Here is a 110,369-nt window from a genome sequence, read left to right as displayed (position 1 = left end):
AAGGCGACGCACCGGTGGGACCGTTCGGCGTTATGGGGGGGTACATGCAGCCCCAAGGCCATGTGCAGATGGTCATGAATCTGGTTGATTTTGGTCTCAACCCCCAAGCCGCGCTGGACGCTCCGCGGTGGCAATGGCTGGGGGAAATGAAGGTCGGCATCGAACAGGGGGCATCTCGGGACCTGGCGGCTTCGCTGGCACGGCGCGGACACCAGATTCAGGTTGATTGCGACCTGATCAACTATGGCCGAGGGCAGATCATCATCCGTGACCCGGACACTGGTGTACTGTGCGGCGGCACCGAGCCGCGAGCCGATTCCCATATTGCCGTGTGGTAGCGGGCCGCTGAAAACAAGAAAAGAGACCTCGGTCTCTTTTCTTGTTTCTGTGGCAGGGGGCGCAGTCAGGGTTTGTCCGCGACCGGGTTCGCCGTCCTCAGCTCGGGAGCAGTTTGCGGGTCCGATCGGACAATCACACTGATAATGGTCAGTGCTGCAATCACCAACCCCGGTGAAGTCGCCAGTAACACCCCAGTGGTGCCGGCCCCGGCCGCCAGAATCTGCCCCGCGGCCAGGGGACCTGCCACCGACCCCAGACGACCGATGGCTACCGCTGCGCCGACGCCGGTGGCACGCACCGAAGTCGGGTACGAAGGTGGTGCCAGGGCGTAAAGCACCAACTGCGCGGCCATCACAAACAACCCTGCGCAAAACCCGGCGATGGCCATGGGGACGATGCCCACCGACAGACCGACCCCGGTCAGCGCTGCCAGCAATCCGGCGTATACGGACAGCACCACCTTGACGCCGTTACAGCGATCCAGCAGCACCCCGCCAAGTAATGAGCCGAGGGCGCCGCCGATGTTGAACAGCATCTGCACCAGGCCAGCTTCGGCTTTGCTGAACCCTTGTTCCAGCAGCAGTGATGGCAGCCAGTTGAGCAACATGTACATCACAGTCAGGGTGAAGAAGTAGCTGAGCCACAACGCCAGGGTGACGCGAGCCCGGTCTTCGCCGAATAACGCCTGGACGGTTGAAGCGCGGGCCACGGTGACGGTGCCTTGTTGCTGGCGAAAGGCGCTTGACTCGGGCAGCAGCAGGATCATCAGCGGCACCACCAGCAAGGGCGCGAGCCCGCCGATGATGAAGGTCGTCTGCCAATGCTCGGTGAAGAGCATCGCGACCAACGCCGCCAATGCGCCGCCCAACGGCACGCCGGCATACATGATGCTGATCGCGGTACCGCGACGCTGCTCACCCACGGCCTCGGCACACAGGGCGATCAGGTTGGGCAGGGCGGCGCCCAGGCCCAGACCCGTCATGAAGCGCGCCAGTAGCAGGCCGGAGAAACTGCTGACGTAGGCGGTGCTGAGGGAGAACACGCCGAACAGCAGCACCGCTGCGATGAGGATTTTCTTGCGGCCGATTCGATCGGCAATCCAGCCGCCGAAAAAGGCGCCCGGCAGTAAACCGACAATTCCGGCACTGAACACCCAGCCCATCATTTTCGGGTCCAGGGCAAAGGTCTGGCGCAAGCCCGCAGCGGCAGTGCCGGCAGCTTGCAGATCGAAACCTTCGATCAGTGCAACGATAAAACACAGGGCTATGGTCAGCGTCGTACGACGTGATGGGGTGTCCATGGCGAACCTCATTATTGTTTTTGTTGGTGTGCTGACGGATGAACGCGAGCCTGTTCTCGCGAGGCGATGACAGGGCTGAAATAAGATTAACAAATATAACTAAAAAATGAATACCAAAGATTTTTCGCTAAAAAACACCATTAAAGTCAATTAAATCAAGTATATGGCGTGGCGATAGAGAGTTGCTCACAAAATAGATAATTATATTAATGTTCGTTTATCGGTCACTCGCGATTGACGCCACGCCAGGCTGTTTCCATTCTCTGGCTGCAGATCTCCGGGATAACCCCAACAATCCCGTTCAAAAAACAACAACAATAAGTGGACATCGAACATGCCAAACCTTCCTTGGGACGCCCTTGTGGCGGATTCAACCTTACCTGTTCGCGCACGCCACCTGGCCTTGCTGGGCCTGAGTTTGATTGCGCCATCGGCGCTGGCTGACGGTTTTATCGATGACAGTCATGGCACCTTGACCTTGCGCAATTACTACTTGGATCGAGACTACAAGGATGACGGGGCGAAAACCGCGGCACGGGAATGGGCTCAGGGTTTCATCATGAACGTGGAGTCGGGCTTTACCCCGGGGAGTGTCGGCTTCGGCCTGGATGCTCGGGGGTTGATGGGGGTCAAGCTGGATTCGTCGCCGGACCGTAGCGGCACCGAGTTGCTGCCGGTGTCCAGCAGCGACAAGCATGCGGCGGACGAGTATTCGCGCCTGGCCATGACTGCCAAGATGCGTGTTGCCCAGACCACGGTGAAAACCGGCGACGTGTCGATCTTCCTGCCATTCGCTTTCGCCAGCCCGTCGCGGCTGCTGCCGCAGACTTTTCGCGGCACCACGCTCAGCTCAAAGGACATCGACGGACTGATCTTCAACACCGGCTACATCGATCGCATCAACAAACGTGATTCCACCGACTACCAGCCAATGAGCATCGCTTCGCCAAACCGACGTTTCAACGGCGCGGCCACTTCATCGCACATGGCCTATGTCGGCGGCGATTACCAGGTGAACAAGGACCTCAGCCTGCGCGCTTATCACGCCGAAGTGGCGGACCTGTATCAGCAGAACACCTTGGCGTTGCTGCACACGCTGCAGGTGGGCGAGGGCACACTGACCAGCGACCTGCGCAGTTTTTTCAGCGATGAAGACGGCAGCGCCAAGGCCGGCAAAGTGGACAACCGCAACCTCTCGGCGCTGTTCGGCTATCGCTTTGGCGGCCATCGTCTGAGCGTCGGCTATATGCATGCCAGTGGCGACACAGCGACACCCTATGTCTCGGGCACCGAGTTGATGGGCATGAGCGAGCTGACCATGAGCTCGGACTTCCTCAATGCCAAGGAGCGGACCTGGCAAGCGATGTACGATTATGACTTCGCCGCCGCCGGGGTGCCTGGCCTGAAGAGCCGGCTGCGTTATGTGCGCGGTGACCATATCGAACTGGCGGCGTTGAATGCCGACGACCGCAAGGAGCGGGAGTTCCAGATGGAGCTGGGGTATGTGATCCAGAGTGGCCCGCTGAAGAATGTCGGGCTGATGGCGCGCAAGTCGATCTATCGCAATGACTTCCCCGCCGGCGCAGCGTTTCGCGATGAAAACCAGACCCGCTTTCTGGTGCTCTACACCTTGCCGATCTGGTAAGCCGTTTCACCTGTAATGACGCCGGCCGCTCCCCAGGAGCGTGCCGGCGCTTGCGTTTCAGGCTTGATAGACTTTTTTCAGCAACCTGAGCAGTACTTCGCGTTCCTGGCTGTCGAGAGCGGACGTGGCATCCATGTCGCTCTCGGCGGCGATCAGTTTCAACTCCTTGAGCAGCGTCTCGCCGGTTTTGCTGAGGAATATTCCATAAGAGCGTTTGTCCGGTTTGCAGCGTACCCGTACCGCCAGTGCCCGCTCTTCCAGCTTGTTCAGCAACGGCACCACTTGGGGTGGCTCTATGGCCAGGGCCTTGGCGAGGTCGGACTGCATCAGCCCGGGGTTCTGCTCGATGATCGCCAGGGCAGAGAACTGCGCGGGCCGCAAGTCGTGGGCAGACAGTCGGCTGATCAAATTCTGGAACAGTTTCAGCTGGGCTCGGCGCATGGCGTAACCGATTAGCTCGTCCAATGCGGAGTCCATGGGCGCCTGAATTTCGACGTCGTCGGCGAGGGCATCGGGGGCAGCGACATTTTTTGACGACTTGGCCATTGCGGGAAAATCCCTCGGGTTTCAGGTTAATAAAGATATCTAGTTTGACGAGGTTGGCCAGGAATAGCTACGGCAGGGAGCTAAAGCATTGACCTTTTGCAGGGTTAGAAGGTGAAAAATATTTGGTTAATTCAATTAATAGTTAATTGACATAACTAGTTTGTCGGTTTAGTTTTTACCCATCGTCAAGCCAAGAACAAGAGAGCATCACCATGAGCAATTACGAAGGTCGCTGGACAACCGTCAAAGTGGAAATCGAGGAAGGCATCGCGTGGGTCATCCTCAACCGCCCGGAAAAACGCAACGCCATGAGCCCGACCCTGAACCGCGAGATGATCGACGTTCTGGAAACCCTCGAGCAGGACCCGGACGCGGGCGTACTTGTGCTGACCGGTGCGGGCGAAGCCTGGACCGCCGGCATGGACCTCAAGGAATACTTCCGTGAAGTGGACGCCGGCCCGGAAATCCTTCAGGAAAAAATTCGCCGCGAAGCCTCTCAGTGGCAATGGAAACTACTGCGCATGTACGCCAAGCCGACCATCGCCATGGTCAACGGCTGGTGTTTTGGCGGTGGTTTCAGCCCATTGGTCGCCTGCGACCTGGCGATCTGCGCCGACGAGGCAACCTTCGGCCTGTCAGAGATCAACTGGGGCATTCCGCCGGGCAATCTGGTGAGCAAGGCCATGGCGGACACCGTGGGCCATCGCCAGTCGCTTTACTACATCATGACCGGCAAGACCTTTGGCGGTCAGAAAGCTGCCGAGATGGGCCTGGTCAACGAGAGTGTGCCGCTGGCGCAACTGCGTGAGGTGACCGTCGACCTGGCGCGCAATCTGTTGGAGAAAAACCCGGTGGTGTTGCGTGCGGCCAAACATGGTTTCAAACGCTGCCGCGAGCTGACCTGGGAGCAGAACGAGGACTACCTGTACGCCAAGCTCGACCAGTCGCGACTGCTCGACACCGAAGGCGGCCGCGAGCAGGGCATGAAGCAATTCCTCGATGACAAAAGCATCAAGCCCGGCCTGCAGACGTATAAACGCTGAAACACGCAGCGCACAGCGGGTGCATCCTGCTGTTCGCTGCCGCGTCCTGGCCCTGTTGTCACACCGCTTGAACGAATTCCCGATAAAGACAATAAAGAGGAATCACCATGTTGGACGTGCCCCTGCTGATCGGCGGCAAGTCGTGCCCAGCCCGTGACGGGCGAACTTTCGAGCGCCGCAACCCGGTGACGGGCGAGGTCGTGTCGCGAGTGGCCGCCGCTACCTTGGAAGATGCCGATGCGGCGGTCGCCGCGGCCAAGGCTGCGTTTCCTGCCTGGGCCGCACTGGCGCCCAATGAACGCCGCACGCGCTTGCTCGCCGCTGCCGAACAATTGCAGGCGCGCAGCGCGGAATTTATCGCCGCCGCCGGTGAAACCGGCGCCATGGCGAACTGGTATGGCTTCAACGTGCACCTGGCGGCCGGCATGCTGCGCGAGGCGGCATCGATGACCACGCAAATCAACGGCGAAGTGATTCCCTCCGACGTCCCAGGCAATTTCGCCATGGCCCTGCGCCAACCCTGTGGCGTGGTATTGGGAATCGCACCGTGGAACGCGCCGGTTATTCTCGCCACCCGTGCGATTGCCATGCCCCTGGCCTGCGGCAATACCGTGGTGCTCAAGGCCTCCGAACTGAGCCCGGCGGTGCATCGGTTGATCGGCCAGGTGTTGCAGGATGCCGGTCTGGGCGATGGGGTGGTCAATGTCATCAGCAATGCCCCGGCAGATGCCGCGGCCATCGTCGAGCGGCTGATCGCCAATCCGGCGGTGCGTCGAGTCAACTTTACCGGCTCAACCCATGTCGGGCGTATCGTCGGCGAACTGTCGGCGCGACACCTCAAGCCGGCACTGCTGGAGCTGGGTGGCAAGGCGCCGTTCCTGGTGCTGGACGACGCGGACCTTGACGCGGCGGTCGAGGCTGCAGCCTTCGGCGCCTACTTCAACCAGGGACAGATTTGCATGTCCACTGAGCGCCTGATCGTCGATGCCAGGGTCGCGGATGTGTTTGTCAGCAAGCTGGCGAGCAAGATCGCCACCTTGCGCGCCGGCGACCCGAGCGCTGTCGACTCGGTACTGGGTTCCCTGGTCGATGCCGCAGCTGGCGAGCGCATCCGGGGGTTGATCGACGATGCCCTCGACAAGGGCGCACGCCTGGTTGCCGGTGGTCAGATCGAGCGCAGCATCATGCAGCCGACCTTGCTTGATGGGGTGACCCCCGAGATGCGCCTGTACCGCGAGGAGTCCTTCGGTCCGGTGGCGGTGCTGCTGCGTGGCGAGGGCGACGAGGAGTTACTGCGCCTGGCCAACGATTCCGAATTCGGTCTGTCGGCGGCGATCTTCAGTCGTGATACCGGGCGCGCCCTGGCCCTGGCCCAGAGGGTCGAGTCAGGCATCTGCCATATCAACGGGCCGACCGTGCACGATGAGGCGCAGATGCCCTTCGGCGGGGTCAAGTCCAGCGGCTACGGCAGTTTCGGCGGCAAAGCGGCGATCGAACATTTCACTCAATTGCGCTGGGTCACTTTGCAGAACGGGCCGCGGCACTACCCCATCTGATCGTTCGTTGCGTTTCTCGGGCTGCTGTCTCGTGCGAGCAGCCGCTTGCGAATGTAAACAAGGCATAACAATAACAAGGATGCAGCCAGACGCTGCCATGCTTGCACCGAACCGCTTGAGGGCTGGTCGGTGCTGGCATGCCTTGATGGAGGATAACGACGTGAGTTCCGAATTCAGACCGCAGCCCCAATCCGGCGTTGCTCAAACGCGTTACCGCCACGTGTCCATCGGCCATTCCGCAGTGGAGGTCAGTGAGCGTCACGGCAACTTGCACATGCGCTCGCTGGAACCGCTGGCGCCGCTGCCCATGCGCCTGCTCGACCGATTGGTGCATTGGGCACAGGTGCGCCCGCAGCAGACCTTTATCGCTGCCCGCGAACAAGGCGGCGATTGGCGCCGGGTCAGTTATGCCCAGATGCTCGACAGCGTTCGTGCCATCGCCCAGAGCCTGCTCGGCTACGGGCTTTCGGCCGAGCGACCGCTGGCGATCCTCTCGGGCAACGACATCGAACATTTGCAGATCGCCTTGGGCGCGATGTATGCGGGGATTCCTTATTGCCCGGTTTCTCCGGCCTATTCGTTACTGTCTCAGGATTTCGCCAAGCTGCGGCATGTCTGCGATCTGCTGCGGCCGGGGTTGATATTTGTCAGCGACGCGGCCGCCTACCAGCGGGCGATCGATGTGGTGTTGCCCGCCGAGACTCCATTGGTTGCTGTGCTCGGACAAGTGCCAGGGCGTCGCCAGGTGACTTTCGCCAGCCTGCTCGAACGCCCTGGCGGTGCAGAGGCCGATGTCGCTTTCAACGCCACGGGCCCGGACAGCATCGCCAAATTCCTGTTCACCTCGGGCTCGACCAAATTGCCCAAGGCGGTCATCACCACCCAACGCATGCTCTGCGCCAACCAGCAAATGCTGTTGCAGACCTTTCCAGTGTTTGGCGAGGAGCCGCCGGTACTGGTGGACTGGCTACCGTGGAACCATACGTTCGGCGGCAGTCACAACGTTGGCATCGTGCTTTACAACGGAGGCACCTTTTACCTGGATGACGGCAAGCCCACGGCTCAGGGCTTCGCTGAAACCCTGCGCAATCTGAAGGAAGTTTCGCCGACCGCTTACCTGACTGTTCCCAAGGGCTGGGAGGAACTGGTCTCGGCGCTGGAAAACGATGGCGAGTTGCGTGAACGTTTTTTTGCCCAAATGAAGCTGTTCTTTTTCGCCGCAGCCGGTCTCTCGCAGAGTGTCTGGGATCGGCTCGACCGGGTCGCAGAGCAACACTGTGGCGAACGCATCCGCATGATGGCCGGGCTCGGCATGACCGAAGCGTCTCCCTCTTGCACCTTCACCACCGGGCCGCTGTCCATGGCCGGTTACATCGGCCTGCCGGCGCCGGGTTGCGAGGTCCTGCTGGTGCCGGTGGATGGCAAGCTGGAAGGACGTTTCCGTGGGCCGCACATCATGCCCGGCTACTGGCGCGCACCGCAGCAGACTGCCGAAGTCTTCGACGATGAGGGCTTCTACTGTTCCGGTGATGCCATCAAATTGGCCGACCCGAGCGATCCGCAACTCGGCCTGATGTTCGATGGTCGTCTCGCCGAAGACTTCAAGTTGTCCTCCGGGGTGTTCGTCAGTGTCGGCCCGCTGCGCAATCGAGCGGTACTGGAGGGCTCGCCCTATGTGCAGGACCTCGTTGTCACGGCGCCGGATCGCGAGTGCCTGGGCGCACTGGTTTTTCCCCGCCTGTACGAGTGCCGTCGGCTCTCGGGGTTGACCAAGGCTGCCAGCGATGCCGAAGTTCTGGCCAGCGCGCCGGTTCGGGCGTGGTTCGCCGACTGGCTGCAACGCCTCAATCGCGAAGCCAGCGGCAACGCCAGTCGCCTGGAGTGGATCGCGGTGCTCGACGAGGCCGCGTCTATCGATCGCGGTGAAATCACTGACAAGGGCTCGATCAACCAGCGGGCGGTCTTGCAGTGGCGTGCAGCCAAGGTCGAAGCGCTGTATCGCGGCGAAGACCTCTCGATCCTGCGCGCCGGTCCACGGTCGTGAACTACGCAGGGCAGTATTCGGCCTTCACCGATGTGGCGATTCTCGGGGCCGTGCGCACGCCCTGGATTGACGTTGGCGGTGCGCTGGCTCAGGTGTCGCCCATCGATCTGGGCATCAAGGTCGGTCGTGAAGTGCTGGCCCGTGCCGGGTTCGATCCGCGAGCGGTCGACAGTGTGCTGGCGGGCTCCATGGCCCAGGCCAGCTTCGACGCCTACTTGCTGCCACGCCACATCGGTCTTTACAGCGGTGTGCCGCAACAGGTGCCGGCGCTGGCGGTGCAGCGCATCTGCGCCACCGGTTTCGAGCTGCTGCGCCAGGCCGGTGAGCAACTTCGCGACGGCGTGGAACTGGCGCTGTGCGTGGGCGCCGAATCCATGTCGCGCAACCCGATTGCTGCCTACACCCATCGGGACGGATTTCGTCTCGGTGCGTCGGTGGATTTCAAGGATTTCCTCTGGGAGGCGCTGTACGACCCGGCACCGGGACTGGACATGATCGCCACGGCGGAAAACCTTGCCCGGCGTCATGGCCTGAGTCGCGAAACGGTGGATACCTATGCCCTCAATAGCCACGAGCAAGCGTTGCAAGCGCAGGCTTCTGACTGGTTCGCCGATGAAATCGTCGCAGTGCGCAACGAGTCATTCGAGCTGGACGGCTATCAGCCTCGGGGCATTACGCTGCCGCGTCGGGTAGACGCAGTCACCCTCGACAGCCACATTCGGCCCACTGATTTACTCGCATTGGCGACGTTGCGGGCGATTCATGCGGGGGGCGTGCAAACCGCTGGTAACAGCTGTGCGGTGGTGGACGGTGCGGCGGCGGTGCTGGTCGGTCGCGCATCGGCGGGTACGCGACCGGCACTGGCAAACCTGCTGGCGACGGCGGTGGTCGGCGTGGCGCCGGAGTTCATGGGGATCGGCCCGGCTCCGGCAATCCAGCTGCTGCTGCAACGCAGCGGGTTGGTCCTGGATGATATCGCCCTGTTTGAAATCAACGAGGCACAGGGGGCGCAGGTGCTGGCAGTGGCCCAGGCGCTGGAGCTGGACACCAACAAGCTCAACCGCCGTGGCGGCTCAATTGCCCTTGGTCATCCGTTAGCCGCCACCGGCCTGCGTCTGGTGATGACCCTGGCCCGGCAGTTGCGCGAGCAGAATCTGCGCTACGGAATCGCCGCTGCCTGTGTCGGTGGCGGACAGGGCATGGCCGTGCTGATCGAGAACCCCCAGTACCGCGTCTGAGCCCTATCACCGCTTTGAACAGCGCCGGGCTAATATTGACCGGCCACAGACCCTTGCAACTTTCGACGCTATGAGGCTTTCCATGTGGCACTACCAGGCGCCGCTGCGCGACATGCAATTCATTTTCGAACACTGGCTGCAGGCACCCCGTGCATGGGGTCAAATGTCCGCCTTCGAAGCCCTGGACTTACCACTGGCGATTCAGGTTCTGGAAGAAGCCGGACGTTTCAGTACAGGTATTCTGGCGCCGCTCAACAGCAACGGTGATCGCCAGGGTTGCCGTTTCGAAGAGGGCCGGGTCAGTACCCCGGACGGTTTTGTCGAGGCTTACCGGGCATTCGCCGAAGGCGGTTGGCCGGCGCTGGCCTGTGATGAAGCGTTCGGCGGTCAGGGGTTGCCGCAACTGCTCGATGCTGCACTGCAGGAAATGCTTTATGCCAGCAACCACGGCTGGGCCATGTACACCGGCATCGCCCATGGCGCCTATCTGTGCCTCAAGGCCCATGCACCGCAGTGGATCAAAGACCGTTATCTGCCGCAGATCGTCAGTGGTGAAGCACTGCCTACGATGTGCCTGACCGAGCCTCAGGCTGGTAGCGACATCGGCCTGCTGCGCTGCCGCGCCGAGCCGCTGAGTGACGGCAGCTATCGCCTGAGTGGCAACAAGATCTTCATTTCCGGAGGCGAACACGACCTGACCGAAGACATCCTGCATCTGGTGCTGGCTCGATTGCCCGGGGCGCCGGCAGGCAGTCGTGGTATTTCGCTGTTTCTGGTGCCCAAACGCCTGGATGACGCTCAAGGCAATTCCGTGCGCTGCGACGGTATCGAACACAAGATGGGCATCAAGGGCAGCGCCACCTGCTCGCTGACGTTCGACGGTGCTCAAGGCTGGCTGATTGGCGAAGCCAATCGTGGTTTGGCGGCGATGTTCGTGATGATGAATTCGGCGCGACTGCATGTCGGCCTGCAGGGCTTGGGACACGCCGAAGCCGCTTGGCAGAATGCCCACGCCTACGCGTTGGAGCGCAAGCAAATGCGTGCACCCAATCGACCGGCCGGCATTGGCGCCGAGGCGGCCGACCCCATCCACTATCATCCGGCGATGCGTCGCGCTTTGCTTGAATTACGGGCCTACGCCGAGGGCATGCGCGCCGTCGGTTATTGGGCGGCGCACTTGCTCGATCAGGCCGAGCATGACCCAGACCTGGCGACTCGACAGCGAGCCTTGCAACTGGCGGAGCTGTTGACGCCGGTGATCAAGGCTTTCTTCACCGAGCAGGGTTTTCGTCTGGCCAGCAATGCCTTGCAGGTGTTCGGCGGTTATGGCTACGTCGCCGAGTTCGCCATTGAGCAGACCCTGCGCGACAGCCGGATCGCAATGATTTACGAGGGCAGTAACGAGATTCAGGCCAATGACCTGCTATTGCGCAAAGTATTGGGCGATGAAGGCCGCGCCTTCGGCCAGTTGCTGGCGGTGATGCGCGAAGAAGTCCGGGAAGCCGGTGAGACAGCTGGTTGCGCCAGCTTTTGCGCTGAGCTGGCGCTGCTCTGCGACAAGCTCGAGGGCGTGCAAGCAGAAGTTCGTGACCGGGCAGCCGAGGAGGGTGAGTACCCCTATCGCGCCGCCGGAGATTTTCTGCGCCTGTGTGGTGTGGCCCTGTTGGCTTTTGCCTGGGCCCGGGCGGCGCGTGTCTCTCGGTTACTGGTCGACAGTGATCCACTGCGCGCCAGCAAACTGGAAACCGCGAGCTTCTTTTTTGCGTATTTGCTGCCGGAGGCCGATTACCGGATCGCTGCCATTCGTGCAGCCAGGGCGCCGCTAGCGTTTCTGGAGTGAGTTTGGGTATGTGCCAATGCCGGTAGTGCCCGCTGTGCGAGTTGATCTCCAGCTTGTGCAAGGCTTGCGTTACTATGGCCGCCCACGTTTTCTGGAAGTTGCCTGGATGAGTAAGCCCGGTCAGTTGGTGCTGGTAGCGCTGCGCAAGATGATCGCCTCGGGCGAGCTGGTTGCTGGCGAACGACTGATGGAAATCCCCACGGCAGAGCTGTTCGGGGTGTCCCGGATGCCGGTGCGTATGGCGTTTCGAACCCTCGAACAGGAAGGGTTGCTGGTGCGTTTTGGCGGTCGAGGGTTTCAGGTGCGCTCGGTCAGTGCCGATGACATCGCTGGTGCCGTCGAGGTGCGCGGAGTGCTCGAAGGCCTGGCGGCGCGTCAGACCGCCGAGCGCGGGCTTTCGGCGGAGGGGCGCGCGATCCTGGAACTATGCCTGCTGCAAGGTGACGAGTTGTTCGACAAGGGCTATGTCACAGAAGACGATCTGGAGGTCTACCATGACCTCAACATGCGTTTCCATCAGGTGATCGTCGACGGCAGCCACAACCCGGCCATCGCCGATGCGCTGGCGCGCAATGACCACCTGCCGTTTGCTTCGGTGACCGCGTTGGCGGTGGATCGTAACGACATGGTCCGCGAGTATCGGCGTTTCAACTTCGCCCACATGCAACATCATTCCGTCTTCGATGCCTTGATCAATCGCCAGGGTGCCCGCGCCGAAGCGATCATGCGCGAACACGCCAACGCTACCCTGCGCTATGCCGAGATATTTGGTTCTGCGACAGCCAATGAGCGGATGAAGGTCATTCACCGCTCTGAGTGAGGCTCGGCCTTTTCAGAGGTCCAGCACCAGCAGCGGTGATTTCGAACGCGAGCAGCACGGAGTGAACTGATCATTAAGTGCCTGCTCATTTTCGGTGAGGAACAGGTCGCGGTGATCCGGCACGCCCTCCAGTACCCTGGTCAGGCACGTGCCGCAAATGCCTTGTTCGCAGGACATGGCGATATCGATGCCATGGCTTTCCAGTACTTGAACCACGGTCTTGTCGGCCGGGATTTCGAAGACCTGGCCGGTGCTGCCAACCTTGACCGAAAAGCTCCCGTCGTTGCTGGTATCGGCTGGCGTGGCGGCAAAGTATTCGCGGTGCAGCGAGTCTTCCTGCCAGCCTTGAGCCTTGGCGCTGTCCAGCACGTGCTGCATAAAACCGCCCGGCCCGCAAACATACAGATGAACGTTCTCTCCTGGCTGGGCCAATACCCTGGCGGCGTTCAGCGCTGTTTCGGGTTGTTCATCGAAATGCAGAAATACCCGGTCGGCGAAAGACGAGTTCCTGATTCGTTCGACAAAGGCTGCACGCTCGCTTGAGCGTGCGCAGTAATGCATCTCGAAGTCCGCGTCGCTGTGTGCAAGACGTTCAGCCATGCACAGAATCGGTGTGATACCGATGCCGCCGGCAAACAACAGGCTGCGCCTGGCCTGGTGTGCCAGCGGGAACAGATTGCGTGGCTCGCTGATGCGCAGGCGATCTCCAGTGTTGATCTGTTCGTGCAGGCATTGCGAGCCGCCGCGCGAGTCTGGATCCTTGAGCACACCGATGAGGTAACGGTGGCGCTCTTCGGGGTGATTGCACAGGGAGTATTGACGGATGAGTCCGCCGGGCAGGTGCACGTCAATGTGCGCGCCGGCACTGAAACCGGGCAGTGCGTTGTCATTGACGCAGGCCAATTCATAGCTGCAGATGTCCTGAGCTTCGTTTTTGCGCGATACCACCACTACATCGATCATGCTTCATCCTCGGAGCGTTGCCACCGCAGTGGTCACTTCTGGTTATTTTGAACGTGTGCTGCGCAAGGGACGGGCACGACATGGCGTGCCCTGGCCAGCCTATTGAGCGGTGGCGATCAATTGCGGTTCGGGGGCTCGCTCGCTGGCGATGATGCGTTCCAGGACACGGCGCGACTGCACGCCGCCCGCATCGATATTGAGCTTCAGCACATTGCGTTGGGGGTGGTCCAGCAGGTTTTGCTGCTGGCGTTCGAGCATCTCCAGGTCTTCGCTGAAAATCTTCCCCTGACCCTCGCGAATGGTCGCGGTGAGTGCTTCATCCTGAGGATTGAAGTTGCGCGCCATGCCCCAGAAGTACCAGATGGAGGTCTCGGTTTCCGGGGTGATGAAGTCAACCACGATGCTGGATGCCTTGAACTCGGGGGCGGCGTGGTAGCCGCCATTGCCGGCATGGGCGACACCCACTTCGATCAGTACGTGACTGGGTGGCGAGAAGCGGCAGATTTGCCAGCGGTCCACTGGCACATCGTCGGCCAGATTATTGCCGCGCAAGGCCATGCGCCAGAACGGCGGCGCCATGATGTTTTCCATGTGGCGTGCGGTGACCACTTCGTCGCCCTCGACCGTCGTGGTCGGGGCGGCCTCATCGATTTCTTTCTGGCCGATGCTGGACGCATGTACGTAGGTTTCGTGCGTCAGATCCATGAGGTTGTCGATCATCAGGCGATAGTCGCAGCCGATGTGGAACAGACCGCCGCCGTATGCCCATTGATCGCTCACGGCCCACTCCAGGTGGTGGATCAGTGTCGGGTCGGCCTTGTCCTGTTCACCAGGCCAGACCCAGATAAAACCGTAACGTTCGACCACCGCGAAAGTCTTGTTGCAAGGGAAGCCGCGTACCCGTTGCCCTGGCATTTCGACAGTTTTGCCGTCGCAACCCATGACCAGACCGTGATAGCCGCACACGAGGTTGCCGTTTTCGACATAGCCCAATGAGAGCGGCGCGCCGCGGTGCGGGCAAAAGTCCTCAACTGCTGCAACCTGGTTTTCCTGGCTGCGATAGAAAACGATTTTTTCGCCGCAGATCTGCCGCCCGAGGGGGCCTTGTGCAATTTCATCGGGGGTGCAGGCGACGTACCACGTGTTTTTTGGGTACATGAATATTCTCCAGGTCAGCGCTTGTTTTTGTTTTGATGGATCCATTAGGCGATAAGCGGATGTCGCAAGTCAACCGTGTCCTGCTGCCGTTTATGCTTATAATTAAGCATAAGGAGGTATGCCTTACTCAAGTCGAGTATGTTTTAGACATGCGTAATGGATCCATTGAAAAATATTTATGTACAAAAAACCGCCAGTGGCGGTTTTTTTGGGGGTGATAAACGTGAATGGCTTTGCGCTTCAGGATGCCCGCTCTGCCGACGCCTGTTGGTACTTCTTCAGCCGATAGGCGAACTGCGCACGACTCAATCCCAGCAGTCGTGCGGCCGCAGCCAGATTGCCTTCGCTCTGTTGCAACGCTTCGTCGATCAAGCGCGACTCCAGTCCTTCAATGGAGAATCCTTGCTCCAGCCGGGTCAAGGTTTCCAGCAAGGCCGGGCGAGGCTGTGCGCTGGCGGGGCTCTGGTCGATGGCCGCGAGGCTACCCTTGTCGTCCAGAGAGTACAGCTCCTGTGGTACTGGCTCGTTGCGAAACAGGTGGACCAGATCGATGGCTTGACCATCCTCGCTGGCGATCAGACCGCGCTCTACCAGGTTCTGCAGTTCCCGCACGTTGCCGGGGAAGTCGTAGCGTAGCAATGCTTTGAGCGCGCGCATGGTCAGCCCGGCGGGTTTGCGCGCGTAGTCCTGGCAGAAGCGCCGCAGGAACGCGTTGACCAGTAACGGGATATCGTCGCGTCGTTCACGCAGTGGCGGCAGGGTGATGGGGAAGACGTTCAAGCGGTAGAACAGGTCCTCACGAAAGTCTCCAGCCGCTACCGCTTTGCGCAGGTCAACGTTGGTTGCCGCCACCACCCGTACATCGACCTTGATTGGCTGACCACCACCGATTCGTTCGATCTCGCGCTCCTGCAATGCCCGCAGCAGCTTGCCCTGACCGGGCAGGCTGAGGCTGGCGATTTCATCGAGAAACAGGGTGCCGCCATGAGCCCGTTCGAAGCGCCCGGGGCGCGAATGGGTGGCACCGGTGTAGGCGCCGCGCTCGACGCCGAACAGCTCCGCCTCGATCAGATTGTCCGGGATCGCGGCACAGTTGAGGGCCACGAAGGGTGCTTGATGGCGCGGGCTGTACTGATGCAGCTGGCGGGCAAATAGCTCCTTGCCGACCCCGGACTCACCGCTGAACAGTACCGTAGCGGGGGTCGGCGCCACGCGCTGCAACGCGAGGGTGGCGGCATTGAAGGCGGCGCTGGCTCCGATAGGTTTTGGACCGCCAGGCATTTCACTGTCGTCATCGGGGGCGGGTGCTGGTGCTGGATGCTGCCTGGGAGCGACGCTTGATGGCGAGGCGGTGAGATAACTCAGGTCTTGTTCGACATCGCCCCATTGTTCGGCGGTCTTGCCGACCACTCGGCAGGTCTCGTGGCCCATGCCCCGGCATTCGGTTTCACGGAAGATCACCAGGCGGCCGAACAGCCCGCTGACATAACCGATGGCATAGCCCAGTTCGGTCCAGCACACCGGGTCCTGGCCGATCCCGTAAGCGGCGATATGTTCGTCGGCCTCGCAGGAGTGATGCCAGAGGAACTCACCTTCGTAGAAGCCGGAGTCGGCGTCGAACTTGAAGTGCAGGGGTTCGACCTTGGTCATGCCCTCGAGGGTGTGCAGGCGAGTGCCGGCGGAGAAAATCGCCGCGGCATCGGCGTCCGGCCAACGCTCGCGGATCAGCCGTGCATCGCGTGCGCCTGACAGGTAGCCGGTGCGGGTAAACAGACCCCGGGTCTGTTCCAGACCCTGGCGGTCGATGATCTCGCGCCGAAGTGCGCCGAAGGATGAACTGTGCAACAGCAGCATGCGCTGATCGTTGAGCCAGATGCGTCCGTCGACAGGGGAAAAGAACAGGCATTCGGTCAACTCGGCCACGGTCGGTGAGTTGCCCTCGGCTAGCTGGGTACTGTCCCCGCGGGGCGAGAAATGCTCCTCCCGCATCGCGAGACCGGGAAACAGCAAGTGGGGGTTGTTCATTGTTATGCCCCTGAGCGCAATGACTGATCTAAATGAGCAACTTCAAAAATAGTTATTAAACATAACTTTATCATTTGAACAAGTGGCCCGGTGCTGGCGGAGTGTCGAGACCCTCGCCTGATCTTTGAGTGCTCATCTTGAGCCCACAGGCCAGAGCCTTCGCCATCTAAATAAGGGTGGCACGCAGGAAATCGGCACAGCCCTTGCTCTAGTGCTTTCACGACGCAGACGACTTCACCGCTTCAGCAAGGCGTCGTCGGGCGATGACAAACACAAGAGCCGGGAGGCCGAAATGTCGGTAAGTGAACCCTCTGATTTTCTGCGGGACGAGGTGTGGTGTGAACGCGTTTTCAATGGCGACTGGATACGCCCGTTAGGCGGAACCAATAGCGTACGCGAGCCAGCCACCGGCGAGGTGCTGACTGTCACCGGCCTGGCCGATGCGGCGGACATCGCGTTTGCCAGTCTCAACGCTGCCCGTGTCCAGCCGGCCTGGGCGGCATTGCGGCCGCGCGAGCGGGCGGAGATCTTTCGCAAAGCCGCAGCACTGGCCCAGCAACACTTTGCCGAGCTGGCGCTGTACATCGCTCGGGAAAGCGGCGGCAGTCTGTTCAAGGGTGAACATGAGGTCCGTGAGGCGATCGTCTTGCTGCATCAGGCGGCCGGTCTGCTGTCGCAACCCCATGGCCTGGTTCTTCCGAGCGAGGCGGGGCGCTTGTCCTATGCACGCCGGTTGCCCCATGGCGTGGTCGGGGTGATTTCTCCGTTCAACTTTCCTCTGGTGCTGTCCCTGCGCTCGGTGGCGCCCGCACTAGCGGCCGGCAACGCTGTGGTGCTCAAGCCTGATCCGCAGACCCCGGTCAGTGGTGGCTTCATCATTGCCCGGTTGTTCGAGGCAGCCGGTCTGCCCAAAGGTTTGCTGCAGGTTTTGCCGGGTGCAGCGGTGGCCGGTGAGGCGCTGTGCCGCGACCCGCATGTGCGGATGATCGCGTTCACCGGCTCTACCGCGGCGGGACGCAAGGTCGCGGAGGTGGCTGGGCGTCATCTGAAGAAAGTGGCCCTGGAGTTGGGCGGCAAGAACTCGCTGATCGTGCTCGAAGACGCCGATCTCGACCTGGCGGCCAGCAATGCCGCTTGGGGTGCCTGGCTGCACCAGGGGCAAATCTGCATGGCCACCGGACGTATCCTGGCCCATGAGTCGATCGCTGAAGAGCTGGTCCGCAGACTGGCAGAGAAAGCACGGACGATCACGGTCGGCAATGCCGCTCGCGGCGAGGCGGTACTGGGGCCTTTGATCAGCAAACGACAGTTGCAACGTGTGCATGAAATCGTCACGGACAGTTTAAGTGCCGGGGCAACACTGGAAGCCGGCGGCGAGTTTGAACAGCTCTTCTATCAACCTACGGTTCTTTCAGGCGTGCGCCCGGGCATGCGTGCGTTCGACGAGGAGATCTTCGGTCCGGTGGCCACGGTGGTGAGTTTTGCCAGTGACGAGGAGGCCATCGAGTTGGCCAATCGCACCGAGTATGGCTTGTCCGCGGCGATCATCTCGCCTTCGGTCGGGCGTGCCATGGCGATGGGTGAGCAACTCAATTGCGGTCTTCTGCACATCAACGATCAGACGGTGGCCGACGAATGCGTCAATCCATTCGGTGGGCGTGGCAGTTCGGGAAATGCCGGCAGCGTTGGTGGCCCGGCCGACTGGGACGAATACACCCAATGGCAATGGGTGACGGTCAAGGACACCGCGCCGCGCTACCCATTCTGACGGGAGCCGGCCTAAGCGAGTGGTTGGCCAACCGGGTGAATACACAAAAACAATAAGAGGACACAACATGAAACTCGACAACAAGATTGTACTGGTGACCGGGGTCTCCTCGGGTATCGGCGCCGCCACTGCAAGCCTGCTGCGCGGCCACGGTGCCCAAGTGATTGGCGTGGATCTGAAGGCCCCGCACATGACCCTGGACGGCTTTGTCCAGGGCGATCTGAGCAGTGCCGAGAGCATCGACCGGCTGTTGCCGCAGTTACCGGCACGGATCGATAGCCTGTGCAATATCGCCGGGGTCCCGGGCACCGCGAATCCGCAACTGCTGGCGCAGGTCAATTACCTGGGGTTGCGCCACCTGAGCAGCGTGCTACTGCCGCGCATCACGGCTGGCGGCAGCATCGTCAATATCGCCTCGATCCTCGGTGCCGAATGGCCGCAGCGCCTGGACCTGCACAAGGCGCTGGCGAGCATCGAAGATTTTGCCGCCGCGCAAGCCTGGCTGGCCGAACACCCGGTACCGGACGAGACCTGCTACCAGTATTTCAAGGAAGCCTTGATCGTCTGGAACTACGTGCAGGCCCAGCCCTGGTTTCTCGAGCATTCGGTGCGCATGAACAGCGTGGCGCCAGGCCCGGTTTTCACGCCCATCCTCGGCGACTTCGTGAGCATGCTCGGTGAGGCCCGGACCCAGGCTGATGCCCATCGCATGAAACGCCCCGGTTATGCCGACGAGGTGGCGGCGGTGATCGCGTTCCTGTGTGCCGACGAGTCGCGCTGGATCAACGGCGTCAACCTGGCAGTCGATGGCGGATTGGCCTCCACCTACATCTGAAACGGACACCCGTAGACAGCGGCGCAAGCCGCTACCCGAGCGTGTTGGCTGGCGCCATGCGTGCAAAGCCATGCAAAAAATAAAAATAATGAGGAGCGTCCATGGACAACGTTAAACGTTGCTTTCGTTTCAAGCATTGCGCCCTGTTTCTGGCGTTATGCAGCACAGGTGTGATGGTCGGAAGGGTCGAGGCCATGCAAATGGACCTCGGTGATTCCGACTGGAAACTGCGTTGGGACAACACCATCAAATACAGCCAGGCCTGGCGTCTACAGGGTCAGGACAGCCGTTTGGTCAACGCGCCGACCGCCAACGGCCTGTATCCCTCGATCCAGAGTCAGGGCGATAAAAATTTCAGTAGCGGTCTGGTCTCCAACCGTCTGGACCTGTTTTCCGAAATGGACCTCAGTCGGCAAAACTACGGGCTGCGTGTGAGTGGCGCGGCCTGGTACGACGATATCTACAACAAGGACACCGACAGCCGCGAGCAAACGCATTTCCTCAGTGAGACCCGTAAGCTCCATGGCCGCGACGGCGAAATCCTCGACGCCTTTGTGTTCCTGCGCGGTGACCTCGGTGAAGACTCCCAGGGCGTGGTGCGTCTGGGGCGGCACAGCCTGATCTACGGTGAAAGCCTGTTCTACGGCGGCAACGGGATTGCCAATGCCCAGGGCCCGACCGACGTGGTCAAGTTGCTTAGCGTGCCGGGGACCCAGTTCAAGGAGATCCTGCGTCCGGTCAATCAGATCTCCGGGCAGTTGCAGATCAATCCGCAGTTGTCGGTGGGCGCCTACTACCAGTTCGAGTGGGAGCGTTCCAATCTGCCCGGTGCCGGCAGCTACCTGAGCGATGCCGATGCCATCGGCTACGGCAGCGGTTCGCTGCGCGAGGTGTTTGGCAACGACACCGTGAATGGCGGCGATCTGAAACCGAAGAACTCGGGGCAGGGCGGTATGCAGATTCGTTTCAAACCGACCGGGACCGAACTGGAACTGGGTTTTTACGCCGCGCAGTATCACGACAAAACCCCGATTGGGCTGTACGCCTACCTTGACGGCGCCGCGGCGGCGGCCACCGGGTTGCCGATCCTGAGTTCTTATCGTCAGGTCTACGCCGAAGATATCAAGACTGCCGGCGTCAGCTTTTCCACTGCCTATGGCCCGTTCAACTTCGCCGGTGAAACCTCTGTGCGCTGGAATGCGCCGCTGGTGAGTAATCTGCAAGTGGTGACACCGGGCACGGATGCAGATGGCGGCGACAACTCGCTGTTTGCTCGGGGCAAAACCGCGCACGCCAACCTGTCGGCGATTTACCTGTTATCACCGACGGCTTTCTGGGACGGCGGCTCGGCACTGGCCGAACTGGCCTGGAACCGAACCCTGAGCGTCACCGAGAACGCCGCGGCGCTGGATTCCAACACGACCCGCGATGCGACGGCATTGCGCGTGTTGGTGGAGCCGGCGTACTTCCAGATTGTCGACGGGATCGACCTGACCGTGCCGATCGGCATGGGCGTGGTGCTCGATGGGCGCTCTTCGGCCGTTAACAAATCGGGCTTCGGCAATACCCATTCCGGCGACTGGAGTGTCGGGCTCAAGGCCACTTATCTACAGCGCTGGGATGTTGGCCTCAACTACGTGAACTTCTTCGGTGCGCCGAAAGCCGGGCTGCGCGAGGACGGGAATTTCAGCTACGGGCAGTCGCTGGCCGACCGCGACTTCGTCTCGCTCTACGTGAAAACCTCATTCTAATAAGGTGGATTCGCCATGCAGAACAAAGCATTTCTCAACACGTGCGTCCTCACCCTGGCCCTTGCCGGCATGAGCCTGACACAGGCAGCGGTGTCGCCCGAACAGGCGGCCCGTTTGAAGTCCGAACTGACACCCCTTGGCGGCGAGCGCGCCGGCAACGCCGATGGCAGCATCCCGGCCTGGGATGGCGGCTACACCAAGGTTGCGCCGGGTTACAAGGCGGGCGACAAACGTCCCGATCCATTCGCCGGTGAGAAACCGCTGTACTCGATCAAGGCCTCGAACATGGAGCAGTACGCCAGCGAGCTGGCCGAAGGTACCAAGGTTCTGTTGAAGAAATACCCGGACTACCGGCTGGACGTTTACCCCACCCATCGCTCGGCAGCAGCCCCGCAATGGGTCTATGACAACACCGCCAAGAATGCCCTCCGCGCCACGCTGGACGTTGAGACCGAGAAAGTCGCCAGCGCCTACGGCGGCATCCCGTTCCCGATTCCGGACAACGGCGCGCAAGTCCTGTGGAACTATCGGCTGTCCTGGCAGGGCGGCGATACCATCAGCTCGCCTTTCGACACTTGGCTGATGACGGCGGGCGGCAAGAAAGTCCAGGCGACCCGTGCCCAGTACACCTACCAGTTTCCCTACTACGTCGAAAACGGCAGCCCGGAGAATTTTTCCGGCAAATACCTGATTGGCAAACTGTTGACCGAACTGCCGTCGTCGAAGGCCGGCGAAGGCCTGATGACCCATTGGGACCTGGACCCGGCCAACCGTGCGGCCTGGCAGTACCTGGTTGGCCAGCGTCGTGTGCGCCGGGCGCCGAACATCGCCTACGACACCCCGGACTTCGTCACCTCCGGGGTCGGTCTGTTCGACGAAGCGTTCATGCTGTTCGGACCGACCGATCGCTACGACCTCAAGTTGATGGGCAAGAAAGAACTGATCGTCGCCTACAACAACAACCGCGCCGGTCTTGCCAAGAGCGACGATTTGGTCAAACAGAACTTCCTCAATCCCGATCTGGTGCGCTGGGAGAAACATCGGGTCTGGGTGGTCGAGGCCACGCTTAAATCCGGCAAGCGCCATGTGGTGCCGCGCCGGACCTACTACGTCGACGAGGACTCCTGGCAGATCCTGATGGCCGACGGTTATGACGCGCAGGGCAAACTGGGGCGCCAGATGTATTCGCTGACGCTGTTGGCACCGGACCTGCCGGCGCTCACTGCACAGGTCATGTGGGGCAGTTACAACCTCGACACCGGCGCCTACTTCCTCAACTCCTCGAGCAATGATCTGGCGGTTCAGTACCAGAAAGTCGCGAAGCCTTCGGCCTCCTACTTCACGCCGGATGCCATGGCCAACGAAAACATGCGTTGAACCCTGGGTGGCCGTGGCGGGCGAAAAGCTCGTCACGGTCGCGAGCGATTTTCCAAGCGGGATAAAGACATGAACGTTGAAAAATGCTTTGCGAGTTTCGGCCGGCGATGGGGGGCCTTCGCCCTGACGTTGTGTCTGTTGGCGAGCACGTCCATTGCTGCGCAGGCCGCGACGTTCGCGGTGCTGCAGCAGCCGGCATTGCCGACCGCCAAGGTCCAGCGCTCGGTAATGCTCGGGTTGGCCCGGGCCGGGGAGCGCTTGGTGGCGGTCGGAGAGCGGGGCATCGTGCTGCTCTCGGACGATTCGGGAAATACCTGGCGCCAGGCCAGCGTACCGGTCAGCGTCAGCCTGACAGCGGTGCAATTCGTCGACGCGGAGCAGGGTTGGGCAGTGGGTCATCTAGGTGTCGTACTGCACAGCGAGGACGGCGGTGAAACCTGGCACAAACAGCTAGACGGTGAAAGTGCCGCCAGGCTGGCGCTGCAGGATGCGCAGCGCAATGCCGATCAACCGGGCGGTGCCAGCAACCTGGAACAGGCGCGGCATTTACTGAGCGACGGACCGGACAAGCCGTTTCTCGACCTGTACTTCAGTGACCGGTTACATGGCTACATCGTGGGTGCCTACAACCAGATCTACCGCACTGACGATGGCGGGCAAAACTGGCGACCGTGGATGCAGCATGTGGACAATCCACAGGGCCTGAACCTGTATGGCATTCGTGCGTCGGGCAATGACCTGCTGCTGGTGGGGGAGCGCGGTTTACTGTTGCGTTCGACCGATGCCGGGCATTCGTTCCAGGCCTTGAAATCACCTTATGAAGGCAGCTTTTTCGGTCTGCTCGGCACCCGTGGCGGTGCCTTGATTGCCTATGGCCTGCGCGGCAACGCCTGGTGGTCAGATGACCGTGGCGACAGCTGGCGGCGCCTCGACACCGGCGTCGAGTCAACGCTGGCGACAGCCATCGAACTGCGCGACGGCAGTCTGCTGATGGTCAGCCAGAGCGGTGAACTCTTGTTCAGCCACGACCAGGGTCGCAGCTTCAACAAACGTCAGAGCCGCAGCGGCGCAACGGTCGCCGCCGTGCAACAGGCGGTGGACGGCAGTTTGGCTAGCGTCGGTTTGAGCGGCGTGGCCGCTGACCAGGATCCGCGGGCATCCGGCCAACCTTGAAACTTCACGGTGCAGCGCTATCGGGCCGAGGCCCGTGCAACAGGAGTCAGACTTGAAAGACGACAAAACCCAAACCGTGATCGGCCGCCTGGAAGACTTTGACCAGGCGTCGGGCAATTTCGCCGAGCGGGCGATCTTCAACCATCGACCGCTGGTAATCCTGCTGTGTCTGCTGGTGACCCTGCTGCTTGGCTGGCAAGCCACGGGCATCGGCATCAACGCCAGTTATGAGAAGACCATTCCTACCGGTCACCCCTATGTCGCCAACTTCCTGGAAAATCGCAGCGAGCTCAGCGGCCTGGGCAACTCGCTGCGCATCGCCGTGGAGGTCAAGCAGGGCAGCATCTTCACCAAGGACTACCTCGACACCCTGGCCAGGCTCAACGACGAGCTCTATCTGCTGCCGGGCGTCGATCGGCCATATATGAAGTCGTTATGGACCCCGACCACGCGCTGGACCGCAGTGACAGAGGAGGGCCTGGATGGCGGTACGGTGATCCCCGACGACTACGATGGTTCTGCCGCCAGTATCGAACAGGTGCGAACCAACGTCGCCCGCTCCGGCGAGGTCGGTCAATTGGTGGCCGGCAACTTCAAGTCCAGCGTGATCTTCGTGCCCCTGCTGGAAATCAGTCCGCAGACTGGCAAAGCCCTGGACTACGGCGAGTTTTCCCGGCAACTGGAAACCCTGCGGGACAAATACCAGACCGATGATGTGCAGATTCACATCACCGGTTTCACCAAGATCGTTGGTGATCTGATCGAGGGGTTGACCCAGGTACTGCTGTTTTTCGTGGTGGCGGTACTGGTGACCGTGGTGGTGCTCTATGGCTACACCCGTTGCGCGCGCAGTACCCTGGTGGTGGTGACGTGCTCGCTGGTGGCGGTGCTCTGGCAGCTCGGTCTGCTCGCCATCCTCGGTTATGAGCTGGACCCTTATTCGGCGCTGGTGCCGTTTCTGGTGTTCGCCATCGGCATGAGTCATGGCGCGCAAAAGATGAACGGAATCATGCAGGACGTCGGTCGCGGCACCCATCGGGTGGTGGCCGCGCGTTATACCTTTCGCCGATTGTTTGCCGCCGGCATGACCGCGTTGCTCTGCGATGCGGTGGGCTTCGCGGTGTTGCTGCTGATCAATATTCGGGTGATTCAGGACCTGGCGATCACCGCCAGCCTCGGCGTGGCGGTGCTGATCTTCACCAACCTGATTCTGCTGCCGATCCTGCTCAGCTACATCGGTGTCAGCCCGGCAGCGGCACAACGCAGCCTGAGTTCGGAAACCGCCGAGCTGCAGGCGCAGATCAAGCATCCGTTGTGGCGTTTTCTCGATCTGTTCACCCAGCGGCGCTGGGCCATTGGCGCCATGCTGGGCGGCCTGCTGCTGGCCGCGTTCGGTTTTGCCGTGAGCCTGCACCTGAAAATTGGCGATCTTGATCCCGGCGCACCGGAGCTGCGCGCTGACTCGCGCTACAACCGCGACGCGCTGTTCATGACCCGCAATTACGCCGCCAGCTCGGATATTTTCGTGGTCATGATCAAAACTCCGGAGGATCAGTGCACGCGCTACGCCAGCCTGTCTGCGGTGGATGCGCTGGCCTGGCAGCTGGAGCAACTACCGGGTGTGGAGTCGACCACTTCCATGGCGGCGCTGAGCAAGATCGCCACGGTGGGTTACAACGAAGGTAACTTCAGATGGTATGAGCTGATCCCCAATGACGGCGCGTTGGGTGCTGTGCAGACCCGAGCGCCGCGAGAGCTCTTCAATCAGGGCTGCTCGATGCTGTCGCTGTACGTTTACCTGGCCGATCACAAGGCCGATACCCTGAACCGGGTAGTGGAGGCCAGCGAGAAATTTATCGCTGAGCATCAGGTGCCAGAGGTCAAGTTCATGTTGGCCGCCGGCAGTGCCGGGATCGAAGCCGCGACCAACATCGTGGTGAAAAAATCCATGAACGAGATGCTGTTCTGGGTTTACGGTGCGGTCAGCCTGTTATGCCTGCTGACCTTCCGCAGTTGGCGCGCCACCCTCTGCGCAATGCTGCCGCTGATGCTCACCTCGATTCTTTGCGAGGCGCTGATGGTAAGTCTGGGCATGGGCGTGAAAGTCGCGACACTGCCGGTGATCGCACTCGGCGTGGGCATCGGCGTTGACTACGCGCTCTACGTGTTGAGCGTGATCCTGGCTCGAATGCGTGCCGGCGATACCCTGGCCCAAGCGTATTACCAGTCGCTGCTGTTCACCGGCAAAGTGGTCTTGCTGACCGGCATGACACTGGCGGTCGCGGTGTCGACCTGGGCTTTATCACCGATCAAGTTCCAGGCCGACATGGGCATCCTGCTGGCCTTCATGTTCCTGGTGAACATGCTCGGCGCCTTGATCCTGTTGCCGGCACTGGCCTGGCTGCTGCTGCCGCAGAAGGTCTTCGCAAAAAAGCCTGAAACGAGTCTGCTTGCACAGTTAGTCAAGGAGAGCTGAAGGGCTCGGCAAGGAGGTACACCGCGACAACGCCCCGGGTAAATCCAGGATATCGCCAATGGCATTCTGGTGGCGCATGCCATTGAGAGACCCGGCATCCGGTCTACTTTTTCGCTCACTATGCTCAGGGAGCGCAGAAACAGTCGCCTGGCGTTGAGTTGGGAAAAAATTCTGTTGGAAACTTTAGAAGAGCTTGTGACGGTTGGAGCCTGGAAGGAGGCCACTCTTTGGCTTGGTAGAGAGGGCGCGTGAGAGAGCATCACGTGAGCATCGCAGCGAAAATTCAGTGGATGGCGCACCGCTCGTTTCGCCCATTCTCCGAATGACGTGATGAGTTGTTCATGTGCGCTAATGGGAATTAGTTTTAATTGCGAATGGTTTTGTATAGCATGCGCGGGTCTTTATTGGCGTTTTTACCCTGTGCATTGGCCTATTCGTAAAGGTTTTCCTCTCCATGCGTCGAACCCTGTTTTCCATTTGTGTACTGCAAGCGTTGTCGTCTTCCTCATGGGCTGAACAAACGGATGTAGCCCCCTCAACGCTTGAGCTGGACGCAACCGATGTTGTCGGTACCGCGAATTACGAAAGGGCGGACGGGCCGGTTCAGGGTTATCGGGCAACGCGCTCGGCCAGCGCCACGCGTACCGACACGTCGATCCATGAAACCCCGCAATCGATCAGTGTGGTCTCGAAGGATGCGGTCGAGGATCTCGGAGCGACCCGTTTGCAGGAAGCACTGGACTACGCCGGGGGCGTGGGGCGGGCGAACAATTTCGGTGGGCAGGGCCTGACCACGTTTACCGTTCGTGGCTTCACCACTGGCGAGTTTTACCGCAACGGTTTTCCGATCAACCGCGGCTACCCGAACATGCCGGATGCCAACGCTATCGAGCGACTCGAAGTGCTGCGCGGCCCGGCAACCATGCTCTACGGTCGGGGTGACCCTGGCGGGACGTTCAACGTGGTTTCCAAGCAGCCGCTACCCGAGCGCACCGTCACCTTGGGCAGTCAATTGAACGATCAGGGCATGAAGCGCGGCACGCTGGACGCTTCCGGCCCGCTCGACGAAGAAGGCCGCCTGGCTTATCGACTGAACGTAGTGGGCGAGGGCGGCGACACCTTCCGCGATCACGTCGAAACCGAGCGCTACGGAATCACTCCTGTGCTGACGTGGCAGGCAACCGAAGCGACCAAGCTCATTTTCGAAGGCGATTTCATGCGCAACAACGCGCCTCTGGATCGTGGCGTTACGCGTTACGCCAAACAGATTGGCACCGCCTCCCGCGACAGCTTTTTCGGCGAAAAAGACGTTGGCAAATTGCACAACGACAACAACATGGCGCAATTGCGTTTCGAGCACATGCTCAATGACGACTGGACGCTGGGCGGCGGCTTCCAGTGGCTTGATGGTTCGCTCAAGGGCAACGCAGTCGAGGCCAACGGTATTGCCGATGACGGCCGCACCTTGGGGCGCAATTTCAACTATCGAAAACTGGAGTGGACCGACAAGGACACCCAACTCAATTTGACCGGCCATTTCGATACCGCTGGTTTGCAGCACACTTTGCTCACCGGTATCGAGTACGAAGATTACGACTACAAGTCGATCATTCAACGCTCCAGCGTTGCTGTCGGCGCGTACCCGATCGATATCTTCGATCCGGTGTACGGCCAGCCGCGTCCGGCGCTGACTCGCACGCCGACTCATGACAAGGAAAACCTCAAGACGTATGCCGCGTTCGTGCAGGATCAGGTGGCACTGACCGACAAACTGAAAGTGCTGGCAGGGGCGCGTTTCGAACGTTTCGAACATGACTACGAAACCTACGTGCCGGGCGGCAAGAGCTGGCAGGCCAGTGACAACGCGGTGACCCCGCGCATTGGCGTGACCTACGATTTGACCGAGACATTAGCGGTCTACGCCGACACCGCGCGATCGTTCAAGCCCAACACCGGGGCAAGCCGTCTCGGCGGTGGGTTTGCGCCTGAGAAGGGCAAGTCTTACGAAATGGGTATCAAGTGGGAAGCACTGGATGAGCAGTTGAGTGTCGACGCGGCGATCTATCAGATCGAGAAGCGTAACGTTTTGACCACCGATCCCGTTGATTCGACCTTCAGCGTTGCTGCCGGTGAAGTGCGCAGCCGCGGTTTCGACGTCAACGTCGCCGGTAACATCACTCCCGAATGGCGCGTGATCGGCGGCTACGCCTATGTCGATGCAGTGGTGACCAAAGATAACGTGCTGCGCTCTGGCACGCGCCTGCTGAACATCCCGAAAAACAGCTTCAGTCTGCTCAATATGTATGAGTTCCAGGACGGTACCCTCAAGGGGCTCGGCGTGGGCACCGGACTCAAGTACGTCGACGAGCGCGCTGGGCAAACCGCCAACACTGCGTTTTCGATGGACAGCTACACCGTCGTTGACTTGCTCAGCTTCTACAAGATCAATGACAAGGTGCGGCTCAATCTCGACGTGAAAAACCTGTTTGATCGCGATTACGAAGAAGGTGCGTTCGGCAACGTATACGCCTATCCGGGTGCGCCACGAACCGTGCAAGTCGGTATTTCCTACACCTTGTAGCGCGTCTTTGTGGCGCACGCTGAGCTTGCTCGATGAAGCTGGAAGCGAGGCGAAGTTTGCCAGCGCTGGTGGTCCTGCAAAGGCGGCATTTGCAGGCCTCAGTTATTTTCAATCAGCAGGCGAGAGGGGGGTGTAAATTGCCAGATAAATGCGGAAACGATCTGTGGGTGGCATGTCAATAAAGCTGACGCCCGGAAACGACAAAGCCCTGAATAATCAGGGCTTTTTCGTCTAAAGATGGCGGAGGCGATGTCTTTTCTTTTGATGTTCATTGATGTTCTGTTTGGTGTGTAAGACAAATTCAAAAACAGTCAGTTATGAAGATTTTTGTCTTTTGTGTTCCGTGTACTGTCCGCAGCGAATCAACGTCTCCCGGTCCGAGTGCTCACATCCACCCACACGGCCAACACTAGAATGCTGCCTTTGACGATCATCTGCCAGTAACTGTCGACGTCGAGCATGGACATGCCGTTGTCCAGGCTGGTGATGACCAGCGCGCCGAGGAGGGCGCCGTAGACCGTACCGGAGCCGCCGCGCATGGAGGTGCCGCCGATGAAGCAGGCGGCGATGGCGTCGAGTTCGCCCATGCTGCCGGCCGAGGGCGAACCAGCGGCCAGGCGTGCGGTGTTTACCACGCCGGCGAGGGCGCACATGACGCCCATGATCCCGAAAATCCAGAGCTTCACGGCTTGCACATTGATACCGGACAGGCGTGTCGCTTCCATGTTGCTGCCCACGGAATAGACGCGTCGGCCGAACACTGTCTGGCTGGTCACGTAGCTGAACCCGCCCAGTAGAACCAGCAGAAGCAGGACCGGCACGGGAATGCCGTCGTAGCTGTTGAGGGTCTGGACGAAGCCGGCCAGCACCGCGCCGATCAACAGCACGCGGACTACGTCACGCACCAGTGAGTGTGCCGCCAGGCCGTGAAGGGCGCGATTGCGCCGTTGTTTCCAGGTCAGGAATAACGTCAGTGCAAACAGCAGAACGCCCAGCCCCGTGCCGATCGAGTGCGGCAAATAACCCTGGCCGATATAGACGAGCTCCGGCGATACCGGGGCGATAGTCGTGCCGCCGGTAATCCCCAGCAAAATGCCCCTAAAAGCCAGCATGCCCCCCAGCCCGACGATGAAAGACGGAATGCGAAGGTAGGCGGCCATATAGCCGTTGGCGAGGCCGATCAACAGTCCGCACAGGGCGACAAGGCTCAGGTTCGCCAGCAACGGTATGTGGTAGATCACGTCGAGAATAGCCGCGACGCCACCGAGCAGGCCCAGCAATGAGCCGACTGATAAATCGATCTCGCCGCTGATGATGACCAGCACCATACCGCAGGCGAGAATCCCGGTAATGGACATCTGGCGCAGCAGATTGGAGAGGTTGCGCGGTGTCAGGAATCCGCCCTCGGTCTGCCAGCTGAAGAACAGCCAGATGAACGCCACGGCAAACACCAGTGCGAGCATCTTGTAGCGGGTGAAGAGTTGTTTGACCTGATTCATTTACGCGGATTTCCGATCATTATTGTTATTGCCAGCAGGCTGGCTGAGTGCGGCGGCGAGCAACTGTTCCTGAGTGAGTCCGTGGTTGATGAGGTCGCCACGCAACTGGCCTTCGCCGATCACCAGTACGCGGTCGGAAACGCCTAGCACTTCGGCCAGCTCCGACGACACCATGATGATCGATACACCTTCGGCCGCCAGCGCTCCCATCAGCTTGTAGATCTCGTATTTGGCGCCGACATCCACACCTCGGGTGGGCTCATCGAGAATCAGCACCCGGGGTTTGGTCAGCAGCATCTTCGCCAAGACGGCTTTTTGTTGATTGCCGCCGGACAGACTGGTAATCGGCAGGAACGGGCTCGCGGTCTTGAGGTGCAGGCGCGAAATTTCCCGATCGATGCTGCCTAGTTCGGCTTCGGCATCGATGCGGGTCAGTTTCGAGTAACTGTCCAGCACGGCCAGGGTGATGTTCTGGCCGACGCCCAGGTCTGGAATGATGCCCTGGCGCTTGCGGTCCTCGGGCACCAGGCACAGGCCGGCACGGATTGACTTGAGCGGCGTGCGGGTGTCGATGAGTTGGCCTTCCAGCCAGACTTCGCCTTCGTGGCGGCCGGGGTAGGCGCCGAACAGCGCTGTCACCAGTTCGGTGCGGCCTGCACCGACCAGTCCGGCGATGCCGAGAATTTCCCCGCGCTTGAGGCTGAACGAAATATCGTCGACCCGTTTGCGCCTGGGGTTGTCGACGTCGTAGCAGGTGATGTGGCGAGCCTCGAAAATCACCTCGCCAATGTCGTGTGGCTCGGTGGGGTAGAGGTTGCTCATTTCCCGTCCGACCATCTGGGTGATGATCTGTGGAATATCCATGTCCGCCATGGCGGTCGTGGCGATGTGTTTGCCGTCGCGGATCACCGAAATGGTGTCGCACACGGCGGCCACTTCATCGAGCTTGTGGGAGATGTAGACACAGGCAACACCCTTGGCTTTGAGTTCGCGGATGATGTCCAGCAACACCTCGATTTCCGAACGGGTCAGGGCCGATGAAGGCTCGTCGAGGATCAACAGGCGGGCGTGCTTGTTCAGTGCCTTGGCGATTTCCACCAGTTGCTGATAGCCGCCGCCGTACTGCGAAACTGGCAGCGATACGTTCATGTCCGGCACTTTCAGTTCACGCATCAGGGCTTCGGCGCGGTGGATCATCGCCGGATAATTCATCCGCCCACCGGGCAGCGTCAGTTCATGGCCCATGAAAATGTTCTCGGCCACCGACAGGTCGGGAACCAGCGTCAGTTCCTGGTGAATGATGACGATACCGGCGGCTTCCGTTTCGCTGATCGATTGCGCCTTCAGGGGTTGACCGTCCCAGAGGATTTCACCGTCCCAGGTGCCATGGGGGTAGACCGCGGAAAGGATCTTCATCAGCGTGGATTTGCCTGCGCCGTTCTCGCCGCACAACCCGACGCACTCACCCGGCTTGACCTTGATGTCGATGCCATTGAGCGCTTTGACACCGCCGAAAGTTTTGACGATACCGTTCATTTGCAGCAGATAGTCGGACATGGCAGAGACTCATAAGCGGCAGATACGAGGCCGGTCCCGCAGGAGCAAGTTCGCTCCTGCAGGTGGCATTACGGGGCGACGATCACTGCCCGGCAATCTGCGCCTTGGTGTAAAACCCGTCTTGTTCCAGCAAGTCGATGTTGTCCTTGGTCAACGGAGTCGGAGTGAGCAGGATGGTGTCGACTTTTTTGCTGCCATTGTCGTACTGCGAGCTGTAGGCGGGTTTCTCGTTACGCGCCAGTTGCACCGAGAGCTTGGCGGCTTCGGAGGCGATGAGTTTGAGCGGTTTGTACACGGTCATGGTTTGCGTGCCGGCGATCACTCGCTTGACAGCTGCGAGGTCTGCGTCCTGCCCGGAAATCGGCACCTTGCCGGCCAGTTGCTGAGAGGCCAGTGCCTGGATGGCGCCGCCTGCCGTGGCGTCGTTGGAGGCGACGATACCGTCGATTTTGTTGTCGTTGCGGGTCAAGGCGTTTTCAACAATGCTCAGCGCTTCGGTAGGGTTCCATTCCTTTACCCATTGTTGGCCGACGATCTTGATATCGCCCTTGTCGATGGCCGGTTGCAGCACTTTCATCTGACCTTCACGCAGGACTTTTGCGTTGTTGTCAGTGGGCGCACCACCGAGCAGAAAGTAATTACCCTTGGGCGCTGCGTGCAGCACGCCGCTGGCCTGCATCTCGCCGACCTTCTCGTTATCGAAGGAAATGTAGGCGTCGATATCCGCGTTGAGTATCAGGCGGTCATAGGACACGACCTTGATGCCGGCTTTCTTCGCTTCGGCCACCGCATTGGTCAGCACCGTGGCGTTGAACGGCACGATGACGATGACATCGACGCCACGGGAAATGAGGTTTTCGATTTGCGAAATCTGCTTTTGCTCGTTGGCATCGGCAGACTGAACGAAGACCTTGGCGTCCATTTTCTCCGCCGCCGCAACGAAGTAATCGCGGTCACGCGACCAGCGTTCCAGCCGCAGATCATCAATGGAGAAGCCGATTTTCGGGTGGGCAGCATCGGCCATTACCGGTAGCGACAGCAGCGCCAGGGCGCTGGCCAATAGCGCGCGTTTTACATTCTTCATGGTGGTGCGTCCTTTTATTTTTGTTTGAAAGACACTGCCTGACGATGAGTCTCGGGCTGGTAGAACTGTAGAGAATCGGTAGACGCAGCGAACACAGATTTGTCGTGCGAATGTCACAGCGTTGTTGCGCCCGCAGACTCCGTTGGCGATCAGCGATAGATGAACCGGTTGACGACGTTTTCGAGCATTTCCTGCCTGCCGCTGACGGCCTGCGGATTCAGTTCGTTGGCGAAGGCATATTCGGCCAATGACTGGAGATTGAACTCACCCGTCAAAACCGCCTGCCCGAACGGCTGCTGCCAGCCGGCGTAGCGTTGATCTTTGAGCTGCTGAAGCTGATCGTTCTGCACCATGGCGGCTGCGCGTTCCAGGGACAGGGCCAGGACGTCCATGGCGCCGACGTGACCATGGAACAGATCGATCTCATCGAGGCTCTGGCGGCGAACCTTGGAGTCGAAGTTGTACCCGCCATTCTTGAACCCGCCGGCCTTGAGAATTTCATAGGTGGCCAGGGTCATTTCTTCGACGCTGTTGGGGAATTGATCGGTGTCCCAGCCGTTTTGCGGATCACCGCGGTTGGCATCGATGCTGCCGAAAATACCCAGCGAGACGGCTGTTGCAATCTCGTGATGAAAGCTATGACCGGCCAGGGTCGCGTGGTTCGCTTCGATGTTGACCTTGATTTCCTTTTCCAGGCCGAACTGCTGGAGAAAGCCAAACACCGTGGCGCTGTCATAATCGTATTGGTGCTTGGTCGGCTCTTGCGGCTTGGGTTCGATCAGCAGGTCGCCTTTGAAACCGATCTTGTGCTTGTGCTCGACCACCATGCGCATGAAGCGACCCAGTTGTTCGCGTTCACGTTTCAAGTCGGTATTGAGCAGGGTTTCGTAGCCTTCGCGACCGCCCCACAACACGTAGTTGGAGCCTTTCAGGCGTTGGGTCGCGTTCATGGCGCTGAACACCTGGGCAGCGGCGAAGGCAAACACTTCGGGGTCCGGGTTGCTGGCGGCGCCGGCGGCAAAGCGCGGATTGCTGAAGCAGTTGGCGGTGCCCCACAGCAGTTTGATCCCGCTTTCTTCCTGGTGTCGCTCCAGGTAATCAATCATGCGCGCAAAGTGGTTGCGATACTCCTTCAGCGAATTGCCCTCCGGGGCGACATCCGTGTCGTGGAAGCAGTAATAGTCGATGCCCAATTTGGAGAAGAACTCGAACGCGGCGTCGGCCTTGCCAATGGCAAGCTCCATCGGGTCGCCGGCGTGTTGCCACGGGCGCTTGAACGTTCCTGCGCCGAACACATCGGAACCCGGCCAGACGAAGGTGTGCCAATAGCAGGCGGCCATGCGCAGGTGTTCGCGCATGGGTTTGCCGAGGATGATTTTGTCGGCGTCGTAATGACGGAAGGCGAGGGGAGTATCGCTGGCAGGGCCTTCGTAGCGAATCTTGTCGACTTCGGGGAAGTACGGCATTGGCAATGTCCTTGTTGTTCTTGGCGGTGTCTCGATACTAGCAACGGCCCCATGCCTGCTGATTATGAAAATCACCAACGCGGGGTGCGATTTTGCGTATTGAGATTCATCGTCTGCGCGCCTAGTCTGTGCAAACCGCCTCCGTGAGAAGGGGCCCCGGAACAAGCATAAAAACAATGAAAACAGTACCGCCTGTTCACCGCATCGCACTGTTGTTCAACGGGAGCAAGATCTATGACCGGGGCATCATCAGCGGTATCGGCAACTACCTGAGCAGCACCCGCGCGTCCTGGGACCTGTTCCTGGAAGAGGATTTTCTCTGCCGGTTGAAAGGGATCGAGCGCTGGCAAGGTGACGGGATCATTGCCGACTTCGACGATCCGCTGATTGGCGAAGCGCTGGCCGACATCAAGTTGCCGGTGGTGGCAGTGGGTGGTTCCTATCAGGATGAGCGCGCCTATCCGAAAGGAATTCCTTACGTCGCCACCGACAATAACGCACTGATCACCCTGGCTTACGAACACTTGATCGAGGCAGGGCTGCAGCGTTTTGCCTGCTTCAGCCTGCCTGAAGCGCAGGCCAATCGTTGGGCCCAGGAACGGGAAAAATCCTTTCGACGACTGATGCAACGTGACGGCTTGCACGCTGAGGTCTATCGCGGCATGGGCACCAGCGCACCGCTCTGGGACAGCGCGGTCGAACAACTGATCGCCTGGCTGCAAAGCTTGCCCAAGCCCATCGGTATCATCGCCGTCAGTGACGCCCGCGCCCGGCAGTTGCTGCAAGCCTGCTTGACCGCCGGGATCGCCGTACCCGAGCAGGTGGCATTGATCGGTATCGACAACGACCCCCTGACACGCAGCCTGACCCGGGTCCCCCTGAGTTCTGTTATCCAGGGCACCGAAACCATGGGCCGCACCGCCGCGCAGTTACTTCACCAGATGCTGCACGGCATGCCGTCCACGGGCACGCACATCCTGATTCCGCCTGATGCGATCAACGTGCAGGTGTCGAGTTTGCACCAACCTTTGGGCAACCCCTACGTCATGCAAGCGCTGCTGTTTATCCGCCAATATGCCTGCCAGGGCATCAAGACGGCGCAGGTAGCGGCGTATGTCGGCGTGTCGCGCTCATCGCTGGAGTCGCACTTTCGCACCGTGCGAGGCTGCAGCGTGCACGACGAGATTCTGCGTTTCAAATTGGCGGCGGCCACCAGCGGGCTGGAAAATACTGACACCGCGATTGCGGACGTTGCCCGCAGTTGCGGCTTCAAATCCGCACAATATCTGCACACGGTGTTCCGTCGCGAGTTTGGATGTACGCCTCGTGAATATCAGCAGGGTGCCAGGTAGTCGGTCAAATGCGGTCGTTCTGACGTTCCTGGGAAAACCGACAAGGAGAAAGGGTCAATGGACTTCGTAATCGATTTGATAGCTCATCGCATGGGCGTTTTTGTGCTGGGCTTGCTCAGTGGCGGCCGTTTCAAGGGAGACAGTGGTTTTGCCTGGGGCTGGGCAGTTGTCGTCGGGGGGCTGATTCTGCTTTCTCCATTCGCAGCTTTCATAGCCTTGCTCATCTATACCAGTGGCATTAAATGATTGCGGGAGATTGCGGAGGGCGTTGCGGAAATAGCCGAAAAGATGCGGAAACGTCCACGGAGCGGGCGACCCCAATGCACAAACCCCAGAAACGAAAAAGCCCTGACTAATCAGGGCTCTAACGTATTCAAGATGGCGGAGGCGATGGGATTCGAACTCATGGACCTGTTACAGTCGACGGTTTTCAAGACCGATATTCAAAGCCCCTGAAATCGGGGCTTGTAGCTCTTTTTCGTTACATTACTTTTATTTTGCGGCACCTCTGGAGACCGCATTCTACAAGGGCCCAAGTTTGAGTATTGTAACGCTTTCGCCGCCTATTTTGACGGCTTTGCGATGGCCCCAATCCGGCGATAAACTCGCTCGGTGATATCGCCTTTGGTGTGACCCAGAAGTAAGCTCGCCTCACCGACGTCGAGGATTTCAGAAGCGGCTTTGGGCCTGATATCACGGAACTGGAATCCGCCGATCTTCGTCGCCAGCAACTCGTCGCCAATCTCGATCGCGGCCAATTTTGCTTTTTCGCGCGCGACGTCCCAACGCTTTCTCAGCATTGTCGCTGTCATCCGCTTTCCGTGCCTGCTGACTATCAGATAGTTAGAGACGTGTTGAGTGTTGCGTGCAGAGATTTCGGCGATCAGTCGGCCAAGACTGTTTGCTTCAGCTCCGGCGGTCATCTGAATACGAAGCTTCTTGTGCGTTTTGTTCTGCTGCACCCCCAAGTAGTCCCCCTCGATGTCGTCCTTTCGCATGACCAGTACGTCTGCCGGCCGTTGCCCGGTGAGGTAAGCCAGGTCCATCGCGTCTTTCAGCTCTTGAGCTGCCTTTGTGTAAACCGCATCCCAAACCACATCATTCGCGTAATAGTCCCGCGGCGTTTCCTTGTTTTTGCGCACGCCCTGGCAGGGGTTTTCTTTGGTTGTCAGCCCCCATTCCCTTGCGATATTGAATACGTGGGAGAGGGTGGCGATCTCGCGATTCGCCCGAACCTTTGCCGTACGTGCATCCCGGTACCCGGCGATCGTGGCCGGGGTAATCGAGTCGATGGGCGCGCTGTCGAACATCGGCCGAAGCTGCTTGATCTCCGCCAGATTATCTCTCTGGGTGCGCGCCGCTTTCTTGGAGACGATGTCGCGGATGTATCTGTCGAAAATCCCCTTCATCGTGCGCAGGTCGAGCGGTTTTTCCTTGGCTTCGAGCTCTGCCCATTTGATCCTGGCTTGGTCCAAGTCTTTGCCCAGTGGGATCGCCTTGCCGGTCATGTCTAGGTAGTAATAGGCGATCCAGTCCTTTCCGCTTTTCCGTGGCCGCGTCCATTGATACATCCGGGGCGGCAAGTTTCGTGTTTCGGCCTTGCGGGGTCGCATATCAGTTCACTCGCGAGTAGTCGGGCGTCCATGTCGGCGCCGCCGGTAGTGGGTTGGCGTCAGCGATGGTTGGCGAAATAATGCCCAGCTTCATGCGGGCGTACATCCGACCAACGAGCGGGCGCTTCCCGCGGCTTTCGATAAACACCCATTGGCGATCCACCAACCAGCGCCGCTGGTAGGCCCTGGCCTTGTAGCCCGTGAGTTCCGCAAGTTCTTCGTCTGAAAGAATTTCTGTTTCCATGATAATGCTCCATGCCTTAAGTGACGGCCGAAGGGAGATGAGTGATTGCAGGGGGACGAAGTGGCGCTATGGGCCGCATTTTCTGCTTAAATTGGCGATGTAATTCTTGCTGACGCGTTCAAGCTGATCTGAGCCGGAAGGGACTTAAACCATGAGATATATGATTGCTTTGCTGAGCTTGTTCGCGGGTGATCTAGCATGGGCTGCTGACTGCAATTGTCAGCAGGTTGTGGGTAGCTGTTTGGGGTCGATTGAATTTGTGAAGTCGTATGGTTCGAAGCCCAGTTTCGGCGCTGACCTCATAGTTCATAGCTCCGAGAAGGTTTGCTCGAAAGTAGAGTTTTTTGTTAATAGCACTCCTTACCAGACCATTCTTGCGAATAAGAACAGCGATTCTGAAAGCGTCTTCGGTACCAGTCCAATAACCTCCAAAAACGTTACTTTCCAGTCTTGCAAAGTCTGCTCCTCCACTGCGGGTGCCTCCAGTGGGCAATCAAGCGGAAGGGGGGCCGCCGAAGCGTCGAGTTATGACCTGACCGGACGATGGAAAAGCAATCAGGTATGCAGTTATGGCTCGGGAACCAGTGAGTTTGACGTGATACATGACAAAACGACAGGTCGCATCACTGGAAAGCTTTCAAACGCCACGATTGACTCGGGTTCTATCCAGGGGAATATTGTTCATATCTCGGCATCCAACTGGCTAGGCAACCGAGTCACGATGGATGGACATGTAACAGGACCAAACACTTTGTCCGGAACCTACACGCAAACTAAAGCGTCCGGTACTTGTACTTGGGACGCTACAAAGCTTTGATAAAGCCTAATTATTCTCTTTCCCGCTATAGCGGCTGACTTTGAAGGGGGAGGGAGTGGCAAGTCGCCTTGATGGCGAAAGCCGGTCAAAGAGTCTAAAAACGCTACTTTCAGCCTGCGACGAATCCTAGGAGGAGCCGTGTCACACCTGATGGATGTACCGCTTGCCCATCACTATCGTGGCAAAGATGTTTTCGTGAAGTTCGATTGGCAAAAGCCGAACGATGAAGCCCCTACAGCCGCACATGTGATCGCGCAATGCGAGGTTGAGGTGCTCGGGAAAGTTGCTGTAGATCTCGATGGATCTTGGGATGATTTCCAGCAGGCTATCGCTGATGCGGTCAAAGCTGCTGAGATTGGATCAATCGGGAGCCAGACAAATTGCGATACGGAAAGTGAGTCAACCTGAACAGTTTATATAGACAATTAAACTGCAGCGGGAAGCCGGCTTTAATTCGGCCGGCTTTTCAAGGTTTCATTCTTTGCTATAAATCTCTTTCTTGAAATAGTTTCCGCTTTTTTTAACTTCAGATTCCACCCAGTCAGTAGAATAAGAGTTATTAGATTTTGAGCTCTCGACCAAAAAGCTTTCGAAGCTCATGTTTACGGAAATTACTTTTTCAGTTTTATTTTCTGTGTCTTTAGTCTCGGAGGTTATCGAGTGAAGGTACTCTTTAAGGTTCATTGCGCTTCCCTCCTGTAGGTGCTTCAATTGCTGCAACATTGCGTTCGATATATATTGATAAAAGCTTTGCTGCCGTTAATGCAAAAAATTTGTCTCGTTCCCAGTCAAACTGGCCTACATGACTACTGGTGAATACTAGCACGCCTAGCGGTTTTTTTCCATTATGAGCATTGCATGAGTCGCTAATTGGTATCGACAGGAATGATCGATATTTCAATTTATCTGCAGGTTCATCGGTTTTAGAATTGGCAAGTTCCGAACTTTGCAAGATGTCGTGACAAATCTTCGCTTCTTGCTGAACGAAAGCTAAGCCAACATGTCCAGCTCCCGGCTTCCAGCGGCGGTTGGAAGTCGTGAGCCTATCATCGTGTTTTCTCCATGCGATAAATAAGTCATCGCTGGTAGGGTCGTATAGATAAAGTGCCATATTGTACATGCTGTCGCCGTTGTAACCGAACAGCTGAGTGCGATGCTTGGCTATATTCCAAAGCATTGCTTGTAATCCCTTTTCCCAATTGCGCCAACGACTTTTTAGTAAGTCGTTATTTGGCTGGGCGTTTAGCTCTTCAATGCGCGACTCAAGCTCAAGTGTCATAAGGTATATAACACTTTGCTGGGTTACGGATGCTTCATATAAAAGTTCGGCTTTTGGTATGATTTCTTTTTCATACTCTTCATTTTTTTCTATTATTTCATCTACCGCTATCGAAATTGATCTTCTGTTTGCGGCGGTGAACATCGTCCAAGCGAATTTCAGATGAATTAATCCCGCAATTGTATATAAAGTTATTTCTGTTTTGCTGAGTGATGTCTCGGTAAAGAGCTTGCTTGCTAATAACCCGATAATTAAAGGTGCGAGTAACGTCATCCAAGTGTTTGCGCAGTAGATTGAGAATGACGTCAGTCGGCCTTCAATTATTTTGTTTTGCAAGTTGTGATGTTTGACTTCCATTTCTAGGGCTCGCGATTGTAGTAGGTGCCTATATGCTCCATAAATCTATAAGCGTCAAGTCACGTGGGAGGTTTCAAGAATGTTATGAGCCTCCTACCGATCCATTGGACTACCGGAATCGCTTTGCTGTTACCGATAGCCTTGCGTCGAGGGCCGTCAGGGCACTTGCTGGCAGGCATGCCGCGCCATGGGATCTGAGTGAAATTATCAGGCAAACCTTGACATCGCTCCCATTCGATTACGCTGGTCCGACGAATGCCATTGAGTTCCAGTATATAAGCCTCTCGGTCATCGAGAGAGCCGCCTCCTTGTGCCGTGAGAGTAGGATGAAGTGTCGACTTCTCTTCCCGTCCCGGCGGCCGATCCCTACGAGCGCCTTCTCGCTCAAAAAGTACCTCGGTGGGATCGAATCCGTCTCGAGCACTTGCGACAACGAACACACGGCGGCGTCGTTGGGCCAGGCCGAAATATTGGGCGTCCAGGACCCGCCACGCGATTGTTCTTTTGGGTCCATACACACAACCAGCGTTCGGCCATTTCTTCCCTGAAGGCTGCAATTCGCAGTCTTCCCCAGCAAGCGCGCCAAGAAAGCATCCGAAGGCGTTCCCTTTGTCACTGAGGACGCCGGGGACGTTTTCCCAGACGACAACGCAAGCGGGCTTTCGCTGGCCGGCGCGAACATAGTCAACTGCATCTGCAATCTCCACGTATTTGATGGTGAGGGCGCCGCGAGGGTCGACAAGGCCTTGGCGCATGCCGGCCACGCTGAACGCCTGGCACGGTGTTCCGCCTACGAGGACGTCAGGCGCAGCGATCTTGCCGGCCAGCACCTTAGCGCCAAGTTTGGTCATGTCGCCGAGGTTCGGCGTGTTGGGGTAGTGGTGGGCCAGCACCGCGCTGGGGAAGGCTTCGATCTCGGCGAACCAGGTGGCGCGCATGCCCAGCGGATGCCAGGCCATCGTCGCGGCCTCGATGCCGCTGCACACGCTTCCATAAGTGATGGGCATGATGATTACTCGTCGGTATATTAGTGGGATTCAGATCAGGGAATAGATAACTTGAAAATTTTCCACTACACCGACGCAAGTGCAGTTAAGTCAATTCTTGAAAATGAAAAAATGTGGTTGACAGATGTACGCTTTCTGAATGATTCAGAAGAGATGCACAATGGAATATCTATGCTTGTTGAGTATATGAAGCATCGAGTAGCGAACTTTCCACGTCCGCACGAATTTTTTGAAGATGCCGCCAACTATGTTGAGAATGGGTTAGTTGGAAAGGCTGGCTACGGAATAGATAACCGGCCCGTTTTCATAGGTTCATTTAGTCGAGCTGGTAATCTTTTGAGCCAGTGGAGGGCTTATGGTTCTTATGCGATTGAGGTCGATGCTGATTGGTTGCCGCAGGAGCTTTTTGATTGCGTATATGATCACGACGAAAAATTGATTCAGGCATCTAACACCGCATTGTTAGGCCTGATAACAATTTCAAAGGCTATGGAGATCAATTCAGGTTTTTTGGATCAGGAAGGGTATGAGGCATTTTCTGATATTGTTGGATTGGTGGCGACATTTAAGCATGAAAGTTTTTCGGAAGAACGAGAGATAAGAGTTATCCTCGGGCATGACATAGACCCTGAGATCGAAGATGGCCTGAAAGTCAAATTTCGAGTGCGCGGGAATATCCTCATTCCTTATGTTGAAGCGTCTCTACCCTTTGAAAGTATTAGAGCGATACACATCGGGCCAATGCGCGACCAAGAATTAGCCTATCTTTCTATGAAGGCTCTGGTTGAGAAGATGCACCTTGAACGACCATTAACTTTTCAAAACCGTAACCATAAAATTGATGTTGTGAAATCCGCAATTCCATACCGAGCTCCTTGATGTCTATCAAGGCAAATTTCTGCCTCGCCGGCTGGCGTGATTCGTTGAAGTGGGGTGATTGGCGTGCATAGCGGTTAGGCGATGGCCGAAAGCGCGAGTTGGTCGTCGCCGGCGCGCGCAATACCTGCGTGCAGGTCGACATTTCGGCCCGCCAGCATGCCCGCGATCTGGGCGTTCATGTCGAGTTCGGTCTCGCGTGCTTTACGGGCTTTTCCCACGCCATTGTTGGCAAGGTATTCGTCGATAAGCGCCTTGTCTTGGGCTTCCACGGCCACAATGTCGCGGCCGTCGCTATGCGCTGCAGGCGCGTCTTCTTCGCCTCTTGGCACTAACGCTTGGAGCTTCCCGTAAACTTCACCAACCCACGCAATGGCGAAGTGGTCGGCGGCTGTGTCCGCGGAGTAGGAGCTGCGATGCTTGCCTGATCGAACACCGGCGGCGTATTCCTTTCGGGCCAATTTCAACTTGGTGAGCAGAGCCTCAAAGGCGTAGAGGGCAATGTGCTGGGCCGGCGTAACGCCGACGAATGCGGCGCGCTCAACGATCCGATCTTTGACTTTGCACCACTGGCGGTTTCGCAATGACGTGCATCCGAACACCTGTGCCACTGCCGCGCTTAAATTTCGCTCCCAGGCTGGCAGGCGATCGAGTCGGAAGAATTGGGATTCAACTTCACCTACGTCACTGAGCTTCACATCCATCTCAGTAAGCCGGTACTCACGCATCAACGCCTGCGCCTGGCGAAGAGCTGTGGCCGCTTCGTTCTCGTTCGAGCTCTGCGCCAGTGCCAAGCAGTGCTTGATTTTGCGGATCGCTCGCTCGAGTTTCTTTTCGTCGATCTGTTGTGCGGACATAGGGGATCCTCGCCGGTATAGTTCCGGGATCTACAGGGGAGTGGGTTATGAGTTGGGAAAGCGTTTCCATCTGGATCGAACATCACCCCGGACTGGCGTCCTGGGTACAGGCGATAGGTGCCATCGCAGCTCTTGGCATCGCTATATGGATACCCAACCGGCAACGCTTTGCTGATCGCAGGGAGGCACAGAGAAAGGAAAAAACTCTGCTACTTGTGTTTTTGGTGGACTGCGAATTCGTAATCACCATCACGCAAGGAAACTCCGCTACATCAGACGTTCGAAAGAGGCTAGTTCGTGAGTTGATTGCACGCGTTCGACTGGTGATTGAGACCGATACAAACCCAGACAGAGCAGCGGATTGTCTAAGGTTGAAATATGACCTTGAGGGAATTCTTTGGGATTTGGAGCAGTACGAGCCAGAAACCGACTCGTATTTAGCTTTGACGAATATGGCATTAGAAAAAGTTTTAAAGATAAAACAAACGCACTGCGTTGGTATTCAATCACTGAAGTGACACAACCACTTGCGGTGGGGTATTTGTGTTCCGCCCGGCATGGAGCCGGATCAAGGAGTAGATCGTGAAGCGAGTAATGCTGGTCTTGTTTGGGCTGCTGCCCTTGGCGGTATCTGCGCAAACGCTGGAGGAACAGTACCCAGCGCCATGGGTCAAGGCTGACAATCCCAGTATCACGCGAGTTCTTTCTGAGGCAGACGTAGATGGCTGCGGGAAGTACCGATACAGGGTCAGCAGCGGTAGCAGGTCAGAGTTTTTGGTTTACTGCACACGAGGCGGTCGGGTGACCCAAGCGTTTATGGTTTGGCCGAACATCCACAAATTAATGGGTCCCTATCCGCCCGATCCATCGCTTCCATGAGTCAGGCGGCTGCACGCTTGAGCTGTTCAGTGAGCTGAGTAGGAAGGCCACGCAGTGTCAGTGTGCCGCCAGCTTCATCGAACTCGATCTTCGACCCGAGCAGGTGCTGTTCGAAGCTGATCGACAGCCCCTCGGCCCGGCCAGTGAAGCGACGGAATTTCGTCAGGGTCTTTTTGTCGGCCGGAATGGTTTCGGAAAGGCCGTAATCTTTATCGCGAATGAAGTCGGCGAACTGTTTCGGCTGGTCCTCGTCGATCAGCTCTGACAGCTCGTCGAGCGTGATTGGCTCGCCGCGCTTGGCTTGGGCCATGGAGTAGCTGACAAGGGTCTGAGTCTTCTCGCGGGCCGACTCTTCACCCATATCCTCGCTCTCAACGAAATCGCTGAACGCTTTGAGCAGGGTTCGGGTTTCGCCCGGGCCGTCGACGCCTTCTTGGCAGCCGATGAAATCACGGAAGTAGTCGTTTGCCTTCCGGCCATTCTTGCCCTTGATGAACGAAATGTACTGGCGCGAAGCGGGGTTGCTCTTCCACTCATTGAGGTTGATCCGCGCGGCCAGATGGAGGTGATCCAGGTCAAGGCGCCGCACCGGCATCAGTGTCAGCCCGTCAGTCATGATCACCGCTTTGGTTTCTTGCACCAGGGCAATGGTCAGGTATTCGGTCAGACCTTGCTGGTAGTGGCAGAACAGCGCGTTGCCACCTACTGACAGATTGGATTCTTCCATCAGTCTGGTCAGGTGCTCGACGGCGTTGCCGCTGAAACTCACGAAATCATCGGCGCCGGCCAGGTACTTATCGATCCAGCCGCTGAGAGGGAAAGCACCCGATTCGGCATGAAAGAAACCCCAGGCTTTGCCGGTCTTCGCGTTGTAGCTTTCGTTGAGCTGGCTCATCAGATCGTCGCGAGCTTGGCTGTCGATCAGCTCAGCGTTGCCGTAATGCAGAATGGCTGGGGTACCGTCGGGCTTCTTGTCGATCTTGTGGATGATGCTGTGGAGAACAGGCATTGCGGTTACCTCGGGTAGGCGCCGCCCTCCGTGACCGGTGGTGGCAATTTGGTTTGGGTTGGGTTATTACAGATCCTCAATCTGCGCTGAGGCTATGCATGAACCGCTCTTTGAAAAAGTTACTCAAAAGGCTTTACGCCGAGAACTCAATGACATGCTCGGAGGCGCTGAATCTTTTAGATAATCGTTTTGGAGATCATCGCGATTTCTATCCGCTCGCTGCTCTGGTGGAGGCAGACTATCTTGGATGTACTGGCGGACTGCCCGCAGTCGGCGAACCTTTTCGACGAACATATATGGCGCATACGTTCCAATGCTATAGGCAGGGTCGAGGTCTACAGAGGTACAAGAACATCACAGTCATTGAGAAGGAAGAGGGGGAAGAGGCCTACTTTTACATTGGCCCCAAGACCATTGAGCTATTTGAAACTCGTAGATCTGACTCTAAGAAATTGTGGGCATCCGCCGGATTGAGTTTTTTTGCAGCTGTAGTCGTTTCCGTCATTGCCTATTGGTTGCGCAATGGTTCCTGAATTTCATCGCCCGGATCGCGCTTCAGCTCGGCCAAACTCTGATTGTGAAATTCCCGCGCCACGCTTTCGCTAATCACGATTTCGTGGCGCGGCTTCAATGCTTTTCTGGCCGCTTCAGCCCCGAGCGAGTGCACATAGCGCAGACAGCCCTCAATCACCGAGGCCTGCTCAGTGTCCTCGTTCCAGGCCATAAGCTCTTCCAGCTTCTGCCGAGTGCCAAGCCGACAGCGGTGCCGCAATTCCTTCTCGTCGAACTCGATCCGCTTCAACGCGGCCTTCGTCGATCGCTCTTGCCCAGTCTTGGCCATGGCCTGCCTCTTCAATTCCGTGGGCCGGTATATCCAGCCATGTCTGTCGTCGGCGCTGGCGCACCTGGTTGCTGAGCCGCTTCATGAGGTGAACTTGAATCCGTTTTCGCGGGCGATGAGTCGGGCGCGCTTGGCTTCCATGCCGCAATCTTTCGCGGCCTTGGCGACCGGTGTGCCTGCCTCGGCCAGTTCCTTCAGCCGGGGTGCGATCTTGTCCCGCTCGGCGCGCAGCTTGTTGCCGTGGGTGGTGGTGCCAAAAGCCGGAGCATCGGCACTGACGCCGCGGGCGATCTGCTGCACCGTCTTGCCGGCGCCGAAGAACTGTTCCAGCTTCTGGTTCAGGTCCTCGATGATCGAGTCTCGCGGGTTGGGCATTGGCACGCCGATCACTGCGCACCTCCCGGCAGCCGGTTGGCCTTCGCCTCGAACTGCATGGCGAGTTCGTGAGCAGCTTTGTAGTCCTGGCGGAAGGCGCGAGTCTTGCCAGTGGTGAGGTCGACAACTTGGAACATGCCGACGCTTTCGCCTGCGACCTGGAAGCGGACGGGCTTGGGTGGAGCGGGCCTATCAGTGCGGCCGAAGAACGCGATGCGCGCGGCGTTGGTTTGTTGCAGCAGCACACCGAGTTCGTCGATGCGCTCTTGAAATGATGGATGCATGGCTGATCCCTCGGTGTGTGGTTGCGTTTATTCGTCAGCACTCGGCCGTCCTGCTGGTTGCCGTTGGGCGCAGGGGAGAGTGCTGACGGATAAAGGCAGGCGTAAAAAAGCCCGATCGGAACCGGGCTTTTGTTTGCGTCACTCGTCCAAAGTGGGCGATGTCAGACGTGGGTGATGGAAAGGTCACTGATGATGCACACCGAGCCGTCTTCCGGGTCGGTGGTTTCGGAGTAATCGATCTGGTTGTACACGCCGCCGTGGAAGGCGAGGGTCTTCGTGTCCCAGGTGTTGTCGAGCCGCATGATTGCGGATGTCGATTTGGCGCCGTTGCAGCTTGCTGATACGGAAACAGCGCCGCTCGAATTCGCGTGGATGTTGATCTTGAAAAGTGCGCCGAGTGGCACGTTTTCCAGTACGGTCGTGTTGACCGGATCGTCCTGAAGGTAGCTCGACCTGAAGCCCATGGTGATCTTGCCCTTGTTCCAGAACACCTTTACCGGAGGTCGCTCCGAGCCCTGTACATGAATCTGGCCGATCACCACCTTCTGCAGAGAGTTGACCTTGGTCAGCCGCATTTCTTGGCGGCTCCAATGGTCTGCAGCACTCGAAAATAGCCAGTAGCCAGGCTCTTTCCATTCGCAGCGAGTTCGATGGGTGCTCTTGCTGGATGCGCCCAGGGTAGGCGCCGTCATCTGCAGCGATCTGTCAGGAAGCATCGAGATAACGTCAGGGCATTCGATCAACGCGCGCCAGCCGATCAAGTCCAGAGAGATTGGGTTGGTAGCGGAAATTGGAAGCGGGGTGGCGATCGTGAAGTTGCTGATGTCTACAGTCATTGTCGATTCCTTATTTCATTTGATGTCACCTTTGCTCTGTTGAGCATTTCGTTCGATGTAGGCCTACATCCCGCTGCACCCTGTCGCCAAGGTGCAGAAGTGATGCTGTCCGTTTCTCTCGCTGCACGTCCGCCGGAGTCCTCTCTCTGCCCGCTGCCGCTACTGGCGTCACTTCGGGTGGCTGTGCAACTTTGCGTGCTCTCATTGGGGAGCCCGGCCAGTTCCAGAGCTGGCATGGGGATCGAAATTTGTGTTTCGCGCTGTTCCCGTTGCCGGGGATCGATCCACGAAGATTCCTGACTGTTAAAGAGCGGCGCGGCTTTCGCTGCTGGGCCGGTACGTCTGCTTGGCTTGAGCAGAATTTAAGCAAGCTGAAATTATTATGTCAAGCATGCTGAAAAATAAATTCAGAATGCTGAAATCAATAGGCGATAAAAAGCCCGCTCAGAGGCGGGCTCATTTCACGCTTCACAATACTGTCGCCACCCGATCCTGACGGCACCTCCCTCCAGGGACTCGACCGACACGCCGGCAGTTTCGCTGATCTCGTCAATCAGTCGCTGCCAGTCCTCAACGGTTTCGTGCTCAAGTCTGGATACTGTCACTGCCTGAATCTTTTGCACGCCAGGTGCAGCGATGAGCGCTTGCAGGCGGCGGCCGGCCATCTCGTAGGATGTCGAGGTTTGAGTCGTAGGAATAGAGGAGGGAAGCATGCGGTTTTCCTTACCGTAACTGTATATACGTACAGTATTTATGTGCGCTATTTTTGGCAAGGAGCGCGGAGTACATTTGTGCTTTTTTGATCGAAAGAAATAAAAAAAGCCCGCTTAGTGGCGGGCTCTGTCTTCTGCTAAAGCATCAATCTTCGCGGGTTATGATTTTGTGTCTGCGTAGATACTCGTCGTAGGAAAGGCTTTTATCAGCGGCTAGCTCGTTCAATTGCTGCTCCTTCGTGCCGTTTGACGCAGCAGGCGCGGAGGGTGCTACCAAAGTCTGTGCCGCTGCAGACGCCATTGACGGCACGCTTTCTAGACTAGTATTCGCATTTTCCGGGAGCGTATACATTGCTCCGGTGATCGGATCAACTACAAGCATCCCGATAAGGCCGCCGAAGAGGATGTTCCCCCAGTACCAACCATCAATCCCCGAATTGAGTACTGCAGAGTTCTCGGTGTAGCCGTCTTTTTGATACGAGATCTTGTAGGTCTCTCCGTCGAAGTATCCTGCACCAGCCTTAAGCATTACATGGTCAGGGGTAATGCCGGATCGGACGACTGAGCCATCTTCATTGGTAATCTGGTACGAAGCGCCGCTAGGCGAGGAGGTGATTGCCACCGGGTATGTCGAGTCGCTGACGATACTTGAACATCCGCCAATACCCACAAGGGCTGCAATCAAAAGAGGGCGAGTTAGTGAAACTAGGTGCATTTTCGAGCTTCCTGCTGAAGGTACTTTGAGTGCTACAGATCTATGGCTGAGTTCTTTTGATGATTTCGTAGCGACGCTTGTACTCGTCATAGCTCAGCGTCTTGTCGGCAGCCAATTCATCAAGAAGTCGGTTAGTACGATTGCTAGTGGATGCAGTCTCTGGTCGCGCGGACAAAGCGGCAATGAACGACGGGTCACTGAAAAGCGTTTTAATCCCGCTCGCGAGGGCTCTATCGAGCGCTAATTTTGCATTATTTCCAGTGGCGAGCTGCGTGTTTGGCTCTGTTCCCTGCGACACGATTTCCCGCGAGAATAGCGTCTTGCCTGACGCCCCAAGTACCTTGACCGACATACCGAAGTCCGCCACAGCATCACCTGAGAAGAATCCGAGTTTGTGATCGTTATAGAGCCGATTCACTACAGCTGAGATTTTCACATCCGCTGGTGATTGTCCGGATTTAAAGCCGCGAGCGCTGATTTCCTGGGTTAATGCCCGGCGAACGGTGGCAGCAACCTCCTCGTTTGCAAGAATTGGCGCAGTTTCCATGCCATACCCGTTTTTCTTACTGCTCACCTTGCTCTTATCTGGCCGACTATCGTTGACATCAACGGCCACCGATACCGTTTCAGCGCCATCGATTTTGCTAATGCCGGGTTGAGGAATGTAGCTGACATCAATCGTCTCTGTGGTAAACGCACAGCCATGAAGAGCTCCGATGATTATCATGGAGGCTAACTTTGCTACTAGTCGCATGCAGAAAATCCGTTTCAGTAAATGGGGGGGGGCGGGGCGATTCTACATTGCCATCATGCAGCCGGGTAAATCGAGTTCAACAAAAAAACCGCTCATCGGCGGGCTATGGATTCAATTCAGGAAAGGACAGATGCGAAAAGCCCGGCACTTGGCCGGGCTCTTTATGCACACTGCCAAATCCCTTTGGCTGAGCGCATTGCGCTTGGTCGGTGCGACGAAGGCGTGACGGGTGCAGAAACGGAAAGCCCTGGGCTGGGCTCCGCTACTCTAAGTCGCTTGATAGTGTCCAGCCGGCTACGTATAAAACATGAGATGAGGGTGATTTCTCGGGCGATTGTGTGTGGTTATCGATCTTGACCTCTTCGCACCGGGTTCGTTGGGGTGGAGGGAGAATACTTTTCACCCCTAAGCCTATTTTTGAAGTTGAGTTTCTCTTTCGTGCAGTCTCTTGGGGAGAGTCAGAGAATGATGCTTTTCCTTCAGATAGACCGCGACGATTTGCTTTGCGGCGCTTTTTTTTGGACAGGGCAATCGATACGAAGGTCTCACCCTCGACAATGATTTTCTGATAGTAGCTGATGTGCGCAATAAGCCTTTTTGCCAAGACTTCAAAGCCAACGCCCTGTTTCACTTCCCTCATCACCTTGTACAGCTGGCAGATATGCTGCCACTCCTTGCTGTCAACATGCGCAGGCCTGTGAAGGCCCAAGGCACTAAGAAATACAGGAAGTTTCTTAGGTAGCGCCATTCGCTGTAAATCTGCTGGGGTTGGCAATGCCATGAATCTTCTCCTTGATATCCAAAATCCTGCGAATTGGACTTTTCGTGAGAGCAGTATCTACGAACCTCCCTACAAGGACTTCATCAAGGACGAAGCCCTGAGTCATGCAAGGCAGGAGCTTGGGCTGTATAAAAAACGCAAAAAGATTGAAGCGCTAGGGTATGAGTACAACGAGGAGGCATTGGCTGCCGGTGAGTATGATGAGCTACTGATTGAGGAGTGACGAAACGGCCAGGTCGGAAGGCTTGGCCTGCATTCCCGCCTTCACCTCGTCAGCTTAAGCAGTCAGCTTGCCGTAGCAATTCTCAGCGCTACCGCAACCTCAAGCAGCTTATTCGCCTGGTTCGAGACAGCCGTCGCCAAGACATCATTTCCATCGTCTTTGAGCATTGCTGCCAAATCGAGCAGTTTCCCAATCTCGATCTCAACGACGCGAACAGATTCGGTTATCTGGTATTGAAGTGAGTGCGCCATGCCATAAGCCCTCGTTCCAGATCCAAGACGGTCTTCAATGAAGAACCCTGCGACTTTCGCCAATCCTGATCCGGTCCAGAGCACGGTTTAGAGCATCCAAGGCATCGAGCAGGGCTTTCGCCTCGGCCTCTCGACCATCCCCCCAAAGGCGCTCAGCCATTTTATTCAAGGCTTGGATGGATCTCTCGATGTCCGCAGCGGATGCTGGAGTGCTTTCTGCCGGCCGCTTCTTCGGCATTGTCAGAACTTCTGTAGAGCCCGCACGACGACACCCACGATCCGGCAGCGCTCGTCAAACGGTTCAATTGGGTACCCGGGGTTGAGCGGCTTTAGGAACAGTCTCCCGCCATCGCTGACGAGTTTTTTGAATGTCGCCTCATTGCTCTCTGGCAGTTTGGCGATCACAAGCTTGCCAGGTGCGGCCTCAGCTTCGGTGTCTACCAGGATCAGGGTGCCTTCGGTAATACTCTGCCCGGCAGACGAGGTCATCGAGTCGCCTTTGACCTCCAGCCAGAACGCCGCGCCTTTTGAGTCGTATTCGGAAAACTCGTAGCGATCCGAAAAGCCAGCTGGGTATGGCTCCACTGCTTCAGCCCAAGCGCCGGCGGCGACCCAACTGATTACCGGGTAGCGGAAGGATTCAACCTGATGACGGGCATTGCCGACGTTCGATTCAGCCACCTCACGCTCGCCTCCCTCACCGATGGCAAGCCACTCAGCTCGGAACCCCGTTGCTTTCGCCAGCGCATAAAGGTTCTCAGGTCGAAGGCTTTTGCTTTCCCCTGAAATCCATTGAGTGACGGCCGAATTCGCGACGCCACAAAGCGTAGCTATTTCGCCCTTCTTTTTCCCGCTGAGCTGTATAGCTCGGGCAATACGTTCGTGTCTTTCCATGGACTCAATATTAAGTTAACTGAATTTAAGCATGCAGTAGGATTAAATCGTCATTGACGCCTTAAATTAAGCATGCTGAAATTACGCAAGGCTCGAATGAGGATGCGCAATGAACACGCATGAAGTCGCCGAATTCTTCGGCAGCAAGACAAAGCTGGCATTGGCTCTGGGTATTCGCCCAAGTGCCGTGACCATGTGGGGGGAGACAATTCCTGAATCTAGGCAGTACCAGATTCAGGTTCTTTCCAAGGGCAAATTCAAGGCTGTGAAGAAAGACCAGGCCGCCTAAGCGACATTCCTGCCCACCGATCCATTGAAGCCAGATTAAAAGAGAGCAGTCCTCATGGAAACGTCCAGTCCAAGACACAGCGCGCAGACCCGTGACCAAGTGCTGGTTGCACACGCTGCCAATCAGATCGCTCGCACCAGCTTGAGTCAGGACGATTTCGCTCAAGCGCTCAGCCGTGAGCTGTACCTGTCCTGCCGAGACAAAGCTACAGCCAAAGATGTACCGGACTTCGGCGCACTGACTGAGCTCAACGATGTCTGCGAGTTCGTGAAGGCGACCGGGCGCTGGTTGAAGAGGGTGCAGCGCTGGCTGTCGGGTGATCAGGACATGCCGTCGTGGCTGGAAGAGGCCTGGGTTAATGCCCTTGAGCCCGAGTTTCGAGATCACTGCATCAATGAGTTGGCGAGCCGTCATGGCTTGATCGGTGCGCGCCATATGGCGACCGAACAATGCGCGAACAAAAGCTTTGGGGCATTGATCCGCGCCCTGGGCGATGTGATCGACACGGGTAGCGAAGTGTTCGACGACCAAGTGATGTGCGAGGAGGACATGCCGCATCTGCCGGCGTTCGCAAAACAATGCAGGCAGGTTGAAGCGCGGGCAGGGGAGTTGGGGCGCAAGGCTGAGGAACTGATTGAGCGGTCTCGTCCGGCACTGAAGTCAATCGCCTGAATTCCAGGCACAAAAAAGCCGGGCTGCAACCCGGCTCTTTCAACAACCTGTAAAACACAGTGGGGCCATTATGAACACGATCGTCGCTCCAAGCAATACGGTCACCATGTCGAGTCGGGAGATCGCCGATCTCACCGGCAAGCACCATCATCACGTCGTCCGCGACATCAAACGAAATCTTGCTGAGCTGAATATCGATGCATCCACTTTTGGATGCATCTACCGGGACGAGCGTAACCGCTCCCAAACCGAGTATTTCCTTGGTCATGATCTCGTCATGACCCTGCTCACCGGTTACAGCACGCCGCTTCGCCATCGTGTCGTGACACGTTTGAGCGAACTCGAAAACGTGTCGCGACACGTCGTCTCGATCCCGCAATCCCTTCCGGAGGCCCTCCGACTTGCCGCCGATCTGGCAGACAAGAATGGCGAGCTGCAGCGCCTGATTTCAGTTCAGGCCCCGAAAGTCGCGGCCATCAATAGGCTCGCTGCCGCCGGTGGTGCGATCTGCATCACCGACGCAGCCAAGCAGCTTGGTATGGCCCCAGCGCGCCTGTTCGCCTGGTTGGAACAGCACCGCTGGATCTTCCGGCGCCACGGGTGCAAGCGCTGGGTTGCCTATCAACCGCGCATCACGAGCGGGCATATGACTCACAAGGTCACCGCCTTGAAGCCTGACCCGGAAACTGGGATTGAGCGCGCGGCATTCGATCCAATGGTTACCCCGAAAGGCCTCACACGTCTCGCTGAACTTCTGCAGGAGGCCGCGTAATGGCCGGCGACTGGATAAAATTCGAACTCACCACCCTGGACAAGCCCGAGGTCTGCCAGATCGCCGACTTGGCTGATATCGACCCGGACGCTGTCGTCGGCAAGCTGATGCGTGTATGGGGCTGGTTCGACCAGCAAACCGAAAACGGTAACGCTCCGAGCGTTAGTAAAAAGTTACTGGATCGTCTCGTCGGCGTTATCGGTTTCTGCGAGCACATGAAGTCGGTCGCTTGGATGATCGAACTCGATGGTGTGATCAGCCTTCCGCACTTCGACCGACACAATGGGAAGACCGCTAAAAACAGGCTTCTCACGGCAAAGCGCGTTGCAAATCACAAGGCGAGTAACGGTAAAAGTAACGCTGCTAACGTTAGCGGTGCGTTACCTAAAGAAGATGTAGAGAAGAATAAAGAACCTCTCTCTGCGCGCGGTCCTGTCGATCCTCGCATGCCCATCGAAATGACCCTCGACTGGGTGCCGGATGAAACGCTGCTGGAAACCTACGCATTTCACCGCGGGCTGGCGCTCGACCTGTTCACCGAAGAAGTCCGGGTTGCGTTCACCGCTCACTACGAGCCTCAGCACCAGGTCAACACCCAGGCTGAATGGGTGGGGATGCTGGTCAAGTGGGTAAACAGCGACAAAGTCCGGGCTGCCGCTTCGAACGTCGCCCAGTTCAGGCAGAGACAGGCGCCTGCATCCGACTACGACGATGACGACACCGGCTGGCAGAACGGGGTGAAACCATGAAGACCGTCTCCGTCATTGCTCAGGGCCTGTGGGCCAGCGCTCAATCCGGTGAGTTCATCGCCGCCGATGCCTCGCCCGTCGAGAGTGAGACCAACAGCACGCTGGTGGTTGCTATCAACGAGTTGTTCAAAGAGCTGCGTTCGATCCGTTCCGCGTGGCGCCAGGCTTGGCCGGACCAAGAAACCTACCGCGCGTCCAAGCGGCAATGGTTTCAGGCTGTCCTCGAGGAAGGTATTTGCACCCAAGTTCAGATCAATTTCGGAATGGCTCAGGTCCGCAAACAGCCCGGCGACTTCATTCCCAGCCCTGGGCAATTCATCGAGTGGTGTAAGCCGACCCCTGAAATGTTGGGTTTGCCGCCGCTCGCCGCCGCGCACCGGGAGGCATGCCGCAACGCACATCCCGGCATGGCAGGGCAGGGCAAGTGGTCCCACGACGCGGTTTGGCACACAGCCAAGGAGTGCGGCTTCGAGAGCCTGAACAAACTCGATACGGCGCTGAGCCTCAAGCTGTTCGACCGAAATTACACCATCACCATCCGCCGCTTGCTGGCTGGGTTGCCGCTCCAGTCGATGCCCAAGGCGCTGCCTGCACGGGCAGAGGCGAAGGTGACGCCTGAAGTTGGCCAGGATGCTTTGGCTCAACTGCGCGCCAAGCTGGGAGGTGCCCGTGCCTAATCCACGCCTTGCGCCAACCGATCCTGCTGATTACCGCTTCGCCGTGCACTGCTGTGGCTACAAGTGGGAGCTCTCCGACAAGCCCGACCGCGCCGTCGCGCTGTTCGAGCACTCATCGGCTGCTCTGAAATTCGGCCAGGCCATGTGGCCGTCCACCTACGAAGTAATCGACGTCATCACCGGGGATCGGATATGCGCGTGACCTCCAAGAAGCTCCGCGCCTCGGCCAACGGCCAGGACTGCACTGTCCGCTCACCAGGTACTTGCAACTTCAATTCGTCCACGACTGTTCTCGCGCATCTGCCGTGCGGCCAGAAGGGCATGGGCATGAAGGGCTTCGACACTGTCGCTGTTTACGCGTGCAGCGCCTGTCACGACGTCATCGACGGCCGCGCCGCCGGCGACATCGATTGGCAAGACATGCCGCGCGCTATCGCCGAAACACATGAGGCCCTGATCCGGGCCGGAATCCTCACCGTGAAGGGGGCTGCATGATCGACCCAAGAACCTTGCTCATCCTGATGGTCCTCGCCACCTGGGCGCTTTATGAATTTTGCCGTCGCCTCAATGATCGGTACCGCAAGACGCGGGGTGATCGCCGATGAAGCCGTTTTCCCCCAGACCGGTACGTGCAAAACGCATCGACCGCGAAGGCCTGGAGCAGGCCGCGTTGATCACCGAGTTGCGAATTCGCATGCCCGAGGTCGCAGAGCTGATCTACCACGTCCCAAACGGTGGCCATCGGCTGAAGAAAGTCGCGGCCGAGTTGAAAGGTCAGGGCGTCGTCGCCGGTGTTCCCGATCTGGTGCTGACCATGGCGCGCGGCGGGTACTTCGGTCTGTACATCGAGTTCAAGGCGACACCGCCCAATGCCGCTGCAGTCTCTGACAGTCAGCACAAGTGGATTCGTAAGTTGAATGACCAGGGCTATCTCGCAGTGGTGTGCCGTGGGCACTTCGATGCGATGGAGCAGATCCGCGCCTACCTGCGACTTGCACCGACCGTGGTGGCCGCATGAGCCAAACGCTGCTCACTTCATTCACCGATTCCGAGATTCGGCGTCAGGCCGGCAATGCCAATATCCGCGACATGCGCGATGCGCGGTACCCGGGCGTGTACTTCCGGTTTCACCAGAACCGGGACCGCGGGACGTGGCACCTGGTGGTGGGCAAGAAGTGGGAAAAGATCGCTGGTTTCCCCGAGCTGCCGGTAAAAGGCCTGATCAATGCTCTGCCGAAGATCCGCGAGCGCCTGGCTGCCGACCCGAAAGCTTCGGCCGCAGCCGGCACTTTGCAGACGGTTGGCCAGTTGCTGGACTGGTTTATGGTGCGTCAATCGACCGAGCGGAGCCTGTCGGCGAAACGCCGCGCCACCAACACCTCGATTATCACCTGTCATCTCAAGCCGCGACTCAGTGATCTGCTGGTGGACGAATGCGACCGGTCCGCACTGGACAAGCTGGTGATGTGGCCGATGCAGGCCGAGATGTCGCTGTCGTACGTTCGGTGGATGTGGGGCGTGCTCGTCGTCGCCTTCCGCCAGGCTGAGAAACTGCGCCTGATCGCCAAGAACCCTATCGCCGGGTTCAAGTTCACCGACTTCACCAAGGCTCGCATTCTGCCGAAACCATCACGTCTGCGTGCCGTGCAGCTTGAAGAGGTGATCGGTCAACTGGCCGACGACTTCGACCAGCACCCGCAGGACTGCATGCTGGCCCTGATGATGCTTTGCCATGGCACGCGGGCGGGCGAGACTCGCCAATCCCGCTGGGTGCATCTGACGCTGGGCGAGCAGGGCGAGTGGTTCATTCCCGCCGAGAACACCAAGACCCGTTGCGAGCATCGCCTGCCACTGACCCATCAGGTTTGCGCGCTGCTGGAGCGGTACCGGGACTGGCAGTCGGCCAGGGGCTACAAGGGCGCCTACCTATTCCCGGCGCGCAACCGTGGACCGATCAGCGACAGCCAGGCGTGTGCCGTGTTCACCCGGTTGGGCAAGGGCGAGTGGACCAGCCATGACCTGCGCAAGGTGGCCCGAACCGGCTGGACTGACCTCGGGGTCGACTTCCTCATTGGCGAGATGTTGGTGAACCACACGCTGACCCGCAACGTGCAGACCTACATCCATACGTCCGCTGAACTGCTCAAACGCGAGGCTCTGAACAAGTGGCACGAATGGTTAGACGGGAAAGGCTTCAACCTGATTCACCGCTCGACCATGGCTAGAAACGAAAATTCGCAGAATGGCGCCGAGGCCTTGAATGGCGCGGCCTCTAGCGCAATCACGAATCCATAAAAGGCGAGGTTTAAAAATGGATAAAAAGACCCACGGCCCCGCCTTTGTGCGTTGCCTGATCCCGCTCACCGACTGCCCGTCATGTGCCGGGAAAGGGATCGTCCAAGGTGTGTTTCACCAACTCGACTGCTTCGGTTGCCACGCTTCCGGCCTGGTGCACGCCGTCACTCAGGAGCCGTTGCCGGTGGAAGATCTGGTGGTGCAGTTGGGCATGCTGCTGCGCCGGGAGCGTCACCTCGCAACCCTGGCTCCGGCATCGAACGATACCGTCGAGCAGTACCAGCAGTGCAATAGTCGCGGCGCCGGACGCTCGTCTTTCAAGGGGGATTGAATCATGGCGAGAACAAAAAGCTTCACCGAGCGCACATCGGAAGACCTGCTGGAACATTGGGGTCGCTGGGTGGTATTGGGATCCGGCGTGTCCTGTTGCGCGTCCCGCGAGAACACCCTGCATACGCCGATGATCACTGACGACGACGCGCTGATGATCGATGGATTGATGGGTCGCTTGCTGAAGCGATACCCCGAATGCGGCGACGTGCTGATGAAGTACTACACCGCCCGGGACAAGGCGCTGGTGGACGTCGGCAAGAGATTGGGCTTTGGGGAAGAGAAGACGAGACAGCTCTGGAAGGCAGGGATTGCCTGGATCGATGGCGCGTTGGATTTTCGTCGTGACGCTGCTTAGCCCACATTTTGCATCAACGAAAAATCTGGTCTAATGGCTTTTTGATGGCTTATGGCTTCACAGGAATCGCGATGGCAATTAAGGGAGTTTCTATTGAACGTTTATAAGTATTTGGATGCTTCGCGAGTCAGTTTTTTGAGTGATGGACTGATACGATTCTCCCAGCCAGGCGCCTTGAATGATCCATATGAGTGTTTGCCGGCTCTGCCCGAAGAATTAGTCCAGCAGGGTGTTGCAGCATTTAAGGCTTCCGTTGAGCGTGAATATGCACCACTTAGTGGAGACGACAGAACTACAAGGCGTCTCAAAGCGGCCCAATTAAAAGTAGCTATGAGAAGTGCTGCAAAAAAAAACCAAAGATACTTCTGTTTTTATAAGAAAGATGTTTTTTGATAAAACAAATGAGAAGATGAATTCTGGTTTGGGGATTTTGTCTCTTTCGCGGCGCTGGAATAGTGCGTTGATGTGGTCTCACTACACTTCGTCATATGCCGGTTTTTGCGTGGGATTTAAAAAAGATCACCCGTTTTTTGAGGGGGTTCCAGATCGAAGTGGACATAAGTTTCCACTCAACCCTGTCAGATATTCAAATGAAAGAATGATAGTTCATGGCCGAAAATTCACCCCGCATGAATCCGTAGCGGTAGTTCTGACAAAATCAGAAGATTGGAAATATGAGGAGGAAGAGCGGCTCGTCAGCATGCTGGAAGTAGCTAGCGAAATTAAAGAGATGAAACCATACAACGTTCATCTTTTTAAAGTTCCTTTAGATTGTATTAGTGAACTAATAGTGGGGCAGCGAGCAGATACATCTCTTAAAGATAAAATACTTACAGCCGCGAAGCATCTTCGCGTCCCGGTTTACGAAACAAAAATATCTGATATTTCCTTCGACGTTGAGCGAAGGCTCCTCAAGACGCTTTGAGTATTAACACGGGGTTGCAGCGTTTTGGTACTTGACAGCCCCGGGGGCGGAATATAGATTTCAGTTACTTTGCGGTTTTTCCGCGAGCAAAGCCCGACCCTGAGTTGGGCTTTTAGCTTTCTACAGTTCACAGAGCCTCGGCATTCGCCGGGGCTTTTTCGTTTTCGGCTCCACCACACCCATTGCTCCGAGCTGGGAGTGCTGCTGGGACCGAACCTATCCAAGACTCCACCAGGCCTCGGCCGGGAGTGCCTATGAGAGTCACCAATATGTCCGAACCTGGTCCACTCACCGCCGCTGGTGGTATTGCACTGTACAAGTTGGGCGCCTTTGGCTTCATTGCTGTGCTCGCCGCAGTTGTCGTAATGGCGATGACACTCCCGAAGACGGTGAGTGAGTTCTGCGTCGCGATGATCAGCACCACAGTCTCCAGCATTTGTGGTGGTGCCTTTGTCGTGCGTTGGTTGGGTATTGGCGACTGGGCAAACGACGACGTGGGACTCATTGCTATCGGCGGCTTGATCTTTGTGTGTGGTTTGCCGGCATGGGTATTGGTCCGCGCTTGGTTCAAGTGGGCTGAGGCACGCAAGGACAAGGATCTGGGGCAGCTTATGCAGGACGTGGCGGATCTACGCAAAGATCTGAAGGGGTAGTAAGTCAGACGCCAGCGACTGAGTTCAAGGCGGCAACAGAGATGACTGTCGCCGCGCTCGTCGCCGGCGTTACTGCTTTATGTCAATTGGACGGATCGATCTCCCGGGCGTGAGTTACGAGCGTGGAAGCGAAGAAACCGTGTTGATTTACGGCTTGAAGAACTTCATCCGGCTTGATGCCGGTGGGAAGTTTGTCGAAGTCGCTATCGATTTGGTTGGGCCGATCCAAGCCCTTTAGAAAGCCCTGCTTTATGCCTGTGAGCTGATTGATGTCTGTTCCGCGCTCCACGATCAGAAGTTTCTCAAGCGCCTGATCGCGGTAGATATCGAGTTGCATTTCTAAGTCCTTTTTATGAGGGCGTCGGAGTGATGCCTCCCAACCAGACCTGTTATCACGATCAGTCCATTTTTCACAACCCGCGTCCTTGCGGGCTTTTTCGTCAATGAGGCGCACCAATGAGCCAGACCACGCACACAGTGTTTATCCCTGATCGCTTTTTGCCTGTGCGCATCGCAGACGACAGCCGCGATCCGCGGGGGCTCGATGATCAACGCTTTCTCGCGGTCTTTCAGCGTCAAACCGTTGAGAGCAAGTGTTTCGAAACTGTGGAGCTGGAGGCCAAGGATCGTAAGCAGGCAGTGGATGAGGCCTCTTTGCTATGGCGTCAACGGGACGGCTTTTACACCGTTGATTACACCGTGGTTGAGCTTGATTGTGGGGAGTGTCAGCCGTGCAAGCCGGCGTGGATCACCTGTGTAGCCATGGCTTGGGAGCGAGTACTCAATGAGTAGGAATCGGGCGGCACGAGCAGTGTTGCACCGTTTTGGCGCCGAGAACCGCCGGGGACCCTGGGGCTTTTTGAAGGGTACGGGGTCGGAAACCCGCGGGAAAGCGTTAGCCACAGGGCTGGAAAGTTAGTTGACAGTGGTTGACAGGTTGACAAGAAATTCTGTGTTTTCAGCGACAGAATTCGCGTGATCCAAACAGTGTTTTGTAGTGAAGTCCCCCCGGTTATATTGGGCTGTAGGCCTTTTTACGCCTGTTCAGATTCTCGAACAGTAGCCCCGGCGCAATGGTCAGAAGGCTTGTCAACTAAGCCGGGTTAGTTGACAGGCTTGATAAGCCACGACGATGGAGGCCGCATGGCTTTTGTATCTCGCAAGGAGTACTGCGAGCTGAAGGGGTGGTCCAGGCAGTACGTTGGCAAGCTGGTCAAGAATCAACGACTAGTTCTGAATGCTGCCGGGAAGATTGATGTGGATGCTAGCGAGCAGCTTCTGGCCATGACGAGCGACCCGAGCAAGGCCGCCGTCGCCGCTCGACATGAGCGCAATCGCCCGAAGCGAAGTGATCAGCCACCGCTGGAAATAGTCGTCGCAGACTTTATAGATGAATCCTCTGATCCGCCGCCCGACTTTCAAAGGTCACGCGCTCTTCGTGAGCACTACCTGTCGCTTCAGGAAAAAAACAACTTCCTTAAAGCCCAGGGCACCTTGGTAGAGCGCAAAGCGGTCGAAGATGCGGCCTATAACGCCGGTCGCTTACTGCGTGATCTTTTACTTGGAATGGCTCCACAGCTATCGCCTGAACTGGCCTCGATGTCTGATCCATGGCAAATCGAAAAGCGTCTGACGTCGGCTTTGCGAAAAACGCTGGAAGATGCTGAGCGGCTGTCTACAGCAGATCTAGAACAAGCCATTACCCCGAGCTAAACCTATGTCCTTAGAAATGTCGAACGGTGCGACGGTGTACCGCGAAGCGTATTTCCGTGGGCAGCGACCAGAGCCAGATGTCTGGATCGATCAGTGGGCCGACGAGTACATGCGCATCCCGCGCGATACGGGTGCGGCCGAGCCTGGTCAATACCACACTTCGCGTACCCCATATGCGCGTGAGCCGATGCGCTGTCTGTCACCTGCCCACCCGTGCAAGCGCGTGGTGACCATGGTGGCTTCGCAGTTGATGAAAACGCAGATCGCCTTGAACTGGATCGGCGGCCTGATCCATATGGCCCCGTCCAACATCCTCACGTTGTTGCCCAGTCTTGGGTTGGCAAAGCGGGTATCGTCGCGGATTGGTAAAACCATCAAGGCCACGCCGGTTCTGCGTGAGCGCGTGGCGTCTAACCGCTCGCGAGATGCGCGCAACACCATGGACACGAAGGAGTTCGAGGGTGGTTCGCTGTACATCACCACGGCCGGTTCGGCGGCCAATCTGGCGGAGCTTTCCGCCCGCTACATCTATGGCGACGAGGTTGATCGCTGGAGTGTGGACGTGGGCGAAGAGGGCGACCCGGTCGAACTGGCCGAGACTCGCGGCAGTACTTTCGGCCGTAACGCCAAATTTTATTTTTCCAGTTCGCCGACGATCAGGGGGGCATCACGAATCGCTGATCTGTTTGAGGTCAGCGATCAGCGTTACTACTACGTGCCGTGCCCAACCTGTGAACACATGCAGGTTCTGGAATGGGAGCGTTTGCATTACTCGGCGGATTATCAGGTTGTGCATTACCAATGTGCCGGCCCCGACTGCGACGTACTGATCGAAGAGCGCTATAAGGGCGAGATGCTGGCGAAAGGGGAGTGGCGAGCGCACACCCAAGGCGATGGCGAAACCATTGGTTTTAACTTGAACGCGTTGTACTCGCCGCCCGGCTGGACCGGTTGGGCCTCGTTGGCCAAGCAATTCGAGAAGGCTAAAAAGGCTCAGGCCAAAGGCGATCTGGAGCCGATGCAGGTGTTTTATAACACCCGTCTGGCCAAGGTCTGGGATAGCGCTCAGGAGCAAACCTCAGCCGGTGTGCTGATGGATCGGGCGCGACTGGAAAGCTACGGGCTTGGCTCAATGCCCGACGGCGTATTGATGCTGACCGCTTCTGTTGACACCCAGGCCAACCGCCTGGAACTGATGGTGATGGGTTGGGGCGCCGGCATGGAACGCTGGGTGGTCGACTTTCAAGTGATCTCCGGCGACCCCGCAGATGAGCGCACCTGGGCGGCGCTGGATGAGTTACTCAAGGCCCGTTACCGACACCCTTGTGGTGCTGAACTGATGATCATGGCTACTGCGGTCGACTCCGGTGGTAACCATACGGATGAGGTCTATCAGTTCTGTCGTATGCGCCGCTGGCGCAGCGTGTTCGCCATCAAGGGGGCGAGCAAGCGGGGCCGGCCGGTGATCGCGCAGCGACCTTCGATGGTCGACGTGACATGGAAGGGCCTGACTGAACGGCATGGCGCCGAGCTTTGGATTGTTGGTACCGACACGGCGAAGGACTGGATCTACAACCGCTATGCATTCGACACCGGCCCGGGAGCGCTGCACTTTGCCAACGACCTGCCGGATGACTTTTTCGCCCAGTGCGTTGCTGAGCGCAAAGTCACCCGTTACGTCAGGGGGCATAAACGCATCGAATGGACCAAGGGCAAGTCCGAGCGCAACGAAGCGCTCGATCTGTTGGTGTACAACCTGGCCATGGCGCATTACCTCGGCATCAATCGCTACCAAGATCACGATTGGGCGCGGATTCGGCAGGCGATCATCCAGTCGGCTTCGGGCGATAGTGGCCAACCCGTTCAAAGCGAACGGCTCAGTCGGCCAGTCGTAACACCGGCAGCACCACAGGCGCCGCGACCAGCCGTGAAATCACGTCCGACAACGGCCCCCCCACAACGCCGCAGTTCCACCAGCGGCTATCTGAAGAGACGCTGATATGTCATTTACGAAAAAGCACCTCGACGCGGTTGAGGCGGCCATTGCTCGCGGTGAAAAAACTGTGCGCTACACCGACCGTACCGTGGAATACCGCACGGTCGATGAGCTGCTCAAGGCGCGCGAAGAAATCCGTACGTCACTGATCAGTGCGGCCGGGCCACGCTCGCGGGTGGTTCGGTTGTACCACGGAGGCAAAGGACTCTAATGGCCCGTCACTTTCCGACGCTTACCCGTAACGGATTTGTATTGCCGTCGAACATCAAGGCCAGTTACGAAGGCGCCGGAGAGGGCCGACGTTCCACTGGCTGGGATGCTCCCGACAACGGGATCAACAGCATCAACACCCCGGCGCTGCGCAATTTGCGATCACGTTCCCGGGCAGCGGTTCGTAATGACCCGTATGCCTACAACGTGATCGACAAACGCGTCAGCAACTTGATCGGCACCGGGATTACGCCGAGGCCGAAAACCGACGACGAAGCCCTGCGCAAACTGCTGCAGGAACTCTGGGACGATTGGGTCGATGAATCGGATGCCGACGAGCGCACCGACTTCAACGGCCAGCAGGCGCTGGTCGCTCGCACGGTGGAAACCTCGGGCGAGTGTTTTGTGCGGCTGCGTCCGCGCGGTTTGGACGAAGGCCTCGCGGTGCCGTTGCAGTTGCAGATCCTGGCGCCGGAGTTCGTGCCGCACGACAAGTTCGAAACCACTCGCGACGGCAACATCATCCGCGCCGGCATTGAGTTCACACCGGGCGGCAAGCGGGTGGCGTACTGGATGTACCTGTCGCATCCGCGTGATGCGTCGTCGCTGAACGCCGGTTACAACCAACTGGTGCGGGTACCGGCCGCGCAGGTGCTGCACATCTTCGAACCAGTCGAGCCGGGCCAGTTGCGCGGGGTACCGCGCTTGTCGCCGGTGCTCAAGCGCCTGCGCAGTCTCGACAACTACGACGATGCGGTGTTGTTTCGCCAAGAGGTAGCCAACCTGTTTGCCGGCTTCATCAGCCGCCCGGCACCCGACTCCGGACCGGTGCCGAGAGATCCCGTCACCGGCCAACCATTGAGTCTCGATCGTGATGGCTTCACGCCGATGGTCGCGCTCGAGCCCGGCACCATGCAGGAGCTGGGGCCAGGTGAAGAGGTCGAATTTTCCAAGCCACCGGACGCAGGCAACAACTATCCGGACTTCATGCGGCAGCAACTGATGGCAGCGGCAGCGGGCACCGGGACGCCTTACGAGATCCTTACCGGCGACATGCGCGAGGTCAATGACCGAGCGCTGCGCGTGGTGCTGAACGAATTCCGGCGCCGCTTGGAACAACTGCAATTCGGCGTTTACGTGCATCAGCTTTGCCGCCCGGTACGGGCCGCGTGGATGGACATGGCGGTGTTATCAGGTGTCCTGGTGCTGGACGACTACACCCAGCGGCGCCGTGAATACCTGCGTACCCGGTGGGTGCCACAAGGCTGGGCTTACATCCAGCCCGTGCAGGACGTTCAGGCGCGGCGGATGGAAGTTCAGGCGGGCTTCGCTTCACGCAGCGAGATGGTGCTGCGCACCGGTTACGACGCGGAAACGGTCGACGCGGAAAACGCCGCTGACCTGGCCCGGGCCACCACTCTTGGCCTCAATTACAACACTCTCGACGCCGTCGTCACCAACGACGACAAGGAACAACCATGAGCAAAAAAGCACGACCGCGCGTTTATAACCGGGCCGGTAAGCAGGTGCCGGTGCAGGACAAAACCTGGTACGCGGTGCACGCCAGCGGCGAAGCCGCCGAGCGGGTGATCGAAGTCTTTGTCTACGGCGAGATCGGCGGCTGGGGCATCACCGCCAATCAGTTCGTGCAGGACCTGCGTGCGATGGATGACGGCGTCTCGCCAGTGATCGCCGCGTTCAACAGCATCGGCGGTGATCTGTTCGACGGTCTGGCCATGCACAACGCGCTGTCGCGCTTGGGCGAGCGTTGCACCGGTCGGGTGGATGCGTTGGCTGCCAGCGCCGCGAGTGTCGCCGTATGCGGTGCACACCGTGTGGTGATCGCGTCCAACGCCATGTTGATGATCCACAACCCGTGGACCTACGCCGCTGGGGACGCCGAGGATTTTCGCAAGGTAGCCGATGTGCTCGACCAGACCATGGAGGCGATCATCGCGGCCTACAAGGCCAAGGCGCCGGACATCGATGAGGTCGAGTTGCGGCGCTTGGTCGCAGCTGAAACCTGGCTGACCGCCAATGAGGCGGTGGCACTGGGCCTCGCCGATGAGGTCGGCGACGGCGTGACGGTCAAGGCCTGCCTAGGCCAGGGCGCTGTGTTGCAGCGATACCAGCACGCGCCGGCCGAGTTGCTGGCTCAGTTCGACGAGCCGCCCGAGACGGATCCTGACGTGGAGCTCGACAAGCTGCCACCGACTCCCGCCGTGGTCGACTCAGCCAAGCTGGCCTTGATGATCACCCAGCGTTGCGCCGAAGCCGGTATCAGCAACCTGGTCGAGCCGCTGCTCAGCTCGACCAAGCTGGAAAGCGAAGCCATCGTTCAGGCTGGCCTGACCCGCGCCAAGGCGGTGAATGACCTCTGTGTCGCAGCTCGGCTGCCCGAGTTCAGCGTCGAGTACGTGGCCGCTGGTTTGGACGTAGCTGCGGTGCGGGCGCGTCTGTTCGACAAGATCGTCAGCAGCGGCAAGGGTTTTGAAATTGACAACAGCCTGCCGCTGGACGAAGACCTGGCGCCTAAGGTGCAAGCCAAACAACCCGATCCCAACTCGATCTGGGCCGCTCGACAAGCAGCCCAATCCGGAACTGCGCGCGGCGCGAAAGGAGCATGACCATGACCATCCAAAAAGAACCAATTCACGCCGGTGAGTTCCTGCTCTCGGAAGGCGCGGGAAACATTTCACGCGAATCCATCAACGTCGCTGCCGGCCCTGCGCTGTACCCGGGCCAGATCCTCGGGCTGGTTACAGCTACGGGTCACTTTGCGCCGTACGCTCCGGCGGCTGAGGACGGCAGCGAGACGGCCGTCGCCATTCTCTTCGGCCCGCTGGGCGAGTCCGATGTGGTCCGCCGTGGTCGTGCTGTGGTTCGGCTGGCGGAGGTCAGCGAAGCGCATCTGACCGGGCTCGACCTCGATGCCGAAAAAGCGCTGGCCTCTCACTTTCTGATCGTCCGTTAAGCCGGTCAGCCCTGTTTATGCACCCCGCCTTGAGCGGGGTTTTTCATTTCTGGAGAATACCCATGGCCGATATCGCCATTTTTGACGACGAAGCGTTCACCGTTACCGCGCTCACCGCAGCCCTCAACGATCAACCCTACCTGCCGGGTCGCATCAGTGCCCTGGGTCTGTTTCGCGAGGAAGGGGTTACCACCCTGACCGTACAGATCGAGAAGGACGGCGACACCCTCGCGCTGGTTCCGGCGGGTGAGCGAGGCGGTTCTGGTCTGGTCGTCGCAGCCAGCAAACGCAATCTGATTCCGTTCAACACCGTGCACCTGCCGGAGCGTTTCACCATCAAGGCCGACGAGATCCAAGGCATTCGCGCCTTCGGTACCCGTACGGAATTGCAGGCGGTGCAGGACGTGGTCAATGCGCGACTCGCAAAGGCACGCCGCCAGCTGGATGCCACACACGAGTTCCAGCGCATGGGTGCTCTGAATGGCCTGATCCTCGACGCCGATGGCCAGACTCCGCTGTTGAACCTTTACGATCGCTTCGGTGTTGAACGTCAGAAACTGCCCATGGGCCTGGCCGATCCAAGCACCGAGCTGCGCGTCAAATGCGGCGAAGCGCTGGATATGCAGGAAGACGCGCTCGGCAGTGTGACCAGTACCGGCTCTCGCGCCTTCTGCGGCAAGAACTTCTGGAACAAGTTGATCGTTCACAAGTCGGTCAAGGAAACTTACCTCAACAGCCAGCAAGCAGCGGCGTTGCGCGGTGACGCCCGGGAGAGCTTCGAGTTCGGCGGCATTGTCTGGGAGCGCTACCGTGGCAAAGTGGCCGGCGTGTCGTTCGTCCACGACGACAAGGCGTTGCTGATCCCTGAGGGCGTGCCGGATCTGTACATCTCGGTGTTTGCCCCTGCTGACTATATGGAAACGGTCAATACCCAGGGCATTCCGTACTACAGCATGATCGAGCCTCTGCCCTTCAATAAGGGTGTGGCCGGTGAAGCCCAGTCCAACCCGCTGCACCTGTGCACTCGTCCGCGTGCGCAGATCTTGCTGGAGCTCTGACCATGGGCTTTCGCGATCTGATTGCCGAGGTCGACGCGGTGGTGTTCGAAACGCTGGGCGACACCGCGCGGATCGAGGGTCGCGAGGAACCGGTGTTCGGTATGTTTGCCGCGCCCTGGCTGCAACCGAAGTTCGGCAAGCTCAACACCGGGCTCCGTGAGCCTCGGTTCGAGATCCGCGTCAGCGATTCGCAGGGTCTGGAGCAAGGTCTGCTGGTCACCGTCGACCTCCCGGAGCTGGACGGCGGAGGCGAGTATGACCTCCTGCAGCTGGAGCCCAGCGGTGACGGCCTGGTCGCCTTGATCCTGAGGATGCGCGCATGAGTGTCGGCAGCTACTTCAAATCTTCGGCCGGTGGCGGAATGCTCTCCATCCAGTCCTCGGCCGCCGACCTGCAAGCGTTCGAGGACTTTGCCAAGCTGGTGCCGAAAGCGGCCGCTGCAGCGCAACGTCGAGCGATCAACAAAACGTTAGGGTGGTTGCGTACGCACATTGCCCGCGCTGTAAGTCGGCAGGAGCGCATCGCGGTCGCGGCGGTGCGTCAGCGTCTGCGCAGTTACCCCGCCTCCGGCGGGGCAACCAGCGGCAAGTTGTGGTTCGGTCTCAATGCCATTGAGTCGAGCCGGATCGGCCGAGCAAGACAATCCGGCAGCGGCGTGTCGGTGGCCGGGCGGCGTTATCAGGGCGCGTTCCTCAAACAGGTCTACGGCAACAAACCGGACATCTGGATTCGCACGGCCAGCAAGCACTTCAACGCGGACGACTATCCTGACAGCACGGTGTCGGGTGCTGGCGGGGCCAGTTCGGGGTGGGTCGCGGAAAACGGCAATCGCTTTCCGCTGGCCAAGGCCAAGGTGTCGCTGGAGCAGGCACGGCCGCACTTCGATGCGTGGATCAAACGTGCCCATGCGCGGTTGCTGGAAATCCTGCAGCAAGAATTTAACTTTGAGCTGCAGAAGTACCTGAGGGGGACGGCCAATGTCTGATGAGCCTTTTAGCCTTGATCAGCTCTACCGGGCGATTGAGCAGCATCTAGCGAGCAACTTGCCGGGTATAAAAGCGGTCACCGCCTGGCCGAACATCAAGGACCGCATTGCGTTGCCCGTGGTGTTTATGGAAATGGCCGAGATCGAGCCGGGCAAGGACATTGGCACCGGCGAGACCACGCTGGTATGCCGGTTCGAGGCGCGGATCATTGTTGATCCGATCAAGCCGCAACATTGCCAACAAGCCGCGCACCTGGCGGCGCAACTGGCGGTGTTGCTGCGCATGCAAACTTGGGGCGTTGCGGTCGAGCCTGCCGAGTTCGTCCAGGCCATGCAGGATTGGACCAAGCCGGAGCTGGATGGCTACACCGTTTGGCTGGTGGAATGGACCCATCAGTTGTACCTCGGGGTTGAGGAATGGCCGTGGTCGGACGAACCATCAGATTCACCGCCGGAAGGCGGCTACCCCGTGGAGGTGGAGTTCGCCCCGGAGGATGAGCCGTGAGTTACGCCAGTGCCGAGCATGACCGCATGATTGCGGCCATGGTGATGCCGTGCGTGGTGGTCGGTGTGGATCTGGCGGCGGCAATGGTCCGGGTGTCGAACGGCGAGTGGACGAGCGCCTGGGTGCGCTGGCACAGCCTCGCGGCCGGTAAGGCGCGGAATTGGCGAGCGCCAAGCCTCGGCGAGCAGGGTGCGTTGCTCAGTCCCAGTGGTCAGGCCGGCATGGGCACCTTCATTCCTGGTTTGTATGGGGATGCCGGTGCCCAGCCGGACAACCGCGATCATGTGGAAGTCTGGCGTTTTGATGATGGCGGCTCGCTGGTCTACGACTGGCAGGCCAAGAGCTACACCATCACCTTGCCGACCGGCACGGTCACCCTTAAGGTCGGTAGCACGGCGGTGGTCGTGATGGATGACGCCGTGACGGCCAAGGTCGGCGGCACGGAGGCGGCGTTAACACCTGATTCGATCGCACTGAAATCGACGGCCATCAAGCTGACCGGGGCGGTGGTGATCGACGGGACGTTACACGCCACGAAGGACATCACCAGTGCTGGCTCTATCATGGATACCACGGGTAACAGCAACCGTCACACGCACTAATCAATAACCCTCTGAGGCCCGCCGCGCGCGGGTTTTTTTATGCCTGGAGAAAACATGGCCAAGACCACCGAAAAGCCCGCCACGGAACACTCGCCGGCGGCGGATCTGCTGCTGACCTTTCGTGACAAGGTTTACACCTCGCGCACTCTGATCATTCCGGACACGGCCCGCACGCTGGCAGTGGTCCGCGGTGTGGTCGAGGTGTCCGTGTCCGATGAACCGGCCGTGAGCTACCTCAAGGCCAACGAAGAATTTGCACAAGCGGAGTGAGTTAGATGATCGGAATGGACCGCCACACCGGCCAACCCATTTCCGGCATCGAGCACTTGCGGCAGTCCATGGGCGACGTCCTGGGCACGCCGCTTGGCAGTCGCCGGCACCGGCCCGAATACGGCAGCAAGCTCAGCGCTTTTGTCGACTTGCCCGTAAGCGCCGGCTGGAAAAGTTCGGTGCAAGCGGAGGCTGCCCGCGCCCTTGGGCGCTGGGAGCCGCGCCTGAAGCTGGAGGGCGTGCGGGTGCTGTCGGTGCTGGGCGGGAAAATTGATCTGAGCATTGCCGGTGAATACCTCGGCGACCGCTTTCTGTTGGAGGTGAGCGTATGAGTGGCTTGGATCTGTCGGCGCTGCCGGCACCGGAGGTGCTGGAGCCCTTGGACTTCGAAGGCACTTACGAGGAAGGGCTGTCCACCTTTCGCGGTTACATGGGCGACAACTGGACGGCCACCCTCGAGAGCGACCCGGTCACCAAGGTGATCGAGGTCGGGGCCTATATCAAGCTTGGCAACCGCGCCCGGGTCAACGACGCAGCCAAGGCCCTGCTGCTGGCCCATGCCATCGGCAGTGACTTGGATCAGTTGGGAGCGAACGTCAACCTGAAGCGCCTAGTGATTCAAGCTGAGGATCTGCTGGCGGTGCCGCCAGTGCCGGAGATCAAGGAAAAGGACGACCCGTTTCGTGAGCGCATCCAGTTGGCCTTTGAAGGGCTGACCACGGCGGGGCCGCGCAACAGCTACATCTTTCACGCGCGCAACGCTTCGGGGTTGGTGATGGATGCCACGGCGGAAAGTCCATCGCCGTGCGACGTTACGGTAACGGTGTTGAGTTCGGAAGGCGAAGGGGTGGCCAGCCCCGACTTGTTGGCCGCCGTCGCCGCGGCGCTAAATGATGAGAACGTGCGGCCGCTGGGTGATCGGGTCAAGGTGCAAAGCGCGGAGATTATTCACTACCGTATTGACGCCATTTTGCACATGAACAGCGCAGGTCCTGAGAGCGACGCCAGTCTGGCGGAAGCCGAAAAGCGCTTGGCCGCCTGGATCAACCCGCGCAAACGCTTGGGCGTGGAGGTCGCACGTTCGGCGGTCGATGCTCAGCTACACGTGGCCGGCGTTTCCCGGGTTGAGCTGACCGGGTGGGCGGATTTGGCCCCGACCAAGGCTCAGGCGGCGTATTGCACCGGCTACAGCGTGGTGCCGAAGGTGCCGGGATGAAGAGCCTGCTGCCGAGCAATAGCACGCAACTGGAGCGCGCCCTGGAGGAATCGTTCTACGAACGCACGATTGTCCCGCTACGCACGCTCTACAACGCTCAGACCTGTCCGGTGCATTTGTTGCCGCATCTGGCGTGGGCGTGGTCGGTCGATCGCTGGGATCACCGATGGCCGGAGGCAGCCAAGCGCCGGGCCATTGCCGCGTCGTATTACATCCATGCCCACAAGGGCACCATCGGCGCATTGCGCCGGGTGGTTGAGCCCTTGGGCTACCTGATCGAGATCGTCGAGTGGTTCAACACGGTGCCCGAAGGGGTGCCCGGCACCTTTGCGCTCAAGGTCGGCGTACTGGACACCGGGATCACCGAGGAAATGTATCAGGAGCTGGATCGCCTGATCGACGATGCCAAGCCTGTCAGTCGCAAGCTGACCGGGTTGGCGATCAGCCTCGAAACTCAGGGCAATTTGAACATTGCCGTTTCCCTTTTCGAGGGCGACGAAATCGACGTCTACCCGCCGGTGATGCGTGACATCGAGGTCACGGGCCGCTTTGGCGTGGTCGGTCGCGAACACTCCATAGACACCCTGGACGTTTATTATGATTGATGCGAATTCGAAGTTTTTTGCGATCCTCACGAACGTGGGGATGGTCAAGCAGGCGAACGCCGACGCGCTCGGCATTCCCTGGAAGATCACCGACATGGGCGTGGGGGATGCCAGCGGCACCGACCCGATCCCTAATGCAGCGCAAACCAAGCTGATTAATGAATGGCGCCGCCGTCCGCTGAATCAGCTCAAGATCGACCCGAACAATCCGGCGGTGATCATCGCCGAGCAGATCATTCCGGCCGATGAGGGCGGCAAGTGGATTCGCGAAATCGGTCTGTACGACGCGGACGGGGATCTGGTGGCGGTGGCCAACTGCGCGCCGAGCTTCAAGCCGGCCCTGTCGCAAGGTTCGGGCCGCACGCAAATCGTGCGCATGAACTTCATCGTCACCAGTGCCGGCAACATCACGCTAAAGATCGATCCGGCGATTGTGCTGGCTTCGCGGGCCTACGTGGATGCGGCGATTCTGGAGGTATTGCCGGCGAACAAGACGCCCGGTGTGTTCCGACGTGTCACCGTCAATAACCGTGGGGTGGTGGTGTCGGGTGATAACCCGGAAACACTGGCCGGTTTCGGGATCAAGGACACCTACACCAAGCCCGAAATTGATGCGATTATTGCTCACGCCTCGGCATTGCCGGTCGGTAGCATGGTGGCGTTTCCAGTGCACAAGATCCCGCCCGGGTTTCTGGAAATTAACGGCGGCGAGTGGCCCATTGCGCAATACCCGGATCTGGCGGCATTTTTGGGAACGGCGTTCAATAAGGGCACCGAAACCGCCGGTTACTTTCGGCTACCAGAATCGCGCGGCGAGTTCCTGCGGGGTTGGGACCATGGGCGCGGGGTGGATGCTGGGCGGGCGATTGGTAGTAATCAGGCTGATGATTTTAAGTCTCACGCCCACGGCACGGCTCTGTTCTTTGGTAAAGATACTGGGCCTATGGCGAACGGCCCTAACTCACCGTACACGTCAGGTGGCTACGGCGCTTTTGTGACTACCGCAACCGGTGGCACTGAAACCCGCCCGCGCAACTTGGCGGTGATGTGGTGCATCAAGGCCTGGAACGCGCCGATCAATCAGGGAAACATCGACATTGCTGCTCTGGCGGCGCAGGTTGCCGTGGCGACGCCTCAGGGCCATTTGTCTGGCTTCTGCCTTGTGATGAACGGCGCCTCGCCGGGCACGACAATCGACGTTGGCCCAGGTGTAGCGCGAGAGGCTGGGAACCCGGTTATTTCGTCTGCAATTATCAGTGGTGTATTGCAGGCGGCAGGTGGATGGTCGGCAGGAACTGGCGGCAACAAGCTCGATACCGGTGTTCGTTCGGCCAGCAAGTGGTATCACGTTTTCGCTTTGCGCCGCGTTGCCGGTGGAGAGGCCGACGTGCTGTTTTCCTTGAGCCCTACGGCGCCACAAATTCCGGCCGGCTATGAGCTGGTTTCTCGGGTGGGGAGCATTTGCACCGACTCGGGAGGGGTTATCCGACCTTTCGTGATGGATTTGATGCGAGGTCGTCGCGCCTTTCGTTGGGTTACGCCAATTTTGGATGTGGCTGACACATCGATCAATACCACCGCTGTTTCCTTCGGGCTGTCGGTCCCTACCGGTGTTCCTGTGGTTGTTCAGCTAAACGCATTTGTGTGGGCAAATAACATGCTTGTGTACCTCAGCGGGCTCGATACCGCTGATTTGGCTCCTGCGAATTTCGGTATTTATACGGGCTTTACCTGCGGTTTCGGGGTTATCACTGACGGCGCTTCTGACTCTGGAGGCATGCAGCTTTTCATCAAGACAAATGCGAGCGGCCAAATTCGGGCAAGAGGAAACGGGTCAGGGAAGGTTTCGTTGCTAACACTAGGTTGGGAGGAATAGTTATGCCATTTGTGCAGCGCAATGAAGTGGGATATGTAACAGGTCGGTTCGCCAACTCTCAGCCTGGTTTCGCCGAAGAGTATTTGCCGGACGATAGTCCAGATTTGTTTGCGGTAGAGCCGTCCACGCTTGTAAATATTGAGCGTGAATGGCGTGACGGTGCGCTGTCGGCGGTGCTGTGGTTGCGCGAGCGGCACCGTGATCAGTTGGAACTTTCAGATTCAGCCACGCTGACGGCCGAGCAATTCAACGAGCTGTTGGTGTACATGCAGGGCCTGCGCGACTGGCCTCAGTCGCCTGACTTCCCTGATACCCAGCACCGGCCAACGGCGCCGGAGTGGATCGCCGAGCAACACGAATAAACGCCCCGCACTGACGGGGCGTTTTCTTTTCCGTTACGCGTAACACGAACATCCCTGACAGCCTCGCTCACGCGGGGCTTTTTTGTTTCTGGAGATTGAGCCCTATGAGTTTCTATCACGGCGTCACCACCTCGCTGATCGATACCGGCGCGCGGACGATTTCGCTGCCGTCGTCGTCGATCATCGGTCTGTGCGACACCTTCACCCCGGGCATTCTGGGCGGCGGCAACGCGCTGGCCGGCGAGCTGAAACTGATCACGACCGAGCGTGAAGCCATTGCGGCGTTCGGGGCGGATTCGGCGATTACCAAAGCGTGCCAGGCCATTTACGTGCGCGCCAAAGCGGTGATCGTCGCCATTGGCGTGCCGAAGCTAGAAGACGCCGCGCTGCAAACCTCGGCCATTATCGGTGGCGTGCTGGCCTCGGGGCAGCGTACCGGTCTGCAAGCGCTGCTGGACGGCAAAAGCAAGCACAACGCCCAGCCGAAACTGCTGATCGCGCCGAAGCATTCCGCCACGCAAGCGGTGGCCACCGCCATGGATGCCCTGGCCGGTAAATTGCGCGCGATCGCCATCCTCGACGGTCCGAACACCACCGATGAGGCGGCCATGGCCTACGCCCTGGAGTTCGGCAGCAAGCGCCTGTACATGGTTGATCCCGGCGTAAAGTACTGGGACACGATCGCCAGTGCGACGATCGACGCGCCGGGCTCGGCGTGGACGGCGGGGCTGTTTGCCTGGACCGATGCCAACTACGGCTATTGGGCATCGCCGTCGAACAAGGAGTTTGTCGGCATCACCGGCACCACCCGGCCGATTGAGTATTTGGACGGTGACGAAACCTGCCGGGCCAACCTGCTGAACAACGCCAACATCGCCACGATCATTCGTGATGGCGGTTATCGCTTGTGGGGCAACCGGACGCTGTCCAGCGATCCGAAGTGGGCATTCGTCACCCGCGTGCGCACCTGCGACATCCTCATGGATGCGATTCAGGCGGGGCACAAGTGGGCGGTTGACCGCTCGATCACCAAGACCTACGTGCAGGACGTGACCGAAGGCCTTCAGGCATTCATGCGCGATCAGAAGAACGCCGGCGCGATCATCAACTTCGAAGTCTACGCGGACAAGGAGCGGAACACGGCCAGCCAGATCGAGCAGGGCAAAATTTTCTGGCGCATCCGTTTCACCGACGTGCCGCCGGCCGAAAACCCGAATTTCCTCATTGAAGTCACCAACGAATGGCTAACCGAAGTTCTTGAAACCGCCTAAGGGGGCCGCTCAATGATTCCTCAAGTTCTCACCAACTGCGCCGCGTTTGTTGACGGCGTGAGTTTCGCCGGCGACGTGCCGACCTTGACCCTGCCGAAGCTGACGCAAAAGGTCACCGACTATCAAGGTGGCGGCATGTCTGCGCCGATCGAGCTGGCCACCGGCATGGACAAACTGGAGGCGGCGTTTACTACCAACGGTATTCGCCGCGAGTCGCTGAAGTATTTCGGGCTGGCCGATCAGACCGCGTGCAACGTGGTGTTTCGTGCGGCCTATAAGGGTTTGAAGGGGGTGGTCACGCCGGTGGTGGTGACTATGCGCGGCGGCATCAAAGAGGTCGACATGGGCGACTGGAAGCCCTCCGATCCGGCCGAGATCAAGCACGCGCTGAAGCTCGTTTACTACAAGCTCGAAATCGACGGCCGCGTGATGTACGAGATCGATCCCCTCAACATGATTCAGGTGGTCGACGGTGTCGATCAACTGGCTGCTGAACGCTCGGCCCTGGGCCTTTAAGGACATTTGAACATGACACAAGTAAGCCTGACCAAGCCGTTGCCGAAGTGGCTGGAACTGACCGAGGACGGCGTGACCGTAACACTGGCCTACAAGGCCAATATCAGTGGCGTCCTCGTCGACAAGGTCACCATGCGCGCGCCCAGCGTGAAAGACATGGAGGCCGCTACGGTGGCCGGTGGTGGCGCGATGGACAAGATGGAAAAGAACCTGTTTTGCAGCTTGATCATGGCCACTGACGCGGACCTGTCGACCATGAAAATCAAGGACTACAACCGCCTGCAGGCGGGCTATTTTCGCCTGGTCGAAGAAGACGAGCTGTAACGCACACACGCTTAAGGCACTGGCCCGGCGCTTGGCCAAAGAGACCAGTTTCTCGGCGGCCGAGATCAAGGCCATGCCTTTTTCGGAAATGGTGTGGTGGCTCACGGATTGAGCCGCCTTTGATTGACCCGACGTATAGGGCACGCACATGGCGAACAAACTCGCGCTCGGACTGGTCATTGGCGGGGCGGTCAGCTCCACCGTGGGCTCGGCGTTCAAGGACGTCACCAGTCGCATCAAACGCCTGGAAGCCGAGGGCAAAAAAGCCCGGGTGCTGGAAAAGACCATTGGCGACACCATGCGGTTGCGCGATGAATGGCGCAAGGCGCACATGGCCGGCGACAAAAACGCCTCGGCGTTGCAACGGCAGCTCGAAAGCAGTCTCAGCAGTCTGAAGAAACAAGGGGTCGAGGTTCGCAATCTGACCAAGGCCTATAGCGCCATGGGGCAGGCCGCGGCCAAAGCCGAGTTAAAGGCCAAGGGTCACGAGCAACTTGACGAAGGCAAACAGAAACTCAAAAGCAGCGTGGGGCAGGCGGTGGCCGCGACGGCGGCGATGGCCATCCCGACCAAAATCAGCGCCGACTATGGCGCGATCATTCGTGACATTGCGATCAAGTCGAATATTGCCAACAAGCCCGAAGAGGGCGAAATGTCGAGAAAGATCATCGACACGTCGCGCGATACCGGCATGGCACGCAATCAGGTGGCCGAGGTGGTCAACGCCCTGGTGGGCGCCGGCATGGAGCTGGACAAGGCGCTGAAGTACGCCCCAACCGCGGCCAAGTTTGCCATTGGCCAAGGCTCGGACGGCGGCGAAACCGCGCGCATGATCAACGCCCTGGGGCAGAACGCCAAGATCACCGACCCGGCCGAGATGCAAAAAGCCCTGGAGGCGATCGCCTACCAAGGTCAGGCCGGCAGTTTCGAGGCGGCCGACATGGCCCGTTGGTTCCCTGAGTTGTTGGCGGGCATGGGCAAGCTGGGCATCACCGGCATGGATTCGGTGACGCAACTGGGCGCCATGCTTCAGGTGCAAATGAAGACCGCCGGCGGCGCGGACGAAGCGGCCAACAACCTCAAGAACTGGATGGAAAAGATCGGTTCGGGCGATACGGTCGAGGCCTACAAAAAGGCCGGGATCGACTATCAGGGCTCGATGAATACCGGTCTGCAAAACGGCAAGTCCACCTTGGAATCCAGCTTTGAGCTGGCCCAAAAATACATTGCCGCGACCGATCCGAAGAAAGCCGCGGCGATGGCCGAGGCCACGGCCAAGATCAGCAAAGAGACGGACCCGGCCAAAGCCCAGGCCATGATCGCGTCCCTGGAGAGCGCCTTGCGCACCGGCGACCTGTTCGCCGACATGCAGGTCAAGGGCGCGTTGACTGCGTTCATGCAGAACAAGGAGCTGTACGCCAAGCTGAAATCGGAGTCGGCCAGTGCCACCGGGATCTTGGACAAGAACCTCGAGGAGCGCCGGCAGTCGTCGGCGCAGAAGTGGTCGGAAATGGCCCAGGCCAGCGATGACGCCATGCGTGCGATCGGCGACGCGTTCCGACCGGTCACGGATACCGTGGCGGACGGGCTGACCTACGTCACCCAGGAGCTGAGCAAGCTGTCGGACGAATCGCCCAAGGTGGTGACTGGCATCGGTGCGGCCGTGGCGGCGGTGATTGCCTTCGGTGCGGTGATGGCCAACGTCAAGATGGCCAAAGGCCTGATGAACATTGGCCGCGGTTCGCTGATGGGCAATCCGAACATCCCGCAAAAGGTGATCGTCACCAACATGGGCGGCCTGGGTGGCGGTCTGGATGCGGGCGACCTCGATGCCGATGGCAAGTCCAAGAAAAGTGGCAAAGGCGGCAAGGGCGGTGGTCGTGGCGGGGTGGGCGGCGGTATCGGGTCCGTGGTGAAAGGTGCGGCCGTGGTGGCGGTGGTGGATGCAGGGTTTAAAGCCTACGACACCTATCAGAACGCCGAAACGCGGGACGAAAAAGCCGAAGGCTACGGCGCGGCCGCGGGCGGTCTGGCCGGTACGCTGGGAGGTGCAGCGGCCGGCGCCGCGTTGGGCACGCTATTGCTGCCGGTGGTCGGTACTGCGCTTGGCGGTCTGATCGGCGGTGTTATCGGCAGCATGGGCGGCGACGCCCTGGGCGGCTACCTCGGCAAGTCGATGTTTGGCAGCGACGACGCTCTAAAGCGTATGCCCGCGGCGGGTCCGTTGATGATGACCAATGCCGGCAAGGACATCCCGCCGGTGATGGCCAACATTGGCCAGTCGTTTGCCAAGCCTTCGGGGCAAGGCACCGGCGCGCTGCTGATGGCGCCGAAGCCCGGGGACGCCGCGCGGGCCATGATGCTGCCGGCCGCCAGTGATGACGCCGCCGCGGCGAAGCTGGCCGCCTCTGCACCCGACAAGGCCGAGGGGGTCAAGGTCGATTCCAAGGTGGACATTCAGGCGCCATTTACGCTGACGGTCAATGGCGACGTGAAGGACGCCGCGACGCTCTATAACCAGCTCAAGCCGTTGCTCGATCAGCACTATCGCGACATGGCCGGCAAAGTGAGCAGTACCCAGCTCTACGACGCACCGCACGTTTAATCAGGAGGGCATATGGAAGCGTTGGGCCAATTACAGTCGGGGTTGAAATACCTCGCCTCGGCCGGGGAAACCGGGCGGCGCAGCCTAGACGGCATGCTGGGGCCAATGAATGGCGCGATCGGCGAAATCACCGGTGCCGCGTCCGAGCTGGAGGATCTGCCCTTTGTCGGGCCCGCGATGGGGGCCAAACTTCAGCGCGTCATGCGCGGGGTGCAGGCGGCTCAGGCCAAGGTCGGGCAAGTGGTGGCCACCTACAACAAGGCCAGTCGCGCGCTGTCGGGGATGGACGAGCGCCTGGGTACGCTGAAGGAACAAGCGGGCAAGGCGGCAACGGCAATCAACAAGATCGCCGGCAAGGTCAGTCCGTCGCTGGCCAACGTCGTGCCCACCGGCGCGTTGGCCACCGATGGCACGCCGGCACCGGAGGCGGTGAAGCCGTTCCCGCACCTGCTGATTCTTCAGCCGCTCGATCCGAAGGCGCAGCCGTATTACTTCAACCTCGACACGGCGGCCTTTGACTCGCTGCGTCGCTCGACCGAATTCCGCTGGGCCTCGCAGGAGCGCCTGTCGCGCCGGCCGGCGCAGCAGGGGGTGGGCATCGGTGACGAGAAAATCACCCTCAAGGGCCAGATTTTCCCCGGGTTCAAGGGCGGACTGAAGCAACTCGACACGCTGCGCTCGATCGGCGGCCGGCTGCAACCGCTGACACTGACCACCGGCTATGGCGACGTGCTGGGCACCTGGTGCCTGAAGAGTGTCGACGAAGATCAAAGCGCGCTGATGCAAGGTGGCATCCCGCGCAAACAAGAGTTCACCCTGGAGTTCGTGCGCTATGGCGATGACATGCAGAACGTCTGACGGGGATCTGTTGGACACCATTTGCCATAACTACTACGGCCACCTGAACGGCAGTGTCGAGGCGGTCCTTGATGCCAATCAGGGGTTGGCCGACGAAGAACAACCGTTTCGCACCGGCTTGATTATCGTCCTGCCGGATCTGCCGAGCCCGGTCACTGAAGAAGTCACCCTCTGGGATTGATTCCGTCCGGAGACGCCGCCGGCGGCCGATCGCGTTACGCGTAACGAGCCCTTTCCCCCAAACCCGCCTTGAGCGGATTTTCTTTTGGACGCACGCCATGACCCCCATGTTTCGCATCGTCGCCGATGGGGCCGACATCACCGGCCTGATCAATGATCGGCTGATCCAGCTCAGCACCACGGACAAGCCCGGGATGGATTCCGACGAGTTCGAATTGCGTATTGATGACCGTGACGGGCTGGTAACGTTGCCGCGGCGCGGCGCCGGCATTGAGATCTACCTGGGCTATGCCGAGACGTCCCTGGCCCGCTTGGGCCGCTACGTGGTCGACGAGGTCACGGTATCGGGGCCGCCGGATACGATTTCCATCAAGGGCAAGGCCAGCGACATGCGCGGCAGCGGCAAGACCATTCGCAGCGGGAGCTGGGAAAACGTGCCGCTGTCGAAAATCGTCGCCGATATCGCCGCGCGTAACGGCTGGAAACCGGTGTGCCCGGTGACGACAAAAGTCGCCCGGGCGGACCAGCTCAGCGAATCCGATTTCAATTTCATCACGCGCCTGGCTAAGCAGTACGACTGCACGGCCAAGGTCGCGGACGGCAAGCTCTTGGTGATGCCACGTCAGGGCGGGCAAAGCGCGAGCGGCAAGGCCTTCGGCGCGATCACGATCACGCGCAAGGACGTCAGCCGCTGGCAGTTTCGCCTGGGCGATCGCAACACGCACGGCAAGGTGGCCACCAAGCACCAAGACAAGAAGGGCGGCAAGCTCGCGGTGGTGTCCCTGGACAACGACGACGCGCCGGCGGGCTTGCCCTCGGTGCACACCGATCGGCACATTCACCCGAACAAGACCGCTGCCGAGTCGGCGGCCAAGGCGCGCTTGGCGGCGTTCAACCGCTCCAGCGCCGGCGTGCGTTTCGAAATGGAAGGCCGGACGGATCTGTTTGCCGAGCGGCCGATTATTGCCCAGGGCTTCAAGGTCGGGCTCGATGGCGAGTATCTGGCCGACTCCGTCGAGCAGGTTTACACCCAAGCCGGCTGGTCGACCACGGTCGAATGCAACGGCGGCAACAAGGGCAAAGCCAAAGCCAAGGGCAAGAAGAAAAAGGAGGTGAAGCCGGTCAAGGTCGTCAGTCTCGCCTAGCGCTATCGCGTCCCCACTAACCCGCCGAGTGCGGTTTTTTTATGCCTGGAGTTTGTATGCCTCTCACTCAACCGCAGTTGCTGCGGATCTTGCCCAACGCCCGCCCTGTCGCGGGCGTTTTTGTGCCTGCCCTCAATCGGGCTATGGCGCGCTTTGACATCGGTTCGCCGGTGCGTCAGGCGGCGTTTCTCGCCCAGATTGGCCATGAGTCCGGCCACCTGACCAAATTGTCGGAAAGCCTGTACTACAAGGACGCCGAGCGCGTCGCGCAGCTCTTCAAGTACGGCTTTGACCTCAATCGCAACGGCCGGGTCGACGCTGCGGAGATCGAGGACGCCAAGGCCTACTTGCGCAACTCGCAGAAGCTGGCCAGCCGCGTCTATGCCGATCGCATGGGCAACGGCCCCGAGGCCTCGGGCGATGGCTACCGTTACCGTGCCCGGGGCGCGATCGGTATCACCGGCCGCGACATGTACCGGCTGTGTGGCCAAGCGTTGGGTTTGCCCCTGGTGGAGCAGCCCGAGCTGCTGGAGCAACCGGAGTTCGCGGCGTTGTCGGCCGCGTGGTTCTGGTGGGATCGTGGCTTGAACGAGTTGGCCGACGCCGGGCTGTTCGATCGCATTACCCGCGTGATCAACGGCGGCCACAACGGCGAGGCCGATCGCCGCGCCCTGTGGGCGGTGGCCAAGGAGGTGCTATGTCTGCCCTCGATCTGATTCCGCCGGCGCTGCGCGCCTGGGCGATCGCCTTGGTACTGCTGGCGATCGCGGCCGGCGCCGCTGCTGGTGCCTGGACGCTGCAAGACTGGCGTTATGGCAAGGCGCTGGCCGAGCAGGCCCGCCAGTCCGCCGATCGGGCTACGGCGCGCGTCGACGCGGTGCTGGCCACGCTGACGGCCGAACAAGCCAAACGCGCCGCCCTGGAGCAGCGCTTGAAACTCAACGATGAAACCCACTACAAGGAACTGTCTGATGCAAAGAACGCTCAGCAACGCCTGTCTGATCGCCTTGCCACTGCTGATGTCCGGTTGTCAGTCCTTCTCACCACCGCCGCCGGCCCCGGCGGTGCAGGCCGTAACGAGCTGTCAGCCGCTGCCCGCGCCGGCGGCGTGGTTCATGGAGGCACAAGAGCCGAACTTGACCCCGCGCATGCTCAACGAATTATCGGCATCACCGACGCCGGCGACCGGGGACTGATCGCGCTGGCGGCTTGTCAGGCGTATGTGCGCGAAATATCTCGCCGATGAGGGAAAGGAACTGAATTGTGCCAGCGATTACACTACTCCTGTGACTTTCCACCGGCGATAACGATATGTTCCTCCTTTTGGACCTGAACTTTCACATGTTTTAAAGATTGTTTTTACAAACCATACAGTGTCAGTGTCATAGACATCCACAGCCATCACGCGAGCTGAATTCTCAGCTGCCTGCTTGTCGTCATGCCATTCAGTTTCTAACTCTTCACCGGATGTTGTTTTTTGTGGACCGCCATAATTTATACTTACCAGCCGAACTTGAGAAATCCTAGATAGTCTTTTCCTTTGACGTTCAACCTTAGCGTCGTGTGCCTCGGTAAGTTCATGGTCTCGCTGTCGTACGGCAAGCGTGCAGGAGCTAGAGCAGGTAAATCCGGCAGACCTCAATGTTGTTTGATCACGAAATATTTTCGGCATTGAAGTTCCGCAAGCACTGCATAAAACTTTTTTGCAATTTATGCAGTTATGTGTCCATTTCATGCGCTTGTTACAAAGCGAGCATTCTCGGCCGAGCTTGTATCCCGCATATCCGATGACACTTGCCGCACCAGCGATGATGTATGGCAGCATGCCTACCTCCATTTATGACATTTATCGCAGAATTGTAGAGCTTTGAGTGGCCTTCCGCTATTACGAAGTGATCATTCAAGGTTGGGCGCTCGTGGCTGCGGTTCATCAGTACCAACTCTATGCGCTCGGCGGTCTGGCTCATTCGCTCCACTAAACAGGCTGGCCAGGTTACGGATGCCTTGCGTTCGTCGGTCCAGAATCGAGATCCGGCACTGATACGTCGGTTTGACCCTGTCCGAGCAGACCGGGCCAAGCTGGATCAATTCGGTGTCATTAGCAACGCAAGCGTCAACTTAATGAACTCCTCATTACGGTCGATCGCTTCCAAAGCACCGCGCACGTTGTCCGCGACTTCGGCGGCGCCTTGCTGCTCGACCCAGTTGGACAGTTCGAGTATGGCGGCCTCAAGGGCAAGCTGGTTTTCGTTGATTTTGTAGAGCAGGGAAGGGAGCAGGTCTGAATTTGGCATCGCGATTCCTCCATGAAAGAAGGTCATCGTAGCAGTGGAAATGTGGTGTGACACATAGGGAAATGAAGCAGTCGGCAGGACGCCGGAGGAGGGTAAAAGCAGGAAAGTTTTGTAACGGTTACCAAATAGTTTTGTAACGCCTCGAAAAATTGCCGCCGATTCTCAAACCCCAGAAACGAAAAAGCCCTGACTAATCAGGGCTCTAACGTATTCAAGATGGCGGAGGCGATGGGATTCGAACTCATGGACCTGTTACAGTCGACGGTTTTCAAGACCGTTGCCTTAAACCACTCGGCCACACCTCCGTTTGCGTTGCGGGCGCCATAATACCTGAATGAAACACACTGTCAAACTCTCTGCATGGCTTGTTACAGAGCGTCTGTTATGATCTTTGCGACTGAACGTTTCAAACCAACAGGAGTGTCGCCATGCGCGAACAGGATTACGCAGTTAATAACAGCGTGCAGGCTGAGCAGCTAGAGGTTAGCCGCGTCCTGCGCAACACATACGGCTTGCTCGCTCTCACCCTCGCATTCAGCGGCGTGATGGCGTTTGTCGCCCAACAGATGCGTGTCGGCTACCCGAATATCTTCGTGGTGCTGATCGGTTTCTATGGCCTTTTCTTCCTCACCAACAAACTCCGTGATTCCGCGTGGGGCCTGGTGTCGGCGTTTGCCCTGACCGGTTTCATGGGTTTCCTGCTCGGCCCGATCCTTAACCGTTACCTGGGCATGCAGGGCGGCGCGGAAGTCGTGAGCTCGGCCTTCGCGATGACGGCGCTGGTGTTTGGCGGTCTGTCGGCTTACGTGCTGATCACCCGCAAGGACATGAGCTTCCTCGGCGGCTTCATCACCGCAGGTTTCTTCGTGCTGCTGGGCGCGACGCTGGCGAGCTTCTTCTTCCAGGTCAGCGGTTTGCAACTGGCGATCAGCGCAGGTTTCGTGCTGTTCTCTTCGGTCTGCATTCTGTTCCAGACCAGCGCCATCATTCACGGCGGTGAGCGTAACTACATCATGGCGACCATCAGCCTGTATGTATCGATCTACAACCTGTTCATCAGCTTGTTGCAGATCTTCGGCATCATGAGCCGCGATGATTAATCGTCGTCCATGAGTAAAAAACCCGCTTCGGCGGGTTTTTTCTTGTCTGCGATTTGGCTAAAGGCTCACGCCATCGGCGGCAATCGGCGTTTGACCGGGGTTTTCTTGACGATGGCGGTGTTCGTTTCGGCGTGTGTGTTCAGGCGGTCGAGGAGGGTGTCCAACTGCTCCATCGAACGCACATGCAGGCGGGCGATGAAGCAGTCGTCGCCGGTCACCTTGTCGCACTCGGTGAATTCGGGAATCGCCTGGATCTGCCGCTCCACCTCCTGCAACTGGCCCGGTAACGGACGGATTCGCACGATGGCCTGGAGTTGATAGCCGAAATATTTGGGATCAATCTCCACGGTATAGCCCTTGAGCACGCCCCGTTCTTCGAGACGGCGCAAACGCTCGGCGACACTTGGTGAAGACAGGCCGCTGAGGTGTGCCAGGGCTTTGAGCGAACGCCGCGAGTCTTCCATCAACGCCGTAATCAGCACCTGGTCGATATCGTCAGTCATGGCGCAACCCCTGTAAGGCAATTAATCGAAACCGCCTTGATAAAAAAGGCAGATATCGAGTTTAGCCTTTTTTTTGCGCTGGAGAAGCCCCCCTGCGGATGGGCATACTTTGGGCTCAAACACAGGAGTCTGATGATGGACAACACACTTCGTCGCGGGTCATTCGAGATGACCGCCGCCATGCTGATTTCCGGAACCATCGGCTGGTTCGTGCTGGTGTCCGGGCAACCGGTGCTGGACGTGGTGTTCTGGCGCTGCGTGTTCGGCGCCGGCACCTTGTTGCTGATTTGCGCGGCGTTCGGCTTCCTGCGCCCTGGCATTCTGACCCGTACCACCTTCCTGCTGGCCGTGCTCAGCGGCGTGGCGATTGTCGGCAACTGGGTGCTGTTGTTTGCCTCGTACTCCCGCGCCTCGATTGCCATTGGCACGGCGGTCTATAACGTTCAGCCGTTTATGCTGGTCGGGTTGGCCGCGCTGTTCCTCAACGAAAAAATCACCCTGCAGAAGCTGCTCTGGCTGGGCGTTTCGTTTCTGGGGATGCTGGCGATTGTCAGCGCACACGGGCAACAGGGTGAGGGCGGCAACGATTACCTGATGGGCATCGGACTGGCGCTGGGTGCTGCATTCCTTTACGCGATTGCGGCGTTGATCATCAAACGCCTGACCGGCACGCCCCCGCACCTGATCGCGCTGATTCAAGTCAGCACCGGCGTGTTGTTGCTCGCGCCATTCGCGCACTTCTCGGCGTTGCCGCAAGCACCGAGCGCCTGGGCCAGCCTGGTGACCCTCGGCATTATTCACACCGGCGTGATGTACGTGTTGCTGTACGGTGCGATCCAAAAACTGCCGACGGCACTCACCGGTGCGTTGTCGTTCATTTACCCGATTGCGGCGATTTTCGTCGACTGGTTTGCCTTCGGCCATCGTCTGGAAATGCTGCAATGGATCGGTGTTGCTGCGATTCTGCTGGCTGCCGCCGGCATGCAACAAGGCTGGAGCCTGAAGTTTCGGCGGACAGTTACACAATAATCAGATGTTCCAGCGCGGCGCGGTCTTGGCCAGGCGCTGGCGCATCTCGCCAAGGTTGCTGGCCAGCTGCCGGATCAATAGCCGGTAGCCATCCAGCGGGTTATAGACCGGTGCGTCCAGGCTTGAATCAGCCGGCAGTTCGACGGGGCGACTCAGCCGCTGGGACGCGCCGGATTTCAGCGCCCGCGCCATCCCCACCAGTTGCACCCGAATCAGCCGATGCTCCGCTTTCAGCGCCGATTGCAGATGCGCCATTGCGTCAGGGTCGTTGGCATCCGGTCGGGTGTTGCCGAGGATTTCCAGGGTGCTGACACACATGCGCAAATGGCGCTGGATCGCATCGAGCTCGGTCATGGAAATCTTCACTTCCTTGGACACCGACGGCATCAACGAACGCAGTTGCACCATCACCGTGTTCAGGCGATTCATCAACTTCACGTGCTCGTCATCGGTGACGGGCTGTCCATTGATGATGCGCCCGTAAATCGTCGCGCAATCGCGCAGCGCATCGGCCAGGTTGTAGCGCCAGGAATACACCGCGTACAGCGGCAGCGCGAAGGAAAACGCCAGGGCCAGGGCAATGCCAATCAGGATGTCCACCCCGCGCCACAGCCCGTCGGTGACCGGATTATCGCCATGCCCGGCGACGATAAACACGGTGATCGCCGACAGCAGCGCCGTGTAACCGCCCTTGCCGATGGCGTGGTAAGAGAAGAATCCGCAGACCACCGACATCGCAAAATAGGTCAGCCACGGCATCCCGAGCCAGGCTTGTTGCGCCACCAACAACAGGCCGACACCGGCGCCGATCAAGGTGCCGATGGCGCGCTCGGCGGCTTTTTTGCCGATGTTGCCGTGGTGCTGCAAACCGCCAATCACCACCAGCATCGTCACCGACGCCCACTCACCGTGGGGCAGGTGGATGCCGGTAGTCAGTAGAATCGTCGCCAGCAACCCCAGTGATACGCGCACGGCGTGAATCAATTTGGCGTGGCGATAGCGCCGGTATGGATCCAGTAACGGACGCAGTACCCGGCGCAGCAGCGGTGGCAGTCGGTGGGCTCTGAATGTGCTCAGGCTCGTGCTCCTCAGAAGATGTAATCGGTGGTCAGGAAACTCGAGCTGCGGCCGCTGATGATCTCGCTGATGAGGTCCTTGTTGGTCTCCTGGAACTTGGTCGCGACCAGCGTACGAATCGAAAACACCCGCAGCGCATCATGCACCGACAGCGTGCCTTCGGCGGAATTCTTGCGGCCGTTGAACGGGAAGGTGTCCGGGCCACGCTGGCACTGGGCGTTGAGGTTGATCCGCCCGACCTGGTTGGCGAAGGTGTCCACCAACCTGCCGACCGCCACCGGGTTGGTGCCGAAGATACTTAGCTGCTGGCCGAAATCCGACTCCAGGACGTAATCGATCACCGTGTCCAGATGCCGGTAAGGCACGATGGGCACTACCGGGCCGAACTGTTCTTCCTGATAGACGCGCATCTGCGGCGTCACCGGGTACAACACCGCTGGATAGAAGAAGGACGCACGGGCTTCACCGCCATTCGGGTTGACCACACGGGCACCCTTGCTCACGGCATCCGCCACCAGCCCGTGCAGATAATCGACCTTGCCCGACTCCGGCAACGGCGTCAGGGCGACGCCGCTTTCCCACGGCATACCGGGTTTGAGGCTGGCGAGTTTGGCGTTGAATTTGGCGATGAACGCCTCGACCACGTCTTCGTGGACGAAGAGGATTTTCAGCGCTGTGCAGCGCTGGCCATTGAAGGACAAGGAGCCGGTGACCGCTTCGTTCACCGCGTTGTCCAGGTCGACCTCAGGCAAAACGATGCCGGGATTTTTCGCGTCGAGGCCTAACGCTGCGCGCAAGCGATGCGGTTTCGGGTGGAGTTTTTTCAGGTCGCTGGCGGCCTTGTTGGTGCCGATGAACGCGAAGATATCGATCTTGCCGCTGGCCATCAGCGCGCTGACCGTTTCGCGGCCGCTGCCGTAGATGACGTTGATGACCCCGGCCGGGAAGCTGTCTCGGAACGCCTCCAGCAGCGGACGAATCAGCAGCACGCCGAGCTTGGCTGGTTTGAACACGACGGTGTTGCCCATGATCAGCGCCGGAATCAGCGTGGTGAAGGTTTCGTTCAGCGGGTAGTTGTAAGGTCCCATGCACAGCGCCACGCCCAGCGGCACGCGGCGGATCTGCCCCAGCGTGTCCTGTTCCAGCTCGAAACGACTGGATCGGCGGTCGAGTTCCTTGAGCGCGTTGATGGTGTCGACGATGTAGTCGCAGGTGCGGTCGAACTCTTTTTCCGAGTCCTTGAGGTTCTTGCCGATCTCCCACATCAACAACTTGACCACCGCTTCGCGCTGTTCGCGCATGCGTCCCAGGAACGCTTCGACGTGCTGGATGCGTTCGGCCACGCGCAGGGTCGGCCACAGGCCCTGGCCGCGGTCATAGGCGCGGACGGCGGCGTCGAGGGCGGTCAGCGCCGTGTCGGCATCGAGCAGCGGCGTGCTGCCGAGGATCACTTGTTCGTCGCCATTTTCGCCCGTCAGGTACACCGGGCTGCGAACTTGGGCGAGGGGGCCGGACCAGGTTTTCAGCTCGCCATCGACCAGGTATTCACGCTGTTCGGTCTGGCCGTCGAGGCGGTACTTTTCCGGGATGTCGCTGGAATCGGGAAACAGGTTGCCGAGGATGTGGGCTGTGGTCATGTCGCTACTCCATGTGATGTAAGCCAGGCGCTGGCGGCTTGCAGTTCAAAATTCACTTCAGAGGTTATACGCCTTATTGCCCCGACTTTTTAAGTGCCGATTTGATGAACCCTCGATCTTTTGACCTGAGAACACACAACGGCCGGCGCTGCGGGTAAACTTCGCGCTCTTTCTTAAGGAGTTCATATGAGTTACTACCAGCCGGGCATTCTCGCCACCCCCGTTCCACCTCAAGCCCGTCATATGTTCTTCGCGCTGGAATCCGTCGATGCACTGCCGGCCGCGCTCGACAAATTGGTGTCGCTGGTGGACGGGAAGTCGGCGGTGGTCGGTTTCGGTGAGTCCCTGGTCAAGGCGCTGCACATGCAGATCGACGGGCTGCGGCCGTTTCCGGCGTTGACCGGTGTCGGCGTCGACAACCCGTCGACCCAACACGCGCTGTGGTGCTGGTTGCATGGCGTCGACCGTGGTGAGCTGCTCAATCGCGCCACCGCCATCGAAGCCGCGTTGGCACCGGCCCTGCGCCTGGTGCAGATGAACGAAACCTTCCGCCACCTGACCGGCCACGACCTGACCGGCTACGAAGATGGCACCGAAAACCCGCACGACGAAGCCGCCGTGGCCGCCGCGCTGGTCGGTGAGGGCGTTGACGGTCTGGTCGGTGGCAGCTTCGCCGCGATCCAGCAGTGGCAGCATGACCTGAAGGGTTTCCACGCGATGCCGTCCGAGGAAAAGGACAACATCATGGGTCGTCGCTTGAGCGACAACGAAGAAATCGATGACGCGCCGATCTCTGCCCACGTCAAACGCACCGCCCAGGAAAGCTTCGCCCCCGAGGCGTTCGTGGTCCGTCGTTCGATGCCGTGGATTGAAGGTGAGCGCGCCGGTCTGATGTTCCTCGCGTTCGGTTTCTCCCTCGACGCTTTCGAAGCGCAGCTGCGGCGCATGAGCGGACTGGAAGATGGCATCACCGACGGTTTGTACCGCATCAGTCGCCCGATCACCGGCGGCTACTACTGGTGCCCGCCGCTGAAGGACGGTCATCTGGATATGCGCGCACTGCGCATTGGCTGATCTGTAGAAGCCCGGCTTGCTGCGGGCGGCGTTCCGACGATCAATGCAGTGCGGTGCATCAAGTACGCCGGCCATGGCCGTATCTTTCGAGCCTCAGCTGATGCAGCGCTTCATCGGTGCATGGGCTCACCGATGAAGCGCTGCATCGTGGTCAGGCTTTGCTGGCGGCGAGGTAAGCGCCCAGTCGGCGTCCCATCTCTTCACCCAAGGCTTGCAAGCCACTCAAGGGACGGACCATCACCTCGAACTCAACGATTTTTCCCTGCTCGTTGAAGCGGATCATGTCGATGCCCTTGAGCTGCTTTTCGCCGACCCTGGCGCTGAATTCCAGGATGACGTTCAAGCCGTCCGCAGTCGCCAACTCGCGGTGGTACTGGAAATCCTCAAACACGCCGAACACCGTGGTGAGAATCATCGTGACCACCGGCGCCCCCGGATAAGGCGTGTGCGCCATCGGCGAGCGGAATACCGCTTGTGGGTCCAACAATTCGGGCAAGGCCTGCAAGTCAGCCTTGTTGATCATCGCGTGCCATTGGTTCAAGGATTCTGCGGCGTTTGGATGCAGTTTGAGTTCCGACATTTTTTAACTCCTGTATTTTTGTTGTTCTGCAAGCGTCGGCGAAGACTGTACATCAAAGGACTTGAAGGGAAACCTCTCTGTGGCAAAACCCTCAAGCATTGCCCTGACCGACCGGTTAGACGTTTTCCGTCCTGGCACCCGTCGCCATGGACAAAATCGTTCTAAAAATTCAGCTTCGCGGTTCGGGAGGTGTACTACTCTTCAAGTTGTAGGTGAAGACGCAGACTGATGCGCAAGCGGATGGCAAGGACACGTGGGGCGCGTTCCGAAGGGTACACGGTTAGAAAGATCTCCGCGCTGAGATCCAGCCCTTATGCCGTGTGAAGCAGAAGAGCACAAAACTGTTCTGTGAGAGTCCTGATAAACCTTGTAAGCCGGAGACCAGCACCGGCCACCTACTCGAACCCCAAAGCCCGCCTTGTGCGGGCTTTGTCGTTTTTCCCATGTCCAGCAAACACCACAATTCCCTGTGGGAGCGAGCCTGCTCGCGATGAGGCCAGCAGCTTCAACATGGAATCTCCCACAGTTGCTCGATATCCCCTCGACCGGATCTACCGGGACACCGATATTGGCCATTTCGATCCCCTTTTGGCCGACCTCGCACTATGAACTCTCTCGTTCGTCAGCAAGAATCGAAGCGACGTAGCTGTTCCAGCACGCTCGCGAAACCAACTAGAAACCCGTTTTCCTTGCCCTTGGCAATTTTTAAGGCCTGCCGTGTACAGAACATAAAAACCAACGAGCGACATATTTGGGGAATTCATTCATGGTCATGATGAAACGCATACTGGGCGCCACTGTTTGTGGGCTGACGCTGTTGGCCAGTGCCGTGCACGCCGAACAGCGGGAATTGCGGGTGTACAACTGGGCGGACTACATCCTGCCGTCCGTGCCCAAGGACTTCGCCCAGAAAAGCGGAATCAAAGTGACCTGGGACACTTTCGACACCAACGAATCACTGGAAGCCAAGTTGCTCACCGGGAACTCGGGATACGACCTGGTAGTGCCGTCGAACCAGTTTATCGAAACCCAGATCAAGGCCGGGGTGTTCCAGAAACTGGACAAGTCCAAACTGCCGAACTGGAAGCATCAGGACCCGGCACTGCTCGCACTATTGGACAAGAACGATCCGGGCAACCAGTACGGCGTGCCCTACATGTACGGCACCGTGCTGATTGGTTTCAACCCGGCCAAGGTCAAGGCCGCGCTGGGCGAGAATGCGCCGGTGGACAGTTGGGATCTGGTGTTCAAACCGGAGAACATGGAGAAACTGAAATCCTGTGGCGTGGCCATGCTCGACTCACCTTCGGAAATCCTGCCGTTGGCGCTGCACTACCTGGGGCTGGACCCTAACAGCCAGAACCCGGACGACTACGAAAAAGCCAAGGCGTTGATGCTGAAGATTCGTCCGTACGTCACCTACTTCAACTCGGCCAAGTACATGACCGACATCGCCAACGGCGATATCTGCGTCGCCATCGGCTACTCCGGCAGCTTCTACCAGTTCGGCAATCGTGCCAAGGAAGCGGGTAACGGCGTAGTGGTTGATTGGCGCCTGCCGAAGGAAGGCGCGCCGATCTGGTTTGACACCTTTGCCATTCCCAAAAGCGCGAAGAACGTCGACGAAGCCCACGAGTTTCTTAACACCTTGCTGGACCCGAAAGTCATCGCCCCGATCAGTGATTTCCTCGGTTACCCCAACGCCAACAAAGACTCGATTGCGCTGATCAACAAAGAGATCACCGGCAACCCGAACCTGACGCCGACCAGCGAAGCGTTGAAAACCCTGTATGTAGTGCAACCGTTGCCGCAAAAGCTTGAGCGGGTGCGCACGCGGGTCTGGACCAGCATCAAGTCCGGCGAGTAACACTTCGGGCGGAGCGCGATTGGCCTGCCACCCGCGTTCCCCTGTAGGCGCCGGCTTGCCGGCTCCTACAGGGGGAGCATCCTCGTTTTGCTTAGATCCGCGCCAGCGCCTGGGCCAGGTCGGCACGCAGATCCTCGACATCCTCAACCCCCACGGACAACCGCACCAACCCATCGCCGATGCCGAGCTGCGCGCGGGTTTCCGCGGGGATGGTGGCGTGGGTCATGATCGCCGGGTGTTCGATCAGGCTTTCCACGCCGCCCAGACTCTCGGCCAGGGCGAAGATGCGCACGCTCTCGAGGAAGCGCGTGGCTCCGGCCAGATCGCTCTTCAGATCGACAGAAATCATCCCGCCGAAACCGCGCATTTGCCGCTTTGCCAGTTCATGCTGCGGGTGCGACGGCAGGCCCGGATAGTAGACGCGCGCCACTTGCGGCTGGCGCTCCAGCCACTGTGCCAGTTCCAGCGCGTTGCTGCAGTGACGCTCCATGCGCAACGCCAGGGTTTTCACGCCGCGCAAGGTCAGAAACGCGTCGAACGGTCCGGCGATCGCGCCCACCGAGTTCTGCAGGAAACCCAGGCGTTCCGCCAGTTCCGGGTTCTGCCCGACCACGGCGATGCCGCCGATCACGTCGGAGTGGCCGTTGAGGTATTTGGTGGTCGAGTGCAGCACGATGTCGAAGCCCAGCTCCAGCGGCCGCTGAATCCACGGGCTGGCGAACGTGTTGTCGGCGACGCAAATGATGCCGCGGCCGCGGCAGATACGTGCGACGGCGGCAAGGTCGGTCAGGCTCAGCAGCGGATTGCTCGGCGTCTCGACCCAGACCATTTTTGTGTCGTCCTGCAAGGACGCTTCGAAGGCCGCGAGGTCCGTCAGATCGACGAAACTGAAACGATGCCCGGCGCTGCGTTTGCGCACCTTGTCGAACAGCCGGAAGGTGCCGCCATACAGATCATTGCCGGAGACAATGTGCGAGCCGGCGTCGAGCAGTTCCAGCACCGTGGAGATCGCCGCCAGGCCGGAGGCGAACGCGAAGGCCTGGGTGCCGCTTTCAAGGTCGGCGACGCAACGTTCCAGGGCAAAGCGCGTCGGGTTATGCGAACGGCCGTAGTCGAAGCCCTTGTGCACGCCGGGGCTCTGTTGCAGGTAGGTGGAGTTGGCATAAATCGGCGGCATCAACGCGCCGGTGGTCGGGTCCGGCGCTTGCCCGGCGTGGATCACCCGAGTGGCGAAGGCGCGTGCCGCGGCGTTTTTATCGTGTTGACTCATGCAAGGGATCTCCGCAAATGATTGAGCAGGTCGACGCGGGTAATCAGACCGTGAAAGCCCGAGGCGTCGGCGATGATCGCCACCAGCCCGCGATCGAGTTCTGCCTGGAGTTCGGCCATATTGGCGCTGGCCGGCAGGGTTTGTACTTTGTCGGTCATGGCGCTGGACACGGTCAAGCGGAAGTGTGATGGGTCTTCCTGCATGCCCAGCAGAATGTCGGATTCGTCGATCACGCCGACCAGTTTCTTGCCGTCCACCAGCACCGGCAATTGCGACACATCCGCCAGGCGCATGCGCTGGAACGCCGTCAGCAACGTGTCGTCGGGGCCGACGCTGATCACCCGGCCATCCTCGAAACGGCGTGCAATCACGTCGCGCAGATCGCCATAAGGTTTACGCTTGAGCAAGCCCTGATCGTTCATCCACTGGTCGTTGTAGACCTTCGACAGGTAGCGGGTGCCGGTGTCGCAGACGAAGCTGACCACGCGCTTCGGCGTGGTTTGTTCGCGGCAATAGCGCAGTGCCGCCGCCAGCAAGGTGCCGGTCGAAGAGCCGCCGAGAATGCCTTCTGCGCGCAGCAGTTGGCGGGCGTGGTCGAAGCTTTCTTCGTCGCTGATCGAATAGGCGTGGCGCACGCTGGAGAGGTCGGCAATCGAGGGGATGAAGTCTTCGCCGATGCCTTCCACCGCCCACGAACCGGGCGTCTGCATGGTGCCGCTGCGGCTGTATTCGGCCATCACCGAACCGATGGGATCGGCCAGCACCATTTCCAGATTGGGTTGTACGCGTTTGAAGAAACGGGTCAGTCCGGTCAGCGTGCCGGCCGAACCGACACCCACGACAATCGCATCCACGTCATGCTGGGTTTGCGCCCAGATCTCCGGCGCGGTGCTGCATTCATGGGCGAGCGGGTTGGCCGGGTTGTTGAACTGGTCGGCGAAGAATGCGTCGGGAATCTCCAGCGCCAGCCGTGCCGCGACGTCCTGGTAATAATCGGGATGGCCCTTGCCGACGTCGGAGCGGGTGATGTGCACCTCGGCGCCCATGGCCTTGAGGTGGAGGACTTTCTCGGTGGACATCTTGTCCGGCACCACCAAGACCACCCGATAGCCCTTGGCGCGGCCGACCAGGGCCAGGCCGAGGCCGGTGTTGCCAGCGGTGGCCTCGACGATGGTGCCGCCAGACTTGAGCCGGCCGTCGCGCTCGGCTTCGTCGATCATCGCCAGGCCGATGCGGTCCTTGATCGAGCCGCCGGGGTTCTGTGATTCAAGCTTCAGAAACAGTGTGCACGGTCCCGTGTCAAAGCGGCTGACGCGCACCAGCGGCGTATTGCCGATCAGTTCAAGCACGGCAGGGCGGGAATCGTTCGGCATGTTGTCACCTCTTTGCGAAAAATCGCAGGGGAAGGACGGCAACTGGCGGCACGTCCTCGCGCGACCGTTGCCAACAATGCATCGCTTGGACCATAGGCCGCGATTGCCTCACTCGCAACCTTGTGCGGCCAGCCGGTCGCGAACGAAGGGGCGAACACCGGGCGATTGATGTGCATGAGGGCGATGCGATTGATGAGAAGGCGTTGAAGGCGCTCATTCGTGCGGCGGTGGTGCTCAACACTTCCAAGTGACCGGGCCCGTTTGTATCCCTACGTATCCTCCGCGCCCACAGCGATCTTCGCTTACAAATCCATGGTGTCCGCGACACGTACGGGATACACGGCGGCCGCCTAATGAGGGCACCACAACGGTATAACCGGAGAAGCGCCATGTTCCGCATCAATGCTCGTCACACCGTCAAAATGCTCGGTGTCGCTGTTGTCACCACTGCCGCGCTCGCCGCGTTGTCCGGCGTGTCTCAAGCCGAGGAAGTGAAGGCCCCTGCAAAAAGCTGGCAGACAGGGATTCATCGCACCGACCTCCTGAAAAAGGATCTCGACGTCGACGGTCGCGAAGTGATTCAGGTACGGGTTGATATCGATCCGGGCGTCTCGTCGCCCAACCACTCCCATCCAGGCGTGGAAGTGGCTTATGTCATCGACGGTACGTTCGAATATCAACTGGAAGGGCAACCCCCGGTCACGCTGAAGACCGGTGATTCGCTGTACATTCCGGCTGGCGTTGCGCATATCGCGAAGAACGTCGGCACGAAAACCGGTTCGGAACTGGCGACGTACATCGTGAAGAAAGGCGAGCCGCTGGTGGTGATCAAACAGTAAGTCAAAGCCGCCGAAAATCCCTTGTAGGAGCCAGCAAGCCAGCCCCTACAAGGATTTCAGCGTTCGGCGGGCTAGCACAACACCCAGTGCAACAACGATCAGCCCCAGCGCTACCGCGAAGGTGATCTGCATCCCGTGGGCCACGGCTTCGGGCTGCGCGGTGGTGATGTCGGCTGCCTGCGAGGCGATTGCGAACACGGCACCCAACGCCGAAGCCCCGGTGATCAATCCCAGATTTCGTGACAGATTGAGCATGCCCGAGACAACACCGCGCTGGTCTGGCGCAACATCGGTCATGACCGTGGTGTTGTTGGCCGTCTGGAAGACCGCATAGCCGAGGGTGATCACGACCATCGGCGCGACGTAGCCGCCGATGCCAAAGGTCTGCGGCAACACCGATAATGTGAAGCAACCGATGGCCATGGCGATCAGCCCGGCAACAGTCATCCGTGGTGCGCCGAAACGGTCGGCGATCCGGCCAGCAGGCACACCTGTCAGGGCCGCGACACAGGGCCCGACCGCGAGCACTATTCCCACCACAACCGCTTTCAACCCCAGCCCGTGGGCCAGATAAAACGGCCCGATCACCAGCGTTGCCATCATCACCGTCGCGACCAGCGTACTCATGGCCAGGCTTGCGCTCAGCACCGGGTTGCGAAACATTGCCAGTCGAATCAGCGGCGAGGCGACTCGCGTCTCGACGAACGCAAAGAGCCCCACGCCGACCCCCGCCGCCAACAGCAAACCCATATTGAACAGCCCGAAATGGCCGCGTCCGAGGGTCATGGCCAGCGCATACGCCGCCAACGTCAGCGCCAACACCAGCGTGCCCCACGCGTCGAAACGGGTGCTCCCGGTGGTTGGTTTCTGGCGGTCGGCGGGCAGATAAAGATGCGCAAGCAGCAACGTCATCAGGCCCAAGGGCACGGTGACCAGGAAGAGCGCCCGCCAGCCGAAACCGGCAATCAGCAAACCGCCGAGCGACGGTCCCAGCGCGGTGCCAATCGCCGACATCGTCCCGAGCAAACCCATGGCGCTGCCGGTTTTGTTCTTCGCTACCGTTTCGCCCACGAAGGCCATGGTCAGCGCCATCATGATCGCCGCGCCGAGACCTTGCAGCGCTCGGGCGCCAATCAATATCCCCAGGGTCGGTGCCCAGGCGCACAGCGCCGAGGCCAGCGTAAACACGCCAATGCCCGCGAGCAACAGACGCCGGCGACCGATAAGGTCACCGAGCCGGCCCACGCTGACGATCAGCGTGGTAATCGCCAGCAGATAGGCGATGACGACCCACTGTACGTCCTGAAACGTCGCACCGAACACCTGGGCCAGCGTCGGCAAACCGACGTTGGCGACACTGGTGCCGAGCGAGGACAGCAGCATCGACAGCGAAAGGCTGACCAGCGCCCAGCGTACGGCGGGTGTCTGTGTTGCGTTGTCCACGATGGCGATAGTCGGCTTCATGCTGTCCCTCTGGTAACTGGCCACTCCCGAAGTGGAGCTATCAGAAATCTACGCCGGCGCCTAACATGGCGGAAGGCGCACGGGTTGCACTGTACTCGTGCGTTGAACGCCATCTCACCCGGCCATGGGGCAATGCATGTCGACTCCCGATTTCAATTTGCTGATCACCCTTGACGTGCTGCTCGCCGAAGGCAGCGTGGCGCGTGCCGCCAAACGCTTGCGGCTGAGCCCGTCGGCGATGAGTCGGGCGTTGGCGCGGTTGCGCGAAACCACGGGCGACCCGCTGCTGGTCAGGGCCGGGCGCGGACTGGTGGCCACGCCGCGGGCGCTGGAATTGCGCGAGCAGGTCAGCCAGTTGGTGCAGGATGTCGAAGCGGTGCTGCGCCCGGCGCAACAGCCTGACCTGAAGCAGTTGATCCGCACGTTCACGTTGCGTACGAGCGAGGGTTTTGTGGAGAACTTTGGCGCGCCGCTCATCGCACGCGTCGCCGAGCAAGCGCCGGGCGTGCTGCTGCGCTTCGTGCACAAGCCTGACAAGGACAGCACGTCGCTGCGTGATGGCACCGTCGATCTGGAAACCGGAGTGGTGGGGAAGGCCGCCGGGCCTGAGCTACGGACGCAGGGCTTGTTTCGCGACCGCTTCATCGGCGTAGTGCGCAGTGGGCACCCCCTGAGTCAGGGTGAAATCACCCCGCAACGTTTTGCGGCGGGCGGTCACATCAGCGTCTCGCGGCGAGGGTTCGACAAGGGGGCTGTCGATGAAGCATTGGCGGCGCTGCAACTGCAACGGCAGGTCGTGACCATCGTCGGCGGTTTCTCGACGGCGTTGGCGCTCGCCCGTACAACCGACCTGATCGCCACTGTTCCTGAGCGCCATACCGAAAACCTGCGGGCAGGCCTGCACAGTTTTGCGCTGCCAGTTGCCTTGCCGGCGTTCACTGTCGCGATGCTCTGGCATCCACGACTGGATGCCGATCCGGTGCATCGCTGGTTACGCGGTTGTGTTCGTGAGGTTTGTGCGCAATAGCGCGTTCTTCAAATAGAAAATTGACTCAAGTGGCTCTGATGAGGAAGCCATGTGTTCCCAATGCTGCCTGAACCTCCCTCAGGCAGAAGTGCCGGTCGATGCACTGTATGGCAGCACTCATAAAGTGAACGAACGGGAGGCGTGTTGGGCCAGTTCGGCATCCAGCAGATGTTCGGCCAGCACATCATTCAAAAAGCGGAACTGATCGTTGAGACCGACCACTTCGTTACTGAAGTGGTTAGCAGCGGCCGGCATCAGCAGCGCCTCGAAATTCTTGTCGAACACCAGCGACAGCACTTTGCGCGAGACGACCTGCTGCGAGTAGTAGTTGTTGCCGAACACCGGAAAGCTCACGGCAAGGGTGACGGTGTGGATCATGATGTGCGCTCCTCGGTCAGGACGTACCACGAAAAAACGGTCAGCGTGAGGGCTGTCAGGGCCAGGCAGGTCAGCAGATGGATCAACATGATTTGCCCCTCCGGTTCGGGGTTGTGTGTCGGGTTGAGGTTGATCCTACGCTGACGGATTTTGAGCGGAAGGCATTCGCGGCGATGGTGAATATCGACGCAAGTGATGGTCGGGGTTTTGCGGTGTTACTGATGACCCCATCGCGAGCAGGCTCGCTCCCACAGGGGAATACATTCCAAATGTCGGAGCGAGCCTGCTCGCGATGAGGCCCTTGAGACACCATCAACCTCAGACCACGCCCCCACCGCCGCCTATACTCAAATCAGGGTGCTTTAACCCCCGAATATCCTGTTCGGGGGAAGACTGTAGGACATGCGATCTTGAACCTGCGTTCGCTGATCGTCGCCGTGCTATTGGTGTTGGCGGGATGCGTCACGCCTGCGCGTGCCCCGGCGCCAGCGCCGCCGGTGATCATTTCCCAGAGCACCTGGCAGCAGGTGGACCGGGACATCGTCGCGGCGTCCCAGTCCGCTACCGAACAGGCGAAAATCTACTCGCGCGGCGCCATGGATTACTGGCGAACCCGGGTCTATCAATTGACCGAAGAAAACTTCATTCCCTGGTTCAGTAGTTACTGGACCCAGGAATGGCTGTCGATGAAGGTCAGCTGGTACTCCCTCAGTGCCAAGAACGAGCAGGATGCTTCGTCCAAGCGCCTGGCGGCCTATCTGCTGGAGCAATACCAGAAACGCGTGCTGGCCCCGGTCGCCGTCGAGATTGATCCCGACCAGATCCTCGGCCTGGCCACGGCGTTCTACGTGGACATTCTTCAGGAAGAGCTGCAGAAAATCTCCCAGCGCCACGGCGTACCCATGGCGCAACTCAACGGCCGTATCCAGAAAATCCCGGCCATCGCCCTGGGACCGCCGCCCGCGCGGGACGCTTCGCTGTATCAGATCGTGCACACCCAGCCGCTCAATACCCTGCCGGCGTACGCGGCGCTGATCGACAAGATCCACAAGGCTGGCGGTGACAAGGGCGTTGATTCCACCGACACGGCCATGGCGCCGGTGGCCAAGCGCGCCAGCCAACGCATGGAAGCCGAAATGGCCCCGCGCGGTGCCGCCAGCGTGGTATCCGCAGCGGCGGGCAAACTTGCCGGCGGCTTGATTACGCTGGGCGTAGCGGGGATTCGCGCATTGATTCAGGCCAGCGACCGGCCGGACAGTGAGGCGCTGATCCGCAGCAGTCTGGGCAACACGTTCGACAAGGCCTGGATAAAACTGGTGCAGAACCCGACCACCGGTGTGATGGCGGGGACGTTGTACATGGCAGGACAGATCGAGGGCAATCTGGCGGGGAGTGCCGAAATACCGTCGGTCAGTTCGGGCGGCGGCGCTGTCGATTGGAGCCCGCCCGAACCGACTAACCCGCAGATCGATCCTCTACCCCCAGCAGGAGAATGACCATGTCTTACGTCGATGGCTGTGTCTTTGCGGTGCCCAGCGCCAACCGCGAAAAATTCAAGCAACACGCCGAATCTGCCGCCGTGATTTTCAAGGAGAACGGCGCCCTGAGCATTGTCGAATGCTGGGGCGATGACGTGCCTGACGGCAAAGTGACCTCGTTTCCGCTGGCGGTGAAACTCAAAGATGACGAAACCGTGGTGTTTTCCTGGATCGTCTGGCCGGACAAGCCCACCCGCGATGCAGGCATGCAGAAAATGATGGCCGACCCGCGCATGCAGCAGGACGTCAATCCGATGCCGTTTGATGGTCAGCGAATGATCTTCGGCGGTTTCAACATCCTCCTGCAGGCGTGACACGTGAGGGGATCACTCCGATGCCGGGGTGATCCTGCAACTTTTTCGATTGCGGATCTCGCTGTCCGTCGGTCGCTCTTTGACAAACTCGAAACGCGGTTCACCTTCGCTATAGTGAACCAGCCAGCCCCATTCCAGCTCTGACTCATCCTGACCCGGTTGCGGTGGCATGGCCCACCATGGCTCTTTGCTGATGATCTCTCGCATGGCCCCGTCCCGTTTATTCGGTGGGTTCAACTATAACGTGCATGTCAGGAGGTGCCAGGCGTGAGCGACGAAACCCCGGAGCCGGTCAAGCGGCTGTTTTTCGCATTGGCTTGCCCGCCCGAGCAGCGCAAGGCAATTGCCCAATGGCGCAGCGCGCTGGCACTGCGCATTGGGCGCCCGGTGCCGGCGGAAAATTTCCATCTGACGTTGCTGTTTTTGGGCGCTGTGGAGGTGGCGCAGATTGCCGAGATCTGCGCGGCGGCAGCAAAGGTTCGCGTGTCGGGTATCGCGTTGCGGGTGGCACTGGATCGGCTGGATGTCTGGCGCAGGGCCGGGGCGTTGGTGCTCGCGACGGAGCAGGCGCCGCCGGAATTGCTGCGGCTGGTGTATGCGCTGGAGCAGGCGATGTTGCCGTTCGGGTTCGAAGACGCCCCCAAGGAATTCAGGCCGCATCTGACGTTGATGCGTGACTATCGGGCGCCGGTGCCTGAATCGGCGACGCCGCCGGAGTTTTTTCTGCGGGCAGACCGATTTGTCTTGTTTGAATCCCACAAGGGTCACTATCGGGCGCTGGCCGAATGGCCGCTCGTCCCCGCATAAAAAAAGGCGCCCGAGGAGGGCGCCCGAATTCACCTGAACCGAGGAAGCCAGGTGAGGCCGTTCGTCAGAGAGGAGTGCAGCGGTGGTAAGGCGCTGCGTGAACGGAAACAGTTGAGTTTTGTGTTGGCAGTGATGGCCTCATCGCGGGCAAGCCCGCTCCCACAGGGATTCGCGTCGTACCATGAATCGGTATTCCACTACCGACCACTGTGGGAACGGGCTTGCCCGCGATGGCCATTTCAAATACCACGAATATATCGAGGGAATTACTTCCCGAGCTTCACCCGCGTCCAGCCGCGCGTCATCACCCGCTGAACCCCAATCGGCATGTCCGGAATCGCATACAACGTCTCCATCACGGCCAAAGGCGGATACGACCCCGGATCATTGCGAATTGCTTCATCCACCAACGGCGTCGCCGCCGCGTTGGCGTTGCTGTAGCCGATGTTGTTGGTGATCTCGGCGATGATGTCCGCACGCATCAGGAAGTTCATGAACAGGTAGGCGTTTTCGACGTTCGCCGCATCCCGGGGGATCGCGACCATGTCGTAGAAACTGCCGGCGCCTTCTTTCGGAATGCTGTAATCGATCCTCACCTTGTCGCCCGCTTCCTGCGCGCGAGCCTTGGCTTGCAGCACATCACCGGAGTAACCGACCGCCACGCAAATGTTGCCGTTGGCCAGGTCGGAGATGTACTTCGACGAATGGAAGTACGCCACCGATGGCCGGATCTTCATGAACAGCGCTTCTGCTTCGGCGATCTGCGCCTTGTCCTGCGAGTTCACCGGGTAGCCCAGGTAGTGCAGGGCGGCGGGCAGCATCTCGGTCGGCGAATCGAGGAAACTGATGCCACAGGCTTTCAGCTTCTCGGCGTTTTCCGGTTTGAACAGCAGATCCCACGAGTTGGTCGGCGCATTGGCACCCAGCACTTCCTTGACCTTGGCCGGGTTGAAGCCGATGCCAATCGAGCCCCACATGTAGGGGAAGGCGTGACTGTTACCGGGGTCGCTGGCCGAAGCGTTTTTCAGCAACACCGGGTTGAGGTTTTTCCAGTTCGACAGCTTCGATTTGTCCAGCTCCTGATAGACGCCCGCCTTGATCTGCTTGGCCAGGAAGCTGTTGGACGGCACGACAATGTCGTAGCCGGATTTGCCCGCGAGCAGGCGTGCTTCAAGGGTTTCATTGCTGTCGAACACATCGTAGGTCACGCGGATGCCGGTCTCGTCTTCGAACTTCTTGACGGTGTCCGGGGCGATGTAATCCGACCAGTTGTAGACGCGCAGTACCTTGTCATTGGCCTGGGCAACTGTGGCGATCGCGCCCAATAAGGACAGTGTCAGCAGAGTCCTGCCAAACATTTTCATCGGTACAACTCCATTCTTTTTATTCAGTACGCAAAGCTGTGAAACGCGACGGCACTAGGCCGTCGCTTCTACCATTTGCTTTTTCGGTTGTTGCCAGGATTCGCTGGCGGTCTGGTCCATCGCTTCCTGGATCGCCCGTTTGCGGGAGGCTTCGGCGCGACGGCTGAAGTACCAGACCATAAAGGTCACGATCGAAACGGCGAGCAGAATCAAGCTGGCCACGGCGTTGATCTCGGGTTTTACACCCAGACGCACCGCCGAAAACACTTCCATCGGCAGGGTCGTGGAACCCGGGCCGGACACGAAGCTCGCCAACACCAAATCGTCGAGCGACAGGGCAAACGACATCATGCCGCCGGCCGCCAGTGACGGCGCGATCATGGGGATGGTGATCAGGAAAAACACCTTGAACGGCTTCGCCCCGAGGTCCATGGCGGCTTCTTCGATGGACAGGTCCAGCTCGCGCAAGCGCGCCGACACCACCACCGCCACATACGCCGCACAGAATGTTGTGTGGGCGATCCAGATGGTGACGATGCCGCGTTCCTGTGGCCAGCCGATCAGTTGCGCCATGGCCACGAACAGCAGCAACAGCGACAGACCGGTGATCACTTCCGGCATCACCAACGGCGCGGTGACCAGGCCACCAAACAACGTCCTGCCCTTGAAGCGCGTCACGCGAGTCAGCACAAACGCCGCCAACGTCCCCAGTGCCACTGCGGCAATCGCGGTGTAGCAGGCGATTTCCAGTGAGCGCACCACCGAGCCCATCAGTTGGGTGTTGTCGAGCAGGCCGGCGTACCACTTGAACGACCAGCCACCCCATACCGTCACCAGTTTCGAGGCGTTGAACGAGTAGATCACCAGAATCAGCATCGGCAGGTAGATAAACGACAGGCCGAACACCAGCATGAACTTTGAAAAACCGAAACGTTTCATCCCCGTGCCTCCATCTCTTTGGCCTGGCTGCGGTTGAACAGCAGAATCGGCACAATCAGGATCAACAGCATCACCACCGCCAGGGCAGACGCCACCGGCCAGTCGCGGTTGTTGAAGAACTCTTGCCACAGCACACGGCCGATCATCAGGGTTTCCGGGCCGCCCAACAGTTCCGGAATCACGAACTCACCGACCACCGGAATGAACACCAGCATGCAGCCGGCGATGATCCCGTTCTTGGCCAGCGGCACGGTGATTTTCCAGAAGTTGTTGAAGTTGCTCGAACCCAAATCCGAACCCGCTTCCAGCAAGCTCTGATCGTGCTTGACCAGGTTGGCGTACAACGGCAACACCATGAACGGCAGGTAGGCGTAAACCACCCCGATATACACGGCGATGTTGGTGTTGAGGATCTCGATCGGGTGATCGGTCAGCCCGGTCCACATCAAAAACGCGTTGAGCAAACCGTTGTTGCTCAGGATGCCCATCCACGCGTAAACGCGGATCAGGATCGCCGTCCAGGTCGGCATCATGATCAACAGCAGCAAGACGTTCTGCGCTTCCTTGCTCGCCTTGGTGATCGCGTAGGCCATCGGGAAGCCGAGCACCAGACACATCAGCGTGCTGAAAAATGCGACCTTCAACGAACCGAAGTAAGCCGAGATGTACAACTCATCCTCGGTCAGCAGCAGGTAGTTGCCGACATTGAGGAACACCTGGAGTTTCTGTTCGGCGAAGGTGTAGATCTCGGAGTAGGGGGGAATGGCCAGCGCCGCTTCCGAGAAGCTGATCTTCATCACCAGGAAGAACGGCAACAGGAAAAACAGGCACAGCCACAGGAACGGAATCCCGATGACGAGCTTTCGACCACTCGGCATCAGCCGCATGAACTGCTGATTGAGTGTTTTCATGAGCGCAGTACCACGCCGCTGTCGTCTTCCCACCACACGTAGACCTTGTCGTCCCAGGTCGGACGCGCGCCACGGCGTTCGGCGTTGGCCATGAACGACTGCACGACTTTGCCGCCAGGCAATTCAACGTAGAACACCGAGTGACCACCGAGGTAGGCGATGTCATGCACCTTGCCCTCGGACCAGTTGTAACGGGACTCGGGTTGGGTGGTGCTGACCAGCAGTTTTTCCGGGCGGATCGCGTAAGTGATCGACTTGTCCTCCACCGAAGTGCTGACACCGTGACCGACGTAGATCTTCTGCTGCAGATCCTTGCTGTGAATGATCGCGTGACCTTCAAGGTCTTCCACAACGGTGCCTTCGAAGGCGTTCACGTTGCCGATGAATTCGCAGACCATGCGGCTGACCGGGGCTTCGTAAATGTCCACCGGGCTGCCGATCTGGGCGATCCAGCCCAAGTGCATGATCGCAATGCGCTGGGCCATGGTCATGGCCTCTTCCTGGTCGTGGGTCACCATCACGCAGGTCACGCCAACGCGCTCGATGATTTCCACCAGCTCAAGCTGCATCTGCGAGCGCAGTTTTTTATCCAGTGCGCCCATCGGTTCGTCGAGCAGCAACAGCTTCGGTCGTTTGGCCAGGGAGCGGGCGAGGGCCACGCGCTGACGCTGACCGCCGGACAACTGATGGGGTTTGCGTTTGGCGTATTGAGTCATGTGCACCAGGCGCAGCATCTCTTCCACGCGGGCGTCGATTTCGCTGGTGGGCAAACGGTCCTGCTTGAGGCCGAAGGCAATGTTTTGCGCCACGGTCATGTGCGGGAACAAGGCGTACGACTGGAACATCATGTTGATCGGCCGTTCGTACGGCGGCATGTCGGTGATGTCCACGCCATCGAGCAGAATCCGCCCTTCGGTCGGGCGCTCGAAGCCGGCGAGCATGCGCAGCAGCGTCGATTTGCCGGAACCGGAGCCGCCGAGCAGGGCGAAGATTTCGCCTTGATGAATCTCAAGCGAAACATCGTCCACTGCGGTGGTTTCGTCGAATTTCTTGGTGACGCGGTCGACTTTCACCAGCACCTTTTTTGGTGCCTGGTGACCTTCAAGAGCCTTCCTGTAAATGCTGGAGGCGTTTGCCATGTGAAACTCCCAACAGGTTTCAGTCGTCGGGCCAACGCGGCCTGACTTAAGAGTGGATTGCTAGCCCGGAGCGGGCGATACCAGTGAATCCAGCAGTGGTCACCTGTGGGAGCTAGCCCGCTAGCGATGGCGGTGTGTCAGTCGACATCAATGTGACTGGGCCGCCCTCATCGCTAGCAGGCTAGCTCCCACAGGGGGTATTGCGTTTGCTTCACTGGTATCGCCCGACCCGGGCTTATTCGGCGCCGCCGTCCTGGCTGCCTGGGTCGTACTTGTTGTTATTACAGTGTGTTGTTGTCGTGAGGGACGGACGCGCAAAGGCACGCCCGCCTGACTCGCGGGGGCAGTAAATTGGTTTTTCGGGTTTCAGGTCAGCGGGTTTTACGCAGCGCGGCCCGTCGCCGGCATGCATCGCCGAACGCCTGGAAAATACTCAAGTAGGGCGGGTTCGACAGCACCTGCCATTCCGGGTGCCATTGCACGCCGACGGCGAAGGTCGGGCTGTGGTTCACCGAAATCGCTTCGATCAGACCGTCCGGCGCAATCGCTTCGGCGCGCAGGCCTGGCGCGAGGCGGTCGATGCCCTGGCTGTGAATCGAATTGACCATGAACTCGGTCGGCAGCTCCAGCGCTTCAAACACGCCACCCGGTTGCACCGTTACCGCGTGCGCCGGGGCGTATTGCACCGCCAGCTCGGGGCTGTCCGCTTCCCGGTGATCGAGCATGCCCGGCCGTTCATGCACCTTCTGGTGCAGGCTGCCGCCGAACGCCACGTTCATTTCCTGGAAGCCGCGGCAGATGCCGAGCACCGGTACGCCCGCCGCAATGGCCGCACGCAATAAAGGAAGGGTTGTGGCGTCCCGCGCCGGATCGTGATCCGTGCCGGCAGCGCTGGCCGGGCCTTGATAGTGGAAGGGCTCCACATTCGACGGCGAGCCGGTCAGCAACAGACCGTCGAGATGCGCGAGCACATCCTCGATGTCGGTCAGTTCAGCCAAGGAAGGAATAATGACGGGCAGCCCCAGGGCCGCGACGCTGACAGCACGCAAGTACTTGTCGCCGCTGACGTGGTAGGGGTGCAAGCCAATCTGTTTGACGCACGCTGTAACGCCGATCAATGGCTTGAATGCCATTTTTATCACCTCGAAGTTTCACACTTGAACGAGCTTTTCCGGAGCTTAGCCTTGTTGATTTTAATTAACAACTCTCATGTAAAAAATTCTAAACGCCGAACGTCCGATCTTCAGGATTTACAGGGCGCTCAAGGCTGATCTGGCACTCTAGTGCCTATAAAAGGCCTGAAAATAAAGGACGAGAGGCTGAGTGTTCGCTATTGACTTCACTTTGCCGTTCGGGTTGACTGGGCTCGCAACAAGGTAGTGAACATAATAATTAACAGCTAATAGGTGCATCATGTCGGTCCCTCTGCGTGCCGTTCAACTCAACGAAGCAAACGCATTCCTTAAGAAATATCCTGAGGTTTTGTACGTCGACCTTCTGATTGCGGATATGAACGGTGTGGTGCGCGGCAAGCGCATCGAGCGCACCAGTCTTCATAAGGTTTACGAAAAAGGCATCAACCTGCCGGCGTCTCTGTTTGCCCTGGACATCAACGGCTCCACGGTGGAAAGCACCGGCCTGGGTCTGGACATCGGCGACTCTGACCGGATCTGCTTCCCCATCCCTGGCACCCTGAGCATCGAGCCGTGGCAGAAGCGCCCCACCGCGCAGTTGCTGATGACCATGCACGAACTGGAAGGCGAGGCGTTTTTCGCTGACCCGCGTGAAGTGCTGGCCAACGTTGTGCGCAAGTTTGACGAACTGGGCCTGACCATCTGCGCCGCGTTCGAACTGGAGTTTTACCTGATCGACCAGGACAACGTGAACGGTCGTCCGCAGTCGCCGCGTTCGCCGGTCTCGGGCAAGCGTCCGGTGTCGACTCAGGTGTACCTGATCGACGACCTCGACGAATACGTTGATTGCCTGCAAGACATCCTAGAAGGCGCGAAAGAGCAGGGCATTCCTGCCGATGCCATCGTCAAGGAAAGCGCCCCGGCGCAATTCGAAGTGAACCTGCATCACGTCAACGACCCGATCAAGGCCTGCGACTACGCGGTGTTGCTCAAGCGTCTGGTGAAGAACATCGCCTACGACCACGAGATGGACACCACGTTTATGGCCAAGCCATATCCGGGCCAGGCGGGCAACGGTTTGCACGTGCACATTTCGATTCTCGACAAAGAAGGCAACAACATCTTTGCCAGCGAGGATCCCGAGCAGAACGCCGCGCTGCGACACGCGATCGGCGGTGTGCTCGAGACCCTGCCGGCGCAGATGGCGTTCCTCTGCCCGAACGTCAACTCGTACCGCCGTTTCGGCGCGCAGTTCTACGTGCCGAACTCGCCGAGCTGGGGCATCGACAACCGTACTGTTGCAGTCCGTGTGCCGACCGGTTCAGCGGACTCGGTGCGCATCGAACACCGTGTTGCCGGTGCCGATGCCAACCCGTACTTGCTGATGGCCTCGGTGCTGGCCGGTATCCACCACGGCCTGACCAACCAGATCGAACCGGGCGCCCCGGTGGAAGGCAACAGCTACGAGCAGAACGAGCAAAGCCTGCCGAACAACCTGCGCGATGCCCTGCGCGAATTGGACGACAGTGAAGTCATGGCCAAATACATCGACCCGCTGTACATCGACGTGTTCGTGGCGTGCAAGGAAAGCGAGTTGGCCGAGTTCGAGAACTCCATCTCGGACCTTGAGTACAACTGGTACCTGCACACTGTCTGACGGAATTGGCGGCGTACATAAAAAGTGTGTACGCCGCCAACCCTGTGGGAGCTGGCAAGCCAGCTCCCACAGGGACCGCGTTTCAATTTTTTTGATTGGGCGGGCATCCCCCCCCACGATCACTCAATTTCCTGCGTCGAGTCACAACAATGACAAACACTCGCAGCGACTGGGAACAACGCTTCCAGTCCCTAACCATCGAAAGCCGCGCCTTCATTGACGGCCAGTACCGCACAGCACTCAGCGGTGACACCTTCGAATGCATCAGCCCGGTCGATGGCCGCTTCCTGGCCAACGTCGCCAGCACCGACGAAGCCGACGCGAACGAGGCCGTGGCTGTCGCACGCCGCACCTTCGATTCCGGTATCTGGGCCAACCTCGCCCCGGCTGAACGCAAGCGCATCCTGATCCGCTTCGCCGACCTGATCCTGGCCAACCGGGAAGAACTCGCCCTGCTCGAAACCCTCGACATGGGCAAGCCAATCAACGATTCGATGAACATCGACATCCCGGCGACCGCCAACGCGATCCGCTGGACCGCCGAAGCCATCGACAAGATCTACGACGAAGTCGCCGCCACGCCGCACGATCAACTCGGCCTTATCACCCGCGAACCTGCCGGTGTGGTCGCCGCCATCGTGCCGTGGAACTTCCCGCTGATCATGGCCAGCTGGAAGTTCGCCCCGGCCCTCGCGGCGGGTAACTCGTTCATCTTGAAGCCTTCGGAAAAGTCGCCGCTCACCGCGATCCGCGTCGCTCAGTTGGCGCTGGAAGCGGGCATCCCGAAAGGCGTGTTCAACGTGCTGCCGGGCTACGGTCACACCGTCGGCAAGGCGCTGGCGTTGCACATGGACGTCGACGTGCTGGCCTTCACCGGTTCGACCGCGATTGCCAAGCAGCTGCTGATCTACGCCGGCCAAAGCAACATGAAACGCGTCTGGCTCGAAGCAGGGGGGAAGAGCCCGAACGTGGTGTTCGCCGACGCGCCGGATTTGCGCGCGGCAGCACAGGCAGCGGCGAGCGGGATTGCCTTCAACCAGGGCGAAGTCTGCACCGCCGGTTCGCGCTTGCTGGTCGAGCGTTCGATTCGCGAGCAGTTCATTCCTCTACTGGTGGAAGCGCTGCAGGCCTGGAAACCAGGGCACGCGCTGGACCCGCAAACCACCGTCGGCGCGGTCGTCGATCAGCGTCAACTGGACAACGTGCTGCGCTACATCCAGGTCGGCAAGGACCAGGGCGCGCAACTGATCGCGGGCGGCAGCCGCACCCTCGAAGCCACTGGCGGTCTGTACGTGGAACCGGCGATTTTCGACGGTGTGACCAACGCCATGACCATCGCCCGTGAAGAAATTTTCGGCCCGGTGCTCTCGCTGATCACCTTCGACACCGCTGAAGAAGCCTTGGCCATCGCCAACGACAGCATCTTCGGGCTGGCCGCTGGCGTGTGGACCAGCAATCTGAGCAAGGCCCACACCTTCGCCCGCGGCTTGCGCGCCGGCAGCGTCTGGGTCAACCAGTACGACGGCGGCGACATGACCGCGCCGTTCGGCGGGTACAAGCAGTCGGGTAATGGTCGGGACAAATCGCTGCATGCGTTCGACAAATACACCGAACTCAAAGCGACCTGGATCAAGCTCTAATACTTCTACAACGGCGGTCGCCGGCGAGTGTCAGCGGCCATCGGAGAAACCTATGAAACACAGCTCTGTTGAACAAAAGCATGTAAACAGCTACTACGCCGCCACCCGCAACTTCACCGGCGACTTTCCGGTGCTGGAACACGCGGTGGATTGCGACGTCTGCATCATCGGTGCCGGCTACACCGGTTTGTCCTCGGCGCTGTTCCTTGCCGAAGCGGGCTACAGCGTCACCGTGCTCGAAGCCGCCAAAGTCGGTTTCGGCGCCAGCGGACGCAACGGCGGTCAACTGGTCAACTCCTACAGCCGCGACGTCGACGTCATTGAAGAACGCTACGGCGACAAGACCGCTGAAGTCCTCGGCAGCATGATCTTCGAAGGCGCCGATATCATCCGTCAGCGCATACAACACTACGACATCCAGTGCGACTACAAGCCGGGCGGCATCTTCGCCGCGCTGAACAAAAAACAACTCAAAGGCCTGGCCGAGCAGAAAAGCAGCTGGGAACGTTACGGCAATAAAAACCTGAAAATGCTCGACGCGGCGGACATCAAGCGCGAAGTCGGTTGCGACAACTACGTCGGCGGCCTGCTCGACATGCAGGGCGGCCACATCCACCCGCTGAACCTGGCCCTCGGCGAAGCCTCGGCCATCATCGGCCTGGGCGGCAAAATCTACGAGCAATCGGCGGCGGTGGAAATCACCTACGGCGAACCGATCACCGTGCGCACGGCCAAAGGCGTGGTGAAGGCCAAGTACCTGCTGATCGCCGGTAACGCCTACTTGCCACAGGGTCTCGACAACCGCGTGACCAGCAAGAGCATGCCGTGCGGTTCGCAAATCGTCGTCACTGAACCGTTGTCGGAGAAGGTGGCGCGCAGCCTGATCAAAAACAACTACTGCGTCGAAGACTGCAACTACCTGCTCGACTACTACCGCCTCACCGCCGACAACCGCCTGTTGTACGGCGGCGGTGTGGTCTATGGCGCCCGTGAACCGGACGACATCGAGCAACTGATCAAACCGAAAATCCTCAAGACCTTCCCGCAACTGAAGGACGTGAAGATCGATTACCGCTGGACCGGCAACTTCCTGCTGACCATGTCGCGCATGCCGCAATTTGGCCGCATCGAGAAAAACGCCTACTACATGCAAGGCTACAGCGGCCACGGCGTCACCTGCTCGCACCTGGCCGGCAAACTGATCTCGGAAATGATCCGCGGCGACGCTGAACGCTTCGATGCCTTCGCATCCTTGCCGCACATGCCCATGATCGGCGGCCGCACCTTCCAGGCCCCACTCACCGCCATGGGCGCCGCGTACTACGCGCTGCGCGATCGGTTCGGCATCTAAGCCGAACGCAATCGGCGGCCATCCAATTGGCC

Annotated in this window: 118 protein-coding genes, 1 tRNA gene and 2 pseudogenes (1 of these 121 only partly in view); 77 read left to right on the top strand and 44 right to left on the bottom strand. The window is 59.1% G+C overall.

Annotated features, from left to right (window positions below):
* A protein-coding gene (locus Q7W83_RS11265) for a gamma-glutamyltransferase family protein (RefSeq protein WP_473656061.1) crosses the window boundary here: on the top strand, positions 1–338 show its final stretch. Its footprint begins 1,273 nt before the window's first position; 338 of the gene's 1,611 nt are visible here — the last part of the coding sequence; its start codon lies off the left edge, out of view; its stop codon occupies positions 336–338.
* A gap of 65 nt (positions 339–403) precedes the next feature.
* On the opposite strand, the gene mhpT is transcribed toward Q7W83_RS11265, so the two are convergent.
* Positions 404–1,639: a 3-(3-hydroxy-phenyl)propionate transporter MhpT gene (gene mhpT, locus Q7W83_RS11260; protein ID WP_150639499.1), complete on the bottom strand. Its 1,236-nt coding sequence runs from the start codon at positions 1,637–1,639 to the stop codon at positions 404–406.
* Between the two features lie 334 nt (positions 1,640–1,973).
* On the opposite strand from mhpT, the gene Q7W83_RS11255 reads away from it, so the two are divergent.
* Positions 1,974–3,284, top strand: a complete 1,311-nt coding sequence (locus Q7W83_RS11255) for an OprD family porin (RefSeq protein ID WP_150632610.1) — start codon at positions 1,974–1,976, stop codon at positions 3,282–3,284.
* Positions 3,285–3,341: 57 nt separating this feature from the next.
* Here Q7W83_RS11255 and Q7W83_RS11250 read toward each other — a convergent pair whose 3' ends face one another.
* A complete protein-coding gene (locus Q7W83_RS11250) occupies positions 3,342–3,830 on the bottom strand; it encodes a MarR family winged helix-turn-helix transcriptional regulator (protein WP_150653627.1) in 489 nt (162 codons plus the stop codon).
* A 212-nt stretch (positions 3,831–4,042) separates the two neighbouring features.
* On the opposite strand from Q7W83_RS11250, the gene Q7W83_RS11245 reads away from it, so the two are divergent.
* The 6 genes from Q7W83_RS11245 to Q7W83_RS11220 all read left to right on the top strand — a co-directional run bounded on the left by Q7W83_RS11245 (position 4,043) and on the right by Q7W83_RS11220 (position 12,371).
* Positions 4,043–4,873 carry a p-hydroxycinnamoyl CoA hydratase/lyase gene (locus Q7W83_RS11245; protein ID WP_150632608.1) on the top strand — a complete coding sequence of 277 codons (831 nt, stop codon included), beginning with the start codon at positions 4,043–4,045 and terminating at the stop codon, positions 4,871–4,873.
* 107 nt (positions 4,874–4,980) lie between these two features.
* Positions 4,981–6,429 (top strand): aldehyde dehydrogenase, encoded by a 1,449-nt coding sequence (locus Q7W83_RS11240; RefSeq protein WP_473656060.1) that lies wholly within the window; start codon positions 4,981–4,983, stop codon positions 6,427–6,429.
* Between the two features lie 160 nt (positions 6,430–6,589).
* Positions 6,590–8,473 (top strand): feruloyl-CoA synthase, encoded by a 1,884-nt coding sequence (locus Q7W83_RS11235; protein WP_224787803.1) that lies wholly within the window; start codon positions 6,590–6,592, stop codon positions 8,471–8,473.
* The gene (locus Q7W83_RS11230) at positions 8,470–9,711 is read left to right on the top strand and encodes a thiolase family protein (RefSeq protein WP_150653625.1); all 1,242 of its coding nucleotides are present in this window, start codon (positions 8,470–8,472) and stop codon (positions 9,709–9,711) included. Before Q7W83_RS11235 ends, Q7W83_RS11230 begins: the two co-directional genes overlap by 4 nt.
* Before the next feature lie 82 nt (positions 9,712–9,793).
* Positions 9,794–11,551: an acyl-CoA dehydrogenase gene (locus tag Q7W83_RS11225; protein ID WP_150632604.1), complete on the top strand. Its 1,758-nt coding sequence runs from the start codon at positions 9,794–9,796 to the stop codon at positions 11,549–11,551.
* A gap of 106 nt (positions 11,552–11,657) precedes the next feature.
* Positions 11,658–12,371: a GntR family transcriptional regulator gene (locus Q7W83_RS11220; RefSeq protein WP_150632603.1), complete on the top strand. Its 714-nt coding sequence runs from the start codon at positions 11,658–11,660 to the stop codon at positions 12,369–12,371.
* 12 nt (positions 12,372–12,383) lie between these two features.
* On the opposite strand, the gene Q7W83_RS11215 is transcribed toward Q7W83_RS11220, so the two are convergent.
* The 3 genes from Q7W83_RS11215 to Q7W83_RS11205 all read right to left on the bottom strand — a co-directional run bounded on the left by Q7W83_RS11215 (position 12,384) and on the right by Q7W83_RS11205 (position 16,517).
* Positions 12,384–13,334, bottom strand: a complete 951-nt coding sequence (locus Q7W83_RS11215; RefSeq protein ID WP_150632602.1) for a PDR/VanB family oxidoreductase — start codon at positions 13,332–13,334, stop codon at positions 12,384–12,386.
* A gap of 99 nt (positions 13,335–13,433) precedes the next feature.
* A complete protein-coding gene (locus Q7W83_RS11210; protein ID WP_150632601.1) occupies positions 13,434–14,492 on the bottom strand; it encodes an aromatic ring-hydroxylating oxygenase subunit alpha in 1,059 nt (352 codons plus the stop codon).
* 240 nt (positions 14,493–14,732) lie between these two features.
* Entirely contained in the window at positions 14,733–16,517 is a 1,785-nt protein-coding gene (locus Q7W83_RS11205; protein ID WP_150632600.1) for a sigma-54-dependent Fis family transcriptional regulator, read from the bottom strand.
* Between the two features lie 292 nt (positions 16,518–16,809).
* Here Q7W83_RS11205 and Q7W83_RS11200 point away from each other — a divergent pair, with 292 nt between their 5' ends.
* The 7 genes from Q7W83_RS11200 (at position 16,810) to Q7W83_RS11170 (ending at position 28,478) form a co-directional block, all read left to right on the top strand.
* Positions 16,810–18,285, top strand: coding sequence for a benzaldehyde dehydrogenase (locus tag Q7W83_RS11200; RefSeq protein WP_473656059.1), 1,476 nt, complete (start codon positions 16,810–16,812; stop codon positions 18,283–18,285).
* A 67-nt stretch (positions 18,286–18,352) separates the two neighbouring features.
* Positions 18,353–19,120 (top strand): coniferyl-alcohol dehydrogenase, encoded by a 768-nt coding sequence (locus tag Q7W83_RS11195; protein WP_473656058.1) that lies wholly within the window; start codon positions 18,353–18,355, stop codon positions 19,118–19,120.
* Positions 19,121–19,221: 101 nt separating this feature from the next.
* The gene (locus Q7W83_RS11190; protein ID WP_473656057.1) at positions 19,222–20,871 is read left to right on the top strand and encodes a DUF1302 domain-containing protein; all 1,650 of its coding nucleotides are present in this window, start codon (positions 19,222–19,224) and stop codon (positions 20,869–20,871) included.
* Between the two features lie 15 nt (positions 20,872–20,886).
* Positions 20,887–22,248, top strand: coding sequence for a DUF1329 domain-containing protein (locus tag Q7W83_RS11185; RefSeq protein WP_140678332.1), 1,362 nt, complete (start codon positions 20,887–20,889; stop codon positions 22,246–22,248).
* Between the two features lie 69 nt (positions 22,249–22,317).
* Positions 22,318–23,421: a WD40/YVTN/BNR-like repeat-containing protein gene (locus Q7W83_RS11180; RefSeq protein WP_150632597.1), complete on the top strand. Its 1,104-nt coding sequence runs from the start codon at positions 22,318–22,320 to the stop codon at positions 23,419–23,421.
* 52 nt (positions 23,422–23,473) lie between these two features.
* Positions 23,474–25,897, top strand: coding sequence for an efflux RND transporter permease subunit (locus Q7W83_RS11175; RefSeq protein ID WP_473656056.1), 2,424 nt, complete (start codon positions 23,474–23,476; stop codon positions 25,895–25,897).
* Between the two features lie 454 nt (positions 25,898–26,351).
* Positions 26,352–28,478, top strand: a complete 2,127-nt coding sequence (locus Q7W83_RS11170; protein ID WP_473656055.1) for a TonB-dependent siderophore receptor — start codon at positions 26,352–26,354, stop codon at positions 28,476–28,478.
* Between the two features lie 362 nt (positions 28,479–28,840).
* On the opposite strand, the gene Q7W83_RS11165 is transcribed toward Q7W83_RS11170, so the two are convergent.
* The 4 genes from Q7W83_RS11165 to xylA all read right to left on the bottom strand — a co-directional run bounded on the left by Q7W83_RS11165 (position 28,841) and on the right by xylA (position 34,084).
* On the bottom strand, positions 28,841–29,977 hold the full coding sequence (locus Q7W83_RS11165) for a sugar ABC transporter permease (protein ID WP_150632594.1): 1,137 nt from the start codon (positions 29,975–29,977) through the stop codon (positions 28,841–28,843).
* Complete coding sequence (gene xylG, locus Q7W83_RS11160; RefSeq protein ID WP_473656054.1) at positions 29,978–31,534, bottom strand: D-xylose ABC transporter ATP-binding protein; 1,557 nt, start codon at positions 31,532–31,534, stop codon at positions 29,978–29,980.
* An 82-nt stretch (positions 31,535–31,616) separates the two neighbouring features.
* Positions 31,617–32,618, bottom strand: coding sequence for a D-xylose ABC transporter substrate-binding protein (gene xylF, locus Q7W83_RS11155; protein ID WP_123366393.1), 1,002 nt, complete (start codon positions 32,616–32,618; stop codon positions 31,617–31,619).
* 149 nt (positions 32,619–32,767) lie between these two features.
* Positions 32,768–34,084, bottom strand: coding sequence for a xylose isomerase (gene xylA, locus Q7W83_RS11150; RefSeq protein ID WP_473656053.1), 1,317 nt, complete (start codon positions 34,082–34,084; stop codon positions 32,768–32,770).
* Positions 34,085–34,260: 176 nt separating this feature from the next.
* Between xylA and Q7W83_RS11145 the strand changes: the two genes are divergently transcribed.
* Both Q7W83_RS11145 and Q7W83_RS11140 read left to right on the top strand, forming a co-directional pair.
* Positions 34,261–35,436: a XylR family transcriptional regulator gene (locus Q7W83_RS11145; protein WP_150639486.1), complete on the top strand. Its 1,176-nt coding sequence runs from the start codon at positions 34,261–34,263 to the stop codon at positions 35,434–35,436.
* A gap of 57 nt (positions 35,437–35,493) precedes the next feature.
* Positions 35,494–35,682, top strand: coding sequence for a hypothetical protein (locus Q7W83_RS11140; RefSeq protein ID WP_150632590.1), 189 nt, complete (start codon positions 35,494–35,496; stop codon positions 35,680–35,682).
* 317 nt (positions 35,683–35,999) lie between these two features.
* On the opposite strand, the gene Q7W83_RS11135 is transcribed toward Q7W83_RS11140, so the two are convergent.
* Positions 36,000–37,049, bottom strand: a complete 1,050-nt coding sequence (locus Q7W83_RS11135; protein ID WP_473656052.1) for a tyrosine-type recombinase/integrase — start codon at positions 37,047–37,049, stop codon at positions 36,000–36,002.
* A gap of 1 nt (position 37,050) precedes the next feature.
* Entirely contained in the window at positions 37,051–37,293 is a 243-nt protein-coding gene (locus Q7W83_RS11130; protein WP_473656051.1) for a DUF4224 domain-containing protein, read from the bottom strand.
* A gap of 955 nt (positions 37,294–38,248) precedes the next feature.
* On the opposite strand from Q7W83_RS11130, the gene Q7W83_RS11125 reads away from it, so the two are divergent.
* Positions 38,249–38,518, top strand: a complete 270-nt coding sequence (locus tag Q7W83_RS11125) for a hypothetical protein (RefSeq protein WP_473656050.1) — start codon at positions 38,249–38,251, stop codon at positions 38,516–38,518.
* Positions 38,519–38,783: 265 nt separating this feature from the next.
* Here the strand turns inward: Q7W83_RS11125 and Q7W83_RS11120 are convergent, their stop codons facing one another.
* Entirely contained in the window at positions 38,784–39,746 is a 963-nt protein-coding gene (locus Q7W83_RS11120) for a GAF domain-containing protein (RefSeq protein WP_473656049.1), read from the bottom strand.
* A gap of 329 nt (positions 39,747–40,075) precedes the next feature.
* A pseudogene (locus Q7W83_RS11115) lies at positions 40,076–40,753 on the bottom strand (DNA cytosine methyltransferase); the annotation flags it as partial.
* Between the two features lie 51 nt (positions 40,754–40,804).
* Here Q7W83_RS11115 and Q7W83_RS11110 point away from each other — a divergent pair.
* Positions 40,805–41,632, top strand: a complete 828-nt coding sequence (locus Q7W83_RS11110; protein WP_473656048.1) for a DUF2971 domain-containing protein — start codon at positions 40,805–40,807, stop codon at positions 41,630–41,632.
* Positions 41,633–41,706: 74 nt separating this feature from the next.
* Here Q7W83_RS11110 and Q7W83_RS11105 read toward each other — a convergent pair whose 3' ends face one another.
* Positions 41,707–42,486 (bottom strand): DUF2786 domain-containing protein, encoded by a 780-nt coding sequence (locus Q7W83_RS11105; protein ID WP_473656047.1) that lies wholly within the window; start codon positions 42,484–42,486, stop codon positions 41,707–41,709.
* A gap of 47 nt (positions 42,487–42,533) precedes the next feature.
* On the opposite strand from Q7W83_RS11105, the gene Q7W83_RS11100 reads away from it, so the two are divergent.
* The gene (locus tag Q7W83_RS11100; protein WP_473656046.1) at positions 42,534–43,004 is read left to right on the top strand and encodes a hypothetical protein; all 471 of its coding nucleotides are present in this window, start codon (positions 42,534–42,536) and stop codon (positions 43,002–43,004) included.
* Between the two features lie 362 nt (positions 43,005–43,366).
* On the opposite strand, the gene yejK is transcribed toward Q7W83_RS11100, so the two are convergent.
* Entirely contained in the window at positions 43,367–44,374 is a 1,008-nt protein-coding gene (gene yejK, locus Q7W83_RS11095; protein WP_473656045.1) for a nucleoid-associated protein YejK, read from the bottom strand.
* A 98-nt stretch (positions 44,375–44,472) separates the two neighbouring features.
* Here yejK and Q7W83_RS11090 point away from each other — a divergent pair, with 98 nt between their 5' ends.
* On the top strand, positions 44,473–44,907 hold the full coding sequence (locus Q7W83_RS11090) for a hypothetical protein (protein ID WP_473656044.1): 435 nt from the start codon (positions 44,473–44,475) through the stop codon (positions 44,905–44,907).
* Here Q7W83_RS11090 and Q7W83_RS11085 read toward each other — a convergent pair.
* The 7 genes from Q7W83_RS11085 to Q7W83_RS11055 form a co-directional block, all read right to left on the bottom strand.
* Positions 44,883–45,215, bottom strand: a complete 333-nt coding sequence (locus Q7W83_RS11085; RefSeq protein ID WP_473656043.1) for a hypothetical protein — start codon at positions 45,213–45,215, stop codon at positions 44,883–44,885. The two genes, Q7W83_RS11090 and Q7W83_RS11085, sit on opposite strands and share 25 nt — an antisense overlap.
* An 81-nt stretch (positions 45,216–45,296) precedes the next feature.
* On the bottom strand, positions 45,297–45,605 hold the full coding sequence (locus Q7W83_RS11080; RefSeq protein ID WP_473656042.1) for a hypothetical protein: 309 nt from the start codon (positions 45,603–45,605) through the stop codon (positions 45,297–45,299).
* Positions 45,602–45,874, bottom strand: a complete 273-nt coding sequence (locus Q7W83_RS11075) for a hypothetical protein (protein ID WP_473656041.1) — start codon at positions 45,872–45,874, stop codon at positions 45,602–45,604. The genes Q7W83_RS11080 and Q7W83_RS11075 overlap by 4 nt, the downstream gene beginning before the upstream one ends.
* A gap of 161 nt (positions 45,875–46,035) precedes the next feature.
* The gene (locus Q7W83_RS11070; RefSeq protein ID WP_473656040.1) at positions 46,036–46,710 is read right to left on the bottom strand and encodes a polysaccharide lyase family 7 protein; all 675 of its coding nucleotides are present in this window, start codon (positions 46,708–46,710) and stop codon (positions 46,036–46,038) included.
* 461 nt (positions 46,711–47,171) lie between these two features.
* Positions 47,172–47,423 (bottom strand): DUF1654 domain-containing protein, encoded by a 252-nt coding sequence (locus Q7W83_RS11065; RefSeq protein WP_473656039.1) that lies wholly within the window; start codon positions 47,421–47,423, stop codon positions 47,172–47,174.
* A gap of 145 nt (positions 47,424–47,568) precedes the next feature.
* Positions 47,569–48,138 (bottom strand): hypothetical protein, encoded by a 570-nt coding sequence (locus Q7W83_RS11060; protein ID WP_473656038.1) that lies wholly within the window; start codon positions 48,136–48,138, stop codon positions 47,569–47,571.
* A 40-nt stretch (positions 48,139–48,178) separates the two neighbouring features.
* Positions 48,179–48,865: a YajG family lipoprotein gene (locus Q7W83_RS11055; RefSeq protein WP_473656037.1), complete on the bottom strand. Its 687-nt coding sequence runs from the start codon at positions 48,863–48,865 to the stop codon at positions 48,179–48,181.
* Between Q7W83_RS11055 and Q7W83_RS11050 the strand changes: the two genes are divergently transcribed.
* Positions 48,855–49,118 (top strand): hypothetical protein, encoded by a 264-nt coding sequence (locus tag Q7W83_RS11050; RefSeq protein ID WP_473656036.1) that lies wholly within the window; start codon positions 48,855–48,857, stop codon positions 49,116–49,118. The genes Q7W83_RS11055 and Q7W83_RS11050 overlap by 11 nt on opposite strands.
* A gap of 36 nt (positions 49,119–49,154) precedes the next feature.
* Here the strand turns inward: Q7W83_RS11050 and Q7W83_RS11045 are convergent, their stop codons facing one another.
* On the bottom strand, positions 49,155–49,673 hold the full coding sequence (locus tag Q7W83_RS11045) for a hypothetical protein (protein WP_473656035.1): 519 nt from the start codon (positions 49,671–49,673) through the stop codon (positions 49,155–49,157).
* Between Q7W83_RS11045 and Q7W83_RS11040 the strand changes: the two genes are divergently transcribed.
* Complete coding sequence (locus tag Q7W83_RS11040) at positions 49,672–49,896, top strand: hypothetical protein (RefSeq protein ID WP_473656034.1); 225 nt, start codon at positions 49,672–49,674, stop codon at positions 49,894–49,896. The two genes, Q7W83_RS11045 and Q7W83_RS11040, sit on opposite strands and share 2 nt — an antisense overlap.
* A gap of 62 nt (positions 49,897–49,958) precedes the next feature.
* Here the strand turns inward: Q7W83_RS11040 and Q7W83_RS11035 are convergent, their stop codons facing one another.
* From Q7W83_RS11035 to Q7W83_RS11025, 3 genes are read right to left on the bottom strand one after another with little or no spacing between them, the layout of a single operon-like run.
* Positions 49,959–50,210, bottom strand: a complete 252-nt coding sequence (locus Q7W83_RS11035; protein WP_473656033.1) for a hypothetical protein — start codon at positions 50,208–50,210, stop codon at positions 49,959–49,961.
* A complete protein-coding gene (locus tag Q7W83_RS11030; RefSeq protein WP_473656032.1) occupies positions 50,182–50,385 on the bottom strand; it encodes a hypothetical protein in 204 nt (67 codons plus the stop codon). Before Q7W83_RS11030 ends, Q7W83_RS11035 begins: the two co-directional genes overlap by 29 nt.
* Positions 50,386–50,387: 2 nt before the next feature.
* Positions 50,388–51,041 carry a LexA family protein gene (locus Q7W83_RS11025; protein ID WP_473656031.1) on the bottom strand — a complete coding sequence of 218 codons (654 nt, stop codon included), beginning with the start codon at positions 51,039–51,041 and terminating at the stop codon, positions 50,388–50,390.
* Positions 51,042–51,150: 109 nt separating this feature from the next.
* On the opposite strand from Q7W83_RS11025, the gene Q7W83_RS11020 reads away from it, so the two are divergent.
* From Q7W83_RS11020 to Q7W83_RS10955, 14 genes are all read left to right on the top strand, one after another.
* The gene (locus Q7W83_RS11020; protein ID WP_201187102.1) at positions 51,151–51,330 is read left to right on the top strand and encodes a Cro/CI family transcriptional regulator; all 180 of its coding nucleotides are present in this window, start codon (positions 51,151–51,153) and stop codon (positions 51,328–51,330) included.
* 54 nt (positions 51,331–51,384) lie between these two features.
* A complete protein-coding gene (locus Q7W83_RS11015) occupies positions 51,385–52,002 on the top strand; it encodes a hypothetical protein (RefSeq protein WP_473656030.1) in 618 nt (205 codons plus the stop codon).
* Between the two features lie 106 nt (positions 52,003–52,108).
* Positions 52,109–52,774: a phage antirepressor KilAC domain-containing protein gene (locus tag Q7W83_RS11010; protein ID WP_473657610.1), complete on the top strand. Its 666-nt coding sequence runs from the start codon at positions 52,109–52,111 to the stop codon at positions 52,772–52,774.
* Positions 52,774–53,523 (top strand): DnaT-like ssDNA-binding domain-containing protein, encoded by a 750-nt coding sequence (locus Q7W83_RS11005; RefSeq protein ID WP_473656029.1) that lies wholly within the window; start codon positions 52,774–52,776, stop codon positions 53,521–53,523. Before Q7W83_RS11010 ends, Q7W83_RS11005 begins: the two co-directional genes overlap by 1 nt.
* Positions 53,520–54,200, top strand: coding sequence for a replication protein P (locus tag Q7W83_RS11000; protein WP_473656028.1), 681 nt, complete (start codon positions 53,520–53,522; stop codon positions 54,198–54,200). The genes Q7W83_RS11005 and Q7W83_RS11000 overlap by 4 nt, the downstream gene beginning before the upstream one ends.
* Positions 54,193–54,402: a hypothetical protein gene (locus Q7W83_RS10995; RefSeq protein WP_473656027.1), complete on the top strand. Its 210-nt coding sequence runs from the start codon at positions 54,193–54,195 to the stop codon at positions 54,400–54,402. Before Q7W83_RS11000 ends, Q7W83_RS10995 begins: the two co-directional genes overlap by 8 nt.
* Complete coding sequence (locus tag Q7W83_RS10990; protein WP_473656026.1) at positions 54,393–54,695, top strand: nuclease domain-containing protein; 303 nt, start codon at positions 54,393–54,395, stop codon at positions 54,693–54,695. Before Q7W83_RS10995 ends, Q7W83_RS10990 begins: the two co-directional genes overlap by 10 nt.
* Before the next feature lie 106 nt (positions 54,696–54,801).
* Entirely contained in the window at positions 54,802–55,218 is a 417-nt protein-coding gene (locus Q7W83_RS10985) for a VRR-NUC domain-containing protein (RefSeq protein WP_473656025.1), read from the top strand.
* The gene (locus tag Q7W83_RS10980; RefSeq protein ID WP_473656024.1) at positions 55,215–56,495 is read left to right on the top strand and encodes a tyrosine-type recombinase/integrase; all 1,281 of its coding nucleotides are present in this window, start codon (positions 55,215–55,217) and stop codon (positions 56,493–56,495) included. The genes Q7W83_RS10985 and Q7W83_RS10980 overlap by 4 nt, the downstream gene beginning before the upstream one ends.
* 16 nt (positions 56,496–56,511) lie before the next feature.
* Positions 56,512–56,826: a hypothetical protein gene (locus Q7W83_RS10975; RefSeq protein ID WP_473656023.1), complete on the top strand. Its 315-nt coding sequence runs from the start codon at positions 56,512–56,514 to the stop codon at positions 56,824–56,826.
* Positions 56,827–56,829: 3 nt separating this feature from the next.
* Positions 56,830–57,183, top strand: coding sequence for an antiterminator Q family protein (locus Q7W83_RS10970; protein WP_034155903.1), 354 nt, complete (start codon positions 56,830–56,832; stop codon positions 57,181–57,183).
* A gap of 93 nt (positions 57,184–57,276) precedes the next feature.
* The gene (locus Q7W83_RS10965; protein WP_473656022.1) at positions 57,277–57,576 is read left to right on the top strand and encodes a hypothetical protein; all 300 of its coding nucleotides are present in this window, start codon (positions 57,277–57,279) and stop codon (positions 57,574–57,576) included.
* Positions 57,521–58,108, top strand: coding sequence for a DUF2971 domain-containing protein (locus tag Q7W83_RS10960; RefSeq protein WP_473656021.1), 588 nt, complete (start codon positions 57,521–57,523; stop codon positions 58,106–58,108). The genes Q7W83_RS10965 and Q7W83_RS10960 overlap by 56 nt, the downstream gene beginning before the upstream one ends.
* Positions 58,109–58,362: 254 nt before the next feature.
* Entirely contained in the window at positions 58,363–58,761 is a 399-nt protein-coding gene (locus Q7W83_RS10955) for a hypothetical protein (RefSeq protein WP_473656020.1), read from the top strand.
* 82 nt (positions 58,762–58,843) lie between these two features.
* Here Q7W83_RS10955 and Q7W83_RS10950 read toward each other — a convergent pair whose 3' ends face one another.
* Complete coding sequence (locus Q7W83_RS10950; protein ID WP_034155905.1) at positions 58,844–59,098, bottom strand: hypothetical protein; 255 nt, start codon at positions 59,096–59,098, stop codon at positions 58,844–58,846.
* Between the two features lie 119 nt (positions 59,099–59,217).
* Here Q7W83_RS10950 and Q7W83_RS10945 point away from each other — a divergent pair, with 119 nt between their 5' ends.
* The 27 genes from Q7W83_RS10945 (at position 59,218) to Q7W83_RS10815 (ending at position 81,278) form a co-directional block, all read left to right on the top strand.
* Positions 59,218–59,553, top strand: a complete 336-nt coding sequence (locus tag Q7W83_RS10945) for a hypothetical protein (protein WP_034155906.1) — start codon at positions 59,218–59,220, stop codon at positions 59,551–59,553.
* Positions 59,554–59,904: 351 nt separating this feature from the next.
* Entirely contained in the window at positions 59,905–60,474 is a 570-nt protein-coding gene (locus Q7W83_RS10940) for a terminase small subunit (RefSeq protein ID WP_473656019.1), read from the top strand.
* 4 nt (positions 60,475–60,478) lie between these two features.
* Entirely contained in the window at positions 60,479–62,473 is a 1,995-nt protein-coding gene (locus Q7W83_RS10935; RefSeq protein WP_473656018.1) for a phage terminase large subunit family protein, read from the top strand.
* 1 nt (position 62,474) lies between these two features.
* Positions 62,475–62,681, top strand: coding sequence for a phage head-tail joining protein (locus Q7W83_RS10930; protein ID WP_226298969.1), 207 nt, complete (start codon positions 62,475–62,477; stop codon positions 62,679–62,681).
* Positions 62,681–64,162: a phage portal protein gene (locus Q7W83_RS10925; RefSeq protein ID WP_473656017.1), complete on the top strand. Its 1,482-nt coding sequence runs from the start codon at positions 62,681–62,683 to the stop codon at positions 64,160–64,162. Before Q7W83_RS10930 ends, Q7W83_RS10925 begins: the two co-directional genes overlap by 1 nt.
* Positions 64,159–65,307, top strand: a complete 1,149-nt coding sequence (locus Q7W83_RS10920) for a head maturation protease, ClpP-related (protein WP_473656016.1) — start codon at positions 64,159–64,161, stop codon at positions 65,305–65,307. Before Q7W83_RS10925 ends, Q7W83_RS10920 begins: the two co-directional genes overlap by 4 nt.
* A gap of 2 nt (positions 65,308–65,309) precedes the next feature.
* Entirely contained in the window at positions 65,310–65,654 is a 345-nt protein-coding gene (locus Q7W83_RS10915; protein ID WP_226298972.1) for a head decoration protein, read from the top strand.
* Between the two features lie 62 nt (positions 65,655–65,716).
* Positions 65,717–66,712 (top strand): major capsid protein, encoded by a 996-nt coding sequence (locus Q7W83_RS10910; RefSeq protein WP_473656015.1) that lies wholly within the window; start codon positions 65,717–65,719, stop codon positions 66,710–66,712.
* Positions 66,713–66,714: 2 nt separating this feature from the next.
* Positions 66,715–67,035 carry a head-tail joining protein gene (locus tag Q7W83_RS10905; RefSeq protein WP_473656014.1) on the top strand — a complete coding sequence of 107 codons (321 nt, stop codon included), beginning with the start codon at positions 66,715–66,717 and terminating at the stop codon, positions 67,033–67,035.
* Positions 67,032–67,697, top strand: a complete 666-nt coding sequence (locus Q7W83_RS10900) for a hypothetical protein (protein WP_473656013.1) — start codon at positions 67,032–67,034, stop codon at positions 67,695–67,697. Before Q7W83_RS10905 ends, Q7W83_RS10900 begins: the two co-directional genes overlap by 4 nt.
* On the top strand, positions 67,690–68,202 hold the full coding sequence (locus tag Q7W83_RS10895; protein ID WP_473656012.1) for a hypothetical protein: 513 nt from the start codon (positions 67,690–67,692) through the stop codon (positions 68,200–68,202). Before Q7W83_RS10900 ends, Q7W83_RS10895 begins: the two co-directional genes overlap by 8 nt.
* A complete protein-coding gene (locus Q7W83_RS10890; protein ID WP_473656011.1) occupies positions 68,199–68,804 on the top strand; it encodes a phage baseplate assembly protein V in 606 nt (201 codons plus the stop codon). Before Q7W83_RS10895 ends, Q7W83_RS10890 begins: the two co-directional genes overlap by 4 nt.
* Before the next feature lie 54 nt (positions 68,805–68,858).
* Positions 68,859–69,074 (top strand): hypothetical protein, encoded by a 216-nt coding sequence (locus Q7W83_RS10885; protein WP_473656010.1) that lies wholly within the window; start codon positions 68,859–68,861, stop codon positions 69,072–69,074.
* A gap of 5 nt (positions 69,075–69,079) precedes the next feature.
* On the top strand, positions 69,080–69,406 hold the full coding sequence (locus Q7W83_RS10880; protein ID WP_473656009.1) for a GPW/gp25 family protein: 327 nt from the start codon (positions 69,080–69,082) through the stop codon (positions 69,404–69,406).
* Positions 69,403–70,290, top strand: coding sequence for a baseplate J/gp47 family protein (locus Q7W83_RS10875; RefSeq protein WP_473656008.1), 888 nt, complete (start codon positions 69,403–69,405; stop codon positions 70,288–70,290). The genes Q7W83_RS10880 and Q7W83_RS10875 overlap by 4 nt, the downstream gene beginning before the upstream one ends.
* A complete protein-coding gene (locus tag Q7W83_RS10870; RefSeq protein WP_150653584.1) occupies positions 70,287–70,895 on the top strand; it encodes a phage tail protein I in 609 nt (202 codons plus the stop codon). Before Q7W83_RS10875 ends, Q7W83_RS10870 begins: the two co-directional genes overlap by 4 nt.
* The gene (locus Q7W83_RS10865; protein ID WP_473656007.1) at positions 70,888–72,771 is read left to right on the top strand and encodes a phage tail-collar fiber domain-containing protein; all 1,884 of its coding nucleotides are present in this window, start codon (positions 70,888–70,890) and stop codon (positions 72,769–72,771) included. Before Q7W83_RS10870 ends, Q7W83_RS10865 begins: the two co-directional genes overlap by 8 nt.
* A 2-nt stretch (positions 72,772–72,773) precedes the next feature.
* Positions 72,774–73,133 carry a phage tail assembly chaperone gene (locus Q7W83_RS10860; protein WP_473656006.1) on the top strand — a complete coding sequence of 120 codons (360 nt, stop codon included), beginning with the start codon at positions 72,774–72,776 and terminating at the stop codon, positions 73,131–73,133.
* 104 nt (positions 73,134–73,237) lie between these two features.
* Complete coding sequence (locus tag Q7W83_RS10855) at positions 73,238–74,404, top strand: phage tail sheath subtilisin-like domain-containing protein (RefSeq protein WP_473656005.1); 1,167 nt, start codon at positions 73,238–73,240, stop codon at positions 74,402–74,404.
* A gap of 12 nt (positions 74,405–74,416) precedes the next feature.
* The gene (locus Q7W83_RS10850) at positions 74,417–74,920 is read left to right on the top strand and encodes a phage major tail tube protein (protein ID WP_473656004.1); all 504 of its coding nucleotides are present in this window, start codon (positions 74,417–74,419) and stop codon (positions 74,918–74,920) included.
* Between the two features lie 12 nt (positions 74,921–74,932).
* Positions 74,933–75,244 (top strand): phage tail assembly protein, encoded by a 312-nt coding sequence (locus Q7W83_RS10845; protein ID WP_150653580.1) that lies wholly within the window; start codon positions 74,933–74,935, stop codon positions 75,242–75,244.
* 148 nt (positions 75,245–75,392) lie between these two features.
* Complete coding sequence (locus Q7W83_RS10840; protein ID WP_473656003.1) at positions 75,393–77,849, top strand: phage tail tape measure protein; 2,457 nt, start codon at positions 75,393–75,395, stop codon at positions 77,847–77,849.
* Between the two features lie 12 nt (positions 77,850–77,861).
* Positions 77,862–78,707 carry a phage tail protein gene (locus tag Q7W83_RS10835; RefSeq protein WP_473656002.1) on the top strand — a complete coding sequence of 282 codons (846 nt, stop codon included), beginning with the start codon at positions 77,862–77,864 and terminating at the stop codon, positions 78,705–78,707.
* Positions 78,682–78,888 (top strand): tail protein X, encoded by a 207-nt coding sequence (locus Q7W83_RS10830; protein WP_150653577.1) that lies wholly within the window; start codon positions 78,682–78,684, stop codon positions 78,886–78,888. Before Q7W83_RS10835 ends, Q7W83_RS10830 begins: the two co-directional genes overlap by 26 nt.
* Before the next feature lie 97 nt (positions 78,889–78,985).
* Positions 78,986–80,032, top strand: a complete 1,047-nt coding sequence (locus Q7W83_RS10825; RefSeq protein ID WP_150653576.1) for a phage late control D family protein — start codon at positions 78,986–78,988, stop codon at positions 80,030–80,032.
* 56 nt (positions 80,033–80,088) lie between these two features.
* Positions 80,089–80,748 (top strand): glycoside hydrolase family 19 protein, encoded by a 660-nt coding sequence (locus tag Q7W83_RS10820; protein ID WP_473656001.1) that lies wholly within the window; start codon positions 80,089–80,091, stop codon positions 80,746–80,748.
* A complete protein-coding gene (locus Q7W83_RS10815) occupies positions 80,730–81,278 on the top strand; it encodes a lysis system spanin subunit (RefSeq protein WP_473656000.1) in 549 nt (182 codons plus the stop codon). Before Q7W83_RS10820 ends, Q7W83_RS10815 begins: the two co-directional genes overlap by 19 nt.
* 27 nt (positions 81,279–81,305) lie before the next feature.
* On the opposite strand, the gene Q7W83_RS10810 is transcribed toward Q7W83_RS10815, so the two are convergent.
* The 3 genes from Q7W83_RS10810 to Q7W83_RS10800 form a co-directional block, all read right to left on the bottom strand.
* Positions 81,306–81,857, bottom strand: a complete 552-nt coding sequence (locus Q7W83_RS10810) for a hypothetical protein (RefSeq protein ID WP_473655999.1) — start codon at positions 81,855–81,857, stop codon at positions 81,306–81,308.
* Positions 81,858–82,116: 259 nt separating this feature from the next.
* Positions 82,117–82,326, bottom strand: a complete 210-nt coding sequence (locus Q7W83_RS10805; RefSeq protein WP_473655998.1) for a hypothetical protein — start codon at positions 82,324–82,326, stop codon at positions 82,117–82,119.
* Between the two features lie 217 nt (positions 82,327–82,543).
* Positions 82,544–82,631: transfer RNA gene (locus tag Q7W83_RS10800), tRNA-Ser, on the bottom strand.
* 123 nt (positions 82,632–82,754) lie between these two features.
* Here Q7W83_RS10800 and Q7W83_RS10795 point away from each other — a divergent pair.
* On the top strand, positions 82,755–83,426 hold the full coding sequence (locus Q7W83_RS10795; RefSeq protein WP_007915443.1) for a Bax inhibitor-1/YccA family protein: 672 nt from the start codon (positions 82,755–82,757) through the stop codon (positions 83,424–83,426).
* Between the two features lie 65 nt (positions 83,427–83,491).
* Here Q7W83_RS10795 and Q7W83_RS10790 read toward each other — a convergent pair whose 3' ends face one another.
* Entirely contained in the window at positions 83,492–83,929 is a 438-nt protein-coding gene (locus Q7W83_RS10790; RefSeq protein WP_150639485.1) for an Lrp/AsnC family transcriptional regulator, read from the bottom strand.
* Between the two features lie 135 nt (positions 83,930–84,064).
* On the opposite strand from Q7W83_RS10790, the gene Q7W83_RS10785 reads away from it, so the two are divergent.
* On the top strand, positions 84,065–84,958 hold the full coding sequence (locus Q7W83_RS10785; protein ID WP_150633872.1) for a DMT family transporter: 894 nt from the start codon (positions 84,065–84,067) through the stop codon (positions 84,956–84,958).
* Here the strand turns inward: Q7W83_RS10785 and Q7W83_RS10780 are convergent, their stop codons facing one another.
* A complete protein-coding gene (locus tag Q7W83_RS10780) occupies positions 84,959–86,002 on the bottom strand; it encodes an FUSC family protein (protein WP_150633871.1) in 1,044 nt (347 codons plus the stop codon).
* A 44-nt stretch (positions 86,003–86,046) separates the two neighbouring features.
* Entirely contained in the window at positions 86,047–87,672 is a 1,626-nt protein-coding gene (locus tag Q7W83_RS10775) for an NADP-dependent glyceraldehyde-3-phosphate dehydrogenase (RefSeq protein ID WP_150633870.1), read from the bottom strand.
* A gap of 186 nt (positions 87,673–87,858) precedes the next feature.
* Between Q7W83_RS10775 and Q7W83_RS10770 the strand changes: the two genes are divergently transcribed.
* Positions 87,859–88,746 (top strand): Dyp-type peroxidase, encoded by an 888-nt coding sequence (locus tag Q7W83_RS10770; RefSeq protein ID WP_473655997.1) that lies wholly within the window; start codon positions 87,859–87,861, stop codon positions 88,744–88,746.
* Positions 88,747–88,897: 151 nt separating this feature from the next.
* On the opposite strand, the gene Q7W83_RS10765 is transcribed toward Q7W83_RS10770, so the two are convergent.
* Positions 88,898–89,326: a nuclear transport factor 2 family protein gene (locus tag Q7W83_RS10765; protein ID WP_150633868.1), complete on the bottom strand. Its 429-nt coding sequence runs from the start codon at positions 89,324–89,326 to the stop codon at positions 88,898–88,900.
* A 766-nt stretch (positions 89,327–90,092) separates the two neighbouring features.
* On the opposite strand from Q7W83_RS10765, the gene Q7W83_RS10760 reads away from it, so the two are divergent.
* Positions 90,093–91,193, top strand: coding sequence for a polyamine ABC transporter substrate-binding protein (locus Q7W83_RS10760; RefSeq protein WP_150633867.1), 1,101 nt, complete (start codon positions 90,093–90,095; stop codon positions 91,191–91,193).
* A 91-nt stretch (positions 91,194–91,284) separates the two neighbouring features.
* Here the strand turns inward: Q7W83_RS10760 and Q7W83_RS10755 are convergent, their stop codons facing one another.
* Together Q7W83_RS10755 and Q7W83_RS10750 are read right to left on the bottom strand one after the other, a co-directional pair.
* Positions 91,285–92,463, bottom strand: coding sequence for a cystathionine gamma-synthase (locus Q7W83_RS10755; protein ID WP_473655996.1), 1,179 nt, complete (start codon positions 92,461–92,463; stop codon positions 91,285–91,287).
* Positions 92,460–93,836, bottom strand: a complete 1,377-nt coding sequence (locus Q7W83_RS10750; protein WP_150633865.1) for a pyridoxal-phosphate dependent enzyme — start codon at positions 93,834–93,836, stop codon at positions 92,460–92,462. The genes Q7W83_RS10755 and Q7W83_RS10750 overlap by 4 nt, the downstream gene beginning before the upstream one ends.
* Before the next feature lie 158 nt (positions 93,837–93,994).
* Here Q7W83_RS10750 and Q7W83_RS10745 point away from each other — a divergent pair.
* Both Q7W83_RS10745 and Q7W83_RS10740 read left to right on the top strand, forming a co-directional pair.
* Positions 93,995–94,087, top strand: a pseudogene (locus tag Q7W83_RS10745) (DUF1801 domain-containing protein); the annotation flags it as partial.
* A 138-nt stretch (positions 94,088–94,225) separates the two neighbouring features.
* Entirely contained in the window at positions 94,226–94,675 is a 450-nt protein-coding gene (locus Q7W83_RS10740) for a cupin domain-containing protein (RefSeq protein ID WP_150633864.1), read from the top strand.
* A 45-nt stretch (positions 94,676–94,720) separates the two neighbouring features.
* Here Q7W83_RS10740 and Q7W83_RS10735 read toward each other — a convergent pair whose 3' ends face one another.
* Entirely contained in the window at positions 94,721–96,139 is a 1,419-nt protein-coding gene (locus Q7W83_RS10735; protein ID WP_150639482.1) for an MFS transporter, read from the bottom strand.
* A gap of 136 nt (positions 96,140–96,275) precedes the next feature.
* On the opposite strand from Q7W83_RS10735, the gene Q7W83_RS10730 reads away from it, so the two are divergent.
* Positions 96,276–97,166: a LysR family transcriptional regulator gene (locus Q7W83_RS10730; protein WP_473655995.1), complete on the top strand. Its 891-nt coding sequence runs from the start codon at positions 96,276–96,278 to the stop codon at positions 97,164–97,166.
* 117 nt (positions 97,167–97,283) lie between these two features.
* Here Q7W83_RS10730 and Q7W83_RS10725 read toward each other — a convergent pair whose 3' ends face one another.
* Positions 97,284–97,544, bottom strand: coding sequence for a hypothetical protein (locus tag Q7W83_RS10725; protein ID WP_473655994.1), 261 nt, complete (start codon positions 97,542–97,544; stop codon positions 97,284–97,286).
* A 410-nt stretch (positions 97,545–97,954) separates the two neighbouring features.
* On the opposite strand from Q7W83_RS10725, the gene Q7W83_RS10720 reads away from it, so the two are divergent.
* Positions 97,955–99,040 carry a hypothetical protein gene (locus Q7W83_RS10720; RefSeq protein ID WP_150639479.1) on the top strand — a complete coding sequence of 362 codons (1,086 nt, stop codon included), beginning with the start codon at positions 97,955–97,957 and terminating at the stop codon, positions 99,038–99,040.
* Between the two features lie 2 nt (positions 99,041–99,042).
* Positions 99,043–99,396 carry a DUF1428 domain-containing protein gene (locus Q7W83_RS10715; RefSeq protein WP_150633859.1) on the top strand — a complete coding sequence of 118 codons (354 nt, stop codon included), beginning with the start codon at positions 99,043–99,045 and terminating at the stop codon, positions 99,394–99,396.
* 12 nt (positions 99,397–99,408) lie between these two features.
* Here the strand turns inward: Q7W83_RS10715 and Q7W83_RS10710 are convergent, their stop codons facing one another.
* The gene (locus Q7W83_RS10710) at positions 99,409–99,603 is read right to left on the bottom strand and encodes a hypothetical protein (protein WP_150633858.1); all 195 of its coding nucleotides are present in this window, start codon (positions 99,601–99,603) and stop codon (positions 99,409–99,411) included.
* A 60-nt stretch (positions 99,604–99,663) separates the two neighbouring features.
* Between Q7W83_RS10710 and thpR the strand changes: the two genes are divergently transcribed.
* On the top strand, positions 99,664–100,203 hold the full coding sequence (gene thpR, locus Q7W83_RS10705) for an RNA 2',3'-cyclic phosphodiesterase (RefSeq protein ID WP_473655993.1): 540 nt from the start codon (positions 99,664–99,666) through the stop codon (positions 100,201–100,203).
* A gap of 266 nt (positions 100,204–100,469) precedes the next feature.
* Here thpR and Q7W83_RS10700 read toward each other — a convergent pair whose 3' ends face one another.
* From Q7W83_RS10700 to Q7W83_RS10680, 5 genes are all read right to left on the bottom strand, one after another.
* Positions 100,470–101,567: a polyamine ABC transporter substrate-binding protein gene (locus Q7W83_RS10700; RefSeq protein WP_473655992.1), complete on the bottom strand. Its 1,098-nt coding sequence runs from the start codon at positions 101,565–101,567 to the stop codon at positions 100,470–100,472.
* Positions 101,568–101,621: 54 nt separating this feature from the next.
* A complete protein-coding gene (locus tag Q7W83_RS10695; protein WP_473655991.1) occupies positions 101,622–102,506 on the bottom strand; it encodes an ABC transporter permease subunit in 885 nt (294 codons plus the stop codon).
* On the bottom strand, positions 102,503–103,384 hold the full coding sequence (locus Q7W83_RS10690; protein ID WP_191630120.1) for an ABC transporter permease subunit: 882 nt from the start codon (positions 103,382–103,384) through the stop codon (positions 102,503–102,505). Before Q7W83_RS10690 ends, Q7W83_RS10695 begins: the two co-directional genes overlap by 4 nt.
* 29 nt (positions 103,385–103,413) lie before the next feature.
* Positions 103,414–104,556, bottom strand: a complete 1,143-nt coding sequence (gene potA / locus Q7W83_RS10685; RefSeq protein ID WP_150639475.1) for a polyamine ABC transporter ATP-binding protein — start codon at positions 104,554–104,556, stop codon at positions 103,414–103,416.
* Positions 104,557–104,927: 371 nt separating this feature from the next.
* A complete protein-coding gene (locus Q7W83_RS10680) occupies positions 104,928–105,689 on the bottom strand; it encodes a gamma-glutamyl-gamma-aminobutyrate hydrolase family protein (RefSeq protein WP_473655990.1) in 762 nt (253 codons plus the stop codon).
* A gap of 280 nt (positions 105,690–105,969) precedes the next feature.
* Between Q7W83_RS10680 and Q7W83_RS10675 the strand changes: the two genes are divergently transcribed.
* The 3 genes from Q7W83_RS10675 (at position 105,970) to Q7W83_RS10665 (ending at position 110,337) form a co-directional block, all read left to right on the top strand.
* Positions 105,970–107,346, top strand: a complete 1,377-nt coding sequence (locus tag Q7W83_RS10675; RefSeq protein WP_150633851.1) for a glutamine synthetase family protein — start codon at positions 105,970–105,972, stop codon at positions 107,344–107,346.
* Positions 107,347–107,495: 149 nt separating this feature from the next.
* A complete protein-coding gene (locus tag Q7W83_RS10670) occupies positions 107,496–108,986 on the top strand; it encodes an aldehyde dehydrogenase (protein WP_150633850.1) in 1,491 nt (496 codons plus the stop codon).
* Positions 108,987–109,038: 52 nt separating this feature from the next.
* On the top strand, positions 109,039–110,337 hold the full coding sequence (locus Q7W83_RS10665) for an NAD(P)/FAD-dependent oxidoreductase (protein ID WP_458377303.1): 1,299 nt from the start codon (positions 109,039–109,041) through the stop codon (positions 110,335–110,337).
* Positions 110,338–110,369 lie beyond the last annotated feature (32 nt).

Source organism: Pseudomonas sp. 300 (assembly GCF_055803035.1).
This window is presented reverse-complemented; position numbering and strand designations above follow the sequence as displayed.

Bases quoted from the DNA above. Each gene is read 5' to 3' on its own strand.
- mhpT (WP_150639499.1), bottom strand. From the start codon at position 1,639: ATGGACACCCCATCACGTCGTACGACGCTGACCATAGCCCTGTGTTTT.
- Q7W83_RS11255 (WP_150632610.1), top strand. From the start codon at position 1,974: ATGCCAAACCTTCCTTGGGACGCCCTTGTGGCGGATTCAACCTTACCT.
- Q7W83_RS11250 (WP_150653627.1), bottom strand. From the start codon at position 3,830: ATGGCCAAGTCGTCAAAAAATGTCGCTGCCCCCGATGCCCTCGCCGAC.
- Q7W83_RS11245 (WP_150632608.1), top strand. From the start codon at position 4,043: ATGAGCAATTACGAAGGTCGCTGGACAACCGTCAAAGTGGAAATCGAG.
- Q7W83_RS11240 (WP_473656060.1), top strand. From the start codon at position 4,981: ATGTTGGACGTGCCCCTGCTGATCGGCGGCAAGTCGTGCCCAGCCCGT.
- Q7W83_RS11225 (WP_150632604.1), top strand. From the start codon at position 9,794: ATGTGGCACTACCAGGCGCCGCTGCGCGACATGCAATTCATTTTCGAA.
- Q7W83_RS11220 (WP_150632603.1), top strand. From the start codon at position 11,658: ATGAGTAAGCCCGGTCAGTTGGTGCTGGTAGCGCTGCGCAAGATGATC.
- Q7W83_RS11215 (WP_150632602.1), bottom strand. From the start codon at position 13,334: ATGATCGATGTAGTGGTGGTATCGCGCAAAAACGAAGCTCAGGACATC.
- Q7W83_RS11210 (WP_150632601.1), bottom strand. From the start codon at position 14,492: ATGTACCCAAAAAACACGTGGTACGTCGCCTGCACCCCCGATGAAATT.
- Q7W83_RS11205 (WP_150632600.1), bottom strand. From the start codon at position 16,517: ATGAACAACCCCCACTTGCTGTTTCCCGGTCTCGCGATGCGGGAGGAG.
- Q7W83_RS11200 (WP_473656059.1), top strand. From the start codon at position 16,810: ATGTCGGTAAGTGAACCCTCTGATTTTCTGCGGGACGAGGTGTGGTGT.
- Q7W83_RS11195 (WP_473656058.1), top strand. From the start codon at position 18,353: ATGAAACTCGACAACAAGATTGTACTGGTGACCGGGGTCTCCTCGGGT.
- Q7W83_RS11190 (WP_473656057.1), top strand. From the start codon at position 19,222: ATGGACAACGTTAAACGTTGCTTTCGTTTCAAGCATTGCGCCCTGTTT.
- Q7W83_RS11185 (WP_140678332.1), top strand. From the start codon at position 20,887: ATGCAGAACAAAGCATTTCTCAACACGTGCGTCCTCACCCTGGCCCTT.
- Q7W83_RS11180 (WP_150632597.1), top strand. From the start codon at position 22,318: ATGAACGTTGAAAAATGCTTTGCGAGTTTCGGCCGGCGATGGGGGGCC.
- Q7W83_RS11170 (WP_473656055.1), top strand. From the start codon at position 26,352: ATGCGTCGAACCCTGTTTTCCATTTGTGTACTGCAAGCGTTGTCGTCT.
- Q7W83_RS11165 (WP_150632594.1), bottom strand. From the start codon at position 29,977: ATGAATCAGGTCAAACAACTCTTCACCCGCTACAAGATGCTCGCACTG.
- xylG (WP_473656054.1), bottom strand. From the start codon at position 31,534: ATGTCCGACTATCTGCTGCAAATGAACGGTATCGTCAAAACTTTCGGC.
- xylF (WP_123366393.1), bottom strand. From the start codon at position 32,618: ATGAAGAATGTAAAACGCGCGCTATTGGCCAGCGCCCTGGCGCTGCTG.
- xylA (WP_473656053.1), bottom strand. From the start codon at position 34,084: ATGCCGTACTTCCCCGAAGTCGACAAGATTCGCTACGAAGGCCCTGCC.
- Q7W83_RS11145 (WP_150639486.1), top strand. From the start codon at position 34,261: ATGAAAACAGTACCGCCTGTTCACCGCATCGCACTGTTGTTCAACGGG.
- Q7W83_RS11140 (WP_150632590.1), top strand. From the start codon at position 35,494: ATGGACTTCGTAATCGATTTGATAGCTCATCGCATGGGCGTTTTTGTG.
- Q7W83_RS11135 (WP_473656052.1), bottom strand. From the start codon at position 37,049: ATGCGACCCCGCAAGGCCGAAACACGAAACTTGCCGCCCCGGATGTAT.
- Q7W83_RS11130 (WP_473656051.1), bottom strand. From the start codon at position 37,293: ATGGAAACAGAAATTCTTTCAGACGAAGAACTTGCGGAACTCACGGGC.
- Q7W83_RS11120 (WP_473656049.1), bottom strand. From the start codon at position 39,746: ATGGAAGTCAAACATCACAACTTGCAAAACAAAATAATTGAAGGCCGA.
- Q7W83_RS11105 (WP_473656047.1), bottom strand. From the start codon at position 42,486: ATGTCCGCACAACAGATCGACGAAAAGAAACTCGAGCGAGCGATCCGC.
- Q7W83_RS11100 (WP_473656046.1), top strand. From the start codon at position 42,534: ATGAGTTGGGAAAGCGTTTCCATCTGGATCGAACATCACCCCGGACTG.
- yejK (WP_473656045.1), bottom strand. From the start codon at position 44,374: ATGCCTGTTCTCCACAGCATCATCCACAAGATCGACAAGAAGCCCGAC.
- Q7W83_RS11090 (WP_473656044.1), top strand. From the start codon at position 44,473: ATGAACCGCTCTTTGAAAAAGTTACTCAAAAGGCTTTACGCCGAGAAC.
- Q7W83_RS11085 (WP_473656043.1), bottom strand. From the start codon at position 45,215: ATGGCCAAGACTGGGCAAGAGCGATCGACGAAGGCCGCGTTGAAGCGG.
- Q7W83_RS11075 (WP_473656041.1), bottom strand. From the start codon at position 45,874: ATGCATCCATCATTTCAAGAGCGCATCGACGAACTCGGTGTGCTGCTG.
- Q7W83_RS11070 (WP_473656040.1), bottom strand. From the start codon at position 46,710: ATGACTGTAGACATCAGCAACTTCACGATCGCCACCCCGCTTCCAATT.
- Q7W83_RS11065 (WP_473656039.1), bottom strand. From the start codon at position 47,423: ATGCTTCCCTCCTCTATTCCTACGACTCAAACCTCGACATCCTACGAG.
- Q7W83_RS11060 (WP_473656038.1), bottom strand. From the start codon at position 48,138: ATGCACCTAGTTTCACTAACTCGCCCTCTTTTGATTGCAGCCCTTGTG.
- Q7W83_RS11050 (WP_473656036.1), top strand. From the start codon at position 48,855: ATGATTATCATGGAGGCTAACTTTGCTACTAGTCGCATGCAGAAAATC.
- Q7W83_RS11055 (WP_473656037.1), bottom strand. From the start codon at position 48,865: ATGATAATCATCGGAGCTCTTCATGGCTGTGCGTTTACCACAGAGACG.
- Q7W83_RS11040 (WP_473656034.1), top strand. From the start codon at position 49,672: ATGAATCTTCTCCTTGATATCCAAAATCCTGCGAATTGGACTTTTCGT.
- Q7W83_RS11045 (WP_473656035.1), bottom strand. From the start codon at position 49,673: ATGGCATTGCCAACCCCAGCAGATTTACAGCGAATGGCGCTACCTAAG.
- Q7W83_RS11030 (WP_473656032.1), bottom strand. From the start codon at position 50,385: ATGCCGAAGAAGCGGCCGGCAGAAAGCACTCCAGCATCCGCTGCGGAC.
- Q7W83_RS11025 (WP_473656031.1), bottom strand. From the start codon at position 51,041: ATGGAAAGACACGAACGTATTGCCCGAGCTATACAGCTCAGCGGGAAA.
- Q7W83_RS11020 (WP_201187102.1), top strand. From the start codon at position 51,151: ATGAACACGCATGAAGTCGCCGAATTCTTCGGCAGCAAGACAAAGCTG.
- Q7W83_RS11015 (WP_473656030.1), top strand. From the start codon at position 51,385: ATGGAAACGTCCAGTCCAAGACACAGCGCGCAGACCCGTGACCAAGTG.
- Q7W83_RS11010 (WP_473657610.1), top strand. From the start codon at position 52,109: ATGTCGAGTCGGGAGATCGCCGATCTCACCGGCAAGCACCATCATCAC.
- Q7W83_RS11005 (WP_473656029.1), top strand. From the start codon at position 52,774: ATGGCCGGCGACTGGATAAAATTCGAACTCACCACCCTGGACAAGCCC.
- Q7W83_RS11000 (WP_473656028.1), top strand. From the start codon at position 53,520: ATGAAGACCGTCTCCGTCATTGCTCAGGGCCTGTGGGCCAGCGCTCAA.
- Q7W83_RS10990 (WP_473656026.1), top strand. From the start codon at position 54,393: ATGCGCGTGACCTCCAAGAAGCTCCGCGCCTCGGCCAACGGCCAGGAC.
- Q7W83_RS10985 (WP_473656025.1), top strand. From the start codon at position 54,802: ATGAAGCCGTTTTCCCCCAGACCGGTACGTGCAAAACGCATCGACCGC.
- Q7W83_RS10980 (WP_473656024.1), top strand. From the start codon at position 55,215: ATGAGCCAAACGCTGCTCACTTCATTCACCGATTCCGAGATTCGGCGT.
- Q7W83_RS10975 (WP_473656023.1), top strand. From the start codon at position 56,512: ATGGATAAAAAGACCCACGGCCCCGCCTTTGTGCGTTGCCTGATCCCG.
- Q7W83_RS10970 (WP_034155903.1), top strand. From the start codon at position 56,830: ATGGCGAGAACAAAAAGCTTCACCGAGCGCACATCGGAAGACCTGCTG.
- Q7W83_RS10955 (WP_473656020.1), top strand. From the start codon at position 58,363: ATGAGAGTCACCAATATGTCCGAACCTGGTCCACTCACCGCCGCTGGT.
- Q7W83_RS10950 (WP_034155905.1), bottom strand. From the start codon at position 59,098: ATGCAACTCGATATCTACCGCGATCAGGCGCTTGAGAAACTTCTGATC.
- Q7W83_RS10945 (WP_034155906.1), top strand. From the start codon at position 59,218: ATGAGCCAGACCACGCACACAGTGTTTATCCCTGATCGCTTTTTGCCT.
- Q7W83_RS10940 (WP_473656019.1), top strand. From the start codon at position 59,905: ATGGCTTTTGTATCTCGCAAGGAGTACTGCGAGCTGAAGGGGTGGTCC.
- Q7W83_RS10935 (WP_473656018.1), top strand. From the start codon at position 60,479: ATGTCCTTAGAAATGTCGAACGGTGCGACGGTGTACCGCGAAGCGTAT.
- Q7W83_RS10930 (WP_226298969.1), top strand. From the start codon at position 62,475: ATGTCATTTACGAAAAAGCACCTCGACGCGGTTGAGGCGGCCATTGCT.
- Q7W83_RS10925 (WP_473656017.1), top strand. From the start codon at position 62,681: ATGGCCCGTCACTTTCCGACGCTTACCCGTAACGGATTTGTATTGCCG.
- Q7W83_RS10920 (WP_473656016.1), top strand. From the start codon at position 64,159: ATGAGCAAAAAAGCACGACCGCGCGTTTATAACCGGGCCGGTAAGCAG.
- Q7W83_RS10915 (WP_226298972.1), top strand. From the start codon at position 65,310: ATGACCATCCAAAAAGAACCAATTCACGCCGGTGAGTTCCTGCTCTCG.
- Q7W83_RS10910 (WP_473656015.1), top strand. From the start codon at position 65,717: ATGGCCGATATCGCCATTTTTGACGACGAAGCGTTCACCGTTACCGCG.
- Q7W83_RS10905 (WP_473656014.1), top strand. From the start codon at position 66,715: ATGGGCTTTCGCGATCTGATTGCCGAGGTCGACGCGGTGGTGTTCGAA.
- Q7W83_RS10900 (WP_473656013.1), top strand. From the start codon at position 67,032: ATGAGTGTCGGCAGCTACTTCAAATCTTCGGCCGGTGGCGGAATGCTC.
- Q7W83_RS10895 (WP_473656012.1), top strand. From the start codon at position 67,690: ATGTCTGATGAGCCTTTTAGCCTTGATCAGCTCTACCGGGCGATTGAG.
- Q7W83_RS10885 (WP_473656010.1), top strand. From the start codon at position 68,859: ATGGCCAAGACCACCGAAAAGCCCGCCACGGAACACTCGCCGGCGGCG.
- Q7W83_RS10880 (WP_473656009.1), top strand. From the start codon at position 69,080: ATGATCGGAATGGACCGCCACACCGGCCAACCCATTTCCGGCATCGAG.
- Q7W83_RS10875 (WP_473656008.1), top strand. From the start codon at position 69,403: ATGAGTGGCTTGGATCTGTCGGCGCTGCCGGCACCGGAGGTGCTGGAG.
- Q7W83_RS10870 (WP_150653584.1), top strand. From the start codon at position 70,287: ATGAAGAGCCTGCTGCCGAGCAATAGCACGCAACTGGAGCGCGCCCTG.
- Q7W83_RS10865 (WP_473656007.1), top strand. From the start codon at position 70,888: ATGATTGATGCGAATTCGAAGTTTTTTGCGATCCTCACGAACGTGGGG.
- Q7W83_RS10860 (WP_473656006.1), top strand. From the start codon at position 72,774: ATGCCATTTGTGCAGCGCAATGAAGTGGGATATGTAACAGGTCGGTTC.
- Q7W83_RS10855 (WP_473656005.1), top strand. From the start codon at position 73,238: ATGAGTTTCTATCACGGCGTCACCACCTCGCTGATCGATACCGGCGCG.
- Q7W83_RS10850 (WP_473656004.1), top strand. From the start codon at position 74,417: ATGATTCCTCAAGTTCTCACCAACTGCGCCGCGTTTGTTGACGGCGTG.
- Q7W83_RS10845 (WP_150653580.1), top strand. From the start codon at position 74,933: ATGACACAAGTAAGCCTGACCAAGCCGTTGCCGAAGTGGCTGGAACTG.
- Q7W83_RS10840 (WP_473656003.1), top strand. From the start codon at position 75,393: ATGGCGAACAAACTCGCGCTCGGACTGGTCATTGGCGGGGCGGTCAGC.
- Q7W83_RS10835 (WP_473656002.1), top strand. From the start codon at position 77,862: ATGGAAGCGTTGGGCCAATTACAGTCGGGGTTGAAATACCTCGCCTCG.
- Q7W83_RS10830 (WP_150653577.1), top strand. From the start codon at position 78,682: ATGGCGATGACATGCAGAACGTCTGACGGGGATCTGTTGGACACCATT.
- Q7W83_RS10825 (WP_150653576.1), top strand. From the start codon at position 78,986: ATGACCCCCATGTTTCGCATCGTCGCCGATGGGGCCGACATCACCGGC.
- Q7W83_RS10820 (WP_473656001.1), top strand. From the start codon at position 80,089: ATGCCTCTCACTCAACCGCAGTTGCTGCGGATCTTGCCCAACGCCCGC.
- Q7W83_RS10815 (WP_473656000.1), top strand. From the start codon at position 80,730: ATGTCTGCCCTCGATCTGATTCCGCCGGCGCTGCGCGCCTGGGCGATC.
- Q7W83_RS10810 (WP_473655999.1), bottom strand. From the start codon at position 81,857: ATGCTGCCATACATCATCGCTGGTGCGGCAAGTGTCATCGGATATGCG.
- Q7W83_RS10805 (WP_473655998.1), bottom strand. From the start codon at position 82,326: ATGCCAAATTCAGACCTGCTCCCTTCCCTGCTCTACAAAATCAACGAA.
- Q7W83_RS10795 (WP_007915443.1), top strand. From the start codon at position 82,755: ATGCGCGAACAGGATTACGCAGTTAATAACAGCGTGCAGGCTGAGCAG.
- Q7W83_RS10790 (WP_150639485.1), bottom strand. From the start codon at position 83,929: ATGACTGACGATATCGACCAGGTGCTGATTACGGCGTTGATGGAAGAC.
- Q7W83_RS10785 (WP_150633872.1), top strand. From the start codon at position 84,065: ATGGACAACACACTTCGTCGCGGGTCATTCGAGATGACCGCCGCCATG.
- Q7W83_RS10775 (WP_150633870.1), bottom strand. From the start codon at position 87,672: ATGACCACAGCCCACATCCTCGGCAACCTGTTTCCCGATTCCAGCGAC.
- Q7W83_RS10770 (WP_473655997.1), top strand. From the start codon at position 87,859: ATGAGTTACTACCAGCCGGGCATTCTCGCCACCCCCGTTCCACCTCAA.
- Q7W83_RS10765 (WP_150633868.1), bottom strand. From the start codon at position 89,326: ATGTCGGAACTCAAACTGCATCCAAACGCCGCAGAATCCTTGAACCAA.
- Q7W83_RS10760 (WP_150633867.1), top strand. From the start codon at position 90,093: ATGGTCATGATGAAACGCATACTGGGCGCCACTGTTTGTGGGCTGACG.
- Q7W83_RS10755 (WP_473655996.1), bottom strand. From the start codon at position 92,463: ATGAGTCAACACGATAAAAACGCCGCGGCACGCGCCTTCGCCACTCGG.
- Q7W83_RS10750 (WP_150633865.1), bottom strand. From the start codon at position 93,836: ATGCCGAACGATTCCCGCCCTGCCGTGCTTGAACTGATCGGCAATACG.
- Q7W83_RS10740 (WP_150633864.1), top strand. From the start codon at position 94,226: ATGTTCCGCATCAATGCTCGTCACACCGTCAAAATGCTCGGTGTCGCT.
- Q7W83_RS10735 (WP_150639482.1), bottom strand. From the start codon at position 96,139: ATGAAGCCGACTATCGCCATCGTGGACAACGCAACACAGACACCCGCC.
- Q7W83_RS10730 (WP_473655995.1), top strand. From the start codon at position 96,276: ATGTCGACTCCCGATTTCAATTTGCTGATCACCCTTGACGTGCTGCTC.
- Q7W83_RS10725 (WP_473655994.1), bottom strand. From the start codon at position 97,544: ATGATCCACACCGTCACCCTTGCCGTGAGCTTTCCGGTGTTCGGCAAC.
- Q7W83_RS10715 (WP_150633859.1), top strand. From the start codon at position 99,043: ATGTCTTACGTCGATGGCTGTGTCTTTGCGGTGCCCAGCGCCAACCGC.
- Q7W83_RS10710 (WP_150633858.1), bottom strand. From the start codon at position 99,603: ATGCGAGAGATCATCAGCAAAGAGCCATGGTGGGCCATGCCACCGCAA.
- Q7W83_RS10700 (WP_473655992.1), bottom strand. From the start codon at position 101,567: ATGAAAATGTTTGGCAGGACTCTGCTGACACTGTCCTTATTGGGCGCG.
- Q7W83_RS10695 (WP_473655991.1), bottom strand. From the start codon at position 102,506: ATGAAACGTTTCGGTTTTTCAAAGTTCATGCTGGTGTTCGGCCTGTCG.
- Q7W83_RS10690 (WP_191630120.1), bottom strand. From the start codon at position 103,384: ATGCCGAGTGGTCGAAAGCTCGTCATCGGGATTCCGTTCCTGTGGCTG.
- potA (WP_150639475.1), bottom strand. From the start codon at position 104,556: ATGGCAAACGCCTCCAGCATTTACAGGAAGGCTCTTGAAGGTCACCAG.
- Q7W83_RS10680 (WP_473655990.1), bottom strand. From the start codon at position 105,689: ATGGCATTCAAGCCATTGATCGGCGTTACAGCGTGCGTCAAACAGATT.
- Q7W83_RS10675 (WP_150633851.1), top strand. From the start codon at position 105,970: ATGTCGGTCCCTCTGCGTGCCGTTCAACTCAACGAAGCAAACGCATTC.
- Q7W83_RS10670 (WP_150633850.1), top strand. From the start codon at position 107,496: ATGACAAACACTCGCAGCGACTGGGAACAACGCTTCCAGTCCCTAACC.
- Q7W83_RS10665 (WP_458377303.1), top strand. From the start codon at position 109,039: ATGAAACACAGCTCTGTTGAACAAAAGCATGTAAACAGCTACTACGCC.